Raw genomic sequence first — 94056 nt, 5'->3', positions numbered from 1 at the left:
TAATTTCTACCATCAATCAATGAAAATAATTTCGATCAATCAACCAGTAAAAATCCACACAAGTTGTTCTTCATAATCTCTTAATGATCTTCTTGCTGATTCGTCACCAGCAAGCTAGGTCGGCTATATTACTCTCTATCTCTAGAAAGTCAACCAGTAATGAAAACTATTTTTAAACTTATCAAATAAAACCCAACTCAATTAAACTTAACTAAGTTACTGTTTTATCAGAAGTTTTAATCTTCATCACCGCCGATGGATGTGCATTCTACAGTATTCCCAACCCAATACAACCCCTATTTTTAAATAATTCAGCAAAAACACCACGACTGTTTATTTATTCTACAAAAATCGCAATTTTCTTCATTTCTTGAGCAGTAAAGGGACTGAATTGGATAAATGACTTAATCTTTTTTCAGTTTTATTCTGTTCCTGAAAGCGTAAAGGCCGGCAATCTATATATTCACAATAACCCCCTTCCCCATTTTCAGTTTCTTCATTTATTTTCACTTGATAACTAAAACTTCCTACATAGCCCGCTGCCAGGCCAAATTTAAAATCTCCACGACTTTGACCTTGTACCCAGATACAAGTACCGTCTGCATTTTCATAACACCATTCAAATTCACGCGGCAAATACATACTCTGCCCATTGGGTGTCGTGACACGCGGATAAACACGATGAACTTTAAAATAAACTTTGCGATCGAACATTTGGGTCCGCATGTTTTTTAAATCACGCAGATAGATCCGCGACTGAACAATACGATTAAAACCATCCCGAATTTGCGCCAACAGCAACTGGCGATTTTCACTGAGATTAATAATTTGATAAGTCAGGAAGGCCAAAGGCAGATAAGGAAAGTTAAAACTCCGCGCGTATTCAAAGCTTCCGAGACCATCGATCGTATATTGCTGCGCTTTATAGTTCACCCTTCCCTGACAATGACATAGCAAAGACCAGTGGTCTGCCAAGGAAAAACGCATTTGGGTAAAATGAGAAATCAGCTGAGTGGTCTGAATATTTAAATCAAAACTGAGTTCCGAGTCAGAACGTTGCAAACGAAAATTTGGGAAATTTCCGCTTAATTGCTCTCGATCCAAGAACTGAAATAGACTAGATTTAAAATGACAGTCCTGCTTGATCGAATAGTGATGCAATTGCCCCACCATATGCGGACTCGAACTGCAAATCACGGTGGCGGTATCTAAGGCTGTGGTTTCGATTGCACTCGGGTTTGCCAACATGGGTGCATTGGGTTGCCCGATAATACTCAGAAAGTTTAAATAATAGAGCGGTGCCGGAAGCCCGGGAATCATCAAACCTTGATGAATAATTTTATATTTTGAGGTGGGGCCATGATAGGCGGGATAGCGAGAAACAGTAGGAGTCTGATTCAGCTGTTTCGAACGATCTAAAAAATCTTGAAGAAACCGCATCTCAGACTCCTTATATTTTTATAATGTACTCGATCTTTTTGCCATAAAGGTGGTCACAAAACCAGACAAGGCATAGAGAATAGAAATGACCAGAATGCCGACAGGAATATTATAAGTCATCGCTGCAAAGACGAATACGGCAATTGGTAGGACAAAAAATGGAACCCGTTTACGTTCTACAGTTTTAAATGAATAGTATTTGATATTGGAAATCATCAACAAGCCCACCGCAATAATGACCACTGCATTAATGACCTGAAGAGAAGGTTCACGAATATCAAAGATTTCTGGAAAATCCAGACCGACCCAGACCAATGACACTATCATGATGGCAGCCAGAGGACTTGCGACACCAATAAAATAACGTTTATCGACCACACCAATCTGTACATTGAAGCGTGCCAGACGGAACGCAGCACATGCGGTATAAACAAAACAAGCCGCCAGACCAATACGACCCAAATCACTCAAGCCCCAGCTATACATCAAAATAGCGGGTGCCACACCAAAAGCCAGCATGTCAGAAAGGGAATCGAACTGTTCACCGAACGGACTTTGTGCGCCAATCGCACGAGCTACACGTCCATCCAGTCCATCCAGTAATGCCGCAATAAAGATCGCATAAATAGCTTGCTGAAAATCACCATTCATACTGGCAATAATCGAGTAGAAACCTGACAACAACGCTGCCGTTGTAATCAGGTTCGGCCATAGATAGATGCCTCGACGCTTAACTTTTTGCCCTTCCTGAGTATGCTCCTCTTCTTCTACCTCAAAGGTGATGCCATCAAAAGGCACTTCAGTTGAAGAGTCGCGTTCCGGTTTGCTTATATTTGTCATTCTTGACGATCCTAGCTATGACCTGATCTTTGAAAAAAATTATTCGCCCACTAACCAGCGAACTGCAGCGTGACCACCATTTTCACTCATGCGAAGATGCGGGAATAACCACTGTAGCGCTTCATCTGCATCTTCAGAGAATTTCCAAGGCGGGTTAATCACCAGCAAACCACAACCGTTCAAGCCGACAGGGGTATCATCCGGCCATACACAAACTTCACACACCAGTTGACGGCGGATACCAGTCTTGAACATTTTCTTCTCGAAGCGTTCGATCATGGCACGGTCTTTAATTGGATACCAAACGGCAAATACACCTGTCGGCCATTTCTTATACGCGGCAACCAGCAGCTCAACCAACTGCGGAAAATCTTTACGTTCCAGTTCATATGGCGGATCGATCATCACCAGACCACGTTTTTCTTTTGGCGGAATGACTGCCAACAGACCTTCGTATGCATCACGCTCATGCAAACCGGCACGCTTGTCAAAAATATTATGACGAAGTTGCTGGAATACATCACGCTGCATTTCAAAAATGGTCGCTTTATCAATTTCACGCATGCCTTCTAGCGCAAACCACGGCGAACCCGGATAAGCACCCTTACCAAAGTTTTCACGCATGTTTTCAACAATTTTCAAGTATTGTTGTACGCCTTCAGGTGCATTACGCTTGATCGAATCATCCAGCTTAATAAGACGATGAATACCGTTTAAAAACTCACCTGATTTTTGCGCTTCGGCAGTCGACAAATCATATTTACCTGCACCACCATGTGTATCTACATAGCGATAAGGTTTGTCTTTTGCATTCAGTCGAGTCAACAACTGAAGCAATAAAACGTGCTTCATGACATCGGCAAAGTTGCCTGCGTGGTAAGAGTGACGGTAATTCATGTTTCAATTATTCCTAAGATCAATTGCTATTTTAACATGAAAAACTATTTCGTTCAGAAACGATTATTGAACTAAAATAGCGGACCTTTTTTTACCACACTATCGAGAATTGAAAAAATGGAAGCAGTTATCATCCCAGGGGATTGGAATGTTGATCAAATCTTAGATGATTTAGATCAACATGGCTTTAGTATTGTTGACGATGCTTACTCTAGCGAATATCAACATGCAGTGAGTCAAGAATGCTTAAGCCACTTAAACGAATTTCGTAATGCAGCCATTCAAAATGGCGTCGTTAACAACATCCGTAGTGATCATATTCTTTGGTTACAACCTGAATTTCAAATTTCCCACCGACACATCCAAACCCTTCAACAATTTTCTCAAATTTTAAACCGCGCGTTTTATTTAGGCATCAAAGATGTCGAAGCACATTTCGCTTGCTATCACGCGGGTGAGTTCTATGCCCTGCACCGCGACAATCCTCAAGATAAAAATGGCCGGATGATTTCCAGTGTGTATTATTTACATGAACAATGGCAGAAGGACTGGGGCGGTGAACTGCGCCTGCAGGACAAACATGGCCAGTGGCATATTATCCAGCCAAAACCAAACCGAATGGCGCTGTTCCAGAGCGATTTATTACATGAAGTTTTAATCTCTAAACAGCAACGTCTATCTATTACCGCCTGGCTAAGAAGTGATACCTCACTGCTCTAAGACGCGCTGCCGCTTTAAATTTTAATTTTTAACCTCATATAGCCATTATTGAGAAATGAGGATTACGTTGATGCGATTAACAACCAAACAGATTATTCAACGTCTGGGTGAAACTGACCAATTGTATTTAAAAGGCAATACGCCGGAATTAACGCTTGAACGCGCTGATCTTCGTTTACAGCTGGTGACTTTAAGTGAACTGCGTCAGGAACAGCGACATTTCCTGCAAGAAGCCGTAGTGTTGCTGGAACAAGGCCGGGTAGAATTTGAAGAAATGCCGCTGCGCATGTATATCAACCTATCTTTGCATCTAGCCAAGGCCTATATGATGTTTTTTGAATTGACCAAAGAGCACCATTTCGCCCTGATTACTCAGCAAATTTTAAAGCCAATGGCCAGTTATGAACATGGGGACATTTATTTCTTTCTGGCCTATGCCAGTGCCAGTAAAAATGAGCCGGCCCTGACCCGCCACTGGTTAGGTAAGTACACCACCACTGCCGAATTTGAGCTGGAATTATTACAGCAGCATCATGCATTTAATCATTATCGTCAGCACGAATGGTTTAACAAAATATTAAAAAGCAAAATGCATTAAGCCAAAGAACAAAAACGCCTCAAATGAGGCGTTTTTTAATACAAGCTATATCATCTTATTTTAAATATCAGAAAAATGTAGGAAAAATGATCAAGCAGGTTGACGTCTATAAGCGTCCATGTGCAGTTGCTGATTCAGTTCATCGACCCAAATTGCCCAATCATCATCTTGTACCAAATGGCTGATTAATAAAGAACGCTGGGCTTTATTCCAGAATGGCGCATCATGCAAGGACAGCCCTGCTGGCAGTTGATGGGTGCGTACATACAATTCAATAGCCGCAGGACTATTGGCGAGACCGAGCTGAGAAAATAAGAGCTCTAAGGATGGTTGGTTCTTTGCGAGCATCGCGCCCTCCTTATATCAGATAAATTGTAATTATTTATAGATCTAACTTATAAGATAAGACAAAAAAAACCTAGTCCTTTGACTAGGTTTGTTGTTTCTTTTTGTATGAATGCATTTAAACGCTTTGTTTGTCGCTTTCCACATGTAAAAGCTGATTTAACTTGTCAATAATGACAATCCATTCATCATCTTGGTGCCAATGTTCACGCAGGAAGGCACTTTGCCCTTCACTCCAGAATTCGGCATCCGGTAATGCCACTTCAGATGGCAATTGATGGGTATGGGTAAACTGAGTAATTGAGGCTTCATCAGAAGGCAAACCCAATTGTTCAAATAATAATTCTAAAGTTAACTGTTGTTCCATAAGCATAAATAGTCTCCATCGTAGCGTTAAATTATGAGAGTGTTGAGATTCGAATTCTTAGGTTGATTTATGGCTCGGTATGTCACAGGAACCTGAACCCTCTGCCTCAATATGTAATTGTTCATTTAACACATCGACAAAAATGGCCCAGTCATCATCTTTCTTCCAGTGACTGATCAGAAAGTCATGCTGTGATTTACTCCAAAAAGGAGCTTTATGCAGGGGCACATCCATACCGATTTGATGCGTATTAATAAACTCATCAATCGCTTCCGGACTCGAATCCAGACCCAATTGTTCAAAGAAAAGTTCGAAGGTGGCGCGTTGTTCTAACATCTGAACCTCCATCTTTTTATCTATAATCTTGTTTCTACCTTAGATCGCTCATAGCGAAAACTCAGTTGTCTCTCCTTCACAGCTTGTTATTTTTTGTTGATTAAAGTGAGTGACATAAAAAAAGCACCCCAAATGGAGTGCTTTTCTTCAACTTAATCTAAAAAGATCAAATTATTTAAGCATATCAGCAATTGCTGCGCGCTCTTCTTCAAGTTCGTTCAACGTAACGTTGATACGTTCACGGCTGAATTCGTCGATTTCAAGACCTTGAACGATTTTGTATTCACCGTTTTCAGTCGTTACAGGGAAACCGAACATTACGCCTTCAGGGATACCGTAAGAACCGTCAGAAGGGATACCCATTGTTACCCATTCGCCGTTTGTGCCAAGAGCCCAATCGCGCATATGGTCGATTGCAGCATTAGCAGCAGAAGCAGCAGAAGACAAACCACGTGCTTCGATAATCGCAGCACCACGTTTACCAACAGTCGGAAGGAATGTATTTGCATTCCATTCTTGGTCGTTGATCATGTCTTTAACGCTTTCGCCGTTAATTGTTGCAAAACGGTAGTCGGCATACATGGTTGGAGAGTGGTTACCCCAAACTGTAAGATTTTTGATGTCTTTAACCGCTTTACCAGTTTTAGCAGCAATTTGAGATGCAGCACGGTTGTGGTCAAGACGTAACATTGCAGTGAAGTTTTTCGCTGGAAGATCTGGAGCAGATTTCATTGCGATGTAAGCATTCGTGTTTGCAGGGTTACCAACAACTAGAACTTTAACGTCACGGCTTGCAACTTCGTTCAATGCTTGACCTTGACCGATGAAGATTTCACCGTTCACTTTAAGCAGGTCAGCACGTTCCATACCTGGACCACGTGGACGTGAACCAACTAATAACGCATAGTCAGCATCTTTAAATGCAACTTTAGGATCATCAGTACCGATCATGTCTTCTAGTAATGGGAATGCACAATCTTGAAGCTCCATCATTACGCCTTTAAGCGCTTGTTGAGCTTTCTCAAAAGGAACTTCGAGCAATTGCAAAATCACTGGTTGATCTTTACCTAGCATTTCGCCGCTTGCGATACGGAATAATAGGCTGTAACCAATTTGACCTGCAGCGCCAGTAACGGCAACACGAACTGCTTGCTTCATCTAATTATCTCCAATTGAGGATATTCAATGCGATTAAATAGTTAGTATTTAATCTAATAATCGTAAACGCGAAAGATTGTACTCCAATCCTTTGCCAGATGCATATAAAAGAGGACGGATTTCACCTAAAGTCTGATAGGAAATATAAATTAAATCGGCAAAAAAGCTCAGTATGTTCCTTTTATTGTGACAGTTTTTGGGCATGTATTAATAATGTTGGCAGGACAGGATTTGTAATTGCCATTGAGGCGATAACAGACCTTGATCGAGGTAAGTACGCTGGCTGACTGTGTCTGCTGGCAGTTAAATCTCAAGGCATTACCCGGTAATTGCGGATTAATTTTCAGAAATTTGGCCCGCAGCGTATCGACAGAAATCGTAATATTTTCCTGTTCCGTCAGTTCCGCAGGCACTTTAAGACGATCTGCATAATTGATAATCGTCCGGAAATACTGACTGGCATTCATCGGCACGCAGCCACCGATATTACGCCATAAGATTGTCCGGGTATTGTCATCGGGCATGATCCTGGCCACTACCTTGGACTGAAGTGGTGACAGTTTCGCAGAGCTATTGGTCGTGCAATTTTGTGATGTGGTCTGAGGATATAAGCCGGAGATATTCAGCGAATAACCTTCCAGACATTTTCGTTTCTTGGCATATTCAGGGTACAGGCTACATAGGGCCGGGACCATTTGTACATCCATGACATAGTCTGTCGGCGTAGCAAACGCTGCCGGACTACTGGCCAAAACCACAAGCGTAACCGATCCAGCCCAGACTCGACGATCCTTCATTATTTTCATGAATAAGTCACCATTCCCCAATAATTTTAATTTTATTGTGTATTTCGTAATGGTATCAGTTGCATGCGTTTACCCACTGACTGTGCCCCCTGTCCTAATAAAATACCGTAATGCGTGGCATTGGTCATGACATGTTTCACATAATCTCGGGTTTCAAGTAAAGGAATACTTTCAGTATATTGATCTGCGGCCATTCCCTGAAATTCTGGCTGCCAGCGACGGGCACGGTTTGGTCCGGCATTATAGCCTGCTGTTGCCAGAACTGGACTATTGCTGAGCTGACGCTGAATGGTAGATAAATAGAATGTTCCGTAGCGAATATTGGTATTCATATCGGTGAGTGCTGCCGGATTATAAGCCTCACCCATTTGACGCGCCACCAACTTGGCCGTATCCGGCATAATCTGCATTAGACCACCCGCCCCGACATGTGAACGTGCGACGGTATTGAAACGACTTTCTTGACGCATCAAACCATAGGCCCAGGCCGGATCAATCCCCGCATTGCGACTATGGCTGACCACGTAATTCTGATGTGGCATTGGATAACGATAGTTATAATTATGTTTGTTCGCGGTACGGTCGGCAGCATAAATGGCGCGATCATGCCAGCCCATGTCCATGGCACGCTTTGCCGCAGCCAGCAACAGGTCATCATCTTTCTTTAGATAAGCCTGACGCACTGCCCAGTTCCATTCACGGTTAATGTAGTTCTCCGGTGCGCTGATATTACGTAGCGTGAAAGCACGGCGGAAATGAATATCCTGTTCCAAACGTTGCAGGGCCTGATTGGATGGCTGCGCTGGATTTGGTGTACTCGCAGTCACCTGCCCCAGCTTGTCGCGTGCCAAAAGATTGTGATAGTCATCTCCGGTCGCCAGCTTACGATAAATACTTTCTGCTGCCTGTTTGGAAGCACGGTCAGCACGTTGTTCGCTGGCACGTGCCAGCCAGTATTGCCAGCGATCTTCCTGCTTCTGGTTGACGCTCATGCTGTCAATCGCACGGATCAGGCTTTCCCATGCACTAAAACGAATTGCCTGACGCGCATAAATCTCGGCTTCTTCCGGGCTAAATGGCAGGCCATAGCTGGCATCTAGCGCATTTAACACTTCACGGTTGAAGTTGTTTTTCATCACTGTGGTACCACCGATATAACCGACAGCACGATATAAGGCGCGTTGTACCTGTACTGGTGTACCTTCCGCGGTCCGCTTGACGATAGACAAAGCTGAGTCCAAATCGCTATCGGCCAGACGTCCCAGCGCATAAATCAGATAGGCATGCTCTGCCGCAGTACTTTTAGGCGCAGACCACAAATAATTAGTGGGATTGGCCTGAATCGAATTCAGTTGTGCCAGAGACAGATTTAGACCAATGCCTTGCGCTGTCGCAATGGCCTGACCTGACTGTCCGGCACGAAGTTGTCCCCAGAGTCGCTGCTGACGGTCTTCTGAGGTCATGAGTGGACTGGATAGCATCATCCGGCCTAAACCAGTACAAGAATCAGGCTGGCTATTGGTAGTTAACCAGACTTCTTTAAACTCGGCATAGACCAGTTCATCGCCAGCTTTGGCGCGCACTTGTGCCACTGCACAGGCTTCGGCAGGATCAGCATTGGTTACATAAGGCAATACCGGTTGAGCAGTACTAAAGTCTGCCATTTTTACCTTTTCTTCGACATAGTCTGCTGCCAGCTTTTCAGCCATGGCGGATTGAGGGTAACGCTGGGCAAAACTGATAATCTGACTAACAGGCTGCATGGCAAGATTCTGGTTTAAAATCCAGTATTCCGGATAATAGCCCAAGGCATCATTCTGCATAGACAGACGATATTGCTGTAACAGTTCAGTATTACCTGCATTGGCTGCACGCAAGGCATCATTAAATTGTTCTTCTGCTGCCTGTGTACTCGCTGAACAGATACATGCCACACTTAAAGTAATTAATTTATAGTATTTATACATAGTTTTAGTGTGTTTCAACATCCCTTTGCCTTCTATCATCGATTTTATGCTTTGCCCATGTTGCATATCATAAGAGCTAGTTTGAAGATTATAACCAACTCTATTGTTCAGTTATGTAACCTTATGATTAAGCAATATTAATCTACAGACAATTTTTGCCCATAAATCAATATTTTTCCACAGTTAATTTGGGCTATAAGTTTAAGCGACTTTCCTGCTAAAATATGCGCCTTTCCAAGATTTCAGTCTGTGAATTGAATTTTTATTCACCTGTTTGATGCATCAATCAGGCTGTTCGTTCACTCTTTCAACGTATTACCTTGTAGGAGCCTACATGACGGTTCAAACCTTCATTCCGAATGGTGCCCCAGCTGCCTCAGAAAACACTGTTACCCAGCCAGCGCACACCCCTGTTAGCGATGCTTCAGTCAAGAAACTGTACATCGAAACACAAGGGTGTCAGATGAATGAGTACGACAGTCACCGTATGGCAGACCTGTTAGGCGATTCTCATGGCTATGTGCTGACCACCGATCCTAAAGATGCCGATATTCTACTGATGAATACCTGCTCGATCCGTGAAAAAGCCCAAGAGAAAGTATTCTCCGAGCTAGGCCGCTGGCGTAAGCTTAAAGATAAAAATCCTGATCTGATTATTGGTGTCGGTGGCTGTGTGGCATCTCAGGAAGGCGACAACATCCAGAAACGTGCCAATTATGTCGATATGATTTTTGGTCCACAAACCCTGCACCGTTTGCCGCAAATGCTGGATCAGCATTTTGAGCAGATCGAAAAGCCGAAAAAAGAAAAAATCAAACTGGTGGATATTTCCTTCCCCGATATCGAGAAATTCGACTTTCTGCCAGAACCGCGTGTTGAAGGCTATAAAGCTTTTGTCTCGATCATGGAAGGCTGTTCCAAATACTGTTCTTTCTGCGTGGTGCCGTATACGCGTGGTGAAGAAGTTTCTCGTCCACTAGATGATGTCCTGGCTGAAATTGCAGGTCTGGCAGAAAAAGGCGTGCGTGAAATTTCGCTGTTGGGTCAGAACGTAAATGGCTACCGGGGTGAAACCTTCGAAGGCAATATCTGTACTTTTGCCGATTTGCTGCGTTTGGTTGCAGACATTCCGGGTATTGGCCGTATTCGCTATACCACCTCGCATCCCCTGGAATTTAATGATGACCTGATCCAGTGCTATCGTGACCTGCCACAAATGGTTTCACATCTGCATCTGCCGGTACAAAGCGGTTCCAATGATGTGTTACAAGCGATGAAGCGTAACCACACCATTGATGTCTATATCGAAAAGATTAAAAAGTTACGTGCAGTTCGCCCTGACATGCACCTATCTTCAGATTTTATCATTGGCTTCCCGGGTGAAACAGATGAAAACTTTGAAGAGACTTATCAGTTTATTCAGGATCTGGATTTCGACCACTCTTATAGTTTTATCTATTCAAAACGCCCGGGTACGCCTGCGGCAGAACTGGAAGATACGATTTCTGAAGATGTAAAAAAAGAACGTCTGGCCAAAGTTCAGCAATGGATTAAGCGTTCAAGCATTGACAAGACGGATGCCATGCTCGGGACCATCCAGCGTGTACTCATCGAAAAAGTTTCTGATAAAGATCCGAATATTCTGGTCGGTACGGCGGACAATACCCGTTATGTTAACTTTATTGGTGACCCTGCCTGGGTAGGCCGCTTTGCCGAGATTGAAATTACCGAAATTAAAACTTTGAATTTAGTTTACGGTGAACTCTTGAATCTTGAGCCTGACGTGGCGTAATGTAGAGCATATAACGCACACTTCATAAGGAACACTCTTGACTGCAGCGATTCGACGTACAGTAGCTTTTCCTGGAATTTCGATGGACCGTATACAAGCCATGTTAGGTGCCTATAACGGCCATTTGAAGCAAATTGAACAACGTTTAGACGTCAAAATCTCCCATCGTGGAGAAAGTTTTATTATTGATGGTGGAATCGATGCCGTTGAGAGAGCCGAAATGCTCTTGCAACGTCTTCATGAAGAATCTGAACATAGTCAGCAGATTAGTGCAGATACTTTACATCTGATGATTCAGGGCAGCCAGACTGACCGTGAACTTCAGCAAGATCTGGATGATCAGGAACATACGGGGCTGGACAATGTCTGGCTGCAAACCCGTAAAGGCCGGATCAACCCGCGTGGTGCCAACCAGAAACGCTATGTACAGCGCATTCTGCAAAGTGATATTTCTTTTGGTATTGGCCCTGCCGGTACAGGTAAAACCTATCTTGCCGTTGCAGCTGCAGTGGATATGCTGGAGCGCAATGAAATCCAGCGTATCTTGCTGGTTCGTCCTGCGGTTGAAGCCGGCGAAAAACTCGGTTTCCTGCCGGGAGATTTAACCCAGAAAATCGATCCTTATTTACGTCCCTTGTATGACGCGCTGTATGAAATGCTTGGCTTTGAAAAAGTGGCCAAGCTGATCGAACGTCAGGTGATTGAAGTGGCTCCGCTTGCTTATATGCGTGGCCGTACCTTGAATCATTCTTTCGTGATTCTAGATGAAGCGCAGAACACCACCCCAGAACAGATGAAGATGTTCCTGACCCGTTTAGGTTTTGGCTCACGAGCGGTGATTACCGGTGACGTGACTCAGGTAGATTTACCACGTGGTCAGCAATCCGGTCTGTCACATGCCTTACGTGTGATTGACAAAATTCCTGAAATTCATATCACCCGTTTCCATTCGCGTGATGTAGTACGTCATCAACTTGTACAGAAAATTGTTGAAGCCTACGAAGGCTGGGACAGTGAACAGCAGCGTTTAAGTGCTGAAGCACGTGCCGAACGTAAAGCACGTCAGGATGCCTTGATCGCTGAAAATGATGCTGCGGCAGACGCACAGCATTAAGCTTTAAACTTAAGGATTTGTGTTGAAACTTAGTCTTTCCTTACAACAGGACTTTCAGTCACCTGAACTGGTACTGAAACGAGCCTATATTAAAAAAGTTGTAGAAACCACTTTACGTCATATCGGCACTCAAAGTGATTGCGAAATTGGAATTGCCTGTGTTGATAATGACGAAAGTCATAAACTGAATTTGGAATATCGAGGCAAAGACAAACCGACCAATGTCCTGTCTTTCCCAAGTGAACTTCCAGATGAAATGGCGCAGTTTCTGGATGCATTTCCCATTGGTGATCTGGTGATCTGTATTCCTGTAGTACTGGCGGAAGCGCTGGAACAGCAAAAAGTACCATTAACGCATTTCACCCATATGCTGGTACATGGCACTTTACACCTAATGGGCTATGACCATGAAACCTCGGATGAAGATGCTGAAGAAATGGAAGGCATTGAAATCGAGATTCTGGCCAAGCTGGGTTTTGAAAATCCTTATCTAGAACAGAACTAAAATTTCTTCATAAAAAAGCGGGCTAAGGCCTGCTTTTTTTATTGTTTACCCTCACCCCAACCCTCTCCCATAAGGAGAGGGAGTTTTAATACCTATAGCTCAATGATAGTTCTCTCTCCCGTTGGGAGGGAGTTAAAGGGAGGGTTTACAAATGAATAAAATGGTCTAACGCACCTCAAATTCTGCTTCTGCCGGATCAAATCGCCAGGTACGAATCACCCGCAGTTCGGAAATTTCTTTCATTTTACTGTCGAAAGCACCAAATGGTGCTGCCTTACGCACGGAAGCTTTGGCTGCTTCGTCCAGCATGGCATGTCCTGAACTGTCAATCAGTCGAATGGCACGAATTCCGCCATTCTGGTTCAGGATCACCATCAGCCGCACTTCCCCTGCTAGATTCTGTTGTTTTGCTGCTTCCGGATAATAACGGTTACCATAAAATTCCACTTTTTCACGGAACTTTTCCAGATATGCGGCCGAAACATCCTGCTTGGACTGAATACCATCCACAGTCTTAATTTTTTGCTGACGACTGAAATTTTGCTGACGCTGTAAATATTGCGCTTCCAGACTGGCGACCATGGCCGCTTTGGCCTGAAACTGGCTCTGTAATTGCTCCTGCATTTTTTTACGCTGATTTTCTTCCGCCTGCTTTTGCCAACTCAAGGTGGTCATCAGGACTTTTTCTTCAAAACTGAGTTCCTGTTGCTGTTGCAGCATATCTAGACTTTCTTGCAGTTCTTCACCTGCATGTTGCTCCATTAACGGCGATGGCATATCACTCGACATGCGATGAGCTTCTCTAAACTGGCCGGAACCCTGCTGGTCCGTTTGGGCCAGAAAATCAGCATGCTCAATTTTTTCATCAGTCTGGCGCAAGCTGACCGCGATTTCTTTGGTACTGGTATCCCGATCTTGCGGAATACCAAATTCCAGTGTCAGCACGATCAAATGCAGAATGCCTGCGGCAAGCAACGCACTGCTAAACACTGGATCTTTCCACCAAGTTCTGACCAGAGGCATGAGTATCATCGTTTTTTCACATTCGCCTAAACTCAATAATGAGTTCAGCTCCCCAAAAAAGTATTTGAAAGATTAAAAATAAACGGATTCGTCATTTATCTTTTTAAAATGCCAAATCCATCAAATCTTCAACGTTACATAACTAAAACTATAAAAATGGTGCTATTTATTTTGCTAAACTTCAAGCATGAACGCTTGTATTTTTCATACAATTCGACAAGATACATCCCGAGTCAAAAATAAAGTTGCCAGGACGCTTCAGTATGCAAACGCTAATTTCCAATATTTCCAACCGAATCCGCCAAGTGTATCAGAGGGCGGAAGGATTTATTGAAGATGAGCGTGAATTTCCCTTATCGCAAGTCTTCCTGAATGCAACCTTTCAGCGCTTTGTCACAGACAATGTCGATGCATTGAAAGACTTACACGCAGATTTACATGAAGACTGGCTGCGTCTCTACGCAACACTGGATTATAAAGGCCTGATTGTCACTTTATCGGTTGATTTGAAACTGGTACAGATGGAATTGAATAAAACCACCCAGTTGATCGTTTTCGAGCAAATTAGTGATACCCAGCTGATTGAAGCCAAATATCCGAATATGCTTTATAAACTTGGCGTGCGTTTCGGCTTGTTCTTCTATCAACGTGTCTTGAATAAAGATCCGTTGGGAATGATTCTGGAAAAACTGGGCGTGATTAAAGTCATTGATGACTTGCTCTATCTGGACCTGAATCGCTGGTTAGGTAAGAACCGTTCCATTATTGACACACTTGGAAAAGTACATGTCAATCACGCAGTACTTCGTGAAGCCGAACTGGTGGTGATTGGCAACGTCAATCTGGCCGCCCTGTTTAGAAAACTTTCCCAAGATCAGGAAGAGAACTGGGATGAAGACGAGATGGATGACAACCGGGTCACCCCCATCAAACAGAAAGATCCCTCTTAAATCGTGCCGAACGTAGTTTTTTGAACAAAAGTTCCATAAAACTACATGAAATATACATTTTTGGCAGAAATATCCCTTCAATTTCCATATTTTGCCCAAATAATAAGGGGTGCAATAAGTGATATGTTTTGCCCGTTGAACCAATATAGGAAAATAACTGATGGCGAAGACTGTATTCAAAACTTTAGTGATGACCACGGGTCTGAGCAGCGCGATACTGTTCACTGGTATTTCTAGCCAGGCTTTTGCCATGACTCCTTTCCAGGCCAGTTATCAATTTAGCTATAATGGCAAAAATATGGGGTCTGCAACGCGGACTTTAAGCAAATCAGGCAATAACTGGACTTATGTCTTTGCTGCAAAAGCCGGAGGTATTGCCTCTGCAACCGAAACCAGCCGCTTTACTTTTAATAATGGCAAGATCGGCTCAAGCAGTTTCAGTCGCAGCAGTAAAGTGCTGGTGCATAACAATACAATGAGTATTAATTTCAATCCTTCCAGCAAAAGCATCAGTACCAAGAAAGATGATGAAAAACGTTCTTTTGCCTGGAGAGCTGATGTTCTGGATGAGTTAAATGCAGAATTACAGATTCGTGAAGATTTAAAAAATTCAGGTCTGAAAGCAAATTACTATATTGCTGATGCCAAAGAAGTTGAAGGCCGTAAGTTTGTGAAACAGGGTTCAGAAACTGTAAGCACCAAATATGGTTCCTTTAATACCATCAAGGTGGTGATGAAGCATAGCAAGCCAGGCCGTGAGACCATTTTCTGGTTGGCACCAAAACTTGACTATCTTCCAGTCAAAGTTTCGCATGTCGACAAGAAAACCTCCTATGGTTTGCTGTTAACTGACTATAAAGGTGCAAGCAACTAAGTTTTTGGCGAATTTCACTTGATTTTTTCCGGGTGCTTTTTACAATACGCTTTTGCTTGAAAAAGCACCTGCTCTTGAGGATTCTCCCGTGCATGCACTAGAACAGAAAATCTTGGCTGAAGGCATCGTCCTCTCTGAAGAAGTTTTGAAAGTAGATTCTTTCTTAAACCATCAGATAGATCCAGTCATGATGCAACTGATTGGTCAAGAATTTGCGCGTCTGTTTAAGGATGCTGGTATTACCAAAATTATTACGATTGAAGCATCAGGTATCGCACCTGCCGTAATGGCTGGCTTAGAGCTTGGCGTACCTGTGATCTTTGCACGTAAATACCAGTCGCTGACCCTGAAAGATGATTTATATCGTTCTAAAGTCTTTTCATTTACCAAACAGACTGAAAGCACAATCGCGATTTCAAATAAACACATCAGCTCAACCGATAAGGTTTTAGTGATCGATGATTTCCTGGCTAATGGTCAGGCGGCGCTTGGTTTAGCGGATTTGATCCACCAGGCAAATGCAGAAGTAGTCGGTATTGGCATTGTGATTGAAAAATCATTCCAGCCAGGTCGTGACCTGCTGCTTGAAAAAGGCTACCGTGTGGAATCACTGGCACGCGTGAAGTCTTTGGCAAATGGTACAGTTGAATTTGTTCGCGACTAAGCTCGATAATGAATTTCAAAAGAGCGCTGATGCGCTCTTTTTTTATTGCGTTTTTCTAATGATATAAATTTAAAATATCCAGAGTTCGGCTATAGCTCAGCCTAAGTTCTTATTTATTCTTCCAGATTTGATCCTAGAGAAATGGCTTAATCTTAAGCGCCAAGCTATTCAATTTCTAAAATAGAGAGTGTCAAACAATAAGTACTTTTGTTATCCGATGAATAAACAACAATTTATGTTGGTGTTATTATAAAATAAAGAGGCCTAACTATCTGCCAATAGTTAGACCTGTGTTCACCTCAAAAAAAGAGTTTATTTAACAGTCACAGTGATACTACCGCTATTCACAGCACCGATAGCGGTAGTTGTGATGCTGTTGTTAATAGCAGTTTGAGTTCCTTCTGAAATAGCACTGACAGATGCATCAATAGCACCCGCATTATAAGCAATGTTCGCTACACTATAATTGCTTAAAGTTTCATTGATTTCCTCACTATAGTTGGTACTCAGTGTTGAACTCACAACTTCCGAGATATCTGAACTATCCCCAACCTCTGATAGCTCCTCTAGAGTTTCAGAATTATTAGTTGCACTCGTTACTGCACTGTAGTCGTAGTTATCCGTTGCATCTGATATGTCTGATACCACCTTATTGTAGCTACCCTGCTCAATACTGATACTACCTGTATTCGCAGCACCAATCGCAGTAGTTTCAATTGTACCTTCAATTGAACTAATGGCGTCTGGTGCTTCTCTTGTAGCTTCTGCAATTGCTTCTAAATCGACACTTGCATCAACATCACCTGTATTCACTGCAAGATTCAAAGCAGAACCATTTTCAACCTGCTGAGAAATAGAATCCAGGGTAGCTTGTAAGCCTGTATCTACGGTGACATCAGTAGGTGTTTCACCATCTTGGGCGTATGCCATACCTGCGCTAGACAGAAAGGCGACGGATAAAGCGATTGTTTTGATCGTATTTTTCATCGTTGTTCTTCCTACTTTTGTTTTGAAGTACCTCTCGCTAAGTACTCCTTCTTATAATGGGAGCGAGCCCATTTTTAAATATTCTTAATCACGTTGGGTGCTAGACCAGTAATTTTCGACCACATCAGGATTAACCTCCCATAGCGTTGTGGTTTTTTCATCTTCTTGTTCTTTAGCAGCTTCTTCTTGAGTATCTTTTTCTTCATTCTTTTCATTTGAAGAAGGTTGACGCTGCTTCTTGCTGATATATTTAATCAAGTCCTGTTTACTCATTTCAGGCTCTGCTTCAGGGTTTTGAATCACCTCGGACTCTTTCTGTTTAGGCGGTTTTGTATCTTTACTCGGGGAGTTGGTTAACTTATTTTTTTCATTGGATGAGTCTGCCTGGCTTGAGACTGACTCCTGAACAACACTGCTTGAAGCTGTACTATTTTGTTGCTGGTTTTTCTTGTATTTATGCAGAGCGACAGAACTTCGGGTTAAGTTCAATTGACCAAACTCTGGCGGTATCTGCGCACGGCAACTTTCAAATACGGCGGGTGGGACAACCTGACTCAGCAATTCAAAAGTGGCCAGATTCAACATTTGCCGCAAGGCAAAGTTAGTTGCCTCTCGTTCTCCTTTTCCAATCTGAATATTTAAGAGTGTACGACCAGCGAATCTGCCTGCACTTAAGCCATAATCCTGTGCAGCAATTTGCTTCTGCAATGAAACATTGCCCACGACTTTACTGCTGCGGGTATCAGTCAAAGATAAATCCAGACCGACCATAATCCGGGTTTGACTATAATTCGGACCGACACCAGCGATCTGCATGTCAAAACCACCACCCGGAATAAAATCCAGACTGTTAATACTGCCTGTCACATAATAATCAGAAGCCTGGATTTGTCTTGGATCACGAATGCCCCACTTGGCTTCGCTTTCGATAATCCGGGGATCACGCCGGTTCATTAAGCTTACCCCCGCCTGAAACAAGGCAGATTGCACCATATCTCCCGCACCTTGGGTCACCATTTTTCCGCTACCACCATTGGTAACTACATCCTTACCGGTTTGATCCAGAATTGCCCCCACGGAGAAACTCACATCACTACGTAATTGTCCTTTTAGGCAGGATAAAGCCATATCAAAAGGGGTAAAAATATCGGTAATTGGGGGGCCTTGTACCAGGCTAACTGGCTTCTTGTTTGAGGGCGCTAAACCCGTGCAGCCTGTTAAAAAAGAGCTGCAAAGGACAGTGGCACTCACGAAAGATATATGTCTTCTGGTCGAGGAGAAATTCAACATTGTGATTCTCCTGGTCTGTTACTTAAATTAAGACAGCGCTGAGGATTTTGGTTGGTATTTGAATTGACTGGTGCTTCATTCAGCAACTCACTCGTAATATCGATACTGTTGTCTGTACCCTCTACATTGATATTGTTGGTCGGGGTATTTACCGTCCCGATGGAGGTGGTCGAAGTGCTATGAACGGTGGTTTTACCTAATCCAGAATAATAGTCTGACTCCTTAAGTTCGATCAGATTGGCTTGAACTAGATTCTCATTGGAACGGGCACTGGATGATTTCCAACGCTGAGTCCACTCATCAGAGGTGGCATAAGCGTTACTTAGAAAACACAAACATAATAAACCCAGATTGATAACTAATATTCTCATAATCTTAATATCCTCTGATTTAAGATATTTATTTAATTTTTCGTTTAAGTAAGATTAAATTTATCTGAAAAATATTAAATCACATAAAATTATAAAATGTAGAAAATATCCCTATTCACATATTTTTTTGTTTTAATTAAAAATATAAATTATTGTTTTTAATTAATAAATAAAAATTTGTTTATTATTTGTGATTTGTAAGAAATCATTATATAAAATTTTTTTGAATATAAAATTCATATAAAAAACTTGATTAAAATAATATATTTTTTATATTAGCAATAATCAAAAATTTATCTAATAAAGATTAGAATTATTATACTTTTTATATTTTAAAAGTCGTAAATTTTTATTTTACTAGAACTTCTATTTAACAAGGATAAATGTCAAGATTTATTTAAAATATAATTAATCAATTACAATGAAGGTGACTTATAAAGAAACGCCAATATTCAGGTGTATTTTGGCAGAAAAATTTTAATAGCCCTGATAAGAACTCGTTTGCATATTTTTCGACGTCCCTTCCTTTTTTATCTTAACTCCAGAAATAGTCTTTCTAAGAGCTAAGAGCATAATATTTAGAATGATAAGAAAAGAACATTTCTGATGATCTTGAGATTTGCCATTTCCTCAATGGCAGGTTAAGAATTGCGTTAATCAACCAAGAAGGCATATATTTACAGCTGAAATACAATGTTTTAGCGTGAACTCAACTAGAATCAAGTGAGTATGCAATGTTTCTGATTTGCGAATTCAAAACTTATCTAGTGTGTTGTTGTATGTTATGAATAAGTGCTGATCAGGGCAAAAATCCTATTTCCGATAAACCTAAAACAAGCACATCTCAATCCTTGATGGAACAATCTATGCAATGTCCTAAATGTGGCTCAGCTGATATCGAACAGCGCGATCATGAACAGAATTTAAAGAAAATTGGCGGCATTCTCATGAGTTCAGCGGGTGCAACTGCAGGGACTGTAGGTGGCGCTGCTTCGGGTGCATCGATTGGCGCTGCAATTGGTACAGTAGCCGGACCTTTAGGTGTGATTGTCGGCGGAACCGTAGGCACTTTTGTCGGTGCAATCAGTGTCGGAATTACCGGCGGTGTGGTCGGTAATTTTCTGGGAAAAAAAGCCGGGGTTTCTGTCGACCGTAATCTGTTTCAGGATTATCAATGTCTGAAATGCAAATACAGATTTAGTCAAAAAGATCAAAAAGAAGCCTAATAAAATTCAGGAAATGAAGTTCATCCTTCATTTCCTGTGAGTGTTTTTCAGACTCGATTGAGTTTCAGTACCACTTCACCTAAACGCTTGCCTTGTACTTCACACAGAATTTTTTCATCCGGACTCAAGCCCTGATCATGCCGTGGGCCGCTGACATGACTAGCACCATAAGGTGTGCCACCAGTTTTGGTATTCGAGAGTGCAGGTGTTGCGTTACTAAGCCCCATGATCATCATGCCATGATGGAACAACGGCAGCAGCATGGTCAGCAAAGTACTTTCCTGTCCACCATGCATGGAACCTGATGCCGTAAACACGCAAGCCGGTTTACCGTGTAGCGCTCCATTCAGCCACAGACTCGTAGTCTGATCCCAAAAATATTTCATTTCAGAGGCCATATTGCCAAAACGGGTCGGTGAACCAAGCGCCAGGCCGGCACATTGCGCCAGATCGTCCAGAGTACAGTAAATATCCCCTTCTGCCGGAATACTCGGTTCAGCGACTTTTACCATGCTGGATATATTTGGAACTGTCCTGATTTTTACTGCCACGCCTGTCGCTTCAATTCCATTGGCAATTAAATGCGCCATTTCTTTGGTTGAGCCATATTTGCTGTAATATAAAACAAGGACATAAGGTTGCATCATGGTTCTTAGTCATTACTTAAAAAAATAAAACTATACGATACTTTGCAAGTTTTTTGGTTAAGCTGATGGTGAAAATTCATGATGATTAAAAAAATTGAGATTGGATGCAGATGATTGTTAAGTATTTAAAGAAATTACCTTTCTATGAAAAACACTGGTTTCAATTTGTTTTATTTGTACTTCGACGCTTTGAAACAGACCGCTGTCGCGAACAGGCAGGTTCCCTGACCTATACCACCCTGTTCGCCGTAGTGCCGATGCTGACGGTTTTTCTGGTGATTATTTCTTCCATTAAAGCCCTAGAACCTGCGCGGCAGCAATTACAGCAGCTGATTTATAGTAATTTTTTACCCAAAACCACCATTGCCTTTGATAAGGCCCTGAATGCCTTTACCGATAAATCCAGCAATCTCACCATCATTGGTATTCTGTTCTTGTTTGTGACGACAGTATTGATGCTCAGCAGTATCGAAACGGTGTTTAACCGCATTTGGCGCGTGACTGAAACGCGGGGCGGAATTATGGGCTTTATGCGTTACTGGACCATCATTTCGCTCGGGCCGATTTTACTCGGCAGTGCATTTGTGATTTCTTCGACCGTGGCATCCATGAGCATTCTCAGCAATAACTTTGCCGGTTATGAGCTTGATGGCGCTTTTGTCCTCTGGGCGATTTCCTTTTCTTTGACTGTACTCGGATTTTTCATTTTGAACTGGACCATCCCGAATCGCAGTGTACCGCTTAAATCTGCCTTTATTGCCGGTCTGTTTAGTGCCGTGGTGTTTGAGCTGTTGAAAAACCTGTTCGGCTATATCATGTCAAACTTCACCAGTTATGAAATTGTCTATGGCGCATTCGCCGCCGTACCGATTTTCCTGCTCTGGATTTATCTGTCGTGGATTATTGTGTTATTGGGGGTTGAAATCAGCTATGCCCTGACGGCGTTTGAATCTGGGCAGGACAATAAACGCCATCCCATCGTCATGCTGCTGGATCTGTTAGAATTATTTTATAAAAAGCAGAAAACTGGTGAAAGCATCAGTGAAGCCCAAGCACTTGAGGTCTTAGGCCGGGATGAAATTGGACGCTGGCCGAGCTATGTCGCCATGTTTGAAAAGCAGAATTTGATCAAACGTACCGATGAAAATGAATATGTGCTGGTTCGTGATCTGGATCAGGTCAGCTTCTGGAATTTTTATCTGCAATTACCCTATCCACTGCCACGCAAAAACCATCTCACCAATGCCCAGACTGATGACATCTGGATGCAAAATTTCTCACCTAGATTACAGGAAACCGATCAATATCTGGAAGAAAAACTCAATTTTCCATTGTCCGAACTGTTCCGACATAAATAAAAAAATCCTCTCGCTTGAGAGGATTTTTTTAACTGATAGCGGTAGATTTCCAGCAGACTATAGCGCCTGCAGTCACCAAACCCGTCCCGATCCAAAAACTGAGTTCGGGTCTGACATCCAGAATCAGCATTGACATGACCGAAGAAAGAATCGGCATAAAATAGGTGGCTAAAATCAGCACCTTGATATTGCCGAACTGCATACTCTGATTCCAGTTACTATAGGCGATGCCAATCAGACTACCCACCACTGCAATTCCCAACCATAGCTTGAATGTGGGCATGATAAAAGGTTCGTTTAATCCTAAATGTAAGAACCATAAGCTAATTACAGCGACCAAAAAGAAAATCGGTACACCATTTTGTCCGCGGCCATAGGTCCTAGTTAGAACGCAGTAGCAAGGCCATAACAAAGCGCCGAGAAAGGCAAAGCCATAGGCCCAAAGATTTTCAGCTAAAGCCTGCATAAACTTCGGCAGATTAGTGATTTCTGGATTGACCACCAGCATCAGTCCCATTACGGCGAGCAGAAAGCCGGGAATCACCCAGAGGTGGGCCTGCAACTGCCGGGCAAAAATCGAAAAAACAATCATCAAGGGTGGCCACAGATAATTGATCATGGCAATCAGCATCACTTGTTCACGATTATCTGACCATGCCACGGCAACCAGAAATAGAATCTCATAAGCCACAAATAAAGCGCCACAACCGAACAGATAGCGCTTGGACATTTGCTTGATTTTTGGGAAACCCGTGAATGCCAAAATCGCCAGACTGCTAAAACTATAAATTAAAGCAATCCCCTGCACTGCACTGGTGGATTCAGTAATCAGTTTCACTACAGCGACTAGACTGGCCCAGATCAGAATGGAAGACAGGCCAATCCAGGTCGCTAAATTTACAGACCAGTTTTTCATACTTGCTCTTGAATAGTTTTATTGATATTCGGTTTTTTCAGCCATCCCTGCAAACTCACCAGAATCACGCCCAACATCACCATACAGGTGCCGATAATAAAATTGATTTCGATATGTTCATCCAGAATCAGCACCCCGAACAGCATGCCGAATACAGGGGTCAAAAAGGAAAATACGCCCAGACGTGATGCCAGATAATGTTTCAGCATCCAGAACCAGATCAGATAACTGGCAAAGGAAATCAGTACGGTATGAAAAACCAGACTGGAAATAGACAACACTGTCCATTGAATGGCTGCTTGTCCAGTCAGAACAGCCAGAGGCAATAACAGGATTCCACCTATCAATAATTGATAGAACAAAGTCTGGGTTGCAGGTGCTTCAGCCAGCCGGCTCAGACGTACACTGACTGTGGTGGCTGCCCAGAATACGCCGCCAAGCAAAGCCAGAAAATCTCCCCACAAGGCATCAGTTTGTAAAGTTGATTCTGTCTGTGGACGTAACAGAAAACTGACTACAATTCCGCTAAAGGCAAGAAATATTCCGCCCCATTGCACAGAAGACAAACGCTCTGCCGGCAATTTCCAGTGTAAACCCAAAGCCACAAAAATCGGCGCGGTATAAAGTAAAACAATAGTATGCGAGGCTGAGGTATAACGCAGTGCCTCACCAATCAGATAGAATTCGGTTGCAAACAACACACCGACTAGTAATCCTGCAGGTAAATAGCGTGCATTCCAGAGTTGACGGCGCACGCTCTGCTGAATCAGGGGATAAACCATCAGCGCAGATAAGGCTGAACGCAAGGCAATTTGCATCAGGGCTGAAATATCACTGGCGGCCCATTTCAATACCACCTGTTGTAAACCCCACAACATACACAATACAAACATGATGGCAGATGCTTTAGCATCTAACGCCTGACGCTGGCTCACATACGGTCCTGTTGCTCATTTGGAAAGTACACTATAAAAGTGTCAGAAATAAAAGATATACTCCAAAACAGACAAATGATGGTGTTATTCAGGCAATTTCGGTGATGCATAAAAAAATTCAAGCAGATTCAGCTTCGCTCAAGCAACTTCCGACTCATGATCTGATTCAAGCACCTTTGTGGATCAGCTTCAGGGAGGATCCCGCGCAATCTGTTTATCCTCTGCATGGCCATGCCTGGGGAGAATTTGTCTATGCTTTTCATGGCGTGATGGAAGTGAATATTAATCATATAAATTATGTGACACCTTCACCTCACGGCATCTGGCTTCCACCGAATTTAGAGCATCGTGGTCTGAACCGTACTGCGGTTTCTCATGGCACCCTGTATGTGCATGAATCACTATGCAGCCAACTCCCTACTCAACCGGGTATCTTGCTCAGTGCGCCTCTGGTCACTGCTTTATTTACCCACCTGAAACAACTGCATCATCAAGATCATCCAGCACTCGAGAATTCAGCTGAATATCAGCGTCTGCTACAGGTGCTGCTCGATCAGCTCCAGCAAGCCCAACTGGTCAGCAGTTATCTACCGCATTCAGAACACGCATTGCTGAAACAGATTTTAGATTATTTACATCAGCATCCGGCAGATCAAAGCTCGCTGCAACAACTGGCCGAACGCGTCAATTTAACCGAGCGGACGTTAGCGCGATATAGTCAGAAAGAACTAGGAATGTCACTGCATGAATGGCGGCAACGCCTGAAAGTGATGCAGGCCATGTCTTTATTAAATGCGGCGCATAGTGTCGAGAGCATTGCCTTTGATCTGGGCTATGCCAATGCCTCGGCATTTATCAGCATGTTTAAACGCTGGATGGGAGCCACCCCAGATCAGTTTCGCAAGCGTTATACTGTTAATGATTAAAATTATGTATATGAAAAAGGAGCCAATAGGCTCCTATGATTCAAAATCTTGGTTATTTCACAAAAGTCGTCCAGACATAATCCTGAGACTGACCCTTCAGCGTCATTTTCAGTTGATCGCCTGAATACAATGCCGCAACGCCTGCCGGTGTACCGGTCATCACTACATCACCTTCTTCCAAAGTAAAGACCTGACTGATATCAGCCAACAAGGTCGCAATATCAAAAATCAATAACGCAGTATCACCTTTTTGACGCAGTTCATCATTGACTTCGAGTGTGTAATGCACATCTTTCCAGTCAGTGACTACATCGGCGACAGGCACCCAGTCCAACAACAAACAAGAACCATCAAAGGCTTTGGCACGTTCCCAAGGCTGGCCTTTTTTCTTGAGATCATCCTGTAAATCACGCAAAGTTAAGTCCAGACCTAAAGTTACCGCACCTACAGCTTCAAGTGCTTTCACAGGATCGCTTTCTTTGCTTAAAGTCCGGTCAATACGCAAACTCAATTCACATTCATAATGACAATTGCCCCATTCCAGATTCCACTCAATGCCTGCTTCAAGCGAACTTAAGGCACTCGGAGGCTTAATAAACAATACCGGACGATCAGGGATCGCATTGCCGAGTTCTTTGGCATGATCGGCATAACTGCGACCCACACAAACGATTTTGGATGGACGTGTGCTCATGATCAAAACTTCCCTTTTCCTTTTATAGATATCTGAATTATTTTTTAAATGTATGCTCGAACATACTCTGTTCAGTGCCGTCCTTAAAAGCACGCTTCGGTACGATCACGACGGTACGGTTTTTCAATTCCAGCATATAAGTCAGTTTACCGACAGCAAAATTCTGAACTTCGCTATATGGCACCAGCTTGCTACGATCATTGGTAAAAATTTCCGCATAGTCCTGATACAAATCAATACCCTGTTCGCTTTTACCAAACTGATATTTAACAAACTGGCGTTTAAACATCATCGGCAGGAACCAGTAACGCATGATGCCTTGCAGGATCAGGAAGAATGCACCCAAAGCCACGTAATAACGTCCAACGCCATCAAAGCCCATCGAGAAACCCCAGATGATGATCCCGATACTGACCAAAGGGGTCAGAAAACGTGAAATCTGCTTCTTGCCAAACGTCGCCAAGGCAAAACCATCCTGAGATTCTTCTAAAGTCAGAAAATAACGGGTCGATAAAGTCGGTGCTGACTCAGTCATAGCATCACATCAAAAATAAAATCTTGCCCAATACTATACCAAAATATCCACAGCGCTTATGGCCTGTCGCATCAATTACATAACTTTGCTTTGGAAATATGTGCATTTGGTTTTAAATAAATAGCAATTAAAACAAAAAATACACAACAGGATGTTGAATGAAAGGATTAAAGCAATGCATGCTCATCGGTGTTTGTTTGGCAGTTTCTGCTCCAGCACTGGCCAAGATTATTCCCTGGAATGCCGAAATACCAAGCAGTCTGAGTGCTTATCAAGGCAATGTCCAGCAACTGGCAGAATTAACCGGCGAGCGGATTCTGATTTATGCGCATCCAACCAGTAAAACCCAGCTTCCTACCTTAAACAGTAATGCAGCCAGCAAGACACAGTTTTATAGTGCGGCTGTGGTATTGCCTGTGGCTGAAGCTCAAGTTGAAAAATTGCTGCGCCATTATCCGAATTATGTCGGCCTGTTTCCGACCTTAAAGTCGGCCAAAGTGCTGGAGCAGCAGGGTTCGATTCAGCAGGTTAAATATCAGGTTCATATCCCGACCCCAATTCCGGTGTTGAACTTTAAAGAAACTGTAGTGATGCAGCATCATCTGGGTGAAAACAGCATCAGTACTTTAATTATTGATGCGCCAATTCCCTATGGTGCGGGAAAACTGGAATGGTTTGCACTGGGTCCGCATAAAACGCTGGTGACTGTCACCCAATGGGGCGACCTAAATCAGCCTAAAGGCTTTTTATTCAGTAAAATCCTGAATGCGCTGCCTGAAGCCAAACTCGGCATTCCGCCGAGTACCAATGCATTTCTGCTGGAAGCACTACAACAACGCTTTAAAACCGAGCATACAGCAGCACTAGCAACTCCGATTCCGCAACTGAGATTGAACCCTCAACAGCTACAAAAAATTGCCCAGATCAGCCAAAATCAGGGCAACCGGTCAGTTTCATTTTGCCGAACTATCTGATCAAAGAAGGAAAATTCTCAGAAAATTTAAGATTTAGCAGCACCTATCAATATTTTCCGAATCCGGTCGAAAAATTGCGGCCGTGGTTAGCAGCTGAAGCAACCCAGCAGCTTTTCCCCCGGCAGATCAAGAAAGTCGAACTGAATCCGGTCAATGCCCAGAATATAGATGCCAACTATAAGGTGTCGGTCGGTTTAGGAGTGATTCAGATTCCATTTAACTTCAAGATGCGTTTTTACCAGCCTGATTCCCTGCAAAACCAGTTTAATGCTAATGGTGGCGACTTGAAGTTTGTGAAAGGTGGCATGCGCTTATTGCCGCAGTCACAAGGTACCTTATTTCAAATTACCAGCAGCATGAAGATTCACGATCAGGCGCCATTCTTATTAAGAGCCATGCGCAGCATGCCCTATCACGATGTTTTACCTGCGGTAGGTGGCAATACCGTTTATGCACTGAAAGTGCAGCAGAAATTAAGATGAGCAGGAAGCAGAGAGTTATTGGTTTTTTATATGAAAAATAGTTAAAAATCACAGACGTAAAAAAACCGCATCACTGTGCGGTTTTTTCAGAATTCTTATCAAGATTGGTGCGCTCAGAGAGATTCGAACTCCCGACCCCTTAGTTCGTAGCCAAGTGCTCTATCCAGCTGAGCTATGAGCGCGACGTCTTGATGGGGTGCATTATACGAGCTTTTTTAGTCTTGTTAAGTGTTTTTTAATAAAATCACAACTGAATGTACAGTAATTAAACGATGTATCAGAATTTATAGTTTTCTGCTGAAAACTTCTGCGGATTTAGAGCTAAAAGCACTTAATTAATTCAACCAGAAAGCTGGATTTTCCGAAAAATTCCAGCACCACACAATGGGTCAGCCTTAAGTATTCTCAACCAAGTATTTAGCCAGAATAGAATTTAAATATAAAACGACCGTCACCCTTGTATTCTTTATCACTCGCCTATTGTTCCAGTCTTTACTGCTCCTGCTCTTTGATAATGCGTAAACACAATACCATTTGAGCTAGCCAGATGATCTATCAATTGAAAAGCGGCGGGTATTGATTCATGGCTAAACAGGCGTTTGCCAACACCGAGTATAATTGGAAAAGTCAGCAGACGAAGTTCATCCACAAGCTCATATTTAAAAAGCGCCTGTACCACTGCAGCACTGCCATAAACTCGAATATCCCCCTCTCCTGATGCTTTAAGCTTGATTACCTCATCAATGCTTTTCAGAAAAAGGGTATTTTGCCAGTCGGAATCCTCCAGACTGGTAGAAAGGACATATTTATTGACGTCATTAATTCCCAGCCAGTCTTCAGTATGTGTGGGCCAGTAAGATTCAAAAATCTGAAAAGTATGTTTCCCTAAAAGAATATCGGAGGGCTGCATCCATTTTTGCATAATGAAATCAAATGCCGGATCAGGTTCCCCGTTAAAATACGGTGCCACCCAGCCACCATATTGAAAACCACCAGATAGATCTTCTTCCGGGCCGCCGGGCCCCTGCATCACACCATCTAGGGTCAAAAACTCCTGGACAATGATTTTTCTCATCACGACTGCCTTTATTTTTATTCACTCGCCTGAGACTTATTTTTAGCACGTGATGTCTGGTGTTTCTGTAAATTTTAGGCACAAAAAAACCGCAACATGTGCGGTTAATTGTTCAAGTTGGTGCGCTCAGAGAGATTCGAACTCCCGACCCCTTAGTTCGTAGCCAAGTGCTCTATCCAGCTGAGCTATGAGCGCGTAACTTGTGTGCCTAGGTTGGCAATACGTTTTTTTGCTTAACTTACTTGGTGCGCTCAGAGAGATTCGAACTCCCGACCCCTTAGTTCGTAGCCAAGTGCTCTATCCAGCTGAGCTATGAGCGCGCGACATAAGTAAGCGTGGCGGTGAGAGAGGGATTCGAACCCTCGATACAGTTACCCGTATGCGTCCTTAGCAGGGACGTGGTTTCAGCCACTCACCCATCTCACCGTAACGTGCGGCCATAATACAAATTTCGGCATGGCACTGCAAGCGCAGCATCAAAAAAAAGTGCATATTTTTGCTCGTTTAAATACTTTTTAAGCAATTCCTCGATTTTTCGTGCATTTTGATGGCAAAAAAACTGCATAAATTTCCAGTTATCGAAAATTAACAGAAAATTGAAAACTTAAATGGATTATTGCAATCATTTACGTGCAGTCTGCGCACACATGTTTTATGCTAAACCTATCTCCTAAGATAAATTTAAAGACATGATGAAAAACTGGGTCGATCCTGAAGCAAAAGCTGAAGCCGAACGTTATGACAACCCTATCCCTAGCCGCACGCTCATTTTAGAAACCATCGAAAAGAACAATGCCCAGTCCCATGCAGACCTGGTCGAACATTTTGAAATTGCAGATCAAAAAAGTATTGATGCCCTGAGCCATCGTTTAATTGCGATGGTGCGTGACGGGCAACTGATGAAAGACGGCTACAAGTTTCAGATTGCCGTCGAGCAACCTGAATCCGAAGCGACGGTTTATATCAATTCCCGAGGGATGGGAACTGCCAACATTTCCGGCCAGGACGACCTATTATTGGCTGAGCGTGAACTGCGCCTGGTCTTTAATGGTGACCGCGTTAAAGTGCGTCAGACTTCGGTAGACCGTAAAGGTAAGGCCTGGGGCTACATTACGGAAGTTGTGCAGCATCGTGTCAAACAGATCATTGGTAAAGTGTCAGAGTATGATGGTGAATACTTTATCCAGCCAGCCAACCCGAATGCACATCAGCCAATTACCCTTGAAAAAGAACTGATTGAACATGCCCAAGTCAATCTGGGTGACTCGATTCGTGTGGCGATTGATACCTATCCGACCCGTGAAGAATTCGCGACTGGGCATATTGTGCAGTCCATGGCAGACAAGGCCGATACTGAAATCATCATTCCACAAACCATTTTAGAATATGGTTTGCCTTATGAATTCCCGGAAGAAGTTGTTAAAGAAGCCGAGAGCTTTAAAGAACCAACGGCCAAAGACCATGAATGTCGTGTGGATCTGCGTGATTTAGCCTTAGTTACTATTGACGGTGAAGATGCACGTGACTTTGATGATGCCGTTTATGCCGAAAAACGTCCCGGCGGTGGTTATCGTGTAGTCGTAGCCATTGCCGATGTCAGCCATTATGTGCGTCCAGGCAAACCGCTGGATGATGAAGCGCAGGAACGCGGGACGTCAGTCTACTTCCCGCACTTTGTTTTACCGATGCTGCCTGAAGCATTGTCGAATGGCCTGTGTTCGTTAAATCCGAACGTTGACCGCCTATGTATGGTCTGTGATTTAAAACTGTCACGTGCTGGCCGAGTCACCGGTTTTGAGTTCTATCCGTCTGTCATGCATTCCAAGGCACGTTTGACCTATGATCAGGTCGCACAGTATCTGGAAGGCGACAGCCAGGCGATTACCGAAGACCGTGAAGTTCGCAAGTCGATCAACACCCTGTTCCAGCTTTATCAAGTTCTTAAAGGTTTACGTGCTGAACGCCATGCCATGGAATTTGAAACCGTCGAAACTTACATGACCTTCGACGAACTGGGCGGAATTAAAGAAATTTTGCCGCGTAGCCGTAATGATGCGCATAAGCTGATTGAAGAATGTATGTTGCTGGCCAACGTGGCAGCCGCAGAATATGCATTGAAAAATGAAATGCCAATGTTGTACCGCGTGCATGAGCCACCTGAGTTCTCACGTATCCAGAAAGTCCGTGACTTCGTCAAGCTGCTGGGTTTGAATTTCCCGGAACAGCCGACTCAGAAAGATTATCAGGCGGTGATTGAAGCGACCAAAGAACGGATTGATGCACCAAGTATTCATGCCGTGTTATTACGCTCCATGATGCAGGCTTACTATGGTGCGAGTAATGCAGGCCATTATGGTCTGGCTTATGAAGCCTATACACATTTCACTTCACCAATTCGCCGTTATCCGGATTTGTTATTGCATCGTGCAATCAAAGCACATTTAAATAACAAGCCATCTCCGCTTTCAGGCGGTGCTTTAGATGAAGCTGGTGACCATTTCTCTGCCACAGAACGTCGTGCAGATGAAGCGTCGCGCTCGGTGACGACCTGGTTGAAATGTCATTATATGCAGCAGCATCTGGGCGAAGAATTTGTCGGCATTATTAGTGCAACGGCAGAATTTGGCCTGTTTGTCACGTTAAAAGATCTGTATGTCGATGGTATGGTGCATGTCAGCCAGCTAGGTGATGACTTCTTTGTCTTTGATCAAAGCAGCCAGAATCTGATCGGCCAGAACCGTGGTCAGGTCTTTGGTCTGGGTGATGAAGTCAAAATCAAGGTTGCCGGTGTCAATCTGGAAGAACGTAAGATCGATTTTGAACTGGTGCAACAACTCAGTCATGCCGGCCGTGCAGTTCGTGCCCGTGCACCGCGCGTGAGTGAGAAAAAACCAGTATCACGTCCAGCAGCGACAGAAGAAGTGTTTGGCAATAATGAACGTGAATCTAAATCCAACTTGAGCGCCGATGGAGAACAACCCATACGACGCAAAAAAGGAAAAGGAAAACCCAGCTCTTACAGTAAAAAGTCTGCTAAACCATCTGCAGGAAAGTCTGAAGCAAAGGTTAAAGATAAAGTAAAGAAAAAGGCCAAGGTCAAAAAGAAAAAGTCGAATGCAAGAGCCAAGACTGAATAATTTTTGATGGTTTAAAAAGAGCGCTACGGCGCTCTTTTTTCTTTTAAACCTTATCCAGAATAAATACGATTAGAGTAAAAATACTTACCGCATCGAATCATCAACTTAGATCAGTCTGATCAGGTACCTTCCCTATTTCTAAACAAAACTGACAGGAAAACTGCCTCCTATTTTGATCTACACTCAAGCAGTGAAATTCAAAAATCTGCAAAGACATATTTCCTATTTCTTTGAAACAGACTATGGAATTCTGCCTATTCTTAAACTATCTGTTTCGGAGTTTCAGCGAGCAACACCAATCAGTTGAACTATAACTCAACATTAGTAAAAGTAGCTTGGACATCATTGTGAACGAGATTGAATAAATCTCGATACCTCCTGCTTCAGAATAAATCACCGGTCAAGCTTGATTTCTCGATCAAGAAGCCTTACTTCTAGAACTAACACTGAAAATTAATTTGGCAGACCGACATGACTTTAGAAAAGGCAACTTTGCCTGTTCCGCAATTTGATCAGATTACGCTGGCTGAGCTAAAACAAAAAATTGAAAGCTGTATCGCTGAAGGGCAAAAGTTCCTGAATGAACTTACCGAAACACCTACTTCAGTACAGGAGCAGCTGGCTACTCTTGAACATGTCGACACACTTGAAAACAATATGAGTGAGTCTTGGGGCATCCTGTCACATTTAAATGCCGTGATGAACAATGCCGAAACCCGTGATGTCTATCAAGCACTCTTACCGGGTCTTAGCGAATACTATACGCAACTGGGTCAACATACGGCGCTCTATCAGACCTATCAGCATATTTATGATGCGTCGATTTATAATGAACTGCCGGCAGCGCAGCGAAGCGCCATTAAACTGGCCTTACGTGATTTCAAACTGTCTGGGGTGGCTTTGGAAGGTGAAGCGAAAAAACGTTATGCGGAAATTTCTGCGCGTCTATCCCAATTATCTTCCGACTTCTCCAACCATGTGCTGGATGCGACTCAAGCTTATTTCAGACCGCTGAATGAAGATGAGTTAGCGGGTCTATCTTCAAGTAATATTGAGCTGTTAAAACAATATGGTCAGCAACGCGAGCTGGATCAACCGGTGGCTACGCTGGATTTCCCGTCTTATCTGGCGATCATGACCCATTCAGAAAATCGTCCTCTGCGTGAAGAACTCTATAAAGCTTACACCACGCGTGCGTCAGATCAGGCTGAACAGAGCGAGTTTGACAATACTGCATTGATCGAAGAAATTCTCAGTCTGCGTCTGGAAATGGCAAAACTGCTGGGCTTTAATAATTATTCGGAATTGTCCTTAGCCAGCAAAATGGCACCAAGTGTAGAGGCAGTAGATGAATTCTTGCATGAACTGGCAGAACATGCCCGCGCACCGGCAGAGCAAGAAATTGCTGAACTGAAAGCGATTGCTGCTGAAGATGGCATCCGTGATCTGCAACCTTGGGACAGCGGCTATTATTCTGAAAAGCTGAAAATGCAGCAATTTAACCTGTCACAGGAAGCGCTGAAACCTTACTTTCCTGCACCGAAAATCCTGCAAGGTCTGTTCAGTATTGTGAATCGTCTGTATGGCATTCAGGTGATTGAACGTGAAGCGCCTGTATGGCATCCGGATGCACGTTATTTTGAACTGGAAGATCAGGGTCAGGTGATTGGCGGTTTCTATTTTGACCTGTATGCACGCCAGGGCAAACGTGGCGGTGCCTGGATGAGCGGTTTCCGTTCCCGTATGCAGACCACTGATGGCCTGCAAAAACCGATTTGCTATATGGTCGGTAACTTTACTCCACCTGTCGGCAATCGCCCTGCACTCTTGACCCATGATGAAGTCATCACCTTGTTCCATGAATTTGGTCATGGCCTGCATCATATGCTGACAGAAGTGGACAATATTGCGGTAGCAGGTACCCATGGCGTGGCTTGGGATGCGGTCGAACTGCCAAGCCAGTTTATGGAATTCTGGGCCTGGGATCAGGAAAGTCTGGATCTGCTCAGCGAGCACATTGAAACTCAAGAATCCTTGCCGGCAGAGTTGCTGAAAGCCTTACTCAATGCACGTTTTTTCCAGTCTGGCATGCAAACCCTGCGTCAGCTTGAATTTGCCCTGTTTGACCTCAGTATTCATCGTACCAATCCCGCTTTAAATGCAGCGCAGGTTCAGGCCATTCTGAATGAGATCCGTGAAAAGTATGCGGTTCTACCGACGACTGACTATAACCGTTTCCAGCACAGCTTCAGTCATATTTTTGCCGGTGGTTATGCAGCGGGATATTATTCCTATAAATGGGCCGAAGTTTTGGCCAGTGATGCCTTCGACCGCTTTGAAGATGAAGGTATTTTTAATATCACTACCGGAAAGCAGTTTCGGGAAAATATCCTCGCAGTTGGCGGAAAAGACACAGCACTTGACGCATTTATCAATTTCCGCGGACGCGAGCCAAAAATAGATGCATTGCTGCGTCATCAAGGTTGGACGAACCCCTCTAAAAACGCTTAAACTAGCTTTTTAAGTTGATCACAAGGTGAGTATGATGACCATTAAACGTCGTTTCATTGCAGGCGCAAAATGTCCAAAATGTCAGGCGTTAGATCGCGTCGTCATGCTGACCTCTGGTGAAGATGAATGGATCGAATGTATTGAATGTGGTTATGAAGAAAATCGTCCCACGCATGTTGATCAACCAGAAACACCAGCTGTTCCAGATGAAGTTGGCGTGATTCAGTTTAAACCTCGTTCAGTAAAATAAAAATCAAGGTTCAAGCTATGTCAGTAGAACAAAGAAATAACCCCAAACTTTTAATGGGGATTATGGGGGCTTTAGTTACTGTCGTTGTATTGGTATTGCTATATCAGTGGTTGAATGCCTCTTCCGGTGAAGCGGAACGCATGCATCAGGAAGATATTGCGGCTGTTCCGGCAGCAAAACCTGCGGCGAAAACTGAAGAAGATACGGCTGCAGCCAAAGCAGCTGAGGCGATCGAAGCTAAAGCACTGGTATCAGATCAACTGTTAGATGCACCGGTGCCGGAGAATGCCAGTTTTGCCAAAGAAGAAGTGGCTAAATTAGATGACATCCAAGTTCAGCTCAATGAACAAAAAGCCACACTGGATGCGCAGCATAGCGATGCCGACCAGTTGATTCAACTGAAAGAGGAACAGATTAAGTTACTTGAAGCACAACTTGCTCAACGCCAGTAAATCTCGACAGCATTTCAGCTAGAATATCGTCAGATCTTCTAGCTCAGTTGTTTTCCATGTCTGCCCCAGCCGCTCCGCATCTGCTTAAAGCCATTCTGTTACTGACCTGCTCTGCTTTTCTCTTTTCAGTCATGGGCGTGTGTATCCGTTATGCCTCGGCAACGGTTGATAATGCCACCGTGGTCTTCTTTCGCAATTTTGTTGGGCTGTTTATTTTCCTGCCCTTCATTTTCAATAAAGGCATTGTTTTTTTCAAAACTGAAAAACTATGGATGCACACCTGGCGCGCAGTGGTCGGCCTGACTGCCATGTACGGCTTTTTCTATGCCATCGCGCATTTAAAACTCTCCAATGCCATGGTCTTTACCTACTCTTCCCCGATTTTTATTCCACTGATTGCCTGGCTATTTCTCAAGGAAAAAATCACACCAAGCATGTTAGTCGCGGCTCTGATTGGTTTCATCGGGGTACTCTGTGTCGCCAAACCAGATTCGGGTTTAATTAACCTGATGTCAGTCATTGGTTTGAGTGCCAGCTTTCTGGCGGCGATGGCGTTTGTCACGGTTCGGGCACTGACTAAAACCGAGTCTCCGGAAAAAATCGTATTTTATTTCTGCTTTATTGGCACCCTGATTTCAGTGATTCCGATGTTCTGGCTATGGCGACCTTATACCCTGACAGAACTCAGCTATCTGATTACTGCCGGCATCCTGGCCAATTTCAGCCAACTGTTTATGTCAAATGCCTACAAGCTGGCTCCGGCAGGACAGATTGGACCGGTCAACTATGTGGCGATTTTCTTTGCCGGCATGTGGGGCTTTCTGTTCTGGCAGGAAGTTCCGGACCTCTATAGCGTGATTGGGCTGGGGCTGATTTTCTGTGCGATTCTATTGTGTAGCCCGATTCTACAAAAGCGCCTGAATTCATCCAAAATTTGATTAACGAATTTAAATCAAATAAATAAAAAAGCACCCGAAAGTGCTTTTTTATTGCTTTTCTTTTATTGATACCAGCCGAACAGCTTAAACATATAAGGCACATAGGCAATGATCAGCATCGCAGGCAGCAATACTATCATCGGCAAAATCCAGCGTTCATAACGGTAGTAGAAAGACAGATGGCGAACTTCCGCATCAGCTTCAGCCACCTCAGCATCGCCAATCGACTGTCTGGCCAGCAGATGATTCAGCGCAACCGGTGGCGTCACATAACCCAGCTCAAAACCAATCAGGGTAATCATCCAGAAATGTACCGGATGAATGCCATATTGATAGGCCACTGGAGCAACGGTCGCGGAAATCAGAATGACCGCGCCAAATGGATCCATGATCATCCCGACAAAAATCATCAAGCCGACAATCAGGGAAATCACCAGAATGGTACTGCTGATATCGGTCGGGAAGGCTTCCATAATTTCTATACGTTCCAGCAAGCCACCCACACTCACCGACAGTGCCATCAGGATGACCAAGGCACCAATATGCCCCACGGTCTCACTGGTCGAAATATGCATGGACTTCCAGAAACCGACCTTACGTAAAATTTCAGTCGCTTTTGAACGCTGCACAGCATGATCAACCACCAGTTCTTTGCCTGGTTGTTCGCTATGTTCAGCTTCACGATATTCTGCATTGGTCACGGCACCGGCTGTCGCCAGTTCAGGTGTCGATCTTGAGTTTAAAGTTGCGGTCAAAGTTTCATCCCAATGCCCCACTGCCGGCAACGGCGCAGGTTCATGACGCAACTTGTCGAACAAGACAATCATCAGCAGAATGACTGGCATCATCACCGGTGCGGTAAATTCATTCAGGTCAGTCGACAAGGCATATTTATAGAATAACCAGATCAGAATGAAAATCACGATATATGGAATAATCGCAATAAAGGCACGACCGGATTGAGGAGCAGCTATAGTTGGTGCGGCAATGCGGAATTTGTTTTCTGCAAAGAACAGGGAAATTACCAGGAATAAAGTCGAACTAAGCAGGAAGACATAAATCCCGTAGTGATAGAGCAAGTCGGTGGTGACTTCTTTATTCAGTGATGCCACCACGACAATCAGCAAGCAAGGACGTAAGACTACGCCCAGTGAACCGGACATTGCAGTGGCGGCCAGTGCAAACTGACGGCGTCCACCCGCATTCCAGACTTCCTTGTAAATAATCGCACCTGCGGCAATTACGAAAATTCCTGAAGCCCCGGTATAGGCGGTCGGTAATGCAGCTGCCAGCAAGATTAACCAGGTCAGGGTTTCAGGGGCCAGATTCCATGGACGCAGAATATTCAGGAACATGTCCACGACACGGGTCTGTTTCAGCAACATACCGGCCCAGATAAACAAGGCCAGATTCAGGAAGATACTAGAAAACTCCACCAATTGACCGAGGTAAATCCCCTGTCCCATTGGATAGTCCATAAAGAAGGTGAAATTTATTCCGGTGGTAATGGCCATATAGGCATATAGCGGTACACTCAAAAAGGCCAGACCAAAACTGCCGCCCTCACGCGTTGGTTTTGGCTGTTTGATCACCTGATACAGGCTAATCAAGGTGAGTGTGCTGAACAGAATCATCCACAGCCAGTAGATGTACTTCATTTCCCCCATCGGCACGCCCGAGTTCAATACGGACTGATATTGGCTATAGGATGAAAATGCCAGGAAAGCATTAGCGACCAGCATGGCGACCGAATAAACTTTAAAGTCGATACGCGTGCTCGGACTACGTAAGCCAATATGATGGGTTTTTAGGGTGGCACTGATCGCAGCAAAAACCACCATAATCACCAGAAGCAAAGCCCGGTTTTCCGTACCAAACTTGAAGATTCCAAAGAAAGAGGTTTCAAAGGTCCGATAAGCCCGAATACTTGGATGAGCTTGTACATGTTGAATGGCTTTATCATAGAACAGGTAGGATTCTTCACAAACCTGTTGTGCCTGTAATACCGCAGTACGGACATCCGCTTCCGAACGCACTCCGAAGAAATCGGCGTATTCATCGGCTGCATCGGCTTTCATCTGCTGCTGAACACGCTGATCGACATTGATATTGCGTTCACATTGTGGACGCGTCGGTTCAGCCCTTAAAAATGAATATTGCATTCCGGTTGCTGGATCGCCGTAAATACGCTCGCCCATACGCAGCAACTGGCCATGAATCATTTCCCCGGTGCCAATAATTAAAGTGAGCAAAAGTAAAACCAACACGACGAAGGTCGAGATCCACTCTGTCCATATATAACGCAACAGACCTAATCCTGATCTGTTTTGATCATCATTTTGCATGTGTATTCCTATTTTTATTTTAGCGGCCTGATGCTTGGTCTAGGACGCTGATCTTCCCTTTTGCCTCGAAAATTCCTTTTCAAAGGTCAGGATCTTTATTCTATGTTTTGACTTTGCATGAAAATTGGCACAATAAAAATGACAATTTATATTTTCTTTTTGTATTTTCTGCCAAGTAAATTATTTATCCCTGCACTTTAATTATCCCGAAAATAATTACTCACAATATAGATCAGCGCCAGAATCACACCCCAAATCACCCCAAGTAAATGTGCCTCAACCAAAACCGGACTGCCGATCAGCTGCGCCGTTCCGACATTGCCAATGGTGTTTTCCCAGACCAGTTTGACAAAAATCAAAAATAATACCAGCGCCGCAAAGCCGCGTTCCCGCTTATACAGCAAATGTACACAGGCTACGGCGACATAGGCACCATGCAGCACGCCCGACAGGCCAGCATAGGCTTCAATATTGGGTAAGAAAAAATAAAAGCTTAAACTGATCAACGGTGGCAAGATCAGCAAAATGGCACAGAAATGCCAGACGGTAGCGCGTGGAAAAATGAAAGGTAAACAGATAAAGGCGAGAATGTTTAGAAAGTAATGAATCCAGCTCACATGTACCCAGTGCGCTGTCCAGAGTCGCCAGAATTCACCCAGCAGACTCTCTTGCCAGTAGATAAAATGATCCTGAAAAATTTGCAGACATGCAGAGAGAGAGACAAAAGCCGCTAGAAAAATAATTTTTCGTCGAAAATGTTGATCTAGCATCGGCCTGTTGCCCTCCCTGACCATCTAATTTGACTTCATGCCTGAAGCTTCATGCATAGTATCTGCATTACAGATCCGCACTGAACAGATCATCGAGCTCGGAAGAACTGTCGGATTCATCCCAGAAACGTTGCATGCCATCATCGCCACTGCGTATACCGGTATTTTCTGTCCAGTAGCGATCCGATATACCACTGACCATAATTGCAGCCATACTATCGATCAGCTTGAATTGCGGATTCACCGGTTTTTCCTCGGTACGTGCCTGAGCAAAGGTTTTCAAGGCATCCCGAACTTTGGCATCATCACCACTGGCCTGAGCTGCGACAGCGTACAAGGCATGAGATAAACGTACACCTTTTTGCTCGCCAATTTGTGTAGATTGTTTTAATGTTTGGTAAGGGTCAGGCTTGCCTTCCCCTGCACCTGGCAATAAGGTCCAGATCACCGCACGGGTCGCATTGGGAGCACCCCAGAATTTCGCGTTATCCAGACACACCATGCCACGCTCGACCACGGCAGCAATATCTTTCGGTACATGCACTGCACCACCCGAGTTAATATCATTAGTCATGGCCTGCAAGCCACTGAGCATACCCAACAGATAAACCGTTTGCTCGATATCACTGTTCATGCGTGGGCATTCTTCACCCAGGGCTTTTTGGTATTTCTTTTCATAACGACTCTGGAACAGTTGATAACCGGTATATTGACGCTGTGCCGCCAGCGCCGCCCAGCGCTTCTGCTCAATTCGGGCATCTTGGGCTTCTGCCACCTGATTGGTTTTTGAAGCACGTAAATAGCGTAACTCGGCTTCAAGTGCTTTTTGTTCAGCACAAATACCGGCAGCCGAATACATCAGCACGGCCACCCGCGTTGGATCCGCCCCCATTTCTTTGGTCGCCATAATGGCCGGCGTTAAAGAATTCCCTGAATTACACACCATTTCAGCATCATCCATCGCTAAAATCGGCGGTACAATATGGTTTTCGGTGAAACCCAGTGCAACATTGGCACCGGTTTTAATGACCTGAGAACACCCCGTCAAAACTGTTGTTGTTATTGCAATGGTCGCCATACCTTGGCATATTTTACGGACGTCTGACATTTTCCTGTCCTCTATAATTGTGATTATGTCCATCTTTCTGCTAAAGATATCAGAAGCATTTTGTGAATAAAAGAGTATTTACTCTAATTTAGACGAGACACTTTGCCATTAAATAGCCGCGCTGCAATTGACTGTATTTAGAAGAATACCAAATTTTGGGCAAAAAAAAGTAGCATTGCGACGGTTCAGCACATGCTACTTATTAACTGTACAAGCAGAAAAATAATAAACCCTGCTTGATTAAGATGAAAATTTATCCTTCAACACTGTCCCGAGTCGTCCGATCACCAGCGTTAAAACAATCGCTACGATCAGAAACATCCATACTGGAAATTCCATTAAGGTCTCCCGTAGTTGCTGTTGGTGAGTTAAATGTACAGGCTAAAAATAAAACATAGGGAATAAATTGTCAGACAACTCCTCTAAGTCATGGATTAACCTTGATTTCTGTCTGACAATAAAAATAGGAATTTGGTCTAAATATTTGTTTTATGAGCATTTTAATTAAATCATTAAAATGCGTTTGTTTTACAACTAAATTAATTTAGTCAATAATTTTAAGGATTTCCATTGTTTGAAGGGCAATTGATCACACCAGATCAATAAAGGTCGCGCCTTGGCATGCTGGAAATACACCACAATATACGCCTGATGATCAATTACGTGACTAATACATACCCGACGGGTCGGTCGTGCTTTGGCGGTCAATGACCATTCACGTCCATCCAGATATTCAAACTGCTCAATCTGTGGCGTCTTGCGGTAAAACAGCTGATAAATCACCAAGCCTATGACAGCACACACTGCCCAAAGTGCAATCGGTAATAACTGATACAATAGATACATCAGCAGTGCAAAAATAAAAAACTGAAACGCCAATGCACACAGACTGCGTTTCAGCTTGAAGCAACGATTATCCATGAACGTAAAATTTAAGCTTCTTGATAAAATCTTTTAGTTCAGGACGCGGCGGCTCAGACACTTCCATAAACCAGTCCAGCAAATCCGGGTCTTCCTGCTCAACCAGCTCTGCAAACATCTGTTTTTCGAAAGGCTCGGCATTCAGGTAATGGTTTTTTACGTAGGGATCAAAATATACATCCAGTTCTTTTAGACCACGACGCGCACGATAAATCACTTTGCGCTCTTCTAAGCTAATGTCATCAGTCATCGAATTTCCCCCACTCGTTATAAACCCGAATAGTTTACCTGAAGCGCTGGCTGAATTTCGAGGGATTTCATAGAAATGACCAAAAGCATCAGCAGATTTAAGTCATTTGAACATTCCGCTCATTGCTGCTGATCTTGGCATGGCCTAAGTTAAACCAAACAGATCAAAATAAGGAATAACAAGATGCAATCTGCAGCCATTCGCCCACTCGCTCCGATGCTGCCGCGCCAACTCTTTACTGCCGAACATGAGGCTTTTCGCGAGACGGTACGTAAATTTTATGAGAAAGAAGTCATTCCACATACCGAGCGTTATGAAAGCCAGCAGCATGTAGATCGAGAGCTATGGAATAAAGCCGGTGAGCTTGGATTGCTCTGCGCTACCATGCCTGAGGAATATGGCGGATCTGGCGTAGACCGGTTGTATAGCATGATTTTGATTGAGGAACAGGCCTATGCCGGAGATTCAGCGACTGGGTTTTCGCTACATTCGGATATCGTCGCCAATTATCTGCTGAACTTTGGCAGTGAAGCTCAAAAACAGCAATGGCTGCCGAAAATGGCGTCTGGAGAGGTCGTCACCGCAATCGCCATGACCGAACCGGGAACTGGCTCTGACCTGCAAGCAGTGCGGACATCTGCTGTATTGGATGGCGACGACTATGTGATTAATGGTTCCAAGATTTTTATTACCAATGGCTATCTTTGCGATATGACGATTGTGGTATGTAAAACGGGCAATAATGACAAAGGTTCGGCCAATCTGTCATTGATTATAGTCGAAGCCGACCAAGCTGGATTTAGTAAAGGCAAGCCGCTGAATAAAATTGGCATGAAAGGTCAAGATACCTGTGAACTGTTCTTTGACAATGTTCGGGTTCCGAAAGAAAACCTGCTCGGTCCGGAAGGCATGGGTTTCATGATGCTAATGAAAGAACTAGCTTGGGAACGCCTGATTGTAGCGATTATCTGTCAGGCAGGTGCTGAAGCCGCTTTTGCCCACACAGTAAAATATACCAAGGAACGTCAGGCTTTTGGCAAGAGCATCAGCCATTTTCAAAATACCCGCTTTAAACTGGCAGAACTACGTACCGAGATCGATGTGTGCCGCGCTTATCTGGATCGCTGTATGCAGCTGCAACTCAAGCACGAATTAGGCGTAGATGCCGCTGCTGCGGCCAAATACAAGATTTCAGAAATGTACAGCAAAGTCGTAGATGAATGTCTGCAACTGCATGGTGGTTATGGTTATATGCTGGAATATCCAATTGCCCGGGCTTATATCGACAACCGTGCCAACCGGATTTATGCGGGTACCAATGAAATTATGAAAGAACTCATCGCCCGTTCAATTTAAAATGGATGCATAAAAAAGGAGTCTCTCAGGACTCCTTTTTCTGTATGCAAAAATATAAATTTAAGAGACCAAACGCGGTTTATGCTTTAAAGCATTGCTGTTTTTTCTAAATTTCAGCACCCCATCTTCAAACGAAGCCTGCTTGAGTTCCTTGCGGTCTGCCAGATAATTATTGCTGACTTTCCATGGAGCATGTTTACCCTGCTTTGGCATCACGTCTGCAGCTCGGGCAATATAACCCGAACTAAGACTACCCATGACGGTATCCTGAAGCAATTCACTCTGATCTCCCTGAGCAATCACCTGCGCATAACCTTGCTGATCCATATAGTTCAGCAGACGGCAAATATACTCAGCTGCAATGTCGACTTTAAGCGTCCAGGAGGCATTGATATAGCCAATAATCAGCGCCATATTCGGTATATCACTGACCATGATGCCTCTATACAGCATATGCTGTGAGGTATCGATAGGCTGACCATCCATCGTCGCCTGAATCCCGCCGAAGATTTGAATATTCAGACCCGTTGCAGAAACAATAATATCAGCATCCAGATGTTGACCTGATTTCAGCTGAATTCCAGTTTCGGTCAAGGTTTCTATCTGATCCGTTGCAACCGATGCCTGCCCTTCACGTAAAATTTCAAACAGATCCCCATCCGGCACCACACAGAGACGCTGATCCCAAGGTTCATAATTCGGGGTAAAGTGCTTCATGTCCACTTTACCTTTCAGCTGGAATTGCACCGATTTAAGCAAAAGTGATTTTAATAATTTTGGCTGTTTCTGTGCCAAAGCATAAATCCCGCGCTGCATGCCGATATTACGCGCACGTGTCAGCTTGTAGGCGACCTCCTCAGGCAGATATTTACGCATTTTTGAATAAATAAAATCGACCGAAGGCACAGAGGCAATATAAGTCGGTGAACGCTGCAACATGGTCACATGACCTGCTCCACCTTTGACCATCGCAGGAACCAAGGTAATCGCGGTCGCACCACTACCAATAATGACCACCTTTTTGCCTTTATAGTTTAAATTTTCCGGCCAATGTTGCGGATGAATAAACTCACCTTTGAATGCAGTTTGATTTGGAAACTCCGGCTGAAAACCCTGATCATAATTATAATAACCGGTACAACCCAGTATAAAGTTGGCGATCGAGATCTGCGTCTTACCCTGTGCGTCCACAATCTCTACTGACCATTTGCAGGTGGCAGAATCATAATTAGCACTCAGAACCCGATGCTGGAAATGGATTTTTGGCTGAAGTTTAAACTCTTCTACCACTTCAGCCAGATAATTTTTGATGGATGCGCCATCGGCAAGCACGCTTTCTTTCTTCCAGGGTTTGAAATTAAAACCAAAAGTCGACATATCCGAATCAGAACGGATTCCCGGATATTTAAACAGATCCCAAGTTCCACCAATACTTTCGCGGCGTTCAATAATCTCAAAAGAGCGTTGCGGACAATGTTTAGAAAGATGTGCTGCTAGACCAATCCCCGAGATCCCTGCACCCACAATTAAAATATCTACCTGCTTTTCCATGTTGTTCTTTTACCTAAGCGATGCTATCTGTTTTTATTAAATCACAAAACTGACAATACACAATGTCAAGTTCATTAAAAAGCCACTATTTTTTTATCTTTTCAGGCCAGATCAGTTATGTTGAACTCAATCACTTTAAATTAAAATATACAGGCATTAAAAAAGGCCGGTTTATTCAACCGACCTTTTCGAACAACTTACGTTATTCTTCACGAAATTAGTTAACTTCGCGATCTACTAGCTCAACGTAAGCCATCGGTGCAGCATCACCTGCACGGAAGCCCGCTTTAAGAACACGTAGATAACCGCCGTTACGCTCTTTGTAACGAGGGCCAAGAATGGTAAATAATTTACCAACAGTTGCTGCTGAACGAGTACGAGCAAACGCCAAACGACGGTTTGCTACTGTATCGTTTTTAGCTAAAGTGATTAAAGGCTCAGCTACACGACGTAACTCTTTTGCTTTAGGCACAGTTGTTTTGATCAACTCGTGCTCGAACAAAGAGTTAGCCATGTTTTGGAACATCGCTTTACGATGACTGCTTGTACGGCCTAATTTCACACCACTATTACGATGACGCATGGTGATAGTCCTACTTAATTAACGGCTACGATAGGCGAAACGATCGTCCATACGGAGACTAGCCGGTGGCCAGTTCTCTAAACGCATGCCGAGTTGTAAGCCTTTAGAAGCCAGAACATCTTTGATCTCAGTAAGCGATTTTTTACCCAAGTTAGGAGTTTTAAGCAACTCAACTTCGGTACGCTGTACAAGATCACCAATGTAGTAAATGTTTTCTGCTTTCAAACAGTTAGCAGAACGAACAGTTAGCTCTAGATCATCTACTGGGCGAAGCAAGATTGGGTCAACTTCTTCACGAGGCTCTTGAGCAACAGGTGCTTGATCTTTCTGAAGGTCAACGAAGATCGCAATTTGTTGCTGCAAAATAGTTGCAGCTTTGCGGATCGCTTCTTCAGGATCTACAGTACCGTTAGTTTCAAGATCAATGATCAGTTTATCAAGGTCAGTACGTTGTTCTACACGCGCGTTTTCCACGGTGTATGAAACACGTTTGATTGGGCTGTAAGACGCATCTAACTGCAAGCGACCCACTGGGCGAGTTTCGCCTTCAGGGAAGCGTGAATCAGAAGTCTCGTAGCCACGACCTTGAGCCACTTTCAGACGCATTTTCAATGAGCCTGAGGCACTTAAAGTACCGATCAAATGTTCAGGGTTAACCACTTCAACATTATGAGGTAAACGAAGGTCAGCCGCAGTTACGTCGCCTGCACCTTGTTTCTCTAATGTTAAATAAGCTTCATTTTGATCGAACAGCTTAATCGACAATCCTTTTAGGTTCAGCAAGAGCTCGACGATGTCCTGCTGCAAGCCTTCCAAAGTACTGTACTCGTGCTCGACCCCTTCAATCTCAACTTCTACCACAGCTGCGCCAGGTAGAGAAGAAAGAAGGATGCGACGTAAAGCATTACCAAGAGTATGACCAAAGCCACGCTCTAATGGTTCTAGAATAACTTTTGCCGAGGTCCCGCTTGCCGCTTCGACCTTGATCGCTTGCGGAGTTAGAAACTCATTTGCAGTACGCGTCATATTGCTTCCTCAAGGATTATTTAGAATACAATTCTACAATCAAGCTTTCGTTGATTTCAGCAGGTAAATCAGAACGATCCGGTGCAGCTTTGAACGTACCTTCTAATTTAGAATGGTCAATTTCCATCCAAGAAGGCATGCCACGTTGAGTAGCTAATTCAATTGCGTTTTTGATACGTAATTGTTGCTTAGCGCCTTCGTGAACTGCGATCACATCACCCGCTTTAACTTGGATAGACGCAATGTTAACACGACGGCCATTCAAAGTGATGCTACGGTGAGATACTAACTGACGAGCTTCTGCACGAGTAGAACCGAAACCCATACGATAAACAACGTTATCAAGACGGCTTTCAAGTAGCTTCAACAGGTTTTCACCAGTTGCGCCTTTAACACGAGCAGCTTCTTTATAGTAGTTACTAAATTGACGCTCTAAAACACCGTACATGCGACGTACTTTTTGTTTTTCACGTAATTGTAGTGAGTACTCAGATTGTTTACCACCACGAGCCCCGCCGTGTTGGCCAGGAACTTTCGCATGTTTTTTTGTCTTAACATCAAACGGTTTAACGCCTGATTTAAGTTGCAGGTCTGTCCCTTCGCGACGAGAGAGTTTGCATTTTGGACCAATATAACGAGCCATGAATGTTTCTCCTTACACGCGACGTTTTTTAGGTGGACGGCAACCGTTGTGCGGGATTGGCGTCACATCGGTAATGCTGTTAATTTTATAACCCACTGCACCTAAAGCACGAACCGCAGATTCACGACCAGGACCAGGACCTTTTACAAGGACGTCCAAGTTTTTCAAACCGTAGTCTAAAGCAGCTTTACCAGCAACTTCAGCAGCTACCTGAGCAGCGAACGGAGTTGATTTACGTGATCCACGGAAGCCTTGTCCACCTGAAGTGGCCCAAGCCAGTGCATTACCTTGACGATCGGTAATAGTCACAATGGTGTTATTAAAAGAAGCGTGAATGTGTGCGACACCTTCAGAGACGGTACGAGTGACCTTCTTGCGTGCGCGAGTATCTTTAGCCATCTTTTAGCTTCCAGAAATCTTATTTCTTAATAGGTTTGCGCGGACCTTTACGGGTACGAGCGTTAGTTTTGGTGCGTTGACCGCGGACAGGCAAGCTGCGACGATGACGAAGACCGCGGTAGCAGCCTAAATCCATTAAACGTTTAATGTTCATGGAAATTTCGCGACGTAAATCACCTTCGGTCGGAACCTTAGCAACTTCTGCACGAATCGCATCAAGCTGAGCGTCATCTAATTCACGGATCTTAGTAGTTGGAGCAATACCAGCAGCAGCTAAGATAGCTTTTGAAGTATGGCGACCAATACCAAAGATATACGTTAGAGAGATAACAGCGTGCTTGTTATCCGGAATGTTTACACCGGCAATACGAGCCATTCAATTTTCTCCAAAAAGGCAGTAGATAATCAACCGCCCCACAAAAATCTTGAGGGGCGGATAATAACCTAATTCGCCTACAGAAATCAACAGGTCTTAATCAGATTAACCTTGACGCTGCTTATGACGAGGTTCTGCGCTACAAATTACGCGGATAACCCCATTACGACGGATAACTTTACAGCTACCACAAATTTTCTTAACAGAAGCTTGTACTTTCATGATGAAACCTCAAGTGCGCTTATCCCTTAGGATGAGCAGTCGTTTTTCTCATTAACGTTTGATTATCGTATTGGTGCGAAGTGAGGTGTGATTGCAGCTGAGCCATAAAGTCCATCACTACCACCACAACAATCAGCAAAGAGGTACCACCCAAATAGAATGGAATACCAAATGAACTTTGCAATACCATCGGCATCAAACAAATGACTGCGATGTAAATCGCGCCAATAAATGTCAAACGATTGAGAATATGATCTAAGTAACGAGCAGTTTGCTCACCTGGACGTATACCAGGCACGTAAGCTCCGCTGCGTTTCAAGTTCTCTGACACTTCTTTAGGACTAAATACCAGTGCTGTATAGAAGTAACAGAAAAAGATAATTAACGCACCAAAGAGCACCAAATACAACGGCTGACCAGGCGACAATACCAATGCTACATCTTGCAGGCTACGCTTAATAAATCCAGCATTTGGATCTGCACTACCCACCCACTGACCTAAGCTCGCAGGGAACAAAAGTAATGAGCTGGCAAAAATTGCCGGAATCACACCCGCCATATTAATTTTTAATGGCAAATGTGTCTGCTGTGCAGTAAATACACGACGACCTTGTTGTTTTTGAGCGTAGTTTACCGGAATACGACGCTGCGCTTTCTCAATAAACACGATCGCTGCCAAAACACCCAGAGATAACAAACCAAAAATTACCAAGCCAATCAGGCTGGTCTGGCCATTATCTACAGAGGAGAAAGATTGCATAATCAGATTAGGCAATCCGGCAACAATACCCGCGAAGATGATCATGGAAATACCATTTCCCACCCCACGCTCGGTAATCTGTTCACCCAACCACATCAAGAACATGGTCCCCGCAACCAGTGAGGTTACTGCAGGAACATAAAAAGCCAAACCAGTATTCAGGGTAATCCCCTGACTGATCAGGCCTGCACACATACCTATCGCCTGTACCAGCGCTAAGAATAATGTACCTTGTCGTGTGTATTGATTAATTTTACGTTTGCCTTGCTCGCCTTCTTTCTTTAAAGCTTCCAGCGAAGGAACCACAGTTGACATCAACTGCACGATAATCGACGCAGAGATGTATGGCATGATCCCGAGAGCAAGAATAGACATTCGTTCTAATGCACCACCAGAAAACATGTTAAACAAACCAAGGATGGTACCTTGGTTTGCATTAAACAAGTTTTCTAACGCAGCATTATTGATGCCTGGTACTGGAATATGCGCTCCTAGTCGAAACACCAACAACGCACCAATGAGAAACATCATTCGACGAATAATTTCACGGTATTTCACATGAAATGGTTGGCCTTTCATCATGTTGACATGACCTGAAGAACTAGGAGTCATAGACACTGGGGATTACTCCTCGACTTTGCCGCCAGCAGCTTCAACAGCAGCTTTAGCGCCTTTAGTCAATGCAACACCTTGAACAGTGAATGCACGAGTAATTTCACCAGAAAGTACGATACGAGCACGGATCATGTCTTTACGTACAACGTTCGCAGCTTTTAAAGTTTCAAGAGACACGATGTCGCCTTCAACTTTAGCAAGCTCAGATAAACGTACTTCAGCAGTTTTCAAAGCCAATTGGCTAGTGAAGCCGAATTTAGGCAAACGACGGTAAAGTGCTGTTTGACCGCCTTCGAAACCTGGACGAGTACCACCGCTCTTACGTGAGTTTTGACCTTTGACACCACGGCCACCGGTCTTACCAACGCCAGAACCGATACCACGGCCTAAACGAAGGTTATCACGTTTAGCACCTTCTGCAGGTGCAATTGTATTTAAACGCAGAGTCATGGCTTATTCCTCTACACTAACCATATAGTAGACTTGGTTGATCATACCACGGTTAGAAGGTGTGTCTAACACTTCTACAGTATGACCAATACGACGCAGACCTAAACCTTGCAGGCTAAGCTTGTGATTTTTCAAGCGGTGCGATGCAGATTTAGTCTGGGTAACTTTAATCGTTTTCATGATTGATTACCCTTGAATTTGTTCTACTGAAAGACCACGTTTCGCAGCAACCTTTTCAGGAGTAGTCATATCACGCAAACCATTGAAAGTTGCGTTTACTACGTTAGCAGCGTTAGTAGAACCACGGCATTTAGTCAACACGTTACGTACGCCTACAGCTTCTAGAACTGCACGCATAGCGCCACCAGCAATTACACCTGTACCTTCAGAGGCAGGCTGCATGAATACGCGGCTAGCGCCGTGACGTGCATGAATTGGGTGCTGTAACGTACCATCAACAAGGTCAACAGTAATCATATTGCGACGAGCAGCTTCAAGTGCTTTAGAGATAGCAGCTGGAACTTCACGTGCTTTACCACGACCAAAACCTACGCGACCATTACCATCACCCACAACAGTTAATGCTGTGAAAGAGAAGATACGACCACCCTTAACAACTTTGGCTACACGATCAACGGCAACCAGCTTTTCAACAAGACCTTCGTTTTGTTCAACTTTAGCCATGATTAGAACTCCAAGCCGTTTTCACGAGCAGCATCAGCCAAGGCTTTGATACGACCATGATATTTAAAACCAGAACGGTCAAATGCAACTTTAGTAACACCAGCTGCTTTAGCGCGTTCTGCGATTAAAGCACCTACTTTTTGAGCTGCTTCAACGTTACCAGTTGTACCCGCACGTAGAGTAGTGTCTAAAGTAGAAGCTTGCGCTAATACTTTGCCACCATCTGCAGAGATAACTTGAGCATAGATGTGACGCGGAGTGCGGTTTACACACAAACGAGTCGCACCCAATGCACGGATGTGCAAGCGTGTGCTTTTCGCACGACGCAAACGGGATTGTTTCTTTTCGTTCATAAGAACCTCGCGCCTTATTTCTTCTTAGCTTCTTTACGAAGTACAACTTCGTCAGAATAACGAACACCTTTGCCTTTATATGGCTCTGGTGGACGGTAACCACGGATATCTGCAGCAACCTGTCCTAAAGCTGCTTTATCAGCAGATTTAAGAATGATTTCAGTTGCAGTTGGAGTTTCAGCAGTTACACCTGCAGGAAGTGCATAATCGATCGGATGAGAGAAACCAAGGTTAAGATGAACAACGTCACCTTTAACCGCAGCTTTATAACCAACACCGATAAGCTGTAACTTACGTTCGAAACCTTCGCTAACACCTTTTACAAGGTTGTTAAGCACAGCGCGAGCAGTACCAGCTTGCATCCAAGCGTCTTTCGACTCTTGTACTGGAGCAATAGCTAGAATACCGTCTTCCTGTTTAAGCTCGACCAGCGCATGCAGGTTGAAAGACAATGTACCTTTAGTGCCTTTCACTTCGACCTGCCGGCCGTTCTGAGTAACTGTTACACCGTTAGGTACAGTTACTGGGGCTTTAGCCACACGAGACATGAGGAATCACCTATTAAGAAACAAAAGCAATAACTTCACCACCAACGCCTGCAGCACGTGCAGCGCGATCAGTCATGATGCCTTTGCTTGTAGAAACAATTGCAATACCTAAACCTTGCTTAACGCTAGGAAGTGCATCTTTACCGCGATACTGACGTAGACCTGGACGGCTTACGCGCTTCACAGTTTCGATAACTGGTTTGCCTTCGAAATACTTTAAAGTCAAAGTAAGAGTTGGTTTGCCTTCAGCATCCGCAACTTCTACGTTTGAAATATAACCTTCTTGTTGAAGTAAGTTAGCAATTGCTACCTTCAACTTAGAATTAGGCATAGAAACAGTTTGTTTCTTTGCCATTTGTGCGTTACGAACACGTGTTAGCATGTCGGCAACGGTATCTTGCATACTCATCTATAGTGCTCCTTACCAGCTTGCCTTAACAACGCCAGGTACATCACCTTGCATTACTGTTTCACGTAATTTGTTACGGCTTAAACCGAACTTACGGAAGTAACCATGAGGACGACCAGTTAAACCACAACGGTTACGTAGACGTACTGGAGATGCATTACGTGGTAATGCTTGTAATTTCATCATCGCTTCGAAACGTTCTTCGTCTGATGCATTTACGTTTGCAATAACAGCTTTTAATTCAGCACGTTTTGCAGCGTATTTAGCAACAGTAGCTTCGCGTTTCAATTCGCGATTAATCATACCTTTCTTAGCCATATCGACCTCTTATTTGAACGGGAAGCCGAATGCACGCATAAGCGCACGGCCTTCGTCATCGGTGCGAGCAGTCGTAGTAATGGTAATATCCATACCACGAATACGATCAATCTTGTCAAAATCGATTTCAGGGAACATGATTTGCTCCTTAAGACCCATTGAGTAGTTACCACGACCGTCGAATGATTTCGCAGAGAAACCACGGAAGTCACGGATACGAGGGATCGCAATCGAGATCAAACGGTCCAAGAATTCGTACATACGTTCGCCGCGTAAAGTAACTTTACAACCGATCGGCCAACCATCACGGATTTTAAAACCAGCGATTGATTTACGAGCTAACGTAAGTACTGGTTTTTGACCAGCGATAGCTTGCATATCTGAAAGAGCACCATCAAGGAGTTTTTTGTCAGCAGCAGCTGCGCCAACACCCATGTTGATCGTGATTTTAGTGATGCGAGGAATCTCCATCACATTCTTAACACCCAATACTTCTTGTAATTGAGCTTTAAGTTCGTCGTTGTAACGTGTTTTAAGTCTGGCCATGGCCTATATCAACCTATTACTTCGCTACCGCCACTGATTCACCATTTGATTTGAATACGCGAGTTTTCACGCCATCAATCACTTGGTAACCAACACGGTCAGCCTTTTGGGTTGTAGCATTAAAAACTGCCACGTTTGAAATATGAAGCGAAGCTTCCTGAGTTACAACGCTACCTTCAGCGCCTGTAGCACGGTTCGGCTTCTGATGCTTCTTCACCAAGTTAAGGCCTTCAACCTTAACACGGTCATTAGAAACAGACAGAACAGTACCCTGTTTGCCTTTTTCTTTACCTGCGATCACAATTACTTGATCGCCTTTTTTAATCTTAGCCATGATCGCCTCTTATAGAACTTCAGGAGCCAATGAAATAATTTTCATGAACTGTTCAGTACGAAGTTCACGAGTCACTGGTCCGAAAATACGAGTTGCAATCGGCGCTTTGTTGTTGTTCAAAATAACAGCAGCGTTATCGTCGAAACGAATCACTGAACCGTCTGCACGACGGATACCGAATTTTGTACGAACCACAACCGCATTCATCACGTCACCTTTTTTAACACGTGCGCGTGGAATTGCTTCTTTTACAGTAACTTTAATAATGTCGCCAACAGAAGCATAACGACGATGCGAGCCACCAAGTACTTTAATACATTGTACGCGGCGTGCACCACTGTTGTCTGCTACGTCGAGCATAGTTTCGGTCTGAATCATTGCCCTACTCCAAAACCGAGCAACACCGGTCGAAATTTCGAAAGGCTCAAAGAGTACTCGAAATTGACCGATGATGCAACAAGAACGTTAATTACTCAGCAGCTGCTTCAACAACTTCAACTAGAGTCCAAGACTTAGTTTTAGAAATTGGGCGGCTTTCTTTAATGGTTACAACATCACCAGCTTTCGCTGTGTTGTTCTCATCATGAGCATGTAATTTTGTTGAACGGCGGATTAATTTGCCATACAACGGGTGTTGAACTTGGCGTTCAATAAGAACAACGATAGATTTATCCATCTTGTCGCTTACAACTTTGCCAGTTAACGTGCGGACTGTTTTATCACTCATTGTCCGTTCCCCTGTTTTTCGGTAAGGAGGGTCTTAATACGAGCAATAGTCTGACGAGTAAGTGCAACTTCATGCGATTTACCCAATTGACCAGTTGCTTTCGCCATACGAAGACGGAATTGGTTAAGCTGTTGCTCATCAAGCAAAGCTGTCAACTCTTCTACCGACTTTTCACGTAGATCTTTAGTTTTCATTACATTACCGTCCGAGTCACGATAGCGGTTTTAAACGGAAGTTTAGCTGCTGCAAGCGTAAACGCTTCGCGAGCCAATTCTTCGTTAACACCATCAATTTCGTACAAGACTTTACCTGGTTTGATTTGGCAAACCCAATATTCCACAGAACCTTTACCTTTACCCATACGCACTTCAAGAGGCTTAGAAGTAATCGGTTTGTCCGGGAATACACGGATAAAGATCTTACCACCACGCTTAATACGACGGCTAATTGTACGACGCGCTGCTTCAATTTGACGCGCAGTCATTTGACCACGTTCAACTGATTTAAGTGCAATAGTACCGAAAGATACTGTGCTACCGCGGTGTGCTAGACCAGTGTTACGGCCTTTCTGCACTTTACGGAATTTAGTACGCTTAGGTTGCAACATGGATTATTCTCCTTTTTCAGCAGAACGATCATTGCGACGACCACGACGCTCTTGACCTTCACCACGACCACGACCGCGTTTAGCTGGACGCTCTTCTGCTGGAGCTGGGTTCATGACTTGTTTCATGCCGCCCAAGATCTCACCACGGAAGATCCAAACTTTAACACCGATCGTACCGTAAGTAGTCTCAGCACGCATAGTCGCATAGTCGATATCTGCACGAAGCGTATGTAGAGGTACACGACCTTCACGATACCACTCAGTACGAGCAATCTCAGCACCACCTAAACGGCCTGAAACTTCTACTTTGATACCTTTAGCACCAGCACGCATTGTGTTTTGTACCGCACGCTTCATAGCACGACGGAACATTACACGTTTTTCTAATTGAGAAGCGATAGCTTCAGCAACTAGACGCGCGTCTAAGTCTGGACGATCAATTTCATTGATACTTACTTGCGCAGGAACACCCATGATAGATGTCAATTCGCGTTGTAGTTTCTCAATATCTTCGCCTTTTTTACCGATTACGATACCTGGACGAGCAGTGCTAATAGTTACTTTAGCAGCGCCTGTAGGGCGTTCGATAAGAATGTTGCTGATCATCGCGTTTTTAAGTTTTTTGATCAAAAACTCACGAACTTGAAGATCTTTAAGCAAGTATTCAGCGTATTGTTTCGGATTCGCATACCAGTTAGCGTTATGACGTTTCACAACACCTAGGCGGATACCGATTGGATGAACCTTCTGACCCATATCAAACCCCTACCTTAACGGTGATGTGACAAGTACGCTTAGTAATACGATCTGCACGGCCTTTAGCACGTGGCATAATACGTTTCAGGCTCATGCCTTCATCAACGTAGATCGTAGAAACTTTAAGGTCGTCTACATCTAAACTGTTATTGTGTTCAGCGTTTGCAATCGCAGATTCCAACGCTTTCTTAACTAGAACTGCAGCTTTTTTGTTGCTGAAGTTAAGGATGTTAAGAGCGTGCGCAACAGATTTGCCGCGGATAAGATCTGCAACCAAACGAGCTTTTTGTGCCGAGATAGCGGCACCGCGTAATTTAGCAGTTACTTCCATCATAGCACCCATTAACGTTTAGATTTCTTGTCAACACCGTGACCGCGATAGGTACGAGTTGGTGCAAATTCACCAAGCTTGTGACCAACCATGTGCTCAGAAACGATCACAGGAACGTGGTTACGGCCATTGTGTACAGAAATTGTTAAACCAACAAAATCCGGGAGGATCATCGAACGACGCGACCAAGTTTTGATCGGCTTACGGTTATTAGCCGCGATAGCCGCTTCAACCTTAGCGAACAAGTGCGCATCGACGAATGGGCCTTTTTTCAGAGAACGAGGCATTGTCAGATTCCTTTACTTGTTACTTAACGCGACGGTCGCGAATAATCATCTTAGTCGTACGCTTATTGGTACGTGTCTTGTACCCTTTAGCTTTTTGACCCCATGGGCTTACAGGTTGAATACCTTTGTTACGCCCTTCACCACCACCGTGTGGATGGTCAACTGGGTTCATCGCCATACCACGAACGGTAGGACGAACACCACGCCAGCGTGATGCACCAGCTTTACCTAGTGAACGAAGGTTGCTTTCTGAATTAGATACTTCACCTAACACAGCACGGCATTCAACGTGAATTTTACGCATCTCGCCTGAACGCAGACGAACGATAGCGTAAGAACCGTCACGACCCAACAGCTGAACTGAAGTACCAGCTGAACGAGCTAACTGCGCGCCTTTACCGATTTTAAGTTCGATGTTGTGAAGAGTAGAACCGATAGGCATGTTGCGAAGCGGCAAGCAGTTACCTGGACGAATTGGAGCATCGTTACCAGACTGTACTTTATCGCCAGCGCGAAGGCCTTTAGGAGCGATGATATAACGACGCTCACCGTCAGCATACAATACAAGTGCAATGTGTGCAGTACGGTTAGGATCGTATTCGATACGCTCTACAGTTGCAGGAATACCATCTTTGTTACGTTTAAAGTCAACTAGACGGTAGTGCTGCTTGTGACCGCCACCAACGTGACGAGTCGTGATGTGACCGTTGTTATTACGGCCGCCAGTACGTTTTTTAGCTTCAACCAACGGAGAGTATGGTGCGCCTTTGTGAAGGTGATCGTGAACCACTTTCTCTACAAAGCGACGTCCTGGAGACGTTGGCTTACATTTTTGAATAGGCATAATTCTCGTCCTTATTCCGCTGTGCTTTCAGCGGTATCGCCCAAGTCAGCCATTTCAACATCTTGGCCAGCTTTCAGGGTGACGTATGCTTTTTTAACATCAGAACGACGTCCTAATGTTTTACCAAAGCGTTTAGACTTACCTTTAGTGATAGTCGTGTTAACTTTAACAACTTCCACACCAAAGAGTTGTTCCACTGCTTTTTTGATTTCAAGCTTGTTTGCATTTAATGCAACTTTAAACACTTGAACACCAGCAGTTTCACCTAAAACTTGTGCTTTTTCTGAGAATACAGGTCCTTGCAGGACTTGATAGATACGTTCGTTGTTCATCCGAGTTCTACCTCAATTTTCTTAGCAGCAGCTACAGACATAACAACTTTGTCGAACGCAATCAAGCTAACCGGATCGATTGCAGCAGCATCAACCACATCAACGTGTGGAATGTTGCGCGCAGCAAGATACAAGTTCTCATCAACAGCATCAGTAACGATCAATGCGCGAGTCGCATTCAAGTCGTTAAGTTTTGCAAGCAATTCTTTAGTTTTTGGAGCTGCAACAGCAAACTCTTCAACTAAAACTAGGCGATCTTGACGAACAAGTTCAGCTAGGATGCATTGCATAGCACCGCGGTACATTTTACGGTTTACTTTTTGAGACCAGTCTTGTGGACGAGCAGCAAAAGTTTTACCACCGCCAACCCAGATTGGGCTACGAATAGAACCAGCACGAGCGCGGCCAGTACCTTTTTGACGGAATGGCTTGCGACCACCGCCAGAAACGTCTGCACGTGATTTCTGAGCTTTTGAACCTTGACGGCCACCAGCTAAATAAGCTGTAACCACTTGGTGAACAAGAGCTTCATTAAATTCACGACCGAACGCAACTTCTGATAATTCAACAGCAGAGCCGGAAACAGTATTTAAATTCACGTTATTTCCCCTCAGGCCTTGATCGTAGGACGAACGATTACGTCGCCACCAGTAGCACCAGGAACCGCGCCTTTAACAACTAGAACTGAACGTTCTGTGTCGATAGCAACGATCTCAAGACCCTGTGTAGTTACGCGTTCAGCACCTAAATGGCCAGCCATTTTTTTGCCTTTGAATACGCGACCAGGAGTCTGGTTTTGACCAGTAGAACCTAAAACACGGTGAGAAACTGAGTTACCGTGAGTTGCATCTTGCGTACGGAAGTTCCAACGCTTAACACCACCTTGGAAACCTTTACCTTTAGATTGACCAGTTACGTCAACAACTTGACCAACTTGGAACAATTCAACGGTAAGCGTACCACCAACTTCACGACCTTCAAGATCAGCTTCTGTAGCACGGAATTCTTGAACTAGACGACCAGCTGCAACACCCGCTTTCGCGAAGTGGCCTTTCTGAGCGTTAGTTACGCGAGATTCGCGACGTTCACCAGTAGTGATTTGAATCGCTTGATAACCATCAGTTTCAAGCGTTTTGATTTGAGTGATGCGGTTAGGATCAACCTCAATCACTGTAACAGGCACAGAAACACCAGCATCTGTAAAGATACGTGTCATACCGCACTTGCGACCGACTAAACCAATAGCCATGTGCATAAACCTCTAAAAAAGCGGCCTAATTAACTTAGAGTGTTAATTAACCCGAAAGCCTTAACCCAATGCGATCTGAACATCAACACCAGCTGCAAGATCTAACTTCATCAATGCATCTACAGTTTTGTCTGTAGGTTGAACGATGTCGATCAAACGCTTGTAAGTACGGATTTCGTACTGGTCACGCGCGTCTTTGTTTACGTGTGGTGATGTTAAAACGTTAAAACGTTCAATGCGTGTTGGCATTGGAATTGGACCACACACTTGTGCGCCAGTACGTTTTGCGGTTTCTACGATTTCTTGAGCTGATTGATCAATCAGGCGATGATCAAAAGACTTAAGACGGATACGAATTCTCTGGTTAGACATACCAGTAAACTCCAAGCCAAATATATAAAGAATCACTCTTGACGCATCTCACCCCACTTTATGTGGGCAAGTGTCAAGAGCAGTGAAATATCACTAAGGTCATGATCGATGCCACGACTGTAACGATAGTTAACTACTTTATTCGCAGTTAACCCCCTTCCTATTGAAGGGTCGCTTATTATAGCCATTGTTTAATGCATAAGCAAATCTCTTTTATGGTTTTATCCAAGTTTTCAATTTATGACTTAAAACAATAGTTTATTGTTTAAATATTAGGCAGTTTTTGCCAAAACATATTCTATAGCACGATTTAACATCTGATTTCCTTCAATAAATTTTTGCTTCGTGGTTTTTTTTAATTCAAATAAATTTTGCACATATTTTCCTGAAAATTGCGCAAGCTCTTCTTCATTTTCCAAAAACAATGCCAGGGTTTCTGGGGTAATTTCAGGATGAAACTGGAAGCCCAATACATTTCTGCCCAACTGATACATCTGATTACGACAGGCTTCATTTTCTGCCAGATGGACTGCACCTTTGGGCAATTCAAATGTTTCATTGTGCCATTGCAGAATATTAAATTGCTCCGGCAAGCTAAAACACGTCTCTGGTAGATTCGTCACTCTGTGCACCGTGGTCCACCCCAATTCCTGTTCTGGATTGCGACTAACACCTGCACCTAAAGCATTTGCAATCAATTGCCCACCCAGACACAGGCCAATTGCCGGTTTGCCATGCGAAAGATAGCGACGCAACCAGCGTTTTTCTATTTTTAACCAAGGGAAATTCGCTTCATCATTCACACTCATGGTTCCCCCCATAATGATCAGCAAATCCACCTCTTCCACTGCAGGCAGCGCCTCGATCTCCAGCGTTCGATCCACGGGTAAAGCAAAAAATTCAGTCGCTGTAATGTGCGCCTGATGCTGCTTTAAAAATTCATAACAACTACCAAAACCTTCACCAGCAATATGCTGAAAATAATGCACTTTTAAATGCGATTTCATGCTCCTCAACCTATTTTTTTAGCTATATAGATTTAGGTTTTGCAAAAATGAAGCCAACTTTTTATAAGACTTGTTGTTTTTAAACAATTCACAACGTCACTGGCAGTGAGTCACAGATTCTCTTAAGCTAGAGTAATATTTGATTACATTTGAGCGCATTCACGTGAAACAAGACCCTCAAACTCGCCTGATTCATGCACCACGAAAGGCTCCTCAAGCGATTTCCACCATTCAGCCTCCCCTCTATCGTGCATCGACGATTATCTTTAACAATACCGATGCCCTGTTTAATCGCCATTGGACCGATGACTATGATTATAGTTATGGCACGCATGGCACGCCTACGACCTTTACGCTGGGCGATAACATCGCACAACTCGAAGGTGGTTTATATCACCTGCTCGCACCGAGTGGTTTATCCGCGATTAATCTCGTGAATTCTTGCTTTTTAAGCCAGGGCGATGAGGTTTGGGTGGCTGACAATATCTATGGTCCAAACATGGAGCATTTACGCAATATGGAAAAGCGTTATGGAATTACGGTTAAGGTCTACAATCCCATAGAGCTTGATACATTTCAGCCTACAGATAAAGCCAAACTGATCTGGCTCGAGGCTGCTGGCTCAGTCACCTTGGAATTTCCGGATCTGGCTGGTTTAGTGAAAAAAGCTCAGGCACACAATATTCTTACTGCGCTGGATAATACCTGGGGCGCAGGTCTGGCTTTTGATGCCTTTGATTTTAGTGAAGAGCATTTAAGTGTAGATATGACGGTACATGCACTGACCAAATATCCAAGCGGCGGTGGTGATATCCTGATGGGCTCAGTGGTTACGCGAGATAAGACCCTGCATCACAAACTGTTCCGTGCGCATGCCATTCAGGGCATTAGTGTTTCTGGTGATGATGTGGCACAGATACAACGTAGTCTGGCTTCGATGCAACTGCGATATCAACATCAATCCAACAGTGCGCTTACATTAATGACATGGCTTAAACAGCAAACCGAGTTTGTGCAAGTACTTCATCCTTCAGATCCGGACAGTGCAGGCCATCAGTACTGGAAAGAAATTTGCAAGCAAGGTGATAGTGCCGGCCTGGTCAGCGTGATCTTTGACAGCACATACGTAATGCAGGATATCCGGAATTTCTGTGATAGCTTAAAACTGTTTAAGCTTGGCTTTAGTTGGGGTGGCCCTGTCAGTCTGGTCATGCTATATAACTTAAAAGACATGCGTGTGCTGGAACATTCACACTTAAAAGACGGCTTGCTGGTTCGTTTCTGTATTGGACTGGAATATCCGGAAGATTTGATTCAAGATATTCAGCATGCACTAGAACAAATGAAAAAACTTAAAAACGAATAATAAATAACAGGAAAAGCTATGGGTAGACCAATTGTTATTGCTAAAAAAACTGCGGATACCACACAGGATATTGTGCTGCATTCCCAACTTGCCAATCGACATGGCTTGATTGCAGGTGCCACTGGTACCGGAAAGACTGTGACTTTAAAAGTATTGGCGGAGAGCTTTTCTCGAATTGGTGTACCTATATTCCTCGCCGATGCCAAAGGCGATGTGTCCAGCCTGGCCAAAGCAGGTGAAAGCAGCCCCAAGTTTGATGAACGGATTAAAAGTCTCAATATCGAGTCCATTCCTTTTGCAGCCTCACCAGTGGTGTTTTGGGATTTATTTGGCGAACAGGGTCATCCGATTCGCACTACCATTTCTGAAATTGGCCCGCTGCTGCTGGCGCAAATACTGAATCTGAATGACACCCAGGAAGGCGTTTTATCTGCCGTGTTTCGGATTGCCGATGATCAGGGTTTATTGCTGATCGACTTTAAAGATCTGAAAGCGATGCTGAGTTATGTCTCTGAGCATGCGGCTGACTTTAAAGCTGAATATGGCAATCTTTCACCCGCCAGTCTCGGTGCGATTCAACGTAATTTGTTAGCACTGGCTGACCAAGGCGGTGACCAGTTTTTTGGCGAACCAGCGCTAGATCTGATGGACTTTTTGCAGACAGATAGTCAAGGACGTGGCAATATCAATTTGTTGGCGGCTGACAAGCTAATGAATACGCCTAAGCTATATGCCACGTTCTTGCTCTGGATGCTCTCCGAGCTGTTTGAACAGCTTCCAGAAGTCGGCGATCTAGATAAACCCAAACTGGTGTTTTTCTTTGATGAAGCCCATCTCTTGTTTGATAATGCCAGCCCTGCCCTACAGGATAAAATTGAGCAGGTGGTGCGTCTCATTCGCTCGAAAGGTGTGGGGATTTATTTTGTCACGCAAAATCCACTGGACTTACCGGAAAGTGTCTTAGGCCAGCTCGGCAATCGGGTTCAACATGCTTTACGGGCTTTCACTCCCAAAGATCAAAAAGCAGTGAAAACCGCAGCAGAGACCTTCCGAGCCAATCCTGAATTTAAAGTCGATCAAGTGATTACCGAACTTGCTGTCGGTGAAGCCCTAATTAGCTGCCTGGATGAAAAAGGCATTCCGCAAATTGTAGAACGTGGCTGGGTCATGCCGCCGCATTCCTCCTTTACACCGATCTCGCTTGAAGAACGCAAGGCTCTCATGCAGCAAAGTATTGTCGCCGGTATTTATGAGCAGCCAGTCGATCGGGACAGTGCCCACGAAATGCTGCAAAATAAGGTGGCAGAACGCCAGCAGCAGGCTCAAGCCGCCGAACTTGCCAAACAACAAAGCAAAGAGCAAGAAGCCCTCGCCAAGCAGCAACTTAAAGAACAGGAACGTCTGGCACGAGAACAGCAAAAAGAAGCTGAACGCGCAGTCAAGCAACGAGAAAAACTGACTCAGGATATTGTCGGCACCTTTGCCAAAAGTGCTGCCCGCAGCCTGGGCGGGAGTACTGGGCAGAAAATTGTGCGCGGCTTACTGGGTTCGCTGTTTGGCCGCAAATAATCCCGCTCCTTTTCCGATCATCATCACACTTTTTATGGGATATTTTCATATCCCATAATTTTTTTACGGTTTTATGACTATGCGCTATTGTAAAGCCATTTTAAAAGATGTAATTTAAATACATCTTTTAAAAACACCTGAAGACGGCTCTCATGACTCCACAACATATCGAACTTGTACAAGCGACTGTTCCTGTTTTACGTGAAAACGGCGTAGCACTTACCACGTATTTCTATAACCGCATGTTGAACAACCATCCAGAGTTGAAAAACACCTTCAACATGGATCATCAAAGTACCGGCCGTCAACCACGTGCCTTGGCTGCTGCAGTACTTGCCTATGCCGAAAACATTACCAATCCGGGCGTTTTGGCCAAAGCCATCGAACGCATTACCACTAAACATGTCAGCCTGGATATTCAACCGGATCAATATGCGATTGTCGGTGAGAACCTGTTGCACTCAATCAGCGAAGTTTTAGATGTACCCATGGACTCAGACCTGATCGCAGCCTGGAAAGAAGCTTATATGCAACTGGCAGATATTTTGATTGGTGTGGAAAAATCTAAATATGCCACTCTAGCTTCTGAAAATGGTGGCTGGGCGGGCTGGCGCGAATTTGAAGTGGCAGCAGTGAATGATACCGATGCAGGTAAAGTCTTTACGCTTAAAGCTAAAGATGGTGCAGCGATTGCAAGTGCTGAAGCTGGTGAACATATTTCAGTACGTGTACAGGTGCCTGAACAGCACATTCGTCAACCACAACAGTTTAGCTTTGATCAAGCTCAAAACGAGCAATATCAAATTACTGTGAAAGCGGAAGAAAATCCAACCACATTCTCGGTTGCACAGACACTGATCGACCACTACAAAGTTGGTGATATAGTTGAAGTGTCTGCCCCGCTCAAGCTTTAATTACCAAAACGGTTTAGACTAGCATCAGATTCTGATTAAAAGCTCCATTCGTGGAGCTTTTAACATTCAACTTTTTCATTTTCTAGCTGTTGACCTTATGCAACTCAATAAATTCACTGACTATGCGCTTCGGATCCTGATGTATGTCGCACAGCCACGTGATCTCCCTTATACCATTGCAGAACTTGCCGAGCGCTTGCAGGTTTCACAAAATCATGCCATGAAAATCGTGCATTTTATGGCGAAACAGGACTGGCTGATCACCACACGTGGTAAAGGTGGCGGCATACGTTTAAATCCGGCAAGCCTGAACCTCCAGCTGGGACAGATTGTGCGGATTCTACAACGCGACAGCAATGTAGTGGAATGCAATAGCCCACCCTGCGTATTACGTCCGACCTGTGGTTTAAAAGGCATTTTAGATGATGCAGTGGAACAGTTTTATAGCAGTCTGGATCAATATGTACTTAAAGATGTGATTACGCCACGAAATGCGCGTTTCAGTACAAATTCTCCGATCGGCCTGATTAATCTTTAAAGTCTTCCGGGTCATGTCTTGTGACTTATTCTTGCGGCAAAGTTCGCTTGCCTGTGCGACTTCCTTTATAATGTTTCATTGTAGATCATTTATTGAAGTTGAGTTATGCACCACAGCAGAGGAAAATCCAAAAACAGTAAGACAGCCCATGCGCCTAAGCAAAAGATCAGCTACGAGAAAAAAGTTGATTCTGCCATTACTGAATATTCTGTGCGCGCACTCAACTGGCTACGCAAAGCCGAATTTTTAATGAGTGCACCCAAACTCAGTCTTTGTGTAGAAGATACAGGCTATGAAATTGCTTTTGCCGGCCGCTCGAATGCGGGTAAGTCTAGTGCGATTAATGCCCTGACCAACCAGAAACAGTTGGCACGTGCATCGAAAAAACCTGGCCGTACCCAGATGATCAACTTTTTCAGCCTGGGTAATCCGGATCAGCGTCTGGTCGACTTACCCGGTTATGGTTATGCGGCTGTGCCTGAAAAAATGAAACTGGTCTGGCAAAAAGAACTGGAAAATTACCTGATTCACCGTCAAAGCTTGCAAGGCCTGGTATTGTTGATGGATATCCGTCATCCCCTGCAACACTTTGATGTAATGATGCTGGAATGGGCTTATTCCCGCCAGTTGTTCGTGCATGTGTTATTGACCAAATCTGACAAACTAAACCGTGGTCCTGCATCCAAAGCCTTGCAGGAAGTCAAAGCGGCATTGAAAAAGATGAAGCTGGATTTCTCGATTCAACTGTTTTCCTCCATGAACAAACAAGGTTTAGAAGAACTGGCCAGCGTCATGGGTGGCCGTTTGAACTTTACCTTAGATCAAGCATCTGAATATGATCTGGACAGCATTCCGGAAGCATCAGCGCATGATTTGAATGAATCTGATGAACCGCTTGAAGAGCTCGAGCTTAGTGAAACTGATTCTGAGCATGCTGAAGTATCGACTCATGATTTAAATGAAGCTGAAGAACCGCTGGAATTGCTTGAGCAGGATCAATCCGAGCTTAAAGCGGCAGATGAGCTAAATCAGAATAAGCGTTCAGCGGATTAAGACCATATCACCTAAATGATCTGTGATCATTCTTGATTTATTAAAACTCAACGTACAAATAAAAAAGCAGGTCAAATACCTGCTTTTTTTTATTTTTTTAAATGTTTTAGCTATCTGTAGCTTGAAGATCGGGTTCACGCGTATGCCGGTCCACCACCACGCTGATCATCATATCTCCCTGAACATTCACCACTGTACGTACGGTATCCAGTAAACGGTCGATCGGTAAAAGAATGGCAATCGCCTCGGCAGGTAAACCAACCGATTGCAAGACCATAATCATGGTCACCATACCGGCACTCGGAATTCCCGGTGCACCTAAGGATGCAATCATCGCAGTTGCACAGACCACCAGTTGCTGCCCCAGACTCAGATCCAGCCCCATTAAATTGGCAATAAACAGAGCTGCAGCTGCTTCATACAGCGCCGTACCATCCATATTCAACTGTGTACCAAGTGGAATCACAAAGCCTGCAGTATGTGGACGTACCCCTAAATTTTCCTGTGCGCATTTCATCGACAAGGGCATGGTGGCCGAACTGGAACTGGTGGCAAAGGCAGTAATCAAGGCAGCACGTGTGCCTTTAAAGAACGTGACCGGATCCATCTTGCCGAAAATCCACAGCAATAAAGGCAAAACCACGATGCCATGAAAAATCGTCGTACCGGTGACTACCGCAGCGAATTCAGCCAGACGACTGAGGACTGAAACATCTTCAGTGGCAATTAATTTAGCCAATAAGGCAAAAATACCAAGCGGTGCCAGTTTCATAACCCAGCCAATCATCAACATCATGATCTCGAAAAACTGGTGACTCAGCTTGCGCACGGTACGAAATTTATCCCCACCTGCCACCAGTGCCACACCAACAAATAAGGCAAAGACTACCACCGCCAAGACATTGCCATCGGCAAAAGCTTTAAACGGATTGATCAGGGTATTCTGAATAAAATTGGTAAAGAAAGATGAAGGTGTCAGGGTATCTGGCGTTTGATGTTGCGCCATGGCATCCTGGAACATCAGCACATCAACACCCTTACCGACATCAAATAAATGCGCACACGCCAGACCTAAAATGAGCGCCAAGGTGGTGGTGGTCACACAGCACATCAGGGTGATTTTCCAGGTGCGGCTTAGCTGCCCACCCGCCTGCAGATTGGATACGCCGACCACGATCGAGCTAAAAATCAGCGGCACTAACAGCATTTTTAACAAGCCAATAAAAATGCTGCTGACGATACCGATGCCATATAAGCTGATATCAAAAAATGAGGTCTGCGGAAATATCGTCAATAGAAATCCAAACAGCACCCCCAATACGGCGGCAATTAGAATTTGCGTATTTAAGCTCATCTTTTCATGCATTTTTAATATTGATCTTAAGCCGCACTATGCCATGCGAATTCTACAGAATCGAGTAATATTTTATAAACGCGGCGTGAGGACATGATATCAAATGGCCATTTTCATCCGGCTTAAAAACAAAAAGCCGAATCAGGGATTCGACTTTTTGAGCAGGAAGAAAAATTACTGTGTTTCGATTTCACGTAAACGGATCAAGCCTTCCTGAGAGGTACTGCAGACCAGCTCACCGTTCTGCCACATCCGGCCAAAATTCAGGCCACGCGAACTGGCGCTTTGGGTGGCATCCATATCGTAAAGCATCCACTCATCCGCACGGAACGGTTTATGGAAGTACATGGCATGGTCAATACTGGCACATTGCAAACTTGGCGAGATATAGCTCAGACCATGTGGACGAAGCGCTGTGGTCATCAAGGTAAAATCAGAATAGAAAGCAGCAATAGCCTGATGCAAGGAGATCTGATCGACTTCTGCAGCAATACGGTCATGCGTACGGATATAGTGCGCATAAGACGGTGCTTCAGGTTGAGGCTGGAATGGATTTTGCGGATTGACCGGACGAATTTCCACATGACGATCACGAGTGAAAGATGCACGGACATTTTCCGGAATAAACTCAATAATCTGTTTGATCAGTTCCGCTTCATTTTTCAGGCTTTCTGCCGGTGGATATTCAGGCTCTGAAATCTGGTAATTGAGCCCTTCTTCCTGATGCGCGAAAGACACCATACACATGAAAATGGTACGGCCATGCTGAATAGCGCGCACCTGACGGCTGACAAAGCTCTTGCCGTCACGGATACGATCCACTTCATAAATAATCGGTGCATTGACATCCCCGCCAAACAGAAAATAGGCATGTAATGAATGTGCTGGACGGTCTGTGGTATAAGACGCGGCGCGTAGTGCCTGCCCTAAAACCTGCCCACCGAACACGCGCTTGCCCACCAGATTCCGGCTGATTCCCCGGAAAATGTTTTCTTCTAACTTTTCTAAGCTGAGCAGCTCGACCAGTTCCTGTGTTAAGGCATTCATAAGCAACCTATCTAATATTGGAGATATCCCAAAATGGAAAAAAGGATCTAAATAATTGATCTGGAATATTCTGCCACAAAATCAGAACGAAACTCTAAAGTTTGCATGACTGTTCTGTCATACTGATGTCATAAGTGACTAGGAAAAGCACCTGCTTTCACGCTAAAATTGAAGCACTTCTGTTGAAGTTGTTAAAAAAAGATATATTGTTTCGCTTTAGAAACCCGCAAAATAAATTCCCTCAGAAGTCCTGTGGTTTTGGTCAGTAAAATTAGGAGCAGCTATGTCCAAGAATGGCTTTGGTCAAATGTATCGCAAGCTTTCAAGTAAGTTACTTGATCTTGTGGTTACCCCTCATGTTCTTGGGGAAGTACCAAGTGAAGTGACAGCGCCTGAATCTGATCAGACTGCAGCAGAATCGCAGAAACTGGTCTGCTACGTTTTACAGAACCATTCGCGTAGTAATGCACTGGTTGTCGATGCAGAAACGCGACGCTTAAAATTGCCGGCTGCACTTGATCCAATGCAACTGGGCAATAATAAGGAAAAAGCATCGGTACTGTTTTTACAGCATCATGATGAAAATAACCTGTTGAGTTCTCCCCCGCATGCTTTCCCGCCGCGCCTGTTACGTCTGATTGAAATCCTGGAACAGCATCCTGAGCTGGATGTCGAACTGGTTCCGGTAACAGTACTTTGGGGACGTGAACCTGAGAAAGAAGATTCCTGGTTTAAGCTTTTATTTACCGATACTTGGTCTACGCCAAGCCGGGTCAAACAACTGGTCAATATCGGCCTGCATGGTCGCCAGTCTTATTTAGAGTTTCATGAACCGCAATCTTTACGCACCTTGATTAACTTTGCCAAAGAGACGCATCCAAATTCAGCGCCGGCCACCTATATTGTCAGCACTTTAAATGATTACCTGGATGGTCAGCGTGAAGTCATTCTCGGGCCGGATCTGTCCGACCGCCGTAATGTCATGCATGGCCTGATCAAGTCACCCGATGTACAGGCAGCGATTCGCAATGACAGTATTCGTAGCAAAATCTCGATGCTGGAATCTGAACGTCGTGCGATTGGTTATCTGAACGAAATCGTTTCCGATTATTCTCATTCTACCGTACGTTTTGCCGACAAGGCCCTGACCCGCTTATGGACCCAGCTTTATGATGGTGTGGAAGTGCATAATTTCAGTACCGTGCGTGAACTGGCCAAGGATTATGAAATTGTCTATACCCCATGTCACCGCAGTCACATCGACTATTTGTTATTGTCTTATGTGATCTATCGTCGTGGCTTGATGGTGCCGTATATCGCTGCGGGCGATAACCTGAATATGCCTTTTGTCGGTCAGATTTTGCGCGGTGGTGGCGCTTTCTTTATTCGCCGTACTTTCCGCGGCAACGCGCTGTATACCACGGTGTTTAAAGAATATCTGTATAGCGTCCTGTCACGTAATACCCCGCTGGAATACTTTATTGAAGGCGGCCGTTCACGCACCGGTCGTTTGCTTCCGCCAAAAACCGGGATGCTGGCGATGACCGTACATGGTCATTTACGTGGCAAATCTAAACCGATTGTGTTTTTGCCAACCTATATTGGCTATGAACGCCTGATGGAAGGTGGCACTTATGTCGGTGAAATGAGTGGCAAGCCAAAAGAAGCTGAGTCTATTTTTGGAATTTTGAAAACCCTGCGCAAAATTGAACGCATTTTTGGCAAGGTACATCTGAACTTCGGGAACCCGGTATTTCTAGATGACATCCTGAAACAGCATGGCGCAGAAAATATTAAGATCGAAAAGAATGATGATCCAATTCCCCAAGCAGTTTCTGATGCTGTGAATAGCTCGGCACAAGCTATTCTGGAAAATATCAACAGTGCGGTCGTAATCAATCCGGTATCATTATTATCTTTAATCTTACTGGCTACGCCAAAACATACGCTGGATGAAGAAATCTGTATCAAACAGCTGGATACCTATCGCACCTTGCTGGCAGCATTGCCTTATGATGAACGCATGCAGGTGACGCCGCTGTCAGGCAAAGAAATAATTGCCTATGCGATGAAGCTGAAACTGATCAAGCGGGTCAAGCATGTACTGGGAGATATTATTGCGATTGAAGATAATCAGGCAGTTCTGCTGACGTATTTCCGTAATAATATTGTGCACACTTTTGTGCTGCCATCTTTGATTGCAGCCCTAGTTGAACATAACGGTACCATTCGTCGTCATGATGTCGTGAATATCAGCAGTACCCTGTACCCATTCCTCAAAGCTGAACTGTTTTTAAAATGGCATGAAGATGAGATTCAGGATCAGGTGAATGCGCATATTGACAGCTTAATTGCCTCAAAACTGATTACACAAGATGGTGAAAACCTGATTGCACCTGCACCAAATACAGAAGCACATCATCAGCTTGAAGTTCTAGCTGCACCAGTAACCCAAAGTCTGGAACGTTACTACATGACTTTGGCACTGATTACCCAGCGTGGTTCTGGCAATATTTCGACCCGTCAGGTCGAAGAGCTGAGTTATCTGGTGGGACAGCGCCTGTCTGTGCTATATGAGTTCAACTCACCTGAGTTCTTCGACAAAGCCCTATTCCAGAGCTTTATTAAAGTCTTAACCCAAAAAGGTTATCTGTGTACCAATGAAGACAATGCGATTGTCTTTGATGAGCAGCTAACCAATGTGGCTCAATATGCAGATTTGGTACTGGATGAAGTGAAGCTACAAATGCTGCACCACATCACCGACTTTACGGATGAAGAACTGAAAGAAGCCCTCGATGCGGTTGCAGCTGAACAAGCCAAGAAACGCGCGAAGCGGAAAAAGAAGTAAGATTATTTAAGCCCCTAAGCTCCTTCTCCCTCCGCGGTGAAAAGCACTGCTTCGCAAGGGAGATGAGGAAAAATGTTCAAAAAATTCTCCACCTCTCCCTAGCCCTCTCCTAAAAGGAGAGGGAATTTAATCCTCCCTCTCCCCTTCGAGAAAAGGAGGAATGTTCCTCTTTTAAAAGAAGGGGCTAAAGATTATTTTTCCATCAACTCCAAATAATCCTCATAACAATCTGGATGCTCTAACTCAAATCCCATTTGCTGCATTCGAGTCGCATAAAGTTTCTTACCTGTCACCTGCTCGCTTTCCACTTGCAGTAAAGGAAGCCCCAGCTGCTGTTGGAACCATTGCAATATTTCATGCATTAATTTTGGCTGGTTATCGGTCACAATATAAGACTTTTCAGGATGTTCCACGTGAATCATCTGTGACAATAAACGTGATAAATCTTCAATATGAATCCGGTTCGACCAGTGCCGATTTGGATAACTCAACATCGAGGCAGCCATTTTTTGCATACGTGCAACTGAAGCGCCATAAATCCCGCTTGGCCGAATGATGGTACATTGCTCAGGATAAGCAGCGAAATAAGTCTGCTCCATCTGCTGCAAGATTTTGCCCTGAGCATCAATTGGGTGAATTTCAGTTTCATCATCTACGATTTCACCGGAATTTTGCCCATACACTCGTGTCGATGACACCACCACAATCCGTTGCACTGGATGATGCTTCAACGCAGTGATAATCGGCTGAACCGAATCCAGATAAGTCTGCTGATAACCTTCAACCGTACTTTGTTTTGGACTAAGTAATACATAGACCCAATCAACTGGGGTAACTGCAGTTAAATCCAGTTGATGCACATCCTGAATCAGATGAGTTGCGAATGAATCTGTTTTGGGACTCTGGCTAATTGTGCTAATTTGATGACCTTGCTCAAATAGTTGTTTAGCCACACGTCGGGATGTTTTACCATAACCGGTAAATAAAATATGCATTGAGCACCGAATCACAAATCTGGTTGAGGGGACATGGCTGCAGTCCATCAGTTACAAGGCGTTGGCAATGCCGCCGCTGCATTACTCGAAAAACTAAATATCTTCAATACTGATGATTTGCTTTTTCATCTACCACGTGACTATGAAGACCGTAGCACGATCATTCCCATGAATCAATTGAGCGTGGGACGCAGTTATCTGCTGGAAGGGATCGTTAAAGGTGTAGATTTTCCACCCGGTAAACGCAAATCTATGGCTGTGTTGCTGGATGATGATTTTGGCAAGGTTACTTTACGTTTTTATCATATCTATAAAGGTATTACTGACCGCTGCAAACTGGGTAACCGTTTAAGAATTTTTGGTGAAGTGCGGGTCGGTGCGCGCGGTCTGGAAATGTATCATCCCGAACTGCAAGTCATTACTGAGGACACACCTTTACCTCAAACCCAGCTCACGGCAATTTATCCGGCGACTGAAGGTCTGACCCAGCCAAAAATACGGGATTATATTCAGCAGGCCTTGGCTCAGTATAGCGACCATCTGCCTGAATTGCTGCCAGCAAAATTTAGTAACGGTTATGCGCTGAAACAGGCACTGGAATATATCCATCATCCACCAGTCAACGCCAATATGCTGCAGCTGGCACAAGGCTCGCATCCTGCACAGCAACGCCTGATCTTTGAAGAGCTGGTGGCGCATCAGATCAGTTTATTGACACGTCGGGCCTTTATTCAGCAAGTCGAAGCGCCTTCATTTGCGCCCAGTAAAACCTATGCCAAACAGCTCTTAGCCAGTCTGGCTTTTGAAATGACCGGTGCGCAAAAACGTGTATCCAGAGAAATCGTGCAGGATTTAAAAAGCAATAAACCGATGTTGCGTCTGGTGCAAGGCGATGTCGGCGCGGGTAAAACCCTGGTGGCTGGTGTCGCAGCTTGCCATGCACTGGAAGAAGGCTGGCAAGTTGCATTGATGGCACCGACCGAGATTCTGGCCGAGCAGCATTATCTGAATTTTAAACGCTGGTTTGAGCCTTTGGGCTTAAATGTGGCCTGGCTTTCCGGCAAGCAAAAAGGTAAAGCTCGCGCCGCAGCGGAACAGGTGATTCGGGATGGCAGCGCCCATCTGGTGATCGGAACGCATGCCCTGTTTCAGGAAAATGTCGAGTTTGCCAAACTGGGTCTGGTGATTATTGATGAACAGCACCGCTTTGGTGTGGATCAGCGCCTTGCACTCAGAAATAAAGGGCTAGATGGTATGTCTCCGCATCAACTGGTGATGACTGCGACTCCGATTCCCCGCACACTGGCCATGTCTGCCTATGGTGATCTGGATACCTCGGTGATTGACGAGCTGCCGCCGGGCCGTACCCCGATTCAGACCGTGACCATTCCATTAGATCGACGCGAAGAAGTCTTGCAACGGATTGCCAGCAACTGTGCTGAAGGTAAGCAGGCATATTGGGTGTGTACACTGGTAGAACAGTCCGAAACCCTGGATGCTCAGGCCGCAGAAGCGACCTTTGCCGAAATTCGCGAGCGCTTTCCTGCGCTGAATATCGGACTGGTACATGGCAAGATGAAAGCCGATGAAAAACAGGCGGTAATGCAGCAGTTTAAAAATAATGAATTACAGCTCCTGATTGCCACCACCGTGATCGAAGTCGGCGTCGATGTACCCAATGCCTCCATTATGGTGATTGAAAATGCCGAGCGTCTGGGTCTATCTCAATTGCATCAGCTACGTGGCCGGGTCGGTCGTGGCGCCAAAGCCAGCTTCTGTGCCCTGCTGTATAAGCATCCACTTTCGCAAAATGGTCAGGAACGTTTAAGAATCATGCGCGAAACCAATGATGGTTTTATGATTGCCGAGAAAGATCTGGAGTTACGTGGCCCGGGTGAGCTGCTCGGGACCAAACAGACCGGAGACATGAATTTCCGTGTGGCCAAACTTGAACGTGATGATCACCTGCTCAATCAGGCACATTATGTGGCCCAGCAGATGCTCAAGGATTATCCTGATCAGGCCGAAGCATTATTGCAACGCTGGCTACCGGAAGCACCGCGCTATGCCTATGTTTAAATTACTGCAACACGGAAAATCCTGGCTCACCCGCTTACAACCCTGTCAGCTGTGTCTGACTGATCATCAGTCCATTCATTCAGTCTGTGAAGATTGCTGGCAACAATTACCGTGGGCACATCAAACTCTTCAACGTCAGGAAATGCAGTTCCAGATTGCCTGCAACTATGCCTACCCGATGGATCGTTTGATTCAACTGTTTAAATATGAACAAAAACTGCATTTGCAAAATTTACTGGCAGGTGCACTGTTAAGTTTAGACCTGCCTAAAGTCAGTGCCGTAGTACCGATGCCGATCTCGAATGAGCGTCTGGCCGAGCGCGGTTATAATCAATCTCTGGTGCTGGCCAAACATGTGGCGAAACAGTTGAATGTACCCATCTGGCAACCGATTACCCGACTAAAACAACATTCACAGAAAGGTCTAAGCCGGCTGGAGCGGATTGAAGATATCCAGTCGCAATTCCAGATCAGCACGATTTCTAAGCTTCGTTACCGTCGGGTGCTGATTATTGATGATGTGGTGACAACCGGCAGTTCGATTCGGGCACTCAGCCAAACACTTGAACAACTGGGTTGTCAAAAAATTTATGCAGCCTGTCTGGCAGGCGCACAAATCTGAAAATTTACGCCTGAGCGAGTAACTGCGACTTCACCCATGGAATCACAATTTCCGTAGTCAAGGGCGCGAGTCGCACCTCTTTTTCATCCAGATCGACCCATTTCATTTCAGCGATTTCAGCTTCAATTTTTGGTGCTTGATCCAGACTTACCCAATAGACATAACTCACCAGTTGATGATCTGGTTCATTCGCCGTCTGGGTTTCAAAACGCCCAATGAATTGCTGAATCTGTGCCTGTGTGCCAATTTCTTCCTGAATTTCACGCAACATCGTTGCTTCTGGTGCTTCATTTGGCTCCAGCTTGCCACCAACCTGCATAAAGCAGGACGTCCCTTTTTTGCGAACCACCAGCAGTTGCTGCGCTTCATTTAAAATAATGGCTGCAGCCACCGTAATCACTTTCATTTATTTTCTACAAATCATGCTGTGGACAGCTTATTTTACAAGATCGGTCTGATCGACCATACCCCATTTCGCTTCAGGCGGCTGATAACTTTCAAACTGGCGCAAAATATCATCCAGATTATCACTCACAATTAAAGCATCGCTAAAGCGCGCTTTGGTAAAACCTTTCTCGGTCGTCATATGGATAAATTTGAGTAAATCATCATAGAAACCATCTACATTTAAAAAAGCACAAGGCTTTTTATGAATTCCCAACTGTGCCCAGGTCCATTGTTCAAAAATTTCTTCCAACGTTCCTGCACCACCCGGAATGGCAATAAATCCCTGGGCCAGTTCCGACATGCGGGTTTTACGTTCATGCATATTATCGACCACAAATAGCTCGGTAATATGCGGATGCGCCAGTTCACGATTGACCAACTGTCTTGGAATTACACCAATCACCTTGCCACCAGCAGCCAAAGCACTATCAGCGATAATCCCCATCAAACCAGAACGACCACCGCCATAGACCAGCGTCTGATGTCTTGCTGCCAAGGCTTGGCCAACCTTTTCGGCAATCTGGGCATAGAGAGGATCGGAGCCCAGTGCTGAACCACAAAAAATTGCGATAGAATTCATCATTTCACTCTCCAATTGACGCTATATTGTACGAAATCGCTGCAAGCGCGTTTTTTCCAAAAATAACTGCTTAATATCAGTGTTTTTATTCAATTCCTTGTCTAAAATACACCCATTCCAATTCACATACTGCGCCAGGGAGAAAAGACAGCATGCTTGAAGCCTTTTACGCCACAGAGCGCGGTAGCTTAGAAGATATCACGATTAACGGTGATTTCGACCTGCATCCAGATTTAGTATGGCTTGATCTGATTGCACCTTCACAAGAAGAGCAGCAATGGATTCTAGATGCCTATGCGCAAAACTTGCCGACCTTAAAATCGCTGGAAGATATTTCCTCTAGTGCCCGATTTTACCGTGATGATGACGGTATTTTGCATATCAGCACCTATTTTTTAACCAAAAATAAAAACTATCAGGTCGAGAACGAAAACGAAGATGAATCCAGCATGCTGGCGACGGTACAAACCGTAGCATTCATTCTGCATAAGGACCGTCTTTTTACCTTGCGTGGCGAAAAGCTGGTGGCTTTTCGTGCCTTCCGTGCCCGTGCGCGCCGCAATGATTATGAAATCGATTATAAAGATCCGACCTGGATTTTATTGGGCCTGCTCGAAGCCAAACTGGATGAGCTGGCCGATATTCTGGAAGATGTACATAAAGATTTAGAGAAATATTCAACTGAAGTGTTGAATAACCGCCATCGTGAGCAGATTCTTGATCTGGATGACATGATTACCCGTCTGGCTCAACTGGAAGATATGCTCGGTAAAGCGCAGCTTTGTCTGATCGATTTACGTCGTGTTCTGACTTTCCTGTCTCGTCCACGCGCCTTGGGCAGTCATATTTATGATGCGGATATCCGAGAATTGAGTGAAGATGTACGCTCGCTGGTTGAACATGATGCTTTCCTCTTTCAGAAAGTGCGCTTTCTGCTCGATACCACGTCCGGATTTATTAACACCGAACAGAACGATACGATTCGTCGATTCTCAATCCTGCCAAGTATGCTCGCGCCACCGATGCTGATTGCCAGTATTTATGGGATGAATACCGAAGTTCTGCCTTTTGCACAAGGCTCCATGAGCTTCATTATGGTCAGTATTATTTTGATCGGCTTTTTGATTGGGCCATTGATTTACTTTAGATGGAAGAAGTGGATTTAAGCGAGCTTTAAAGCACTGCTTTTAAAGCGAAGTGCAAGAAACGCTCCTCATCTGATTCATGTTTATTTGAAAAGTAATAAAAAAGCACCTTTCGGTGCTTTTTTATTTACTGAATGATCTGTAAATCATCCTGTAAATGGCAGGCCTGAATGATATTCATCATTTTAGCAGGTACAGCTTTAAACTGTAGTCCTTGCGCTTGAGGCGTCTGGCGCAACCAGCGCACCAATACTGCCAAAGCCAAAGTACTACCACTTTCAAGCCCAGCCAGATTAACCACAAGCGGAAACTTGGTTTGTGACTGAACCACACGCAGACCATTTAAGTAATAGTCCTGCGCATTGGCATACTCAATTTTGCCTGAAACCTGCAATTCCTGATCCTTGAATACAATCACAGCTCACCTATCTGATTATTTCTTGTTCTTGTCGATTGCAGCTTCTGCATCCGGTTTGAAGTTAGCAATGGCTTTATCTATATTACCGCCATTACGTTTTACTGTCGCAGCAAACTGGTTACGGAATTGCAAACCTAGATCGATACCCGATACGTTGATGTTGCGGATTTTCCATTGTGAACCTTTGTCCACCAGCTGGAACGCCACCGGAATTTTCTCGCCTTTATTATTAAAGTCGATGGTTACAACAGGATTTTTGCTATTGCTAGCCTTGTATGGACGCATGCTATAGGTCTGATTGCTGAACTTGGAAAATGCAGAACCATAATTTTCAATCAGCGTTTCACGGAAATTCTTTTCAAACTGCGCGCGCTGTGCAGCAGTACTATACTGGTTCGTCGCATAAGTCCCCATCACAATACGCGTGAAAGACTGTGAATCAATGTATGGATCCAGATTCTGGCGGACAATCGCTTTTACCAGCGCCGGATTGTTCTGCAATTTTGCATTATCAGCTTTGAGGCGCTCAATCAAACCATCTGCCACTTTTTTAATAAAAGCAGGTGGTGCTTCAGACGGTGCAGCAAACACTGTACCAGCAACCATTGTGGAAAGAATGCTTGCTGCAAGCGTTTGTTTTACTAAAGTTTTCACTGAAATCTCCTCAATCTATTATTCAACAAATGCAGGTTCTGCATCAGTCGATTCTGAAACTGTCGCCTGTTCTGGGGTAGTTTCTTGACTATCCGACGATTTACCGGCACCGCCAGTAATGAACTTCGTCACTAAATCTTCAATTTCCATGGTGCCTTGGGTATTGGCAATCTGATCACCACGTTTCAAATAGTTCAGACCACCACCTGGAATAATTTTCAGGTATTTTTCACCCAATAACCCATTGGTCGCTACCATAATATAAGCATCCTCATCAATATTGGTGATGGATTTCATGTTAGCTAACAGTTGTTTTTCCATGTCTTTTTGTTGCGCAGGTGTCGCTGCTTCATAGTCCGAGCTGTAGCGTAACTCGTCCAGAGCTTCCTCTTGAACTTGCTTTAATTGTTCAGCATTAAATGAGGTCAATGAGCCATCTAAGGTCATATGTACGGTTGCCAGACGCGTTACAGGATCCAGGGTAATATCATCGACCTGTCCCACTTTCACCCCGCTTAAAGCGACTTTGGCACGTGGCTTGATGCCATTCACATTTTCAAAAGTTGCCGTCATTTTATAGCTGTCGGAAATATTGCTGCCGACCAGACCACTGACACGCATCGCTAAAAAGAATAAGGCAATACCAAATAAAATAACAAAAACACCAACGGCCAGCTCACTAGTACGTGATTTCATTAAACACCTCCGAACATGACCGCAGTCAACACAAAATCAAAGCCTAAAACGCACAGTGAAGAATAGACGACTGTACGCGTTGTAGAAGTTGCAATACCTTCCGATGTCGGTACACAGGCATAGCCTTGATATACCGCAATCCAGGTACACATTAATGCGAATACAAAACTTTTAATAATAGTGCCATTCAAGACATCTTTATAGAATTGCACGCTGCTTTCCATGCCGCTCCAATAAGCACCTTCATCGGCCCCTAAAAAGTCTACACCGACCATTTTACCGCCCATAATTCCGACTGCGGCAAAGATCACCGAAAGCATGGGCAAGCTGAAAATCCCCGCCCAGAGACGTGGCGAAATCACCCGTTTTAAGGGATCCACCCCGATCATTTCCATACTGGACAATTGTTCAGTGGCTTTCATCAGACCAATTTCTGCGGTCAAAGCCGAACCGGCACGTCCTGCAAACAGCAAAGCCGCGACTACAGGTGCTAATTCACGCAGCAAGGTCAACGCCACCGCTGTACCAAGCATGGATTCACTGCCAAAGGTCGACAGAATACTGAACATCTGCAAGCCAAGCACGGCACCAATAAACAGACCAGAAACCACAATAATCAGCAGGGACAATACCCCGACCCGATACATCTGATAAACAAATAGTCTTAGCCCAAGCCAGGTCGGCATGGAAAATAAGATCTGCAACAGCATCAGGGTTGCGACCCCAATCCCCTGTACACGTTCAATAACGCGTCTACCTAATGCGGCAATTGCATTCATGAACGTACCTCATCACTTAAGTAAGCCCGATGACTAAACTGATAATCGACTGGACCTTCCACCGAACCCGTCAGGAATTGCTGCACAAAAGTTGAAGGATGCACTTTTAGCTCTGCCGGTGTCCCCTCGCCCTGGATCTTGCCTTCTGCCACGATATAAATGTAATCAGCAATGGATAAGGTTTCTGTCACATCATGCGAGACAATAATCGTGGTCAGATCCAGTGCTTCACGCAGAGAGCGGATTAAACGAGTCAACACCCCCATCACAATCGGATCTTGTCCGGCAAAGGGTTCATCGTACATGATTAGTTCAGGGTCCAGCGCAATCGCCCGGGCTAAAGCCACACGTCGGTTCATACCACCAGACAGTTCCGATGGCATCATTTGCTCTGCACCGCGCAAGCCGACGGATTCCAGTTTCAATGCCACGATTTCCTTAATTAGATGTTCTGGCAGTTTGGTATGGGCCCGAATTGGAAACGCGACATTTTCATACACGCTCATATCGGTAAACAAAGCACCGCTCTGAAATAGCATACCCATCCGTGCACGTGCTGAAAAAAGTTCGGAACGTGACATCGAGGCAATATCTTTGCCATCCAATAAGACCTGACCATGCTCAGGCGTCAGCTGCCCACCGATCAATCTTAATAAGGTGGTTTTACCGGTTCCGGATGGCCCCATAATGGCGGTAATCTGCCCACGACGAATATTTAAACTCACGTCGTCATAAATCACGCGCTCGCCTCGTTTGAAGCTCAAATTCCTGACTTCAATCAAAGACTGAGTATCTCGCGCTGTTTGATTTTTCATAGCTGAGTTTATTCCTACATTTTTTCAGCATGCATACTATAAAGGAACGAAGTTCAAAATGTTAGCAGTTGAAAAAGGTGGGTGAATATCATAAAAAGATGACAATAATTGATTATTTCGTGTTTTTTATAATAAAAATATGTACTTAGGCTTAAAATGACTAGATTGATTAATTAAAAACACTGTATAAATAATAGATAATATTACATAAAATCAAAGTCAATGCGATATATGGCATATGCACCTCTATCAATTGAGATCGAGCGGCTAAACTTTTCATATTAATAATTATCATAACCCTGACAAAATATGAATTAGTAGACATTTTACGTTAAAAAGCAAAAAACTCAATGCATAAAAAAACCGGTATTTCTACCGGTTTTTTATCTTCATCTAGCGACTCTATTAGTCGTTAAATTTACGACGTGGACGATCTTCACCACCGAACGAACGTTCACCACGTGGTTTGTCATCAAAGTTGCGACGTACTGGACGATCACCGAAATCACGTTTTGGACGGTCATCACCGAATGAACGCGCTGGACGATCACCGAAACCACCTTCACGACGTGGAGCAGGACGATCACCAAAATCACGTTTTGGACGATCACCATAACCGCCTTCACGAGCTGGCTTGTAATCTACACGGTTGCCACGGTTGTCATCATTAGAGCGAGGACGGTCACCAAAACCACCTTCACGACGCGGAGCTGGACGATCACCGAAGTCACGCTTTGGACGGTCATCAAACGAACGTTGTGGACGGTCGCCAAAACCACCTTCACGACGTGGCGCTGGACGGTCACCAAAGTCACGCTTTGGACGGTCATCAAACGAACGTTGTGGACGATCACCGAAACCGCCTTCACGACGTGGCGCTGGACGATCACCGAAGTCACGACGTGGACGATCTTCGCCAAATGCCGGACGTTCGCCACGTGGTTTGTCATCGAAGCTACGACGTGGACGATCATCACCGCCTTCACGACGTTTGAAGTTGCTTTCGCCTTCAAAACGACGACCGCCACCGAAACCACCACGACCGCCATCACGACGACCGCCATCACGGCCACGACCGCGACCAGCGCCATCACGGCTACCACGTGCAGGAGGTGGAGATGGCTCAAGACCTTCAATTTCAGATACGTTTAGACGCGCATCAAGGAAGTCTTCCAAAGCACGGATTTTACCGCGTTCACGGTAAGTCGCCAAAGTAATTGCTTTACCAGTACGACCCGCACGACCTGTACGACCGATACGGTGTACATAGTCTTCGTTCTTCATTGGAAGACCGAAGTTAATGACGTGTGAAATTGTTGGTACGTCAAGACCACGCGCTGCAACGTCAGTTGCAACCAGAATCTTCGCACGACCTTCACGAATGCTACGTAAACGACGGTTACGAACAGTTTGTGGCATAGCACCGTGAAGCGCTACAACTGATAGACCTGCTTCAGCAAGTTCTTCAGCCAACATATCTGTATCTTCTTGAGTTGACGCAAATACAACTGCTTGATCAACGTCTTCTTCGTTCAACCAATGAGTAAGAAGTTTTTTCTTGTGCTCGAAACCGTCAGTCCAATGCAAAGTCTGAGTAATATCAGTATTTGTAGAGTGACCAGTTTCGATCGAAATACGCATTGGATCATTCATCATGCGTTCTGCAAGTGTAATGATACGTGGTGCAAAAGTCGCAGAGAACATAAGAGTCTGTTTGCGGTTTGCAGCCAATTCACCAATTGCTTCTAAGTCTTCAGAGAAACCCAGGTCAAGCATACGGTCAGCTTCATCGACGATTAACGCGTCAACTTTATCCAATTTGATTTGACGACGATTCACCAAGTCAAGTAGACGACCTGGAGTTGCAACAACAACTTGCGCGCCTTTTAACTGTTGAATTTGCTTACCGAAAGGCATACCGCCCATGATTGCCGCAATACGAACACCTTTCATGTGACGTACAAATGCGATTGCGTCTTGACATACCTGTTGTGCCAATTCACGAGTCGGTGAAATCACCAAAATATTCGGTTGAGTAACCGCTTTCATACGGTCTTTAAACGGTACTAATGTATCTTGGTTTGCCAACGCATTTAACGTAGGCAGTAAGAATGCAGCGGTTTTACCAGAACCTGTTTGGCTTGACACAAGAAGGTCTTTGCCTTCAAGCGCAGCTGGAATCGCTTGTTCTTGTACAGGAGTAGGAGTAGTAAAGCCTAAAGCGTCGAGAGCCTGGGTTAGAGATTCGTCGAGGGAAAAATCAGCAAAAGTTTTGCTCATAGAGAGTATTCACCCTGAAGTGGGTGCTCCATTTAATAAATAACAATTATGGACATCGGCAAAAAGCGGCACAGCAAATAATGCTGAAAATATTAGGATTCAGCAGCGATCCGAGTAACGACGATGTGGATATAACGCACGCATGATTACGGCCGCAAACCTGAAGGAATCGCTTAAGCGATTGGGGCGCGAAGGATATGTCCTCTCTATGGACAGCACGCGCATACAATGATTAGAAGATAGTGTTCAGGTAAAGAACAGAAATTAAGTGCGTGGCGGAATTATAGCAGAATATTCCACAATGTCATTAAGTTTTAAAACTAATTTCCCTTATTCTTAATTTATCTATATATTTCTAATACTTAAAATATAATAAAAAATGTAACAGGCGGTATAAAAAGTCACTTTTCGCCAATTCACCTGATATTTCCAGTATTCAAGCAAACATCAATACCCCTATACCAGTCTCTCGCGACTTAAATTTCCGTGCATAAAAAAGGCATCCCGAAGGACGCCTTTTCTCAATATTAGATCTGATTCATCTAAACCCGATTATTTTGCTGCTTCGCCCCAAGCAGGAACAACTGCTTGCATTAAAGGCTTAAGCATTTTCATTGAACAAGCCAAAACTTGACCATTTTCCATAGAGTCGCTACCACCACGTGCATCAACTACAGTACCGCCTGCTTCTTTCACGATCAATTCGCCAGCTGCGATATCCCAAGGTTTTAAACCAAGTTCAAAATAACCATCGAAACGACCTGCAGCAACATAGGCTAAATCCAATGCTGCAGAACCTGAACGACGATATTGCGCGCCAGCTTCAGTTACGTTTAACAGGGTTTGAAAATGGTTCTTGGCATAAGACACAACTTCGCCATTACGCTTGGCACGATAAGCGTGACCAACAGCCATAAAGGTATTTTCCAGGCTGTCTTTAACATTCACACGAATACGGCGCTGGTTCATCATGGCACCACGACCACGACTCGCAGAGAATAGCTCATCTTTCACCGGGTCATAAATCACCCCGTGTTGAGTAATGCCTTTGTGCTGAACTGCGATAGAGATACAGAAATGCGGGAAACCGTTAATGAAGTTTAAAGTACCATCTAGCGGATCGATCACCCAACACCAATCGGCGTCATGACCTTTACCTTCCTGATAGCCAAACTCTTCACCAAGGAAACTGTGATTTTTATAGCTTTTACGTAGGGTATCGATGGTCAACTGTTCCAAATAACGATCTACACGCGTTACCGGACCATCAATTCCTTTTTCTTCGACTTGTAGATCGAGTTTATGACGATTCTGATGCGCTTTTAAAAGCTCTTGACCAACTAACTGAGCCGCACGCGCAGCCATCACCACCATAGGTTCCATTGAACACCCACTACAAATTTGAAGACACTGATAAAGAATAATGCATAAAAGCCCCGATATCTTAGCAAATATCAGGGCTTTTTTGGGAAAAATGTGTCTAAAATTTTTAAGATATTATGACAAGACGCTTTGTCCGAGGCTGGACCAAGCCTGATTGATCGATTTTTCAATGCCTTGCGCATCCAGACCCGCTTGCTGCAACATCTGTGCATGGGTCGCTTGCGCCATAAACGTATCATCCAGACCCAGATTCAACATCGGTTTCACAATCTGTGCTTCTGCCAAATATTCATTCACAGCACTACCCGCACCGCCCATCACGGCATGTTCTTCTACTGTCACAAACAGACTGGTGCTTGATGCCAGATCATCCAGCATTTGCGTATCAAGAGGTTTGATAAAACGCATGTTCACAACACGCACACCAATCTCATGTTTCACTGCAAAGGCTTCAGCGGCGTCGACTGCGGCCTGTACCCGGCTGCCAAAAGCCAGCACAGAAATATATTCGTCACACTGCGCATTAAAGCTGGCGACAATTTCCGCCTGGCCGATTGGAATTTCAAGCATCTTTTGCTGGATATCCACCCCTAAGCCATTGCCACGTGGATAACGCACAGCTGCCGGCCCAGGATATAAATACGCAGTATGCAGCATTTGACGACATTCATTTTCGTCTTTTGGTGCCATGATCACGATATTCGGAATGGTTCGCATATAGGCATAGTCATAGGCACCGGCATGGGTCGGACCATCTTCACCGACCAGACCAGCACGATCAATACCGAAGGTCACATCCAGATTTTGTAAGGCCACATCGTGTACCAGCTGGTCATAACCACGTTGCAGGAAGGTCGAATAAATTGCCACGACCGGCTTTAAGCCTTCACAGGCCATGCCCGCAGCCAGCGTCACGGCATGCTGCTCTGCAATCGCGACATCGAAAAAACGTTCCGGATATTCTTTGGCAAATTGCACCATACCTGAGCCTTCGCACATGGCCGGTGTAATCGCGAGCAAGCGCGAGTCCTGTGCTGCTTCATCGCAGAGCCACTGTCCAAATACATCCGAATATTTCGGTGCAGTCTTGGCAGCGGTAATGGCATTAAGCTTGCTAATCGCGTGATATTTGATTTGATCCGATTCGGCCGGCGCAAAGCCCTTGCCCTTTTTAGTATAGATATGAATCAGACGTGGGCCTGTACGCTTTTTCAGCGCTTTAAATACATGCACCAGTTGTTTGACATCATGACCATCATAAGGGCCAAAATAGTCAAAGCCGATGGCTTTAAACAGGTTATCTGCGGCATCAGTTGCGGCACAGTGCAAGCGTGAGTTATACAGCCACTCCGGATGCGGCTGTACGTAAGCTTCACCTTCCTCGGTAATATTAACGAATTCACCGCGCTCCCAAATGGCAGCCAGATGTTTGGCAAAACCACCGGTACTGCAAGAAATCGACATATCATTGTCGTTCAGCACAACCATTAGATCAGCACTGTGTGCCACGGCATCATTCAAGGCTTCAAAGGCCATACCCGCCGTCATGGCGCCATCGCCAATAATCGATACCACTTCACATGGCTTGTTCTGGTAGCGACGCGCCAAGGCCATGCCCAGACCAGCAGAAATCGCCGTCGAAGAATGCCCTACCCCAAAGGTATCAAATTCAGATTCTTCACGTGCCGGAAAGGCTGCCAGACCATCTTTGGCCCGGATAGTGGTGAGCTGTTCACGACGACCGGTCAATGCCTTATGCGGATAGGCCTGATGCCCCACATCCCAGATCAGACGGTCATGTGGAGTATTGAAGCAATAGTGCAGAGCCACCGTAAGTTCAATAACACCGAGGTTGGCACCAAAATGTCCACCACTTTGCCCGGCAGCATACAAAATGAATTGACGTAACTCATCTGCCACCTGTACTAGCTGGCTTTGCTCGAGTAAACGTAGTTGCTCAGGATGATTGATCGTATCCAGCAACGGTGTTACAGGGCGTTGAGTAGGGATTTCTGTATACAGCATATTATGGCAAAGCCTTCTAAAGCCTGGCAAATCTAAAGCTAGGTCAATGGGGAGTACCCGATCATATAGCTGAATTGTAGCAGCTTCAATTCAGCTACGCTTCTAGCGATGCAATATTAAACAATGATCTCATCGGGGTGAAAAAATCGCAGGCTACGATTATCCTGAATAATCTTACTATTTATCAACTATTATCGTCTGCTTTCTACAAAAAAGAAAATCTAATACAGAATTTCGACTTTGCAATTCTACCAATGTTCAATCATTACGCTATACTTTAGCCACTTTCAGGATTTAACGGGTTCAGCTGTGCCAATCGAATTTGTCGCAACGTCAAGATTACCTACCGCTCACGGTGAATTTAAAATTACTGTATTTCAAGACCCTAAGACTGGCGAAGAACATGTCGCGCTGTCTAAAGGACTTGAAGAAGTTTCTGACGAGCCAGTCGTGGTTCGTGTACATTCTGAATGTTTAACCGGTGATGCCTTTGCTTCACTGAAATGTGACTGTGGCCCGCAATTGCAGGCGACTTTAAAGCTGATCAATGAGTTAGGTCGCGGGGCGATTCTGTATTTGCGTCAGGAAGGACGCGGTATTGGCCTGACCAACAAGATTCGTGCCTATGCCCTGCAAGATCAGGGACATGATACGGTCGATGCCAATTTAATGCTTAATCTGCCGGCTGATGCACGTCAATATGACATGTGCAGCATTATGCTGGATCATTTGCAGGTCAAAGCGGTACGTCTGGTGACCAACAATCCTTTAAAAATTGAAGCTTTAAAAGCCCAAGGGATTAATGTGGTCGATCGGGTGCCCCTCACCGTCGGCTTAAATCCGTTTAATGAGCAATATCTCAAAACCAAACATGAGCGTATGGCACATCTTTATCAGAAGGATGATTTTTAAATCCTCCCCTTAATAAATCCCTCCAAACCTCCCTTTCTTGCGCTTCGACTTAAAGCAATGCTTAAGTCTTGCTCAGGGGGGCTTTTCCTTCTTTCAAAAAAAGGAGAAAACTCCCTCCTTTCTTAAAGGAGGGTTGGGATGGATTAAGTGTTAAATCGTCATCGAAAAAATCCGGTTCTCCGGCATGCGTCGCTTTAAACGTAAATCAAAAGCCATACAAATATTACGTACAAATGGTTTCCCTTTCTCCAAAATCGTGACTGATGAGTCTGTCATTTGAATCAAACCATCCTGTGCCATTTCTTTAAGCTGTTCCACCACCTGATCGATTTCAGGGAAAAATAGCTCGGGTTTTTCCCATGAGGTACTAAAGCTGCACATCAAATTCAGAATATGCTGACGAATAATCAAATCTTCCTGATTTAAGACATGTCCTTTAAATACCGGAATTTCATTGCGAGCTAAACAGGCATAATATTCTTCAATAGTTTTCACATTCTGGGCAAAGCTGTACCAGCTATCACTGATCGAAGAAATTCCTAAACCGATCATCACTTGAGTTTTAGAGGCGGTGTATCCCATAAAATTGCGGTGTAATGTTCCAGCTTGAAAGGACTGGTACATGCCATCTGTATCTAAAGCAAAATGATCCATGCCAATTTCATGATAGCCATGCGCCAGCAGTTTCTTTTTGGCCGCTTCATAACATTCACGTTTGATTGCATCTTTGGGTACATCAGCATCTTTAAAACCGCGCTGGCCATTGCCTTTAATCCAAGGCACATGTGCATAGCTATATAAAGCCAAACGATCCGGCAGAAGTGAATTGGTTTGCTCAATGGTATTTAAGACATCGTCCAGATGCTGAAAAGGCAGGCCAAACACCAGATCATGCGAAATCGACTCATAGCCAATTTCACGCGCCCATTCGGTTACCTGTTTGACATGTTCATAGGGCTGAATCCGGTGAATGGCTTTTTGCACGGTTTCATTATAATCCTGCACCCCATAACTGACCCGGCGAAAGCCCAGATCATACAAGCCTTGTAAATGCTCACGCGTGGTATTGTTCGGATGCCCTTCAAAACTGAATTCATGCACAGGCGCTATGTCTGCTTTGGCCAAAATACCTTGAATCAGTTGAATCAAATGCTCAACAGAAAAGAAAGTCGGTGTTCCCCCACCCAAATGAATTTCTTTAATGACCGGCTTATCTTTCAGCAACTCACAATACAAATCCCATTCTTTCAGCACTGCCTGAATATAGGGCTGTTCCATTTCATGTTTTTTCGTGACTCGCTTATGACACCCGCAAAAAGTGCACAGGCTTTCGCAAAATGGCAGATGAATATACAGGCTGATGCCTTCACTTTGATTGGATTCAGTAAAGGATTTTTTCAGCGTTTGCTTCCATTGTTCAAGTGAAAACTTCTGCTCTTCCCAATATGGAACGGTCGGATAACTGGTATAGCGGGGACCGGGAACATTATATTTTTGAATCAGGGAATTGACCTGTACCGACATGACACCCACCTACTACCATCGAGAAATGCCCAAACCCATGAGCGCTTGCAAGTTATTGTGCGGAGCTTGAAAAAAGAATTCAACCTAGCCATTTGGTCGGATTTAATACCCCATTCTGTCCATCAATACTCAAATTTAAAGCCTGGTTCAATCCACTACATTGCTAAATAGACCTTAATCTTTGACTGATTTTATGCTTTGATGTAGCTAGTTTTTATTTCCCTACGAGGCTCTGATGCAGCATCCTACATCTGCGGATATTCAACGCGTTCGTGAATTTCTCCTCGACTTGCAGGCACGGATTTGTGCAGCACTGGAACAACAGGAGCGTGCTGGCGGCGGTACGGCCGAATTTATCATTGATGACTGGGAACGTCCTGAAGGTGGTGGTGGCCGTTCGCGTGTCTTGCAAAATGGTACGGTGATTGAAAAAGGCGGGGTGATGTTCTCCCACATCAACATTTCCAAGCTACCTGCTTCTGCGACCGAACGTCATCCTAATATTGCCGGTGCCAAAGCACAGGCCATGGGGGTATCACTGGTCATCCATCCAAAAAATCCGAATGTACCGACTTCACATGCCAACGTGCGTTTATTTGTGGCAGAAAAAGAAGGTCAGGATCCGATCTGGTGGTTTGGTGGCGGTTTTGACCTGACCCCGTTTTATCCGAATGATGAAGATGTATTGTCCTGGCATCAAACGGCGCATGATCTGTGTGCTCCATTTGGCGAAGATGTTTATCCTGAACATAAACAATGGTGTGATCACTATTTTTACCTGAAACATCGTGACGAGCAGCGCGGTGTGGGTGGTTTATTTTTTGACGACCTGAATCAATGGGATTTTGAAACCTGTTTCCAGTATATGCAGGCAGTAGGCAATGGTTACTTAGAAGCCATTCTGCCCATTTTCCAACGCAATCAGGATAAGCCTTATACCGAAGCACAACGCGAGTTTCAGTTATACCGTCGCGGCCGTTATGTAGAATACAATCTGGTTTATGACCGCGGTACCCTATTTGGTTTGCAAACTGGCGGCCGGATTGAATCGATTCTGGTCAGCCTGCCCCCGCTTACCGGATGGTCTTATCGTCCTGAATGGGATGAAGGCTCACCGGAAAAACGTTTAACAGATTACTACCTGAAACCCTATGACTGGTTAACAGAATTAAAATTCAATGCAATGAAATGATACAAACAGCCCTCAAATAGAGGGCTGTTTTAATAGATATATCCTCTATACTGCTGCATAGAAATACCTGATTTGATCGCGGCACCCTATCGCTACATCGATCATATTCCATTTGATGTCTAGTGAGAATAACAATGCATAATCTTCAATTAAATCTACCTGTGTTGGCCTTTTGGCTTTTTCTGGCTCTCGCCATCAGCGCGATGAGTACTGCAATTTTGAGTCATAATCTGATTCTGGATGGCGCCGCTATTCTGGTGAGTATCCTGACTGGGCTTGGGGTTGTTCTCAGTATGGCGCTGATGTTTGCGGAACATATTATGGATATTTGCAGTTCCTAAAACCCTTATAACTTAACAGCAATTTAAAATCGCGCAGGCTTTAGTCCCTGCGCTTTTTCACGTATATTGATGGCCATTTCCGCACATGGACATTGTGAAATGAGCAAACAATTTGCCGTGATTGGTAACCCGATTGAACAATCACGTTCTCCAGAATTGCACCACGCCTTTGCAGCCAAAACCGGGATCAACCTGAATTACACTAAACGTCTGGCGCCACTGGATGGCTTCGAAGCCAACATTCAGGAGTTCTTTAGTAAGGGTGGTAGCGGCATGAATGTCACCGTACCCTTTAAAGAACAAGCTTTTGCCCACTGTCAGGTGCTGAGTGAACGGGCCAAAATTGCCAAAGCCGTGAATACGCTATGGATGGAAAATGGTGTCCTGCATGGCGACAATACCGATGGTCAGGGACTGGTTGAAGCCATCCGTGCCTTGGACTGGCCACTGGAAAATACAGATATTTTAATTATTGGTGCAGGCGGTGCCACGCGTGGTGTGATTTATCCACTCGCCCAAGCAGGTGCGAAAAAAATCGTGATCGCCAATCGTACCTTGGCACGCGCGGAACAACTGGTCGCTGATCTTCAGAATGCCGTACCGCAAGTCGAATTACAGGCAATTTCATTAGACAATTTAGCCGGTGAATTTGATCTGGTGATTAATGCCACCTCTGCTAGCCTCAGTGGTGATGCTTTGGTTTTACCAGAGGCGTTACAGTTTAAACGGGCCTATGAAATGGCCTATGGCAAACCTTCTTCCTTTCTCGATCAAGCCAAAGTACGCGGTGTACCGACATCTGAAGGTTTTGGCATGCTGGTCGGTCAGGCAATTGAATCTTTTTACATCTGGAATGGTATCAAGCCGGATTTAAAAGAGTTTCTTTAAAACCCCTATCTCTCCAATGAGTTCAGTTCGGGTTGCAACTGCAACCCTTTACTCTCCTCCTACTACTTTTTATAAGCTGAAAAACCATGAATTGGTTTTAATGACATTTTAGAATGAGTTATTTTGCGACCTGAATCCGAGCACAATTCATACAAAAATATACTGGACAAATCACCTTTTAACTCATTAAATTCCATTGATATAACAAGTTTTTAATCTTCCTGTAATGTAAACACCTAATGATGAAATTCGATGATTTCATTCATTAGCCTTAAAAATCGATTCGCTTTTCTGACATTTTTATTCACTGAATTCATCAATGTTTTTTTATCCCGAATGTGAATAATCAAAGAATCGATACAGATAATCCAAAACTAATTTCAATCAGGATTAAACGCATGCCAGCATATAAAGCCCCTTTACACGACATTCGCTTCCTTATGAATGAAGTGCTTGACTACCCTGCGCACTACCAGAATTTGTCGAATGGTGAATATGCCGATGCCGACACGGTAGATATGATCTTAGAAGGCGCTGCAGATTTCTGTGAAAATGTACTGTCGCCGTTGAATCAAAGCGGTGATGAAGAAGGCTGTCATTTTGAAAATGGCGAAGTAAAAACACCGAAAGGCTTTAAAGAAGCTTACGACCAGTTCGTACAAGGTGGCTGGCAAGGTCTGTCTTATCCTGAAGAATTTGGTGGCCAAAACCTGCCAATGTCTTTAAACCTGATCAAATCGGAAATGATGGGGACTGCAAACTGGTCCTTCCAGATGTATCCGGGTTTAAGTGTGGGTTGTATCAACACTATCATGCAATATGGTACCGATGAGCAGAAAAACACGTATCTGCCTCACTTAGTTGCAGGAACTTGGGCGGGCACCATGTGTCTGACTGAGCCACAATGTGGTACGGATCTGGGGCAGGTTAAGACCAAAGCAGAGCCGAAAGAAGATGGCAGCTATGCGATTTCAGGCACCAAAATCTTTATTTCTGCAGGTGAGCATGACCTGACTGAAAATATCGTACATATCGTACTGGCACGCCTTCCAGATGCACCGCAAGGTACCAAAGGGATTTCTCTGTTTATCGTACCAAAATTTATTGCTGCGGCAGATGGTGGGATCGGTGAGCGTAATCCAGTGAACTGCGGTTCGATTGAACACAAAATGGGGATTCGCGCTTCAGCAACGGCTGTACTGAATTTTGACAATGCGACTGGCTACCTGATTGGCGAACCGAATAAAGGCTTGCACGCTATGTTCACCTTTATGAACACGGCGCGTATTGGTACTGCGATTCAGGGTACTTGTCATGCTGAACTGTCGTTCCAGGGTGCTTTACCTTATGCTAAAGAACGTATGTCAATGCGTGCCTTGTCTGGCAAAAAAGATCCAGAAAAAGTAGCGGATGCGATCATTCACCATGCTGATGTCCGCCGTATGCTATTGACGCAAAAAGCCATTGCTGAAGGTGGCCGTGCCATGATTTATCATGCAGCAAAAATTACCGACAACATGAATGATGCTTTGCTGCGTGGCGATACTGCAGCATTTGAACAGCATGATGACCATCTTGGGTTCTATACTCCAATCCTGAAAGGCTTCCTGACCGAAATGGGTTATGAGGCATCAAATCACGGTATGCAAGTCTTCGGTGGACATGGCTATATCAAAGAATGGGGCATGGAACAGATCGTACGTGACTCACGTATCTCTACCCTGTATGAAGGCACAACAGGTGTTCAGGCACTGGATCTGATTGGCCGTAAAGTGCTGTTGACATCAAAAGGTAAAGTTATTCGTGATTACACTGCTGAAATCCTGAAATTCTGCGGTCAGCATGCACGTAATAAATATATGCGCCGCTTTGCCTGGGATTTAACCAAGCTCTGTGCACAGTGGAATGCACTAACTGTGCGTATCATGCTGGCTGCACGTAAGGACCGTGACATCGTCTCTTCTGCGTCAGTCGATTTCCTGATGTTCTCCGGTTATGTGATGATGGCGTACTTCTGGGCACAGCAAGCCGCAGTCGCTTCAGCCAAACTGGCTTCTGGCGATGGTGCGGAAGTTCCAGAATTCTATAAAGCAAAAATCAAAACTGCTGATTTCTACTTTGAACGTATCCTGCCACGTACCCAAGGTCACGCAGAAGCGATGGTGAATCCATCTAAAACCATGACGGCACTCGCTCCAGAACACTTTAGCTTTGACTATTAAGTTGTAAATTGAGTTAAAAAGAGCGCTTCGGCGCTCTTTTTATTGACGCAGACGCCCTTGTTTAACTTAAAAAACCTTTCTGGATAGAAAATATACAAATTTAATTTTATATTTTTCAACATCCTAATAAATTAGCCAAATAAAACGCTTGTATATCTCAAAATAAGCGGTATGATAATCCCAACTAGAAAAATTCTTGTTTTGGTTAGTCTTCTTTTAAGTATCGCAGTTTTAGTCATAAACCTTCGTATTACAGATCAAAAAGCTCCATCCTTTTTATTTTTCAAAGTTACAGTTAGTCATCTGAAATTTTGGCTATAAATTCATACGATTCAATAGGTTATATTATGTCTAATACAGTTAACGGTACAGTAAAATGGTTCAACGAAACTAAAGGTTTTGGTTTCATTCAACAAGAATCAGGTCCAGACGTTTTTGCTCATTTCAGCGAAATCACTGGTTCAGGTTTCAAAACTTTAGTTGAAGGCCAAAAGGTTTCTTTCAGCGTAGCTCAAGGTCAAAAAGGCCCGACAGCCGTAAATATCGTTGCTCTATAATTTAGAAGCAAGATATTGAAAAAAGCACTCTTAGAGTGCTTTTTTTGTGCCTATCATTTCTCTCATACCGCTCGCTTTTAAAGATCATTGGGTTGTTCTAAAAACCGGTGTGCTCTATGCCAGGCTAAAAATACCGGATCAGGGGCAAAACGTTTTGGTACGTCGATTCGTTTACCGTGATAAAGTTTTAAATAGGCGTATAAACTCGCATCTTGCTTGGCTTGATTCGCAAGACACACTTTAAGCCCTTTATCTAGCGTGATAAATCCCTGATCGAAAGCTTGATCCAATAAAGAAGATAAACAAATTCCATTACGCGGATTTCTTCTATGTACCTGATTTTCAGACCAAGGTACGATATGAGAAGCCACTAAAAAGGCTTTGGTCTTAATACCAGAGATCGCACATTGATATTGATAATTAAGTTTAACTTGTAAAGCAAATTCCTGGTGTGGCGAACCGCGAACTTTTACATTGGCATATTGATCTTCAACGCTATAATCGAGGATTTCTTGACGTAAATGCGTATCTAACAAAGCATCCTGTTTTTCGCCTATTCCTGCTAATTTAAGTAATCGCCAAAAATCATCTGCTGTGATCTCATTCATGCCATATTGTTGAAAAAAATGTTCCCAAGTATTTCCGCGTGGTTTAAAAGTCCATTGAAAATCTTCCAAATCGGACTGCAGAATAGGATCTATAAAACGTATACCATCGATCACTTCCGCAAAGACCGGTTTGGTTCGGCGTTTTTGATGATTTTGAGGAATGGCAGTAGGTGCAATAATCTTGGCTATACGGCCTGCACCATAAAGATAGAATTGATTTTTAATTTCAGAGGCTTTTTGCGGTCGTCGATATAAAAAGAAATCCCCTTCCCTGACTCGATTATATTTAGACTGATCCCAATGATATTCTTTAAAGTCCCGATCTTCATAAACCAGATGATCACTTTTACTATCAAAAATAAAGAATCAGGTATTAGTTAAATCCAGCTGTTGAAAATCCCATAATGTATCCACCTGCCCACCCTCTAGAAATTATAATATTCATTTAATTTAATCTTTGAATATTCTCAGAAAACTTCTCTTTAAGAAAGCGTCAATCAGACTTTAGGCATTTTATTTAAGGCAATAAAAAACCCCAATAAACTCCTATTAGGGTCTCTTTTAGAACAATGGAGAAATTAAATAATTAAAGAAATTCTTCTAATACCGAATTTAAAAAGATATGTCCCTGTTCGGTACATGAAAGCCGGTCTTGATCATCAACCATTAATTTTCTGTCACGTAAAGAGCTCAGTAACTCCTGTAAAGTATCTAGACTCAAACCGGTACGTTCGGCATAGAGTTTGGCTTCCACACCCTGATTTAAACGTAACGCATTCATCATAAACTCAAAGGGCATGTCAGCATCTTCAATCCGCTTAAACTGCAGATGTTCAGCAGGTACTTTGGCTAAGTAGTCTTTAGGTAAACGGGTTTTCTGGAACCGATACACGCCATCCGGCTGAGTGACTTTGCCGTGTGCTCCGGCACCAATTGCCAGATAATCACCAAACTGCCAGTAATTCAGATTATGCGCTGAAGGCAATTCTTTACGCCAAGCCGAAACTTCATAGTTGATAAAGC

General features: G+C 44.3%; 100 protein-coding genes, 4 tRNA genes and 3 pseudogenes (1 of these 107 cut by a window edge). 33 read left to right on the top strand and 74 right to left on the bottom strand.

Annotation, left to right across the window (positions count from 1 at the left end):
- Positions 1–363: 363 nt before the first annotated feature.
- Genes NI455_RS03555 through NI455_RS03545 form a run of 3 tightly spaced genes read right to left on the bottom strand, consistent with a single transcriptional unit; the run spans position 364 to position 3177 of the window.
- Complete coding sequence (locus NI455_RS03555; RefSeq protein ID WP_253112427.1) at positions 364–1440, bottom strand: DUF6670 family protein; 1077 nt, start codon at positions 1438–1440, stop codon at positions 364–366.
- 18 nt (positions 1441–1458) lie between these two features.
- Entirely contained in the window at positions 1459–2280 is an 822-nt protein-coding gene (pssA, locus tag NI455_RS03550) for a CDP-diacylglycerol--serine O-phosphatidyltransferase (RefSeq protein WP_005108642.1), read from the bottom strand.
- A gap of 39 nt (positions 2281–2319) precedes the next feature.
- Positions 2320–3177: a 23S rRNA (adenine(2030)-N(6))-methyltransferase RlmJ gene (locus NI455_RS03545; RefSeq protein WP_004281423.1), complete on the bottom strand. Its 858-nt coding sequence runs from the start codon at positions 3175–3177 to the stop codon at positions 2320–2322.
- A gap of 117 nt (positions 3178–3294) precedes the next feature.
- On the opposite strand from NI455_RS03545, the gene NI455_RS03540 reads away from it, so the two are divergent.
- Together NI455_RS03540 and NI455_RS03535 are read left to right on the top strand one after the other, a co-directional pair.
- Positions 3295–3897, top strand: coding sequence for a 2OG-Fe(II) oxygenase (locus NI455_RS03540; RefSeq protein WP_148335241.1), 603 nt, complete (start codon positions 3295–3297; stop codon positions 3895–3897).
- Positions 3898–3967: 70 nt separating this feature from the next.
- Positions 3968–4495, top strand: coding sequence for a hypothetical protein (locus NI455_RS03535; RefSeq protein WP_253112424.1), 528 nt, complete (start codon positions 3968–3970; stop codon positions 4493–4495).
- A 90-nt stretch (positions 4496–4585) separates the two neighbouring features.
- On the opposite strand, the gene NI455_RS03530 is transcribed toward NI455_RS03535, so the two are convergent.
- The 6 genes from NI455_RS03530 to NI455_RS03505 all read right to left on the bottom strand — a co-directional run bounded on the left by NI455_RS03530 (position 4586) and on the right by NI455_RS03505 (position 9474).
- Positions 4586–4843 (bottom strand): DUF2789 family protein, encoded by a 258-nt coding sequence (locus NI455_RS03530; RefSeq protein WP_004645106.1) that lies wholly within the window; start codon positions 4841–4843, stop codon positions 4586–4588.
- Positions 4844–4958: 115 nt separating this feature from the next.
- A complete protein-coding gene (locus NI455_RS03525; RefSeq protein WP_180039108.1) occupies positions 4959–5213 on the bottom strand; it encodes a DUF2789 family protein in 255 nt (84 codons plus the stop codon).
- Positions 5214–5264: 51 nt separating this feature from the next.
- Complete coding sequence (locus tag NI455_RS03520) at positions 5265–5543, bottom strand: DUF2789 family protein (RefSeq protein WP_216986315.1); 279 nt, start codon at positions 5541–5543, stop codon at positions 5265–5267.
- A 171-nt stretch (positions 5544–5714) separates the two neighbouring features.
- Complete coding sequence (locus NI455_RS03515) at positions 5715–6701, bottom strand: malate dehydrogenase (protein ID WP_004281429.1); 987 nt, start codon at positions 6699–6701, stop codon at positions 5715–5717.
- Between the two features lie 167 nt (positions 6702–6868).
- Positions 6869–7507 carry a ribonuclease T2 family protein gene (locus NI455_RS03510; protein ID WP_435574928.1) on the bottom strand — a complete coding sequence of 213 codons (639 nt, stop codon included), beginning with the start codon at positions 7505–7507 and terminating at the stop codon, positions 6869–6871.
- A 32-nt stretch (positions 7508–7539) separates the two neighbouring features.
- On the bottom strand, positions 7540–9474 hold the full coding sequence (locus NI455_RS03505) for a lytic transglycosylase domain-containing protein (protein WP_253112452.1): 1935 nt from the start codon (positions 9472–9474) through the stop codon (positions 7540–7542).
- 334 nt (positions 9475–9808) lie between these two features.
- Here NI455_RS03505 and miaB point away from each other — a divergent pair, with 334 nt between their 5' ends.
- The 3 genes from miaB to ybeY are packed head-to-tail and all read left to right on the top strand — an operon-like array spanning position 9809 to position 12885.
- A complete protein-coding gene (gene miaB, locus NI455_RS03500; protein WP_071850832.1) occupies positions 9809–11266 on the top strand; it encodes a tRNA (N6-isopentenyl adenosine(37)-C2)-methylthiotransferase MiaB in 1458 nt (485 codons plus the stop codon).
- Between the two features lie 37 nt (positions 11267–11303).
- The gene (locus NI455_RS03495; protein WP_004732214.1) at positions 11304–12380 is read left to right on the top strand and encodes a PhoH family protein; all 1077 of its coding nucleotides are present in this window, start codon (positions 11304–11306) and stop codon (positions 12378–12380) included.
- Between the two features lie 22 nt (positions 12381–12402).
- Positions 12403–12885, top strand: coding sequence for an rRNA maturation RNase YbeY (ybeY, locus tag NI455_RS03490; protein ID WP_071850834.1), 483 nt, complete (start codon positions 12403–12405; stop codon positions 12883–12885).
- A 165-nt stretch (positions 12886–13050) separates the two neighbouring features.
- Here the strand turns inward: ybeY and NI455_RS03485 are convergent, their stop codons facing one another.
- Positions 13051–13908, bottom strand: coding sequence for an energy transducer TonB (locus NI455_RS03485; RefSeq protein WP_253112421.1), 858 nt, complete (start codon positions 13906–13908; stop codon positions 13051–13053).
- Between the two features lie 263 nt (positions 13909–14171).
- Here NI455_RS03485 and NI455_RS03480 point away from each other — a divergent pair, with 263 nt between their 5' ends.
- The 3 genes from NI455_RS03480 (at position 14172) to NI455_RS03470 (ending at position 16396) form a co-directional block, all read left to right on the top strand.
- Positions 14172–14858, top strand: coding sequence for a hypothetical protein (locus NI455_RS03480; RefSeq protein ID WP_253112419.1), 687 nt, complete (start codon positions 14172–14174; stop codon positions 14856–14858).
- Positions 14859–15018: 160 nt separating this feature from the next.
- A complete protein-coding gene (locus NI455_RS03475) occupies positions 15019–15732 on the top strand; it encodes a DUF3108 domain-containing protein (RefSeq protein WP_253112416.1) in 714 nt (237 codons plus the stop codon).
- Positions 15733–15820: 88 nt separating this feature from the next.
- Complete coding sequence (locus tag NI455_RS03470; RefSeq protein ID WP_005094083.1) at positions 15821–16396, top strand: xanthine phosphoribosyltransferase; 576 nt, start codon at positions 15821–15823, stop codon at positions 16394–16396.
- A gap of 312 nt (positions 16397–16708) precedes the next feature.
- Here the strand turns inward: NI455_RS03470 and NI455_RS03465 are convergent, their stop codons facing one another.
- From NI455_RS03465 to NI455_RS03455, 3 genes are all read right to left on the bottom strand, one after another.
- Positions 16709–17383, bottom strand: a complete 675-nt coding sequence (locus NI455_RS03465; RefSeq protein WP_253112413.1) for a hypothetical protein — start codon at positions 17381–17383, stop codon at positions 16709–16711.
- Between the two features lie 84 nt (positions 17384–17467).
- A complete protein-coding gene (locus tag NI455_RS03460) occupies positions 17468–18673 on the bottom strand; it encodes a CsgG/HfaB family protein (protein ID WP_253112411.1) in 1206 nt (401 codons plus the stop codon).
- Positions 18667–19044: a hypothetical protein gene (locus NI455_RS03455; protein WP_253112410.1), complete on the bottom strand. Its 378-nt coding sequence runs from the start codon at positions 19042–19044 to the stop codon at positions 18667–18669. Before NI455_RS03455 ends, NI455_RS03460 begins: the two co-directional genes overlap by 7 nt.
- 854 nt (positions 19045–19898) lie before the next feature.
- On the opposite strand from NI455_RS03455, the gene NI455_RS03450 reads away from it, so the two are divergent.
- On the top strand, positions 19899–20270 hold the full coding sequence (locus tag NI455_RS03450) for a hypothetical protein (RefSeq protein ID WP_185950194.1): 372 nt from the start codon (positions 19899–19901) through the stop codon (positions 20268–20270).
- A 47-nt stretch (positions 20271–20317) separates the two neighbouring features.
- Here the strand turns inward: NI455_RS03450 and wrbA are convergent, their stop codons facing one another.
- Positions 20318–20914 carry an NAD(P)H:quinone oxidoreductase gene (gene wrbA, locus NI455_RS03445; protein ID WP_253112448.1) on the bottom strand — a complete coding sequence of 199 codons (597 nt, stop codon included), beginning with the start codon at positions 20912–20914 and terminating at the stop codon, positions 20318–20320.
- A gap of 113 nt (positions 20915–21027) precedes the next feature.
- Here wrbA and NI455_RS03440 point away from each other — a divergent pair, with 113 nt between their 5' ends.
- Entirely contained in the window at positions 21028–22275 is a 1248-nt protein-coding gene (locus NI455_RS03440; protein ID WP_004281448.1) for a YihY family inner membrane protein, read from the top strand.
- Positions 22276–22303: 28 nt separating this feature from the next.
- Here NI455_RS03440 and yddG read toward each other — a convergent pair whose 3' ends face one another.
- Together yddG and NI455_RS03430 are read right to left on the bottom strand one after the other, a co-directional pair.
- On the bottom strand, positions 22304–23191 hold the full coding sequence (gene yddG, locus NI455_RS03435) for an aromatic amino acid DMT transporter YddG (protein WP_253112408.1): 888 nt from the start codon (positions 23189–23191) through the stop codon (positions 22304–22306).
- Positions 23188–24126, bottom strand: a complete 939-nt coding sequence (locus NI455_RS03430) for a DMT family transporter (protein WP_253112406.1) — start codon at positions 24124–24126, stop codon at positions 23188–23190. The genes yddG and NI455_RS03430 overlap by 4 nt, the downstream gene beginning before the upstream one ends.
- Positions 24127–24230: 104 nt before the next feature.
- Between NI455_RS03430 and NI455_RS03425 the strand changes: the two genes are divergently transcribed.
- Positions 24231–25052: an AraC family transcriptional regulator gene (locus tag NI455_RS03425; protein ID WP_253112404.1), complete on the top strand. Its 822-nt coding sequence runs from the start codon at positions 24231–24233 to the stop codon at positions 25050–25052.
- A 52-nt stretch (positions 25053–25104) separates the two neighbouring features.
- On the opposite strand, the gene NI455_RS03420 is transcribed toward NI455_RS03425, so the two are convergent.
- Positions 25105–25746, bottom strand: a complete 642-nt coding sequence (locus NI455_RS03420; RefSeq protein WP_253112403.1) for a fumarylacetoacetate hydrolase family protein — start codon at positions 25744–25746, stop codon at positions 25105–25107.
- Between the two features lie 37 nt (positions 25747–25783).
- A complete protein-coding gene (locus tag NI455_RS03415) occupies positions 25784–26281 on the bottom strand; it encodes a YcxB family protein (RefSeq protein WP_004281456.1) in 498 nt (165 codons plus the stop codon).
- Positions 26282–26439: 158 nt separating this feature from the next.
- Between NI455_RS03415 and NI455_RS03410 the strand changes: the two are divergent.
- A pseudogene (locus NI455_RS03410) lies at positions 26440–27737 on the top strand (SRPBCC family protein).
- A gap of 105 nt (positions 27738–27842) precedes the next feature.
- Here the strand turns inward: NI455_RS03410 and NI455_RS03405 are convergent.
- The 5 genes from NI455_RS03405 to NI455_RS03385 all read right to left on the bottom strand — a co-directional run bounded on the left by NI455_RS03405 (position 27843) and on the right by NI455_RS03385 (position 29238).
- Positions 27843–27919, bottom strand: a tRNA-Arg gene (locus NI455_RS03405).
- A gap of 287 nt (positions 27920–28206) precedes the next feature.
- Positions 28207–28812 carry a dihydrofolate reductase family protein gene (locus NI455_RS03400; protein ID WP_004645078.1) on the bottom strand — a complete coding sequence of 202 codons (606 nt, stop codon included), beginning with the start codon at positions 28810–28812 and terminating at the stop codon, positions 28207–28209.
- Positions 28813–28930: 118 nt separating this feature from the next.
- A tRNA-Arg gene (locus tag NI455_RS03395) sits at positions 28931–29007 on the bottom strand.
- Between the two features lie 48 nt (positions 29008–29055).
- Positions 29056–29132 (bottom strand) — tRNA-Arg (locus NI455_RS03390).
- Between the two features lie 16 nt (positions 29133–29148).
- Positions 29149–29238, bottom strand: a tRNA-Ser gene (locus NI455_RS03385).
- Between the two features lie 263 nt (positions 29239–29501).
- On the opposite strand from NI455_RS03385, the gene rnr reads away from it, so the two are divergent.
- The 5 genes from rnr to NI455_RS03360 all read left to right on the top strand — a co-directional run bounded on the left by rnr (position 29502) and on the right by NI455_RS03360 (position 36100).
- Positions 29502–31949 carry a ribonuclease R gene (rnr, locus tag NI455_RS03380; protein ID WP_253112401.1) on the top strand — a complete coding sequence of 816 codons (2448 nt, stop codon included), beginning with the start codon at positions 29502–29504 and terminating at the stop codon, positions 31947–31949.
- 456 nt (positions 31950–32405) lie between these two features.
- Complete coding sequence (locus NI455_RS03375) at positions 32406–34460, top strand: M3 family metallopeptidase (RefSeq protein ID WP_253112445.1); 2055 nt, start codon at positions 32406–32408, stop codon at positions 34458–34460.
- Positions 34461–34500: 40 nt separating this feature from the next.
- Positions 34501–34710, top strand: a complete 210-nt coding sequence (locus tag NI455_RS03370; RefSeq protein ID WP_171054337.1) for a YheV family putative zinc ribbon protein — start codon at positions 34501–34503, stop codon at positions 34708–34710.
- Positions 34711–34727: 17 nt separating this feature from the next.
- A complete protein-coding gene (locus tag NI455_RS03365; protein WP_253112400.1) occupies positions 34728–35162 on the top strand; it encodes a restriction endonuclease subunit S domain-containing protein in 435 nt (144 codons plus the stop codon).
- A 56-nt stretch (positions 35163–35218) separates the two neighbouring features.
- Complete coding sequence (locus tag NI455_RS03360; RefSeq protein WP_253112398.1) at positions 35219–36100, top strand: DMT family transporter; 882 nt, start codon at positions 35219–35221, stop codon at positions 36098–36100.
- 62 nt (positions 36101–36162) lie between these two features.
- Here the strand turns inward: NI455_RS03360 and NI455_RS03355 are convergent, their stop codons facing one another.
- The 5 genes from NI455_RS03355 to NI455_RS03335 all read right to left on the bottom strand — a co-directional run bounded on the left by NI455_RS03355 (position 36163) and on the right by NI455_RS03335 (position 41494).
- Complete coding sequence (locus tag NI455_RS03355) at positions 36163–38445, bottom strand: TRAP transporter large permease subunit (protein WP_253112396.1); 2283 nt, start codon at positions 38443–38445, stop codon at positions 36163–36165.
- Positions 38446–38642: 197 nt separating this feature from the next.
- On the bottom strand, positions 38643–39215 hold the full coding sequence (rrtA, locus tag NI455_RS03350) for a rhombosortase (protein ID WP_253112394.1): 573 nt from the start codon (positions 39213–39215) through the stop codon (positions 38643–38645).
- A 67-nt stretch (positions 39216–39282) separates the two neighbouring features.
- On the bottom strand, positions 39283–40323 hold the full coding sequence (locus NI455_RS03345) for a hypothetical protein (protein WP_004281480.1): 1041 nt from the start codon (positions 40321–40323) through the stop codon (positions 39283–39285).
- A gap of 534 nt (positions 40324–40857) precedes the next feature.
- Positions 40858–41244, bottom strand: coding sequence for a hypothetical protein (locus NI455_RS03340; protein ID WP_253112391.1), 387 nt, complete (start codon positions 41242–41244; stop codon positions 40858–40860).
- A complete protein-coding gene (locus NI455_RS03335; RefSeq protein WP_004281484.1) occupies positions 41237–41494 on the bottom strand; it encodes an FAD assembly factor SdhE in 258 nt (85 codons plus the stop codon). The genes NI455_RS03340 and NI455_RS03335 overlap by 8 nt, the downstream gene beginning before the upstream one ends.
- A gap of 183 nt (positions 41495–41677) precedes the next feature.
- Between NI455_RS03335 and NI455_RS03330 the strand changes: the two genes are divergently transcribed.
- Positions 41678–42850, top strand: a complete 1173-nt coding sequence (locus NI455_RS03330; RefSeq protein WP_253112388.1) for an acyl-CoA dehydrogenase family protein — start codon at positions 41678–41680, stop codon at positions 42848–42850.
- Positions 42851–42910: 60 nt separating this feature from the next.
- Here NI455_RS03330 and NI455_RS03325 read toward each other — a convergent pair whose 3' ends face one another.
- From NI455_RS03325 to NI455_RS03180, 30 genes and pseudogenes are all read right to left on the bottom strand, one after another.
- Positions 42911–44401 (bottom strand): flavin-containing monooxygenase, encoded by a 1491-nt coding sequence (locus tag NI455_RS03325; protein WP_253112386.1) that lies wholly within the window; start codon positions 44399–44401, stop codon positions 42911–42913.
- Positions 44402–44618: 217 nt separating this feature from the next.
- Positions 44619–44984, bottom strand: a complete 366-nt coding sequence (gene rplQ / locus NI455_RS03320) for a 50S ribosomal protein L17 (protein WP_116761942.1) — start codon at positions 44982–44984, stop codon at positions 44619–44621.
- 18 nt (positions 44985–45002) lie between these two features.
- Positions 45003–46010 carry a DNA-directed RNA polymerase subunit alpha gene (locus NI455_RS03315; RefSeq protein WP_004281489.1) on the bottom strand — a complete coding sequence of 336 codons (1008 nt, stop codon included), beginning with the start codon at positions 46008–46010 and terminating at the stop codon, positions 45003–45005.
- Between the two features lie 16 nt (positions 46011–46026).
- A complete protein-coding gene (gene rpsD / locus NI455_RS03310) occupies positions 46027–46653 on the bottom strand; it encodes a 30S ribosomal protein S4 (RefSeq protein WP_004281490.1) in 627 nt (208 codons plus the stop codon).
- 12 nt (positions 46654–46665) lie between these two features.
- Positions 46666–47052: a 30S ribosomal protein S11 gene (gene rpsK, locus NI455_RS03305; protein WP_004281491.1), complete on the bottom strand. Its 387-nt coding sequence runs from the start codon at positions 47050–47052 to the stop codon at positions 46666–46668.
- Between the two features lie 19 nt (positions 47053–47071).
- Entirely contained in the window at positions 47072–47428 is a 357-nt protein-coding gene (gene rpsM / locus NI455_RS03300) for a 30S ribosomal protein S13 (RefSeq protein ID WP_004281492.1), read from the bottom strand.
- Positions 47429–47533: 105 nt separating this feature from the next.
- Positions 47534–47650: a 50S ribosomal protein L36 gene (gene rpmJ / locus NI455_RS03295; RefSeq protein ID WP_000867907.1), complete on the bottom strand. Its 117-nt coding sequence runs from the start codon at positions 47648–47650 to the stop codon at positions 47534–47536.
- Positions 47651–47669: 19 nt separating this feature from the next.
- Positions 47670–48989, bottom strand: coding sequence for a preprotein translocase subunit SecY (gene secY, locus NI455_RS03290; RefSeq protein ID WP_171054339.1), 1320 nt, complete (start codon positions 48987–48989; stop codon positions 47670–47672).
- A 45-nt stretch (positions 48990–49034) separates the two neighbouring features.
- Positions 49035–49475, bottom strand: coding sequence for a 50S ribosomal protein L15 (rplO, locus tag NI455_RS03285; protein ID WP_004281494.1), 441 nt, complete (start codon positions 49473–49475; stop codon positions 49035–49037).
- 3 nt (positions 49476–49478) lie between these two features.
- The gene (rpmD, locus tag NI455_RS03280) at positions 49479–49655 is read right to left on the bottom strand and encodes a 50S ribosomal protein L30 (protein WP_004281495.1); all 177 of its coding nucleotides are present in this window, start codon (positions 49653–49655) and stop codon (positions 49479–49481) included.
- A 6-nt stretch (positions 49656–49661) separates the two neighbouring features.
- On the bottom strand, positions 49662–50159 hold the full coding sequence (gene rpsE, locus NI455_RS03275; protein WP_004281496.1) for a 30S ribosomal protein S5: 498 nt from the start codon (positions 50157–50159) through the stop codon (positions 49662–49664).
- Between the two features lie 2 nt (positions 50160–50161).
- On the bottom strand, positions 50162–50512 hold the full coding sequence (gene rplR / locus NI455_RS03270; RefSeq protein ID WP_005101200.1) for a 50S ribosomal protein L18: 351 nt from the start codon (positions 50510–50512) through the stop codon (positions 50162–50164).
- A gap of 14 nt (positions 50513–50526) precedes the next feature.
- Positions 50527–51060 (bottom strand): 50S ribosomal protein L6, encoded by a 534-nt coding sequence (gene rplF / locus NI455_RS03265; protein WP_004645059.1) that lies wholly within the window; start codon positions 51058–51060, stop codon positions 50527–50529.
- Between the two features lie 13 nt (positions 51061–51073).
- Positions 51074–51469 (bottom strand): 30S ribosomal protein S8, encoded by a 396-nt coding sequence (gene rpsH / locus NI455_RS03260; RefSeq protein WP_004281499.1) that lies wholly within the window; start codon positions 51467–51469, stop codon positions 51074–51076.
- 12 nt (positions 51470–51481) lie between these two features.
- A complete protein-coding gene (gene rpsN, locus NI455_RS03255) occupies positions 51482–51787 on the bottom strand; it encodes a 30S ribosomal protein S14 (protein ID WP_004732275.1) in 306 nt (101 codons plus the stop codon).
- A gap of 9 nt (positions 51788–51796) precedes the next feature.
- Positions 51797–52333, bottom strand: coding sequence for a 50S ribosomal protein L5 (rplE, locus tag NI455_RS03250; RefSeq protein WP_004645057.1), 537 nt, complete (start codon positions 52331–52333; stop codon positions 51797–51799).
- Positions 52334–52349: 16 nt separating this feature from the next.
- On the bottom strand, positions 52350–52667 hold the full coding sequence (gene rplX / locus NI455_RS03245; protein ID WP_004281502.1) for a 50S ribosomal protein L24: 318 nt from the start codon (positions 52665–52667) through the stop codon (positions 52350–52352).
- 9 nt (positions 52668–52676) lie between these two features.
- A complete protein-coding gene (gene rplN, locus NI455_RS03240; RefSeq protein ID WP_004281503.1) occupies positions 52677–53045 on the bottom strand; it encodes a 50S ribosomal protein L14 in 369 nt (122 codons plus the stop codon).
- 91 nt (positions 53046–53136) lie between these two features.
- Positions 53137–53394: a 30S ribosomal protein S17 gene (gene rpsQ / locus NI455_RS03235; protein WP_004281504.1), complete on the bottom strand. Its 258-nt coding sequence runs from the start codon at positions 53392–53394 to the stop codon at positions 53137–53139.
- Positions 53391–53588: a 50S ribosomal protein L29 gene (rpmC, locus tag NI455_RS03230; protein ID WP_004281505.1), complete on the bottom strand. Its 198-nt coding sequence runs from the start codon at positions 53586–53588 to the stop codon at positions 53391–53393. Before rpmC ends, rpsQ begins: the two co-directional genes overlap by 4 nt.
- Positions 53588–54001 (bottom strand): 50S ribosomal protein L16, encoded by a 414-nt coding sequence (gene rplP / locus NI455_RS03225; protein ID WP_004281506.1) that lies wholly within the window; start codon positions 53999–54001, stop codon positions 53588–53590. Before rplP ends, rpmC begins: the two co-directional genes overlap by 1 nt.
- Positions 53941–54757: pseudogene (gene rpsC / locus NI455_RS03220) on the bottom strand (30S ribosomal protein S3). Before rpsC ends, rplP begins: the two are co-directional and overlap by 61 nt.
- 1 nt (position 54758) lies before the next feature.
- Positions 54759–55088 (bottom strand): 50S ribosomal protein L22, encoded by a 330-nt coding sequence (gene rplV / locus NI455_RS03215; protein WP_001982638.1) that lies wholly within the window; start codon positions 55086–55088, stop codon positions 54759–54761.
- A gap of 11 nt (positions 55089–55099) precedes the next feature.
- Positions 55100–55375: a 30S ribosomal protein S19 gene (gene rpsS / locus NI455_RS03210; protein ID WP_004281508.1), complete on the bottom strand. Its 276-nt coding sequence runs from the start codon at positions 55373–55375 to the stop codon at positions 55100–55102.
- A gap of 19 nt (positions 55376–55394) precedes the next feature.
- Entirely contained in the window at positions 55395–56219 is an 825-nt protein-coding gene (gene rplB / locus NI455_RS03205; RefSeq protein WP_004281509.1) for a 50S ribosomal protein L2, read from the bottom strand.
- Between the two features lie 11 nt (positions 56220–56230).
- The gene (gene rplW, locus NI455_RS03200) at positions 56231–56551 is read right to left on the bottom strand and encodes a 50S ribosomal protein L23 (RefSeq protein WP_004281510.1); all 321 of its coding nucleotides are present in this window, start codon (positions 56549–56551) and stop codon (positions 56231–56233) included.
- The gene (gene rplD / locus NI455_RS03195; protein WP_004281511.1) at positions 56548–57150 is read right to left on the bottom strand and encodes a 50S ribosomal protein L4; all 603 of its coding nucleotides are present in this window, start codon (positions 57148–57150) and stop codon (positions 56548–56550) included. Before rplD ends, rplW begins: the two co-directional genes overlap by 4 nt.
- 11 nt (positions 57151–57161) lie before the next feature.
- Positions 57162–57800, bottom strand: coding sequence for a 50S ribosomal protein L3 (gene rplC, locus NI455_RS03190; RefSeq protein ID WP_004645054.1), 639 nt, complete (start codon positions 57798–57800; stop codon positions 57162–57164).
- A gap of 60 nt (positions 57801–57860) precedes the next feature.
- Positions 57861–58172 carry a 30S ribosomal protein S10 gene (gene rpsJ, locus NI455_RS03185; RefSeq protein WP_000070912.1) on the bottom strand — a complete coding sequence of 104 codons (312 nt, stop codon included), beginning with the start codon at positions 58170–58172 and terminating at the stop codon, positions 57861–57863.
- Between the two features lie 272 nt (positions 58173–58444).
- Entirely contained in the window at positions 58445–59179 is a 735-nt protein-coding gene (locus NI455_RS03180; protein WP_253112384.1) for a type 1 glutamine amidotransferase, read from the bottom strand.
- A 163-nt stretch (positions 59180–59342) separates the two neighbouring features.
- Here NI455_RS03180 and NI455_RS03175 point away from each other — a divergent pair, with 163 nt between their 5' ends.
- From NI455_RS03175 to yihA, 5 genes and pseudogenes are all read left to right on the top strand, one after another.
- Entirely contained in the window at positions 59343–60545 is a 1203-nt protein-coding gene (locus NI455_RS03175; protein WP_253112381.1) for a PLP-dependent transferase, read from the top strand.
- A gap of 18 nt (positions 60546–60563) precedes the next feature.
- Complete coding sequence (locus tag NI455_RS03170) at positions 60564–62114, top strand: helicase HerA-like domain-containing protein (RefSeq protein ID WP_253112378.1); 1551 nt, start codon at positions 60564–60566, stop codon at positions 62112–62114.
- Positions 62115–62266: 152 nt separating this feature from the next.
- A complete protein-coding gene (locus tag NI455_RS03165) occupies positions 62267–63028 on the top strand; it encodes a globin domain-containing protein (protein ID WP_253112376.1) in 762 nt (253 codons plus the stop codon).
- A 97-nt stretch (positions 63029–63125) separates the two neighbouring features.
- Positions 63126–63566, top strand: coding sequence for an RrF2 family transcriptional regulator (locus tag NI455_RS03160; RefSeq protein WP_224216265.1), 441 nt, complete (start codon positions 63126–63128; stop codon positions 63564–63566).
- A gap of 105 nt (positions 63567–63671) precedes the next feature.
- Positions 63672–64448 (top strand): annotated as a pseudogene (yihA, locus tag NI455_RS03155) (ribosome biogenesis GTP-binding protein YihA/YsxC); the annotation flags it as partial.
- 277 nt (positions 64449–64725) lie between these two features.
- On the opposite strand, the gene NI455_RS03150 reads toward yihA, so the two are convergent.
- The gene (locus tag NI455_RS03150; protein ID WP_071850882.1) at positions 64726–65973 is read right to left on the bottom strand and encodes a dicarboxylate/amino acid:cation symporter; all 1248 of its coding nucleotides are present in this window, start codon (positions 65971–65973) and stop codon (positions 64726–64728) included.
- Between the two features lie 174 nt (positions 65974–66147).
- On the bottom strand, positions 66148–67020 hold the full coding sequence (locus tag NI455_RS03145) for an acyl-CoA thioesterase (RefSeq protein ID WP_004645045.1): 873 nt from the start codon (positions 67018–67020) through the stop codon (positions 66148–66150).
- Positions 67021–67303: 283 nt separating this feature from the next.
- Here NI455_RS03145 and plsB point away from each other — a divergent pair, with 283 nt between their 5' ends.
- Positions 67304–69871: a glycerol-3-phosphate 1-O-acyltransferase PlsB gene (gene plsB, locus NI455_RS03140; protein ID WP_148335058.1), complete on the top strand. Its 2568-nt coding sequence runs from the start codon at positions 67304–67306 to the stop codon at positions 69869–69871.
- Positions 69872–70062: 191 nt separating this feature from the next.
- Here the strand turns inward: plsB and NI455_RS03135 are convergent, their stop codons facing one another.
- Positions 70063–70866: an NAD(P)H-binding protein gene (locus NI455_RS03135; RefSeq protein ID WP_253112373.1), complete on the bottom strand. Its 804-nt coding sequence runs from the start codon at positions 70864–70866 to the stop codon at positions 70063–70065.
- Positions 70867–70899: 33 nt separating this feature from the next.
- Here NI455_RS03135 and recG point away from each other — a divergent pair, with 33 nt between their 5' ends.
- Both recG and NI455_RS03125 read left to right on the top strand, forming a co-directional pair.
- The gene (gene recG, locus NI455_RS03130) at positions 70900–72945 is read left to right on the top strand and encodes an ATP-dependent DNA helicase RecG (RefSeq protein ID WP_253112368.1); all 2046 of its coding nucleotides are present in this window, start codon (positions 70900–70902) and stop codon (positions 72943–72945) included.
- The gene (locus NI455_RS03125; RefSeq protein ID WP_253112365.1) at positions 72932–73567 is read left to right on the top strand and encodes a ComF family protein; all 636 of its coding nucleotides are present in this window, start codon (positions 72932–72934) and stop codon (positions 73565–73567) included. The genes recG and NI455_RS03125 overlap by 14 nt, the downstream gene beginning before the upstream one ends.
- Before the next feature lie 4 nt (positions 73568–73571).
- Here NI455_RS03125 and NI455_RS03120 read toward each other — a convergent pair whose 3' ends face one another.
- Positions 73572–73973, bottom strand: coding sequence for an NUDIX hydrolase (locus tag NI455_RS03120; protein WP_224216259.1), 402 nt, complete (start codon positions 73971–73973; stop codon positions 73572–73574).
- 30 nt (positions 73974–74003) lie between these two features.
- Positions 74004–74594 (bottom strand): LOG family protein, encoded by a 591-nt coding sequence (locus NI455_RS03115; RefSeq protein WP_253112442.1) that lies wholly within the window; start codon positions 74592–74594, stop codon positions 74004–74006.
- A gap of 152 nt (positions 74595–74746) precedes the next feature.
- On the opposite strand from NI455_RS03115, the gene NI455_RS03110 reads away from it, so the two are divergent.
- Positions 74747–75760, top strand: a complete 1014-nt coding sequence (locus tag NI455_RS03110) for a CorA family divalent cation transporter (RefSeq protein WP_004732304.1) — start codon at positions 74747–74749, stop codon at positions 75758–75760.
- Positions 75761–75866: 106 nt separating this feature from the next.
- Here the strand turns inward: NI455_RS03110 and NI455_RS03105 are convergent, their stop codons facing one another.
- The 8 genes from NI455_RS03105 to dxs all read right to left on the bottom strand — a co-directional run bounded on the left by NI455_RS03105 (position 75867) and on the right by dxs (position 84789).
- Positions 75867–76157, bottom strand: coding sequence for an STAS domain-containing protein (locus NI455_RS03105; protein ID WP_253112363.1), 291 nt, complete (start codon positions 76155–76157; stop codon positions 75867–75869).
- A 15-nt stretch (positions 76158–76172) separates the two neighbouring features.
- Positions 76173–76811: an MlaC/ttg2D family ABC transporter substrate-binding protein gene (locus NI455_RS03100; protein WP_253112361.1), complete on the bottom strand. Its 639-nt coding sequence runs from the start codon at positions 76809–76811 to the stop codon at positions 76173–76175.
- 18 nt (positions 76812–76829) lie between these two features.
- The gene (gene mlaD, locus NI455_RS03095; RefSeq protein ID WP_253112359.1) at positions 76830–77507 is read right to left on the bottom strand and encodes an outer membrane lipid asymmetry maintenance protein MlaD; all 678 of its coding nucleotides are present in this window, start codon (positions 77505–77507) and stop codon (positions 76830–76832) included.
- Positions 77507–78286, bottom strand: a complete 780-nt coding sequence (gene mlaE / locus NI455_RS03090; RefSeq protein ID WP_074383590.1) for a lipid asymmetry maintenance ABC transporter permease subunit MlaE — start codon at positions 78284–78286, stop codon at positions 77507–77509. Before mlaE ends, mlaD begins: the two co-directional genes overlap by 1 nt.
- A complete protein-coding gene (locus NI455_RS03085) occupies positions 78283–79101 on the bottom strand; it encodes an ABC transporter ATP-binding protein (RefSeq protein ID WP_180050836.1) in 819 nt (272 codons plus the stop codon). The genes mlaE and NI455_RS03085 overlap by 4 nt, the downstream gene beginning before the upstream one ends.
- A gap of 405 nt (positions 79102–79506) precedes the next feature.
- Positions 79507–81381, bottom strand: a complete 1875-nt coding sequence (locus NI455_RS03080) for a DEAD/DEAH box helicase (protein WP_004281533.1) — start codon at positions 81379–81381, stop codon at positions 79507–79509.
- Between the two features lie 552 nt (positions 81382–81933).
- On the bottom strand, positions 81934–82764 hold the full coding sequence (locus NI455_RS03075; protein WP_004281534.1) for an inositol monophosphatase family protein: 831 nt from the start codon (positions 82762–82764) through the stop codon (positions 81934–81936).
- A gap of 114 nt (positions 82765–82878) precedes the next feature.
- Entirely contained in the window at positions 82879–84789 is a 1911-nt protein-coding gene (gene dxs, locus NI455_RS03070; protein ID WP_253112357.1) for a 1-deoxy-D-xylulose-5-phosphate synthase, read from the bottom strand.
- A 309-nt stretch (positions 84790–85098) separates the two neighbouring features.
- Here dxs and ribA point away from each other — a divergent pair, with 309 nt between their 5' ends.
- Complete coding sequence (ribA, locus tag NI455_RS03065) at positions 85099–85701, top strand: GTP cyclohydrolase II (RefSeq protein ID WP_005094196.1); 603 nt, start codon at positions 85099–85101, stop codon at positions 85699–85701.
- A 150-nt stretch (positions 85702–85851) separates the two neighbouring features.
- Here the strand turns inward: ribA and hemN are convergent, their stop codons facing one another.
- Positions 85852–87225, bottom strand: coding sequence for an oxygen-independent coproporphyrinogen III oxidase (gene hemN / locus NI455_RS03060; protein ID WP_253112355.1), 1374 nt, complete (start codon positions 87223–87225; stop codon positions 85852–85854).
- Between the two features lie 235 nt (positions 87226–87460).
- On the opposite strand from hemN, the gene hemF reads away from it, so the two are divergent.
- The 5 genes from hemF (at position 87461) to NI455_RS03035 (ending at position 92425) form a co-directional block, all read left to right on the top strand.
- A complete protein-coding gene (gene hemF / locus NI455_RS03055; protein WP_253112353.1) occupies positions 87461–88417 on the top strand; it encodes an oxygen-dependent coproporphyrinogen oxidase in 957 nt (318 codons plus the stop codon).
- 134 nt (positions 88418–88551) lie between these two features.
- The gene (locus NI455_RS03050) at positions 88552–88758 is read left to right on the top strand and encodes a hypothetical protein (RefSeq protein WP_004732323.1); all 207 of its coding nucleotides are present in this window, start codon (positions 88552–88554) and stop codon (positions 88756–88758) included.
- A gap of 99 nt (positions 88759–88857) precedes the next feature.
- Entirely contained in the window at positions 88858–89646 is a 789-nt protein-coding gene (aroE, locus tag NI455_RS03045) for a shikimate dehydrogenase (RefSeq protein WP_253112350.1), read from the top strand.
- A gap of 398 nt (positions 89647–90044) precedes the next feature.
- Complete coding sequence (locus NI455_RS03040) at positions 90045–91868, top strand: acyl-CoA dehydrogenase C-terminal domain-containing protein (protein ID WP_253112348.1); 1824 nt, start codon at positions 90045–90047, stop codon at positions 91866–91868.
- 347 nt (positions 91869–92215) lie between these two features.
- On the top strand, positions 92216–92425 hold the full coding sequence (locus NI455_RS03035; protein ID WP_004281542.1) for a cold-shock protein: 210 nt from the start codon (positions 92216–92218) through the stop codon (positions 92423–92425).
- Positions 92426–92502: 77 nt separating this feature from the next.
- Here NI455_RS03035 and NI455_RS03030 read toward each other — a convergent pair whose 3' ends face one another.
- Together NI455_RS03030 and hemW are read right to left on the bottom strand one after the other, a co-directional pair.
- On the bottom strand, positions 92503–93102 hold the full coding sequence (locus NI455_RS03030) for an HNH endonuclease (protein WP_253112346.1): 600 nt from the start codon (positions 93100–93102) through the stop codon (positions 92503–92505).
- A 517-nt stretch (positions 93103–93619) separates the two neighbouring features.
- On the bottom strand, positions 93620–94056 hold the end of the coding sequence (gene hemW / locus NI455_RS03025) for a radical SAM family heme chaperone HemW (RefSeq protein ID WP_253112344.1). The gene runs 718 nt beyond the window's last position; 437 of the gene's 1155 nt are visible here — the last part of the coding sequence; its start codon lies beyond the right edge, outside the window; it ends in the stop codon at positions 93620–93622.

The sequence above is a fragment of the Acinetobacter lwoffii genome (assembly GCF_024129435.1).
Lineage (GTDB): Bacteria > Pseudomonadota > Gammaproteobacteria > Pseudomonadales > Moraxellaceae > Acinetobacter > Acinetobacter lwoffii_F.
This window is presented reverse-complemented; position numbering and strand designations above follow the sequence as displayed.

Bases quoted from the DNA above. Each gene is read 5' to 3' on its own strand.
- NI455_RS03555 (WP_253112427.1), bottom strand. From the start codon at position 1,440: ATGCGGTTTCTTCAAGATTTTTTAGATCGTTCGAAACAGCTGAATCAG.
- pssA (WP_005108642.1), bottom strand. From the start codon at position 2,280: ATGACAAATATAAGCAAACCGGAACGCGACTCTTCAACTGAAGTGCCT.
- NI455_RS03545 (WP_004281423.1), bottom strand. From the start codon at position 3,177: ATGAATTACCGTCACTCTTACCACGCAGGCAACTTTGCCGATGTCATG.
- NI455_RS03540 (WP_148335241.1), top strand. From the start codon at position 3,295: ATGGAAGCAGTTATCATCCCAGGGGATTGGAATGTTGATCAAATCTTA.
- NI455_RS03535 (WP_253112424.1), top strand. From the start codon at position 3,968: ATGCGATTAACAACCAAACAGATTATTCAACGTCTGGGTGAAACTGAC.
- NI455_RS03530 (WP_004645106.1), bottom strand. From the start codon at position 4,843: ATGCTCGCAAAGAACCAACCATCCTTAGAGCTCTTATTTTCTCAGCTC.
- NI455_RS03525 (WP_180039108.1), bottom strand. From the start codon at position 5,213: ATGCTTATGGAACAACAGTTAACTTTAGAATTATTATTTGAACAATTG.
- NI455_RS03520 (WP_216986315.1), bottom strand. From the start codon at position 5,543: ATGTTAGAACAACGCGCCACCTTCGAACTTTTCTTTGAACAATTGGGT.
- NI455_RS03515 (WP_004281429.1), bottom strand. From the start codon at position 6,701: ATGAAGCAAGCAGTTCGTGTTGCCGTTACTGGCGCTGCAGGTCAAATT.
- NI455_RS03510 (WP_435574928.1), bottom strand. From the start codon at position 7,507: ATGAAAATAATGAAGGATCGTCGAGTCTGGGCTGGATCGGTTACGCTT.
- NI455_RS03505 (WP_253112452.1), bottom strand. From the start codon at position 9,474: ATGTATAAATACTATAAATTAATTACTTTAAGTGTGGCATGTATCTGT.
- miaB (WP_071850832.1), top strand. From the start codon at position 9,809: ATGACGGTTCAAACCTTCATTCCGAATGGTGCCCCAGCTGCCTCAGAA.
- NI455_RS03485 (WP_253112421.1), bottom strand. From the start codon at position 13,908: ATGCCTCTGGTCAGAACTTGGTGGAAAGATCCAGTGTTTAGCAGTGCG.
- NI455_RS03480 (WP_253112419.1), top strand. From the start codon at position 14,172: ATGCAAACGCTAATTTCCAATATTTCCAACCGAATCCGCCAAGTGTAT.
- NI455_RS03475 (WP_253112416.1), top strand. From the start codon at position 15,019: ATGGCGAAGACTGTATTCAAAACTTTAGTGATGACCACGGGTCTGAGC.
- NI455_RS03465 (WP_253112413.1), bottom strand. From the start codon at position 17,383: ATGAAAAATACGATCAAAACAATCGCTTTATCCGTCGCCTTTCTGTCT.
- NI455_RS03460 (WP_253112411.1), bottom strand. From the start codon at position 18,673: ATGTTGAATTTCTCCTCGACCAGAAGACATATATCTTTCGTGAGTGCC.
- NI455_RS03455 (WP_253112410.1), bottom strand. From the start codon at position 19,044: ATGAGAATATTAGTTATCAATCTGGGTTTATTATGTTTGTGTTTTCTA.
- NI455_RS03450 (WP_185950194.1), top strand. From the start codon at position 19,899: ATGGAACAATCTATGCAATGTCCTAAATGTGGCTCAGCTGATATCGAA.
- wrbA (WP_253112448.1), bottom strand. From the start codon at position 20,914: ATGCAACCTTATGTCCTTGTTTTATATTACAGCAAATATGGCTCAACC.
- NI455_RS03440 (WP_004281448.1), top strand. From the start codon at position 21,028: ATGATTGTTAAGTATTTAAAGAAATTACCTTTCTATGAAAAACACTGG.
- yddG (WP_253112408.1), bottom strand. From the start codon at position 23,191: ATGAAAAACTGGTCTGTAAATTTAGCGACCTGGATTGGCCTGTCTTCC.
- NI455_RS03425 (WP_253112404.1), top strand. From the start codon at position 24,231: ATGCATAAAAAAATTCAAGCAGATTCAGCTTCGCTCAAGCAACTTCCG.
- NI455_RS03420 (WP_253112403.1), bottom strand. From the start codon at position 25,746: ATGAGCACACGTCCATCCAAAATCGTTTGTGTGGGTCGCAGTTATGCC.
- NI455_RS03415 (WP_004281456.1), bottom strand. From the start codon at position 26,281: ATGACTGAGTCAGCACCGACTTTATCGACCCGTTATTTTCTGACTTTA.
- NI455_RS03400 (WP_004645078.1), bottom strand. From the start codon at position 28,812: ATGAGAAAAATCATTGTCCAGGAGTTTTTGACCCTAGATGGTGTGATG.
- rnr (WP_253112401.1), top strand. From the start codon at position 29,502: ATGATGAAAAACTGGGTCGATCCTGAAGCAAAAGCTGAAGCCGAACGT.
- NI455_RS03365 (WP_253112400.1), top strand. From the start codon at position 34,728: ATGTCAGTAGAACAAAGAAATAACCCCAAACTTTTAATGGGGATTATG.
- NI455_RS03360 (WP_253112398.1), top strand. From the start codon at position 35,219: ATGTCTGCCCCAGCCGCTCCGCATCTGCTTAAAGCCATTCTGTTACTG.
- NI455_RS03355 (WP_253112396.1), bottom strand. From the start codon at position 38,445: ATGCAAAATGATGATCAAAACAGATCAGGATTAGGTCTGTTGCGTTAT.
- rrtA (WP_253112394.1), bottom strand. From the start codon at position 39,215: ATGCTAGATCAACATTTTCGACGAAAAATTATTTTTCTAGCGGCTTTT.
- NI455_RS03345 (WP_004281480.1), bottom strand. From the start codon at position 40,323: ATGTCAGACGTCCGTAAAATATGCCAAGGTATGGCGACCATTGCAATA.
- NI455_RS03340 (WP_253112391.1), bottom strand. From the start codon at position 41,244: ATGGATAATCGTTGCTTCAAGCTGAAACGCAGTCTGTGTGCATTGGCG.
- NI455_RS03335 (WP_004281484.1), bottom strand. From the start codon at position 41,494: ATGACTGATGACATTAGCTTAGAAGAGCGCAAAGTGATTTATCGTGCG.
- NI455_RS03330 (WP_253112388.1), top strand. From the start codon at position 41,678: ATGCAATCTGCAGCCATTCGCCCACTCGCTCCGATGCTGCCGCGCCAA.
- NI455_RS03325 (WP_253112386.1), bottom strand. From the start codon at position 44,401: ATGGAAAAGCAGGTAGATATTTTAATTGTGGGTGCAGGGATCTCGGGG.
- rplQ (WP_116761942.1), bottom strand. From the start codon at position 44,984: ATGCGTCATCGTAATAGTGGTGTGAAATTAGGCCGTACAAGCAGTCAT.
- NI455_RS03315 (WP_004281489.1), bottom strand. From the start codon at position 46,010: ATGACGCGTACTGCAAATGAGTTTCTAACTCCGCAAGCGATCAAGGTC.
- rpsD (WP_004281490.1), bottom strand. From the start codon at position 46,653: ATGGCTCGTTATATTGGTCCAAAATGCAAACTCTCTCGTCGCGAAGGG.
- rpsK (WP_004281491.1), bottom strand. From the start codon at position 47,052: ATGGCTAAAGATACTCGCGCACGCAAGAAGGTCACTCGTACCGTCTCT.
- rpsM (WP_004281492.1), bottom strand. From the start codon at position 47,428: ATGGCTCGTATTGCCGGTGTAAACATTCCGGATAACAAGCACGCTGTT.
- rpmJ (WP_000867907.1), bottom strand. From the start codon at position 47,650: ATGAAAGTACAAGCTTCTGTTAAGAAAATTTGTGGTAGCTGTAAAGTT.
- secY (WP_171054339.1), bottom strand. From the start codon at position 48,989: ATGAAAGGCCAACCATTTCATGTGAAATACCGTGAAATTATTCGTCGA.
- rplO (WP_004281494.1), bottom strand. From the start codon at position 49,475: ATGACTCTGCGTTTAAATACAATTGCACCTGCAGAAGGTGCTAAACGT.
- rpmD (WP_004281495.1), bottom strand. From the start codon at position 49,655: ATGAAAACGATTAAAGTTACCCAGACTAAATCTGCATCGCACCGCTTG.
- rpsE (WP_004281496.1), bottom strand. From the start codon at position 50,159: ATGGCTAAAGTTGAACAAAACGAAGGTCTTGTTGAAAAGCTGGTTGCC.
- rplR (WP_005101200.1), bottom strand. From the start codon at position 50,512: ATGAACGAAAAGAAACAATCCCGTTTGCGTCGTGCGAAAAGCACACGC.
- rplF (WP_004645059.1), bottom strand. From the start codon at position 51,060: ATGTCTCGTGTGGCTAAAGCCCCAGTAACTGTACCTAACGGTGTAACA.
- rpsH (WP_004281499.1), bottom strand. From the start codon at position 51,469: ATGAGTATGCAAGATACCGTTGCCGACATGCTAACACGTGTTCGTAAC.
- rpsN (WP_004732275.1), bottom strand. From the start codon at position 51,787: ATGGCTAAGAAAGGTATGATTAATCGCGAATTGAAACGCGAAGCTACT.
- rplE (WP_004645057.1), bottom strand. From the start codon at position 52,333: ATGGCCAGACTTAAAACACGTTACAACGACGAACTTAAAGCTCAATTA.
- rplX (WP_004281502.1), bottom strand. From the start codon at position 52,667: ATGGCTAAGATTAAAAAAGGCGATCAAGTAATTGTGATCGCAGGTAAA.
- rplN (WP_004281503.1), bottom strand. From the start codon at position 53,045: ATGATTCAGACCGAAACTATGCTCGACGTAGCAGACAACAGTGGTGCA.
- rpsQ (WP_004281504.1), bottom strand. From the start codon at position 53,394: ATGAGTGATAAAACAGTCCGCACGTTAACTGGCAAAGTTGTAAGCGAC.
- rpmC (WP_004281505.1), bottom strand. From the start codon at position 53,588: ATGAAAACTAAAGATCTACGTGAAAAGTCGGTAGAAGAGTTGACAGCT.
- rplP (WP_004281506.1), bottom strand. From the start codon at position 54,001: ATGTTGCAACCTAAGCGTACTAAATTCCGTAAAGTGCAGAAAGGCCGT.
- rplV (WP_001982638.1), bottom strand. From the start codon at position 55,088: ATGGAAGTAACTGCTAAATTACGCGGTGCCGCTATCTCGGCACAAAAA.
- rpsS (WP_004281508.1), bottom strand. From the start codon at position 55,375: ATGCCTCGTTCTCTGAAAAAAGGCCCATTCGTCGATGCGCACTTGTTC.
- rplB (WP_004281509.1), bottom strand. From the start codon at position 56,219: ATGCCTATTCAAAAATGTAAGCCAACGTCTCCAGGACGTCGCTTTGTA.
- rplW (WP_004281510.1), bottom strand. From the start codon at position 56,551: ATGAACAACGAACGTATCTATCAAGTCCTGCAAGGACCTGTATTCTCA.
- rplC (WP_004645054.1), bottom strand. From the start codon at position 57,800: ATGGCTATTGGTTTAGTCGGTCGCAAGTGCGGTATGACACGTATCTTT.
- rpsJ (WP_000070912.1), bottom strand. From the start codon at position 58,172: ATGTCTAACCAGAGAATTCGTATCCGTCTTAAGTCTTTTGATCATCGC.
- NI455_RS03180 (WP_253112384.1), bottom strand. From the start codon at position 59,179: ATGAAATCGCATTTAAAAGTGCATTATTTTCAGCATATTGCTGGTGAA.
- NI455_RS03170 (WP_253112378.1), top strand. From the start codon at position 60,564: ATGGGTAGACCAATTGTTATTGCTAAAAAAACTGCGGATACCACACAG.
- NI455_RS03165 (WP_253112376.1), top strand. From the start codon at position 62,267: ATGACTCCACAACATATCGAACTTGTACAAGCGACTGTTCCTGTTTTA.
- NI455_RS03160 (WP_224216265.1), top strand. From the start codon at position 63,126: ATGCAACTCAATAAATTCACTGACTATGCGCTTCGGATCCTGATGTAT.
- NI455_RS03150 (WP_071850882.1), bottom strand. From the start codon at position 65,973: ATGAGCTTAAATACGCAAATTCTAATTGCCGCCGTATTGGGGGTGCTG.
- NI455_RS03145 (WP_004645045.1), bottom strand. From the start codon at position 67,020: ATGAATGCCTTAACACAGGAACTGGTCGAGCTGCTCAGCTTAGAAAAG.
- plsB (WP_148335058.1), top strand. From the start codon at position 67,304: ATGTCCAAGAATGGCTTTGGTCAAATGTATCGCAAGCTTTCAAGTAAG.
- NI455_RS03135 (WP_253112373.1), bottom strand. From the start codon at position 70,866: ATGCATATTTTATTTACCGGTTATGGTAAAACATCCCGACGTGTGGCT.
- recG (WP_253112368.1), top strand. From the start codon at position 70,900: ATGGCTGCAGTCCATCAGTTACAAGGCGTTGGCAATGCCGCCGCTGCA.
- NI455_RS03125 (WP_253112365.1), top strand. From the start codon at position 72,932: ATGCCTATGTTTAAATTACTGCAACACGGAAAATCCTGGCTCACCCGC.
- NI455_RS03120 (WP_224216259.1), bottom strand. From the start codon at position 73,973: ATGAAAGTGATTACGGTGGCTGCAGCCATTATTTTAAATGAAGCGCAG.
- NI455_RS03115 (WP_253112442.1), bottom strand. From the start codon at position 74,594: ATGAATTCTATCGCAATTTTTTGTGGTTCAGCACTGGGCTCCGATCCT.
- NI455_RS03110 (WP_004732304.1), top strand. From the start codon at position 74,747: ATGCTTGAAGCCTTTTACGCCACAGAGCGCGGTAGCTTAGAAGATATC.
- mlaD (WP_253112359.1), bottom strand. From the start codon at position 77,507: ATGAAATCACGTACTAGTGAGCTGGCCGTTGGTGTTTTTGTTATTTTA.
- mlaE (WP_074383590.1), bottom strand. From the start codon at position 78,286: ATGAATGCAATTGCCGCATTAGGTAGACGCGTTATTGAACGTGTACAG.
- NI455_RS03085 (WP_180050836.1), bottom strand. From the start codon at position 79,101: ATGAAAAATCAAACAGCGCGAGATACTCAGTCTTTGATTGAAGTCAGG.
- NI455_RS03080 (WP_004281533.1), bottom strand. From the start codon at position 81,381: ATGAGCAAAACTTTTGCTGATTTTTCCCTCGACGAATCTCTAACCCAG.
- NI455_RS03075 (WP_004281534.1), bottom strand. From the start codon at position 82,764: ATGGAACCTATGGTGGTGATGGCTGCGCGTGCGGCTCAGTTAGTTGGT.
- dxs (WP_253112357.1), bottom strand. From the start codon at position 84,789: ATGCTGTATACAGAAATCCCTACTCAACGCCCTGTAACACCGTTGCTG.
- hemN (WP_253112355.1), bottom strand. From the start codon at position 87,225: ATGTCGGTACAGGTCAATTCCCTGATTCAAAAATATAATGTTCCCGGT.
- hemF (WP_253112353.1), top strand. From the start codon at position 87,461: ATGCAGCATCCTACATCTGCGGATATTCAACGCGTTCGTGAATTTCTC.
- NI455_RS03050 (WP_004732323.1), top strand. From the start codon at position 88,552: ATGCATAATCTTCAATTAAATCTACCTGTGTTGGCCTTTTGGCTTTTT.
- aroE (WP_253112350.1), top strand. From the start codon at position 88,858: ATGAGCAAACAATTTGCCGTGATTGGTAACCCGATTGAACAATCACGT.
- NI455_RS03040 (WP_253112348.1), top strand. From the start codon at position 90,045: ATGCCAGCATATAAAGCCCCTTTACACGACATTCGCTTCCTTATGAAT.
- NI455_RS03035 (WP_004281542.1), top strand. From the start codon at position 92,216: ATGTCTAATACAGTTAACGGTACAGTAAAATGGTTCAACGAAACTAAA.